A 111,200-nucleotide genomic window follows, 5' to 3' on the forward strand; every position below is an offset into this window, starting at 1 on the left:
GACTCACTGGGTCTTGCCCGCACGGCCTTGTTGATCAAAACGGCCCGTGACGAGAACAGCAACAACCTGCTGATCGACAACGGTGACCTGATCCAGGGTACTCCCCTGTCTGATTATGTCTTTGCCCAATACAAGGGCGATCCCGATTATCTGAACAAGTCGGCAGGTCACCCCGCCATCAAGGTACTCAACGAGCTGAAATATGACGTGGGTAACCTCGGCAACCACGAATTCAACTATGGCCTTGAGTATCTGGCGAAAACCCTCTCCGCGGCCAACTACCAGGTCGTGAACGCCAACGTGTTTGATGGCAACACCCTCAAGCGCGGCAGTGATGGCAAGATCGACTGGAATGCCATGCCCCATCACTTCAAACCCTATGTGTTGCTGGATCGTCAGGTAAAAGATGCCAACGGCAATATGCAGACCATCAAGGTCGGTGTGTTGGGGGTGAACCCGCCCCAGATCCTCCAGTGGGATAAGCACAACCTCGAGGGTAAGGTAGTCGTGGCTGACATGGTCGAGACCGCCGAGCACTATATTCCCGAGATGCGTGCCAAGGGGGCCGATCTGGTGGTGATTGCAGCGCACTCCGGTATTACCGGCACACCACAAGAGCCCTTGATGGAGAATGCCGCCATCTATCTTGCTCAGGTGAAGGGGCTGGACGCCCTGCTGCTGGGCCATGCCCACAAAGCCTTCCCGGGTGAGTATCCCGATATCGAGAACGTGGATAACAAAACAGGCAAGATTGCCGGTGTCCCGGCGGTTATGCCCGGCGTGACCGGTAACCACCTTGGCATCATAGATCTCAAGCTGACCCACAAGGATGGGCGTTGGCTGGTGGCCGATAGCCACTCCGAACTGCGCAAGATCAAAACGCTGCCAAGCGGTGAGGAGGATCAGGGGGTCGTGAATCTGATCCAGACCGTCCACGATGAGACCATCGAATGGCTGAGCCTACCCATCGGTAAGTTGATCTCCCCGATCCAGAGCTTCTTCTCTGTCGCACGGGATGATGCCTCCATTCAAATCGTGAGCGATGCCCAGCAGTGGCACGTCGAGCAGATTAAAGCAGAGTGCCTGAAGCAGAACGGGCTTAATTGCGGCCTCAAGGAAGACCTGCCGGTGCTGTCGGCGGCGGCGCCGTTCCGTGGCGGGCGCAACGGCCCCAACGACTACACCTGGGTGCAGGCGGGTGACATCTCAGGGCGCAACGTTGCGGATCTTTATGTCTTCCCCAATACCGTGCAGGTAGTGAAAATCGATGGCGCCACCGTGAAAGAGTGGCTGGAGAAGAGTGCCGTCCAGTATCGTCAGATCGACCCGAACTCCGATCAGGCGCAGTGGCTGGTGGTTGATGATTTCCGTCCCTACAACCTCGATGCGATCAAAGGGGTGCGCTACGAGGTGGATGTCACCCAGCCCGCTCGCTATAACCAGGATGGCAAGAAGGTCAGCAACGGTGAGCGGATTAGCCAACTCACCTACAAGGGTCAACCGATCGATCCGAAGCAGAACTTCTATGTGGTCACCAACAACTACCGCGCCAGCGGTGGTGGCAGCTTCCCGGGTATCAACGGCAAGGTGCTGGTACACGAAGATCCGATGGAAACACGTGAAGTGCTCTCTGCCTATGTGAAGCAGCTGACCAAGGACAACCAGGCCGGTTTTGAGGTCAAAGCCGATAACAACTGGCATCTGAAGCCGTTGCCCGTCAAGACCAAGGTCTACTTCTACTCCTCGCCAAACCCCGAGGTCGAGAAGCTGGCAGGCTCTGAGCTCAAGCACGTGCAAGGCGTGGTGCCCAACGATCCCAAGTTTGCTAATCATGCGATCTACCAGCTGTTAGGTAAGTAATGCCGGGCGGCCTGCGGGCCGCCTTTTCTTTTTCTGCCCCTGTGGTGCCGATCACCATGCCGTAGGGTGCAATGAACGAAGTGAATTGCACCGCTGATTTGGTAACAGGAAGTGGGATGGCTGGAAGGTCGAGATGATTACGCGAATGTTCGAATGCGCCTCGCTATTTGAACTTGCGGCCCTGAGCATGGATCACTGGCTGACACGTCGCAGCCATTGATTTATCAGTGATTTGTCCAATGACAAAGAGCGCCATAAGGCGCTCTTTGTCATATATAGTAGCCCACGTTACCCCCATCACAGAGAGTAAGGAACAACCGATGATTATTCGTCAGGCAAGGGCTGCGGATATTCCCGCGTTGGTGGAATTGCGCATGAGGCTTTTTTGCGAAGTAGGGGAGTTGGACCACCCACAGGCAGATCCGGTTTTGTGGCAGGCCACTGCTGACTACTTTACCCGGGCTGCGGGAGACGAGAGCGCATTTTCCTGGTTGGCTGAGGCTGATAAGCAGGAGGGTGGCAAGCAGATTGTGGCTGCGGGCACCCTGGCGCTGTTTGTACGGCCACCCTATCCCGGCAATCTGGCAGGGGTGGAGGGGTATCTGCTCAACATGTATACCCTACCGGAATGGCGCCAGCAGGGGCTCGCCACCGCCTTACTCGATGCAATTACTGCTTATGCCAAGGCTCGTGAGCTGGGCAAGGTGTGGCTGCATGCCAGCGATGAGGGGCGTCCCCTCTATGAACGGATCGGTTTTGTCACCAATCCGGACTATCTGGAGTGGCGACCAGGTGCAGGCTAGCCCGTAGATTAGCGCAGCGTAATCGGACGTTCGTGAGGCTACTATCAAAAGTGCCGTAGGGTGCAATGAACGAAGTGAATTGCATCGCTTGTTTGGTAACAGAAAGAGTGGTGGCCGGAATGTGGAGGTGATTGCACCCTACCGGGTTGATTGCACAAAGGTTTGCATACGCTTTGCGATGTGAACCTACGGGTTACACCATATGCGTCACCGACTCCAGCCAGTGGGGAACCTGTTGCCGATACCACTCCAGATAGCGCTGCGCTTGCGGTTTATCCCTTCTGGTCAGCAGATTGGTGACCTCAATAATCAGCCAGCACTTCGCCATGATGAGATGGCGCAGCAACCGGTCGCCAGAGAGAAGCGAACTGTGGCGCAGGTAGTGCTCAATGATGGCTTCATACTCAGCCAGTGAGCCCATCCGTGGCACCAGCGGGGCCAGATCGATGGCTGGGCTGCCATAACCAAATCGCTCCCAGTCAAACAACACCAGCTCGCCATTGTCGCGGGTACCCCAGTTACCCTCATTGCTATCCCCCGAGATCAGGCATGACTCCTCGAATAGTTCGCGGCCAACTTGCTGGATATGGCGGATCTTCTCGTTTGCCGCTTCCGGCAGGCAGAGTATGGAGAGTGCATCATCGGTGTCGGCGAGAGACCAAGCGTGAGCTTTCAGCGTGAAATCGGGTTGATAGCGACTGTTGTGCAGGCTGGCCAGCTGAACAAAGGTCTGCTTGTTGTGGTGCAGTTGGGCGAGGGTGACCGGATGGGGGATCTGCTCAAGGAACAGGGTCTCCCCCTCGACCCTGAGCAGAGCGGGTGTGTTGACTCCGCGCAAATGGGGGGCAGCGCGTTGATAGAAATGGCGCTCGACCGACGATGCTCCGCTTTTTCTGATGCAGGGAGTGCCATCCAGCAGCTGGATATTTACCGAAGCACTCCCCATCTTTGCCAGCTCGTGTTGCGTCATCCAGTACCCCGTTAGCTGTGAGCGGCCAGTTGAGCGAGATAGCTATTTACCTCTGCGCGAGTCGTGAAACGGCGCTTATCGTTTGGGAATCGTTCAAACAGCTCGCGATGGAATTGGCGGGAGCTTTTGCTGGCTCGCTGCTCATATTCCGATGCCCACACCAGCAGCTTTTGAAAGTTCTCTTCGGCTGCAATTGCATCCCGCTGCCTGGCGCTTTGTGAACAGCGCAATAGTAGTGAATCACGGCATACAGACCAGTCGAGATCCAGAAATAGCAGGGTATCGGCGGCATCAAGCAGTTGCTCGGCCAGGGCGCCAAATACCCCTTCGACCACCCATGAGGGTTCTTGAGCAAGTGTTTGAATGGCATGGTCAATTTCATGCTGGGGCCGTTTTTGGTTAAACCCGCCCGGCTGCCAGACAATGGTGTCCAGATTGACCTCGTGGATAGTTAACAGCTCAGCCAGCTGCGCCGCCAACCAGCTCTTGCCCGATCCCGAGTTGCCAATAATTAGAATTCGTTTCATCTCTGAGTGCTCTTTAAATACCCAATTGGCTGGTGACTATCTCTGCTTCCACTCGCTCTGGAGGATGGCCAACACCACGGTATCCCACCACTGATCTTTGAAGAAACGGTGTTCGCGAAAATATCCCTCTTGTCTCATACCCAACGCCTTGCATAACCGAATCGCAGCGCGATTCTGGCTGATGGTTTCTGCATAGATCCGGTGTACGCCTAATTCGCGAAAACCAAGGTTCATCAAGGCGTATGCGGCTTCATGTATGAGTCCATTCCCCTGATATTCGCGGGCCATGCCACATCCCATCGATGCCTGATTATTCGCTTCCAGACGCAGGCAAACCGTGCCAATAAATTCCCCGGTTGTCTTGTACTCGATGGCCAGTTGATAAGCGGTGCGAGGCTGTTCGCTCGCCTGATCGATAAACAGTCGGGTGAGCTGCCGATATTTATCCGGGTCGCAATCTGATTCGCTGTAAAAGCGCTGATATTTGCTCTCTTGCGAGATGGCGACAAAAGCTGCTTCATCCGCAGGCTGCATATCACGCAGGATAAGGCGTTGAGTTTCAAGCTTGAACATAACTTCCTTGTTAATCTCAGAGGTGCGTATCAAGTGCCGTAGGGTGCAATGAACGGAGTGAATTGCACCGCTTGTTTTGGTAGAAAGTGTGGTAGCTGGAAGGTAGCCGAATGTCCGAATACTCTTCGCGATTCTACGGGCGCTTCCACAAATTTGTTTGCATCTTCTAAATAACTGATCCTAATAGTGCTACATCTTGCCGGAAGCCTTGTGGTGTAAGGAATTTGTGCAATCTGACGGCAAAGCCTGAAGTGACAAGGCTCAGTGACGATGTGTGCTCCATGTCACCTGTAGAAGCGGTACGAGTACCGTGACCTACTATTCGGAACAGCTATTTAGTCGTAGTTTCTAAAATTACTCATCACTTTGTATGTGACGCTACGATTATTTGCTTTAATAACCTCGATCGTAGCCCCTTGATAGCTAATAATATTGCTTTCGTTTAAATCATACTCAACTTCCGTTGAAAAAGGCATTCTTGCAGTGTTCCCACTGAATTCTCGATATGTAAAACGAATGCGATTATCAACTTTACCTGTATATATTAGGGTTTGCTGAAAGGCGCTAGAATCGTAAATGGTTTTGTCATAAATTTTCCCTTGCGCTTTCACATTATTAAGACTACTGCAATCTGTAGCCTCTAGAAGTAACCCCATACTAGGATCATATACACATGCCAAATTAGCATTTTCATTGACTACAAGCATGGCTGAAGATAGAAGACCAGAAAATGCCCGTCCTTTATCTTCAGGCTGAAAAATAGCTTTATCAGTTGAACTGCCAACATAACCAGTTTGTATATATTTATTAGGCATTAGGTTTGCTAAGGAAATCGACACTTCATTATATACATCGATAGCTCTAACCTCACTACTTAAACCTTGTCTAAGTAGGTTTTCACCTAGGGAAACTGTCACTTCACGTTCTAACGGAGGATAACTAAATTTTTTCGGTACAGGGTGAAGATATGTTGGAGAGCCCGCACAACCAGCGAGGGACACTATGGTAAAAATAATGCTAACACACTTAATCATAACAACCTCAAATTAATATATAATACCCATTTAAAGAGTCGGTAATAAAATCTAGGGCACCCTATCTTTTTGGCATCTCGTATGTTGTGCTAAAAAAATTAGGATATCCATCTTTTGGGTTGCTGGCGATACAGAGTCTTGCTCAGAAAGATGGAGGTCCTAGTTTTTCTCTTCTAGTTTTTTCTTTACCAGATCACGTAGATGATGTTTTGCCACCACCATGGACTACAGAGTTTTTTAATTTAATTTGCTTTATTTTTCAGGTTATTCAATTAGCAAATTGGAATTGAGAAATAGTATATTCGTACATTCATGTACAGGACCTTAATCAAACCTGATTGCCCATGATTAACGTCTCGTATGCCGGGTTAAAAATCGTAGGTTGGTGCTGAATGAAGTGAAGCCCAATGTTTTTCACGAAATGGATCGTTAATTCTGGTTTGCCCGTCCGTTGCATCCACATTTATCTCACACTGGTTGGCGTAATAATACCGGTCTGCTGGGCTTCGCTACGCTCTGCGCCAACCTACAAACCCCACGCTACCGCCCGTGGATTACAGCCTCCAGCCTGCTGTGGTCATCCGGCGATGTGGTGGATGGCGAAACGGCTGTACAGGGTTATCTCTGCAAGAGTGGTTGCCAAGTGGAGCATATTAGCCGAGAGAGGGGCAGGGTAAAACCGCTGTCGGGCGAAAACCTGCCAAAGATCAACAAATTACTTATTAAGCTCCTGATATCCGCCCACTTGGTACAGTGACCGCAGGCAGAACTTCGCCCCTTGCCGGGGGCAACAGCCACTCAATACTCAAGAAACTTCTCCCCGCAGCGTTCGCAGATCAGATGCCGCACATGAGTGGTCTGATAGGCGAGGGTCTGGCCGAATACCGCATTGGTCAGGCTGCTGGAGCGAAAGGCTTGCCAGAAGGCTTTGTGCGGGTCTTTGGGCATCACATCCTGGCTGTGATCCCGTGGCACCAGCACCACGATATGGCGGGTACGCTCCCTGCATTTGTCACAGCGATGGATTTCACTCGGCGGGTTCTGGTCGTGCGGGTTGCTCATAAATGGGCTCGTGATGAGAGGGAGGTGCCCATCATATTCCTCTCCACTTGGCTCTCAATCTCTCCTTGCCGGCGCAGTGAGCGGCCTCACGTTTTGCGCTGCTGCAGGCTTGCCCAGCCAGCTCAGGCCGATGCCCGCTTCTGCGGTTTGTTGGTGAGCGGTGATGATATGGCGGGTGGGGCGAGCTCGGGCGCCCAGCCAGTTCAGGCTGATTCTCGCTTCTGCGGTTTGCTGGTGAGCGGTGATGATATGGCGGGTGGGGCGAGCTCGGGCTGCTGCAGACGGGCCAGCCTTGCCAACTCAAGCCGACTCCCGCTTTTGCAGATTGGGGGTGATGATATGGCGGTTGGGGGCGAGTTCGGGCTGCTGCATCCGGGTCAGCAGCCGCCTTGCCGCCTGACGGCCAATCTCCCGCGCCGGTGAGCTGACGAAGGTGAGGGCGGGGGAGGTGAGTTCGGCCTCTGCCACATCGTCAAAGCCGAGCAGGGCCACCTGCTGGCCGATGTAGTTGTCCTTGCCCACGGTGCGGCCACTTGCCTCGACGCCATAGATGGCGCCGAGCGCCACCTCGGGGTAGTGGCAGAGCACGGCGGTCACCTTGGGGTGCTGGTGCAGCAGCTGGGCGATGGTGTCGGCGGCGCTGCGCTGGGTGCGCTCGCACTCCAGTACCCACTCCGGTTTGAATGGCAGGCCATATTGCAGCAGGCTGGCGCAGTAGCCGCCGATCCGCTCGGCGCGGGTGAGGGAGTCGGCCCGCCCGCCGACGTAGGCGATATGGCGGTGGCCCTGCTCGATCAAGTAAGTGGTGGCCTGCTTGGCGGCGTGGGTGTTGTCGGGGCCGATAAAGTCGACGTCATCGCGATAGTAGGAGCGGGCGGCGCACACCACCGGCAGTTCGGAGTCGAGCAGGGTCTCCAGGGTTTTGGCCGCCGCGCCGCGCACCGGATTGAAAATGATGCCCGCCACCCCCTGCCGTGACAGGGAGTGGATGCTCTGCTGCAGCCGCTCCGGGCTGTGGCCGCACTGGGTCAGAAACAGCAGATAGCCCTGCTGCTCCAGCACCTCGCTCACCCCGGCGGTCACCTCGGTATAGAAGGGGTCGGTGATGTCGCGCAGGATCAGCCCCACCAGATTGGATTGCTGGCTGCGCAGGTTGGCGGCGGCGCTGTTGGGCACGTAGTTGAGCTCTTTTATCGCCTGCTGCACCCGCTCGGCGGTGGCCGGGGAGATGCGCCCCTTGTCGTTGAGCACCATGGAGACGGTGGTGACCGACACTCCCGCCCGCTGGGCGACATCGGTGATCTTGGTGGCTTTGGCAGAGAGGGATTTGGGCGACATAGGGCGAACGGATGACGGACAGTTGAAAGCGAGGCCCCAGCATACCTGCTCAGATGCTCAAGTGAAACGTTACATCACCATTGGGCCGATCCGGCTCACAAATTTGGATCCTGCTGCCAGCCAGCCCCCTTATTCTGTGATCCTGTCGGCACTTGCAAATTGATAAAACGTTTTATCATCCGGCAAAACCTGATGCTGACCCGCGCCTCTGCTTCGAGATTGCTACGAGCAGCCACTGGGAAAGCCGCAGATATTGCTGTCTATTCACAAGGAGCCGTTTTATGGCCAAGCCTCAAGCCAAATCCACCATCTGGGAGTTCCTGCAGAGCCTCGGCAAGACCTTTATGTTGCCGGTCGCCCTGCTGGCCTTCTCGGGCATTCTGCTCGGTGTCGGCAGCTCGCTCACCAGCGATGCGGTCAAGCAGAGCATGCCCTTCCTCGACAATACCGTGCTGCAACTGCTGTTCCTCTGGATGACCAAGGTAGGTCTGGTGGCCTTTATCTACCTGCCGGTGATGTTTGCGGTGGCCATTCCGCTGGGGTTGGCGCGGGAAGAGAAGGGGGTCGCGGCCTTTGCCGGTTTCGTCGGCTATGCGGCGCTCAACCTCTCCATCAACTTCTACCTGACCGTGGCCAACGTCATCGGTGACGCGGCGGCGGAGAAGGCCTACGGGGTGAAATCGATCCTAGGCATCAGCTCCATCGACACCGGCATTCTGGGGGCCATCATCGTCGGGGTGATCGTCGCCAAGCTGCACGCCCGTTTCTACACCTACCGGATGCCCGATGCGCTCGCCTTCTTCGGCGGTGCCCGCTTCGTGCCCATCATCACAGTGCTGGTGTTGGGGGTGGTCGGTCTGGTCGTGCCGTTCGCCTGGCCCTGGTTTGCCGCTGGCATCAACGGTATCGGTGCGCTGATCTCCCACGCAGGTCCCTTCGGCCCCTTCCTGTTCGGTACTGGCGAGCGTCTGCTGCTGCCGCTTGGCCTGCACCACATTCTGGTGGCACTCATTCGCTTTACCGAAGCGGGTGGCACTCAACTGGTGTGCGGCAACGAGGTGAGTGGCGCGCTCAATATTTTCTACTCCGAGCTTGCCTGCGCCGACACCAACGGTTTCTCGGTCTCTGCCACCTCTTTCCTCTCTCAGGGCAAGATGCCTGCCTTCCTCGGCGGCCTGCCGGGTGCGGCACTTGCCATGTATCACTGCGCTCGCCCGGAAAATCGCGGCAAGATCAAGGCGCTGCTGGTCTCTGGTGTGGTGGCTTGCGTCATCGGTGGCATCACCGAGCCGCTGGAGTTCCTGTTCCTGTTCGTGGCGCCGGTGCTCTACTTCATTCACGCCATCCTGACCGGCCTCGGCTTTATGACCATGGGGCTGCTCGGCGTCACCATCGGTAACACCGACGGTAACCTCATCGATTTTCTGGTGTTCGGCGTGCTGCAAGGCACCGCCACCAAGTGGTATCTGGTGCCGGTCGCGGCCGCCATCTGGTTTGCCATCTACTACAGCGTGTTCCGCTTCGCCATCGTGCGCTTTAACCTGAAAACCCCGGGCCGTGAAATTGAGACCAGCGAGGCTGCCCAGCCCGCAGGCAAGAAGGCAGGCAACAGCGGTTACAACGGTGAAATCATCCTCAACGCCTTGGGCGGGGCTGATAACATCCTCGCGCTCGATAACTGCATTACCCGCCTGCGGATGTCGGTGCAGGACATGAGCCGGGTCGATGACAAGGTATTGAAAGCGAACGGCGCCATCGGGGTGATCAAGCTCGACGAGCACAACCTGCAGGTGGTGATCGGCCCGCAGGTGCATCTGGTGAAAAACCAGCTGCAGAGCCTGATGGAGGCCTGAACCGGCCAATAAAATCCGAACGGGGGGCGCAAGCCCCCTTATTTGCCTCTCCCAATATGTCTCCTGTTTATGGAGGGAGAAACTTCATGCACGATATTTATGACTTCGATCACCAGATCGACCGCCACGGCACCTACTGCACCCAGTGGGACTATGTGGCCGACCGTTTTGGCCATGCCGACCTGCTCCCCTTTACCATCTCCGACATGGATTTCGCGACCGCCCCCTGCATTCGCCAGACCCTGGCAACCCGGCTCGAGCACGGGGTATTTGGCTACAGCCGCTGGAATCACGGTGACTTCAAGGGGGCGGTGAGCAACTGGTTTGCCCACCGCTACGGGGCGAGCCTCGACCCCGAAACGCTGGTTTACGGCCCCTCGGTCATCTATGTGATTGCCCAGCTGGTGAGCCTCTGGTCGGCGCCGGGAGAAGGGGTGCTGGTGCATACCCCCGCCTACGACGCTTTCGGCAATATGCTGGCCGCCAACGACAGGGTGCTGCTGCCCTGTCCGCTTAAAAAAGAGCAGGGGAGTTATCAGATTGACTGGGCCTGCTTCGAGCAACAGGCGGCTCGCCCCGATTGCCGGATTTTGCTGCTGTGCAGCCCCCACAACCCCACCGGCCGGGTCTGGACGCGGGACGAACTCGGCCGGATGGCCGCCATCTGCCAGCGCCACGGGGTCAAGGTCATCTCGGACGACATCCATATGGATGTGAGCTTTGCCCGCTACCTGCCGTGGAGCGAGGTGGCGCCGGACGATCACTGGGCGCTGGTGAGTTCGGGCTCCAAATCCTTCAATATTCCTGCCCTTGGCGGCGCCTACGCCTTTATTGCCAACAGTGAGGCGCGGGCCGCCTATTTGCAGCGGCTCAAGGCGGCCCACGGCCTCTCATCACCGCCCATTCTCGGGGTGCTGGCCCATATCAGCGCCTATCGGGATGGCGCAGGCTGGCTCGATGCCCTGAAAAGCTATCTGCACGGCAATCTCGCCCATGTGGCGGCGCGGCTCAACGCGGCGTTCCCCGCCATCGACTATCAGGTGCCCGAGGGAACTTATCTCGCCTGGATTGACTTGAGCGGCCTTGGCATCGACACCACCGAACGGATGGATGCGTTGCAAGCCTTGCTGGTGGAAAAATACCGGGTCGCCATCATGCGCGGCGACACCTATGGCCCGGAAGGCACAGGCTATATCCGCCTCAACGTCGGCTGCCCGCGCTCGAAAGTAGATCAAGGACTCGACGCCCTGATCGGCGCGCTGGGGGAGGTTGTGTAAGGATTGATGCCTCTGGCTGGATGAGGCGTTGACTCATCCAGCCGGTGACCTTGATGGAGGCGTTCGGCTCGGTTACCGCGGGCTCAGAAGGTGGCGATTAAGGGGCTATTACGAGTGACCTGAGCTTGAATGTCTTGGCACAACATCTGAATGTGGGGCTCATCAATCTTCTCGCGGGGGATATAAATGCCGATAGTCCCCTTGTTGTACTCTTCCCCCATTTGCAGCGGGCAGATACCGAAGCGGGAAAAATAACCAGCCATGCTCACCGGATAAGGCATGACAGCATTGCTGCTATTGACAATATCAATACTGGTGAGCAGGGAGTTGCTGCTATAAATGATTTTGTCATTCAACTTCATGGCGGCGCGTTCCTGCTTTTTTCTCGCCAAGTCATCGACCAGATGCAGATATTTTTCCTCATCCGGCGTCACCAGCAGGCTCGGATAATCCACCAGATCCTGTTTGCTGCATATTTTCCCAGTGAGGGGATGACCCGCTCTGACAAATACCCCATCGTGAGAAATAAATAGCGGGATAAATATCAGGCTGTAATTTTTGGCCAGCCCGTGAATTTCATGTCCGAGAAACAGATCGATATGATTGCCGAGCAGCAGATCGAGCAGGCGCAGATGGTTGCCGACTTCAATGTTGATGGCGCAGGATGGGTTGGCTTGCTGATAGCGGGCGGTGACAGGTTGCAATACCGGCTGCCACCACGCATGTCCGGTGCCCACATTCAGCGGCCGCGCGGTGCGCTCGCGCAGGGTGGTCAACTGCCTGAGGGTATCATCGTAGATCCTCTGCATCACGCGCGCCTGCTCCAGCAGCAGCTCTCCGGCGGCGGTAAGCGTCACGCCGCCAGCGTGTCTGACTAGCAAGGTCGTCTCCAGACTCTCCTCAAGCTTTTTCATGTTGTGCGTCAGCGTCGGTTGGCTGAGCCCCATTTTCCTGGCTGCCAGACTGACATTTTTGTGGGTGGCCACTTCGATAAATTGTCTTAGATGTTTGTCCACTAACATGGCGTCCGGTCATGGTCTGGTGGTGCGCCAAGCTAGTGTAATCACCATGGGCTGTCAATTATTCCCCTTCGCTGACGGGCTATTTTTTATGTGGCTCCCTTCACGTTGTATCCAATTCATTTTTGCCACTCGATAGCCGGTTTGGTGCGGGCGATCACGTAATTTCACCTGGTTATAGATGTTATCTATGTCGCTGGTGTCGCGGTCTATTTTTCTGGTGAATGCTGACCACGTAGACTGGCAAAAACAGTTTTACTCAATGCTGTTTCAATAAAAAAACAAAAAAGTAACGAAGGGAAAATATGAAAATTCGTCCATTGGCTTTATCCGTGGCGTTATGCTGCGGCGGGGTTCTTTTGTCCGGTTGTAACGACAGCTCATCCAGCGGCAACGATAACGAGGTCAAACCCGAGGTGAAGGCGCCCTGGGATTTTGATCTCTATATGGTCGGTGAATTTAGCGGCTGGGGCCGTGAGGAGAAGTTCAAACTGACCTTCAAGGAGGGGGTCTATCGTCTGGACAACCTGAAGATGAACTCGGGTATGTCCCCCTTCAAAGTGGCTGGCCCCGAGTGGACCAAATATCCCGATTTCTCTGCGGACTCTCGCAAGGAGACCAGCATCTTCCCCGGTCAGGTCTACCCCATGTACTACCAGAACAACGGGCAGAACAACCGTCTGGTGGTGACGGAAAAGGGGCTGCTCGACATTCAGGTCAAGGTGACCAAGGCCGATCTGGCTGCACCGGCCATCGAGTTCTCCATGGTGCGTGATGACCCCAATTACAGCGAGAGCCTCTATCTGAAAGGGATTGATGGCAATCTGGAACCCGTGCTGCAGATGGTCTATCAGGGGGACAAGCAGTATGTGATGGTGGCCAAGCTGACGGCGGGTGAGCACAAGATAAAGATCGCCTCCGCGCAGGAGGGGATCGGGTTTGGGCTCAATGGCGTCATTGCATTGAACAACCCGGTCAAGATGCAGCGCTGCGATGCCCAGTGCCAGCTGGCAACAGTGCGGGTGGAGCAGGAGGGGTATTACAAGTTCCTGCTGGATGCCAGCCAGGATGAGAACGCCCCCCTGTTGCAGGTCAGCGTTGCAGGGGAGGGTGACCTAGGCATGATCAATCCCCATGAAGGGCATGAGCTGATCGAGAAGCGCGAGTATGAGACCTATAAACCTGGGGTGAAGGAAACGGCAACCTTCTCGGTCAAGCGGGCCGGTGACGAGTATCGTAGCTACGCGCAATCGACCACTCAGGAGCTGCGTGATCCGGGTGAGAACTTTACCACCTATCAGGAGCAGTCCGATCTGCCCCGCTTGCGATCCGGCAACATGGTATTTGATGCCCTGTTTGCGCTGGCAGCTCACGAGATGCGCCAGAACAGCGTGGCTCAGGTCAAGGATGGCAGTTACAACGGTGGGCAGGCGATCCCTTGCGACTGCTTTGAAACCGGCGCCAAGTGGCATTACGTCTGGACGCGGGATCTCTCTTACGCCACCGATCTGGGGCTGGGGGTGCTTGATCCCCTGCGGGCGCGCAACTCTCTGCAGTTCAAGCTCTCTGATTTCAGAGCCGAGCTGAAAAGCGAGCTGGACAGCGTGATCCCGCAAGGACGCCAGATCATTCAGGATACCGGTACCGGGGGCAGCTGGCCCATCAGTACCGATCGCATGAGCTGGGCCCTGGGGGCCGCGCGGGTGCTGGCCGCCCTGCCGGATGCCGAGCGCAGCGCGTTCTTGCCCGAGGTTTTTGAAGGGCTGAGCAACACCATAGAGAGTGATCGTCTGGCCGCCTTCGATAGCGCAGATGGCCTCTACGTGGGGGAGCAATCCTTCCTCGATTGGCGCGACCAGACCTATGCCAAGTGGATCACCGCAGATATCGCCCACATCGGCATGAGCAAATCCCTCTCCACCAACGTGACCCACTATCAGGGGTTGCTGCTGGCCGCGCGGGTGGCGGGCGAACTGGGTCGCGATGAGCTGGCGAGCCGCTATAACCAGTGGGCTGGCGAGCTGAAACTGGCGATCAATCGCGCTTTCTGGCTGGCTGACGAGAAGATGTATGCCAGCCTGATCAACACCAGTACCGATCAGAGCCCGGCCTACAAGTTCGATCTATTGGGGGAATCCCTCGCTATTCTGGCGGGTATTGCCGATGAGGCGCAGGCCAAAGAGATCATCAGCCATTATCCCATGGGCCCTTATGGCGCGCCGGTCTACTTCCCGCAGCAACCCGATATGCCGGTTTACCATAACCGCGCCATCTGGCCCTTCGTTTCTGCCTACGGGCTGAAGGCGGCAGCCCTGGTGCAGAACGTTGCCGTGGTCGATCACCATATCGACTCCCTGATGCGCGGCGCCGCGCTGAACCTCTCCAACATGGAGAACCTCGAGTGGCTCTCCGGCCAACCCTCCCTGATGGATCTTACCCATCCCGATTTGACGGGGCCGGTGATCAACTCCCAGCGCCAACTCTGGTCGGTCGGGGGTTACCTTGGCATGGTGACCGACACCACCTTCGGCTACAAAGTGGAAGAGGGGGGGATCCGGATCAAGCCGTTCATTACCTCCCACCTGCACCGCTTGATGGGGGCCAAGCCTGAGGCTGCGCTCAAGGGGTTGAACTACCGTGGCAAGCAGATCGACATCGTGCTGCACCTGCCGGAACTGGGCGGGGAGGGCAGTTACTATCCGGTGCAGAGCGTGACGCTCAATGGCGTCCCGGTGGGCGAGCAGATCAGTGAAGGGATGCTGGCCGCCAGCAACCGGATTGAGGTGACGCTCGGTGCCGCCGTGGCGGACGATCAGGGGATCCGCCTGATCAAGGATGTGGCGCCGCTGGATGTCGAGAATCGTCAGGTATTCGCACCGACCGAGCCAACCTTGCTGGGGGTCAGCGAGCAGCAGGGCAAGTTGATGGTCGCCTTGCAGGACACTATCAACAAGGGGGCGATCAGCTACAACATCTATCGGGATGGCAAGCGGGTGGCCTCCGGTCTGGATAGTGCGACCAGCTGGGTTGACGATATGGCACTGCAGCCGGGCAAGGCCTATTGCTACAGTGCCGAGGCGGTCTATCCGGAGTCCGGCAACCGCTCCCATCATGCCAAGCCGGTTTGCTATCAGCCTGCGCTGCAACATATCGCCATCGATGGGGCCAACGTCTCCCATACCGGCAGCGTGAGCGCCGCCGATGGGGCCATTCCTGTCCCTCATCTCAAGGATTGGGGCCGCCCCGACGACAGCTTGCTGGTGCAGGGGGTCAAGCTGGATGGCAAGCGCACCATTCGCCTGCAATACAGCAATGCCCAGCATGCCATCAATCTGGGGGTGACCAACGGGGTGAAACGGATCTCGGTAGTGAGCGGTGGCCAGGTGGTCGCCAGCGGCATGGTGCAGATGCCCCATGTGATGAAAGAGGGCGACCTCAAACCGCTGCGTGACTCAACGCCGTTCGTGGTTGATCTGCCCGCCGGGGAGTATGACATTCGGGTGAGCGATTTCTACAACATGAGCTATCTGAAGGCGAACGACACCTACAACGATGCTGGAGGTCAAAAGGGCGCGGTCAATCTGATCGATCTCGCCAGCATCACTGTCTCGGCCCGCTAAGCGGTCAAACAAAACGGCCAAACAAAACCGCCCCGGACATCCGGGGCGGTTTTTTATTTATTGCCGCTTTATTCTCACCGCAGTGGTCTGTGCGGTCGAACAAAGTCTCAGCGATAGCGGCCACGTACCGAGCTGCTGGCACGGCCAGCCAGCTTGATCAGGCTCTGGCGGGTGTGCAGGTGGCAGAGCGCGACGCCGAGGGCATCCGCCGCATCCGCCTGCGGGGTGGCGGAGAGTTTCAGCAGATGGGTCACCATATGCTGCACCTGCTCCTTGGCGGCGCCGCCGGTGCCGACCACCGCTTGCTTGATCTGGGTGGCGGAGTACTCGCTCACCGGCAGATAGGCGTTGACTGCAGCGACGATGGCGCTGCCCCGGGCCTGCCCCAGTTTCAGGGCCGAGTCGGCGTTGCGGGCCATAAAGACCCGCTCGATGGCAAACTCGGTGGGTTTGAACTGGGTGATGATCTCGCATACCCCGTCATAGACCTGCTTGAGGCGCTCCGGCAGCTCGCCGCAATCGGTGCGGATGCAGCCAGAGCCCAAGTATTCGGCCTTGCCGCCTACGACCCGGATAACCCCGTATCCGGTGATCCGCGAACCCGGATCTATGCCCAAAATAATGCTCATGGGTGTTGATTGCTCTAAAGGCGAGTGATGGTCGCCAAGATAGCAAACTGCGGCCAGTTTGGCTGCACACTGTATGTACGAACAGTAAAAAGAGGGCTTTAATGTGACAAAAACGGCCCCGAAGGGCCGTTGCGTCATAACAGAGTGCAGTCAGGATCAGGCTGCGTGATCGACCTTGTGTGGCTGGGAGAATCCTTCCAGCTCGCCTGGGGCGAAGTTGTCTACCTGAATCGCTTCGTAGCGCAGGGCATCGGCGGCCAGCAGTTTGTCCGCTTCGTCCTTGCTCAGGATGGAAGCGGCAAGCGCAGCGGCAACCAGCTCCGGCAGGGCCATCTTGCGGGGCAGTTTGCCCTCTTTCTGGGCCTGCACCAGTTTCTTCTCGTAGGGCTGCACCGCCACCATGGCCTGGAAGGCGCGCTCCATCAGGCCGACCGGATCCGCGTCATCCTTGCCCACATAACAGAGGGCGGTCAGACGGTCGCGGAACTCGCCCGGTTTCATCATGGCCAGACAGATGGCGTGGCAGCGATCGTCGGCCGGCATCTTGTAACCGACGCCGAACGGGAACACCACGCGCTTGAGCACGGCACCCACCACCTTGTTCGGGAAGTTCTGGAAGAAGCCCTCGAACGCCTTGCCAATCAGGTAGAGGTTGCGCTCCACCGCGTACTGCACGAACGGCAGATCGGAGACCATACGGCCCTGATCCTCGTAGTGTTTGAGGGTGGCGGAGGCCAGATAGAGGTGGCTCAGCACGTCACCCAGACGGGCGGAGATCATCTCCTTGCGCTTGAGATCGCCACCCAGCATCAGCATGGAGACGTCGGCGCACAGGGCCAGCCCTTTACTCATGCGAGAGAGCTGCTTGTAGTAGCGGGCGGTTTCGCCGGCCACCGGCGCGCTGTTGAACTGACCCAGGGTCAGCCCCTGGAACAGGGAACCGAAGAAGTTGCCGGCGCCGAAGGCGATGTGCTTCATCAGCAGGGCGTCGAACTTCTCGAGACCGCGCTCCACGTCGGTGTCGGCGGCAGCTTCCAGCTCGGCAAACACGTACGGGTGGCAGCGGGTGGCCCCTTGCCCGAAGATCATCAGGTTACGGGTCAGGATGTTGGCCCCTTCCACCGTGATGGCGACCGGAATGCCCATGTAGGCGTAGCCGGTGTAGTTTTTCGGACCGAGCTGGATGGCACGACCGGCGTGGATGTCCATGGAGTCATCCATGATCTGGCGCGCCATTTCGGTCATGTGGTACTTGGAGATGGCGGTGACGATGGCCGGTGCCTGACCCAAGTCCAAGGAACCTGCGGTCATGCGACGAGCCCCTTCCAGCTGATAGGTGAGGCCGCCGATGCGAGCCAGCGCCTCTTGCACCCCTTCAAACTTGCCGATGGACATGCCGAACTGCTTGCGCACGTAGGAGTAGGCGCCCACGGTGCGGCTCGCCATGTGACCGCAAGCGGTACCCAAGGCAGGCAGCGAGATGCCGCGACCGGCGGAGAGGCACTCCACCAGCATGCGCCAGCCGCGACCGGCGTAATCCGGGCCGCCGATGATCCAGTCGAGCGGAATGAACACATCCTTGCCGAAGGTCGGGCCGTTCAGGAATGCCAGACCCATGGGGTAGTGGCGATCGCCAACGCGCACGCCCGGGTGGCTGGTGGGGATGAGCGCACAGGTGATGCCGAGCTCTTCCTTGTCACCCAGCAGTTTTTCCGGGTCATAGAGTTTGAATGCCAGCCCCAGTACGGTGGCGCGCGGCGCCAGGGTGATGTAGCGCTTGTTCCAGTTGAGGCGAATACCCAGCACCTCTTCACCCTTGTGCATCCCTTTGCAGACGATGCCCTTGTCAGGGATGGCGCCTGCATCGGAGCCCGCTTCCGGGCCGGTCAGGGCGAAGCAGGGCACCTCTTTGCCATTGGCCAGCCCCGGCAGCCAGAAATCTTTCTGGGCCTGGGTGCCGTAGTGCATCAGCAGCTCGCCCGGGCCGAGGGAGTTCGGCACCATGACGGTGACCGCCACGCTCAGGCTCTTGGTGGCAATACGGGTGACGATGGTGGAGTTGGCAATCGCCGAGAACTCGCGGCCGCCGTAGGATTTCGGGATGATCAGGGAGAAGAAGCCTTCCTTCTTCAGATAGTCCCACACCGGCTCAGGCAGGTCTTTGGTTTCGTTGACGATCTTGAAGTCATCGACCATGGCGAGCAGGGTTTCGACCTGATTGTCGATAAAGGCCTGCTCTTCGGCGCTCAGTTCGGCCTTGCCGTAACCGTGCAGTTTTTTCCAGTCGGGGTTGCCGCGAAACAACTCGCCATCCCACCAGACGGAGCCGGCTTCCATGGCCTCCCGCTCGGTGGCTGACAAGGGCGGCAGTATCTTTTTGAAGATGCCGAACACCGGACGGGTTACCACCTTTTTACGGATGGAGGGCACGCCGAGCACAACGGCTATCGCCAGCACCAGCAGGACAAGCAATGTGATCATACCGAAGTTCCTTCTATTTCACTGTTTCCGTTGATTTGTTGTTGGTTGTTACACAGCCAGGGAGAGCCTGGTCGACTCCACGGGCGCCCCGACTCCGGACGCCAGATAAGGAATAACGTTGCGCACCAGCCCTTCCACATCGAGCTGCTGGCCAAAGTCGGCCAGGGCGATGTCGCGTAGCGCATCGGCGGAGGCCATGGTGAATACGACAGTGCCCAAGGTGAAGTGCAGGCGCCAGAAGAGATCCGCTGGCGACAGGGCCGGATTGGCCTTGGAGATCGCTTGGGTGATCCGCATCAGAATGGGGCCGTAGTGGGCGGTGATAAAGCGGCGCAGGTGGCCCTGGCTATCGATGTATCCGCGTCCCAGCAGTTGCATGAAGATGGCCGGGCCGTTGGCCCGCACCGCAGAGAGTTTCATCAGTGGTTCGACAAAGCTTTCAAACAGTTGCAGTAAGGTCAGCTGCTCCTGCTCCATCAGCACCCGCAGGCGTGCATCGAGATCCGGCATGAACAGGCTCAGATAGCGGTCGAGCACCGCCTGGATCAGCTCCTTTTTAGAGCCGAAGTGATAGTTCACCGACGCCAGATTGACGTCGGCCTCACTGGTGATCAGACGCAAAGAGGTATCGGCGAATCCCCGCTCGGCAAACAGCACTTCAGCGGCATCGAGAATACGGTTTTTGGTATCGATTTTACTCACTGGACACCTCACTTAAACGAATGTTTAAAAAGTACGTTTCATAACGTGAAGTGTCAAGAGAATGTGAATGAGTGTTAGCGGAATGTTTTTCGATGAAAAAAGCAAAGTAGGCGGAACTTAGTCAAAAAGCCGGACTCTATATCTATGCCACTGCAATTAAACATTAAGTCTCGCCCAACCTGCACCATGCTAGTTGGGCCTTTTTTTGCGCGTTTGTTACTGGTTTGCGATTTACAGGCAAAAAAAACCGCCGCAGGGCGCGACGGTGGGGAAAGTGAGTTCGCGTCATCCTGACGGCAAACTATCGATGCGAGTTCAGGCTGTATCGACGGGGGCAGTATGCCAGCCAGGGCCCCTCAGACTATGTCAGCTTCGCGGTATTTTGTGACAAAGTGTGGCAAGCACTGGCGTGGCTCAATCCCCCTCACTTTGTTATGCTGACCCTCCAATATCCGAGGGGAGATAAGATGAAGTACCCGGTCGATACCCACACTCACACCATTGCCAGCACCCACGCCTACAGCACCATCCACGACTATCTGCCGATAGCCAAAGCCAAGGGGATCAAGCTGTTTGCCACCACGGATCACGGCCCCGAGATGGCAGATGCCCCTCATGTCTGGCACTTTGCCAATTTGCCAATACTGCCAAGAGTGGTGGATGGCGTCGGGATCCTGCGGGGTATCGAGGCCAACATCAAAAACCTGGAGGGGGAGATCGACTTTCCCGAGCGGTACGAGTCGCGCCTCGACATGATCATGGCGGGCTTTCATGAACAGGTATTCCCTCCCTGCGATCAGGCAGCCCATACCCAGGCGATGATCAACGCCATCAAGAGTGGCCGGGTCGATATGATCAGCCACCCGGGCAACCCCTCATTTCCTATCGACATTCAGGCGGTGGTCAAGGCGGCGGCCGACTATCGGGTGGCGCTGGAGATCAACAACTCCTCCTTCATTCATTCGCGCCCGGGTAGCGAAGGCAACTGCCGCGCCATCGTGGAAGCTGCGCGGGATCTGGGTGCCTATCTCACCTTTGGCTCCGACTCCCACGTCGCCTTCAGCCTCGGCGATTTTGACCACTGTCACCGTCTGGTGACCGAGGCGGGCTTTCCGCTGGATCGGATCCTGGTGCGCTCCCCCCGCGCCCTGCTTGAATTTCTCGAAAGCCGTGGCCGTGCCCATATCCCCGAGTTTGCAGACCTGTAGATATTCGCTAACACATTGAGCCAATAGATAAAACAGGATTGGTGCAGCAGTGACTGGCGTCATCCGCAAATAGCTGGGATGAGATGGCTGGGAGGACAATGAGGAATGCCTTGTTCATCCTAGCCCTTGGCAGGAAAGGGCTGAGGCAAGCCTCGCTCTCGGTAAGTCAGGTTTTTTCTGGTTTTAAAAATTTCGCTATCCCGGCGTTTTCCGCTTTTTATGTGATGGAGATCACTGTACCATCGCCGCCCGACCTGCCACCCGGCCGCATCTCCCCCTGCGACGGCGCTGGCGTCAACCGATACATGCTGTCACCCGGAACGTGAATGACCCCAGGATGGGACCCGCCACTAACCTGTAGGTTTGTGGTCTGCGTGTCGCGTGGGTCGGCACCTCTCCCGTCCGATCTTCCGCGATACCTGTCTGCAGACTTGCCATATGAAACTCCTCTCTTCATAGGTGCAAGATGACACTGTTATTGAGTCTGGTCGGTATACTGGCCCTGATGTTTATTGCCTGGCTGGCCAGTGAAAACCGCCGTGCTATCCGCTGGCGCACGGTATTGGGTGCGCTCGCCCTGCAGACCGGCTTTGCCGCACTGGTACTCTATTTCCCCCCCGGACAAGCCATTCTTGGTGCCATGAGCAATGGCGTCTCCGCCCTGCTCGGCTTTGCCGATAGCGGGATAAGCTTCGTGTTTGGCGATCTGGCCAGCAACGGCTTTATCTTCGCGGTGCGGGTGCTGCCGTTGGTGATCTTTATCAGCTCCCTGATCGCCGTGCTCTATCACTTCGGCATCATGCAGTGGGTGATCCGCGTATTGGGGGGCGGTATTCACCGCCTGCTCGGCACCAGCCGTGCGGAATCCCTGGTGGCCACCGGCAATATCGTCCTCTCGCAGGGGGAGTCCCCGCTGCTTATTCGCCCCTTCCTCGCCAGCATGACCCGCTCCGAACTGTTTGCGGTGATGACCTGCGGCATGGCATCGGTGGCTGGCTCGGTGCTGGGCGGTTACGCCGCACTGGGCGTAGATCTCAAATACCTGATTGCTGCCTCCTTTATGGCGGCGCCGGGTGGTCTCTTGATGGCAAAACTGCTGGTGCCCGAGCAGCAGCAAGTGTGCGATCAAGAGGAGATCCCGTTGGACAAGAGCGATTACAGCAACGCCATCGATGCGCTGGCGGGTGGAGCCATGAACGGCATGAAGATCGCCGTGGCTATCGGTACTATCCTGCTGGCCTTTGTCAGCGTGATCACCATGATCAACGCCGGTCTCACCACCGTGGGTGATTGGTTCGGCTGGGCTGATCTCTCCTTGCAACAGCTGCTGGGTTATCTGTTTGCCCCGGTGGCCTGGCTGATTGGTGTGCCTGCCAGCGAGATGATGGCGGCAGGTTCGCTGATTGGTCAGAAGGTGATCATGAACGAGTTCGTCGCCTATCTGGACTTTGTCCAGATCAAGGATGGCTTGAGTGCCCATACCCAGATCATCATCACCTTTGCCCTCTGCGGCTTCACCAATCTGGGCTCTATTGCGGTGCAAATTGGTTCTATCGGCACCATGGCACCGGAGCGCCGCCACGATGTGGCCAATATGGGGTTAAAGGCGGTGCTGGCCGCCACCCTGGCCAACCTGATGAGCGCCACCCTGGCCGGGATTTTTGTCTCACTGGCCTGATGGTTGACCCGATAGCCGGTTAGTCAGCGGCAAAAACAAAAGACCCCCTCTTGCCGTTGGGCAGAGGGGGTCTTTTTATGGCTCATTGATAACGATGAGAGGGCGCTATCGATTCGGCAGAGCACTTCACGTTCACTTCACCGAGTGGAGGTAGGGTAAGCACCAGTTTTCAGTTGGAGCTTCACCCTATGCCCACCATAGTCACCCACGCCGCCATCCCTCTCTGCCTTGGACTGGGGCTTGGCAGCCGGATTATCCCGCCCCGCCTGCTGCTGGCGGGGGTTGCCATTGCGATGCTGCCCGATGCCGATGTGCTCGCTTTCAAGCTGGGGGTCGCTTACGGCCACGTCTTTGGCCACCGCGGCTTTACCCACTCCTTGCTATTCGCCTTTGCCCTGCCCACGCTGGCCATGCTGTTTCACCGCCAATTTCGGGCCAGCGCCGCCACCGTCTGGTCGTTTCTGCTGGTCTCTCTGCTCTCCCACAGCCTGCTCGATTCCCTCACCACTGGCGGCAAGGGGGTTGGCTGGCTCTGGCCGTGGCGTGACGAGCGTTTCTTCGCCCCCTGGCAGGTGATCCGGGTCGCCCCTTTCAAGTTGGAGGCCTACCTCACCGCCCGAGGGGAGGCGGTGATCCTCTCCGAGCTCTACTGGGTCTGGTTACCGGGGGTTGTGTTGATGCTGATCTTGATGGGGTGGCGCAGGGGCGGTAGTGGTGGGATTGGAAAGGGATGTTGGATATATAGTGGCTGAGCCAAAGATAAAAACTTAGACCCCCATCCCTTATATTCTGGCTATTCAAAATTTTGCTCAGAAAGATGGGGGGCTGATTTTTTGTTTTGTTATCACACTTACCTTTCGGTGAGCAGTGATCTTCGTATTTTTTTTTTCGTCAATTTAATGATTGTTCATAAAGTGACTTCGCGATATGTTTGTATGGTACGCTATTAAAATTCTGCCTTTCTAAGACCGATAAGCATTTGTTTTTCGCCGAGCTCGGCTAATATTGCCTCCAATACTTTCACAGCATCTTTTATTGCTGTTTCTATAGTAGATTTTGCTTTCTATTATTTAGATTCTAGTTTTTTAGCAATCACTTCATCTACAACCGGTTTAAATATATTTTTTATTACGGTAAGACATTTGATTATTCCCTTATCAATTTATAAGTCAGCAACATGTTACAACTCGTGCTGATTAAATATAATTGTTTATGTGTACTAACGATAAGTTAAGGGGGGGGGGATTTAGCCCGTCCCAGTGAGAGGGGAGCAGGGACACCCATCTTTTGGAATGTTGGCTATGCTACGCTTTGCTTAGAAAAGTGGGTGTCCCAAAACTCAAAACTACGAATGGTTACATAACGCCCGCATTTGCGGCTGGTTTGGAGCATAGCGCGACAACATGCACTTGTTAGGTGCAAGCTTACTACTCCACTGAGGCAAGCCTTTTATCAATTAGTAGTGTTGCTAAACGGAGACATATCAAGACGAGAAAATCATGCGCATTCTTGAGCACTTCGATTTTGGTCGAAAAATACTTGACCCCAGACTTGGGTGATTCTCCAGAGTGTACGTACTGATTTCTCACTGCATAAACTAAAGACAGAACATCGTTTATTGCCATGTCTTCGTTATTGGTGAATATATTGAATATTCTATGTAAAGCGCGCTTTTGAGAGTTTGACGTGGCACCACTGGTCAAATAGTCAATGTAGCGTTGAGAGTCCTCACGAAATTTTGAGTTACAATGTATATTGTCGCTGTGATATTGCCGAAATGACTTAGTTATGATATCAAAATGATATTCTCCTAAAAGCTCATCTAAGATGTCTTCGGAAAGTGAAGTTGTTTTTGATCTATTGGTTAATAACGACGAATTATCATATGCCTTCAACAACGACTCGTAACTAAACCATACATTCGATAGCTTCAATGTCAGCCTAGATACATCTTTTGAAGTATCCGTATTGGTGTATCTAAAACCAGGGTTAAAAGTTATATTTGTACTCAATGCCATTTGTAGTCGTATATCAAAAAGGCGTATATCTTGATCAATTTCACCTTCAAATGACTCAATTAACTTTTCGAATGAAATCTCGTAGTCATCTTGAAACCAATTAAATATGATTTCATTCTCTTTAATTACTACTGACATGATGTTCCTTGTCGCGGGATAGCATTGAAAAAAACTTGGACACCCATCTTTGTATTCTTGCTATGTAACGCTTTGCTCAGAAAGATGGATGTCCTGATTTTTGTTCTACGCCACTGTCAAAAAGGTGGGGGTCCCAATTTCCATTCTGCGGAAAAATAGTCTGGGAGATGCGCTTTGTTAGAGCTTGGGCGTAAATTTATTTGCCATATACTCCATTTCATATACTAGTCTCAATAACTCAGCTGTAAGCATTACTGTACTTTGAGCCCTTTCTTTTTCTGGAGCATCAAGCTTGTGGGTTGACTTATTTCCGTGCTGCCTAATTAAATCAACCCAGCCTTTCATTGGTGGTGTTACATAGCCATTATTTTCAAGATAAGTCATATATGCAGCAAATGACTCGCCCTCTTTTGCACCTTTATCTGCGGCAACATGCATTAATATTTTTCTGCAAATTAATTCTGCAGCAGTATATGCATTTACTTCCATGCACCGACGAGCTTCACTATATGATTCACCGACTTCAGGAGGTAAGCCCTGAATGTTAGGGCCAAATTGTGACCCAGGAAAAACTGTATTATTAATTTTTGCAGATGGCATTGTGCAATGTGTGCACAAAAGCCATTTATTGGAGTAACGATTGGTGGCTTGATCTTGCCAATCATAGCGAGCAACCACAGCACCACTAACCTTAGTTCCACAGTGCCCACAAGTATAAGTTTCCCAGCCTTCCTTCGTGCTACCATCATTACGAATTATTGATCTGTGACCTTGAAAGCTCATGACTTACTCCGATGTGTTTTTTGTAGCCCTAATGCTCGCGTAATAGGTACGAGCTTGCGAACGTCAGAATTGTTACACTTGTTAATTGTTTTCCGGCTCAAAATTTCCGAATTTTATAATGTCAGCAATAGCCGATCCAATGGGAGGGGCTGTGGCCCCCTTTTTTAAATAAATAGTCATAATAATGTGCTCCCCTGATGTATTTTCATCTAGAATGGTGATTAGCATTTAGATGCTTCTCGTGAAAATTTATAATTGAGACAGGCCTCTCAAGTAATTCAATGCTTCTGTGCTAAAGATTTAAAATATTAATGCGATGAGATTTTATTTCCTGCGTTTTCTAGATTTTATTCATTTGCTTAGCTTTCCAGCAGTGATAGAGAAAGTGATGACTTTTCAAATCAACTAGATAAGTGGGTATCTCGTATATTGGACTAAAAAATCGTAGGTTGGTGCTGAACGAAGTGAAACCCAACGTTTACCACGAAATATATCTGTAAATCTGTTTTGCGGATCTGCCACGTCCATATTTATCCCGCTCTGGTCGGTGCAATAATGCTCGCCTGTTGGGCTTCGCTACACGCTGCGTCAACCTACAAACAGCCACGCTACCGCCCCTGAGTTACAGCTCCCAGACCACTGCTTTTAACCTGCGAGATAGCAACAATCGCTGTCATGGCGTTCTTCCGAGAGGTTGATTGTCATTCGGGTATCTTAAGGGGGAGGGTGCTGCGTTGAGAAGCGTGTTTTGGTGGGAATCTGTGTTGGATCAATAAATTAGTCATTAAGGCGTGGACTGAGTGAGCATCTTGCTTGGCTGGAAATGCACCATCCCCTCACCCCAACCCTCTCCCGGAGGGAGAGGGTGCTTGTTCACTGTTGCACGGTAGCCTCAGGCGGGCACGGTTTTGATCCCCCTCTTACTTTGCTGAGGCGAGCCCTCTTGTCCAGGCCGCGAGGCAGGATGCCGAGCGAGCAGCGCAAGGCCATGGGCAAAATCGGGAAGGGCGAGCATAGCTCGACCCGATTTGGCGCGAGAACACGGATGTTCGAAGCGGGCTTTGGCCGGAGCCATGGATGGCGGAGGCCAAAGGCCCATCGGCGCGTGCCGTTGGACAAGAGGATGAGCCAAAGGTACCCGACGTCAGTCGGGCGAAAACGCGGGGGAGAAGACCTTTGGTGTTATTTGTTAAAGAGAGCGGGTCTTTCCAAAGTCACTCGCCCAGGCCCGAAGGGCGGGCGAAACCCCGTCGAGGGTGGCGCTCTCGTGTCCTGCGTGGCGAAGCCGCGCCATAGCATTAGCATCAATTCCGCGAACGTCTGATTACGCTTCGCTAATCAGACCTACAAGGGTGGCACCAACCAGGGATGGTGGATAACAAAAGGGAGCCCGCTTGGGCTCCCTTGCTTGTCATGGGGGTGGGCGTTTGACTGAACGCTTAGCGCAGGGTCGCCGCCTTCATCCCTTCCACAAACTCTTTCAGACGAATGAGCATATGCGCCGGGTTCTGGTGGTGGGTCTCGATGATCTTCACCACGGCGGAGCCGGAGATGGCACCGGCGGCGCCAGCGGCGATCGCTTCACGCACCTGAGCCGGTTCGCTGATGCCAAAGCCGAGCAGGGCGGGGGGGGCGTTAAACTCGCGCAATGTGTTGATCAGGCCATCCACCGGCATGCCAGCCTTGGTCTCGGCACCGGTTACACCTGCGCGGCTCACCAGATAGGTGTAACCACTGCCAAGCTCCGCCACCTGTTTCAGGGTCTCGGCATCGCCATTGGGCGGGGCGATAAAGATGCTGTCGATACCGAACTTGTCGGCGGCTGCCTTGTAGGGGGCGCACATCTGCACCGGCACGTCGGCGACCAGCACTGAATCCACCCCCGCCTGCTGGCACTTCTCATAAAAACCGTCGATCTGGCGCACATAGACCAGATTGGCGTAAACCAGCAGGCCAATGGGCAGTTGCGGGTACTTGGCGCGGATGCGGCCGAGCAGCTCGAAGCAGTCGTCCGGGGTGGTGTGGCTCTCGAAGGCGCGCAGGGCGGCGCCCTGAATGGTGGGGCCATCCGCCACCGGATCGGAGAAGGGAATGCCGAGTTCGAGGGCATCGGCGCCCCCTTCGACCAGCGCATCGACGATGGCCAGTGACAATTCGGGGGTGGGGTCACCCAGCATCACGAACGGCACAAAGGCGCCCTGATTGACCGCATCCAGACGGGAGAAAAGTTGTGTGTAACGGTTCATTTGCAGGTTCCTTCTTTCTCAAAGCTTTCTGTTTCCAAGATATCGGCAACGGTGAAGATATCTTTGTCGCCACGGCCGGAGAGGTTGACGATCAGCACCTGCTCTTTTTCCGGTTCACTGCGGGCCATCTTGAGGGCGTGAGCCAGCGCGTGGGAGGACTCCAGTGCCGGGATGATCCCTTCGGATTTGGCCAGCTCCTGGAAGGCGTCCAGCGCCTCCTTGTCGGTGATGGAGACATACTCGGCGCGGCCGATGGAGGCCAGATGGGCGTGCTGCGGGCCGACGGAGGGGAAATCCAGCCCCGCCGAGACGGAGTAGGACTCCTGAATTTGCCCCTGCTTGTCCTGCATCAGGTAGGAGTGCATGCCAAAGAAGACCCCCTTGCTGCCGTGCCCCAGCGGCGCACCGTGCTCGCCACTCTCGATGCCGTGGCCACCCGGCTCGACCCCGATCAGACGCACCTCTTTGTTGTCGATAAAGTCGGCAAACATGCCGATGGCGTTAGAACCGCCGCCGACGCAGGCGATCACCGCATCGGGCAGCCGCTCCTCTTTCTTGAAGCACTGGGCCTTGGCCTCTTCGCCGATCATCTTCTGGAACTCCCGCACGATAGTGGGGAAGGGGTGCGGACCAGCGGCGGTGCCAAGCAGGTAGTGGGCGGAGTCGTAGTTGGCAGCCCAGTCACGCAGCGCCTCGTTGCAGGCATCTTTCAGGGTGCTGGAGCCGGAGTGCACCGGAATGACGGTGGCCCCCATCAGCTTCATGCGAAATACGTTGGGCTTCTGGCGCTCGCAATCCTTGGCACCCATGTAGACCCGGCACTTGAGGCCAAGCAGGGCGCAGGCCAGCGCCGTGGCGACGCCGTGCTGACCGGCGCCGGTCTCGGCGATGATCTCTGTTTTGCCCATCCGCTTGGCCAGCAGCGCCTGACCCAGCACCTGGTTGGTCTTGTGGGCGCCGCCGTGCAGCAGGTCTTCACGCTTGAGATAGAGGCGGGTCTTGGTGCCCTTGGTCAAATTGCGAGTCAGGGTGAGCGGGGTCGGGCGACCGGCATATTCGGTCAGCAGCTCCTGAAATTCGGCGATAAAGGCCGGGTCTTCCTGGGCATCGACGAAGGCTTTTTCCAGCTGAAGCAGGGCGGGGATCAGGATTTGGGGCACGTACATGCCACCAAATTCACCAAAAAACGGGTTGAGCAGGGTCATGGTTTCTTCCTTATACCTTGAGTCAAAAACGGAACATCAAAAACGATACAGAGATCCAGTGGCCGCCTTACAGCGCGCGTAGGGCGGCGAAGGCGGCGGCGAGTTTGTGGCCATCTTTCTGGCCTGGGGCACTCTCTACCCCGGAGTTGAAATCAAGGCCGAGGCAACCCACTTGAGCGGCCTGCAGGGCGTTGTCGGGATTCAGGCCGCCCGCCAGCATCAATTTGCTCTTGTCGAGCGTGGCCAGCAGGGCCCAGTCGAACGCCTGACCGGTGCCGCCGCTCTGGCTGCCTACTTTCGTATCCAGCAGCAGCCGATCCGCCGGATAGTCGAGGGCGGGCAGCGGCTCGCCGCTTTCTTTGTCAAGAGAGACGCCTATGGCTTTCCAGATCTGGCAACTTGCAGGCAGCAGCGGACGCAGCACCTCGATATAGGCGGCATCCTCATCCCCATGCAGTTGCACCGCGGCTAGTCCCAGCGCCTCCACCGTTTTGGCGATGGTCTCTTGCTGGGCGTTGCGAAACACCCCCACATAGGAGAGCGGCGCACCTGCCATCACGGTACGGGCGGTGGGAATGTCCACATAGCGCGGGCTCTTCGCCACAAAGATCAGGCCGCCGAACACCGCCCCCGCCTGATGGGCTGCGGCGGCATCGTCGGCGCGGGTCAGGCCACACACCTTGTTCTGACCCAGTACCAGTTTGCGCACTGCCGCTTCCAGATCCGGCTCGGCCATCAGGGAGGAGCCCACCAGAAAGCCCTTGGCGTGGTGGCGCAGGTCCGCCACCTGAGCGCGGTGGTTGATCCCAGACTCGCTGATCACGACCCGGTCGGAGGGAATGTCTTTGGCCAGCTGTTTGGTGCGGTTCAGATCCACGCTCAAGTCCCGCAGATCCCGGTTGTTGATGCCTATCACCGGCGCGCCCAGCGCGATGGCGCGGGTCAGCTCCTCTTCATTGCTCACCTCGGTGAGCACGCCAAGGCCCAGTTCTTTGGCCACCGCAAACAGGGCGCGATAGCCTTCGTCGGTGAGCACCGAGAGCATCAAGAGGATGGCGTCCGCCTGATAATGGCGGGCCAGATAGACCTGATAGGGGTCAATCATGAAATCCTTGCAGAGCACCGGCTGGCTGACGCGGCTGCGTACCCGCGGCAAAAAGGCGAAATTCCCCTGAAAGAATTTCTCGTCGGTCAGCACCGAGATGGCGGTGGCGTATTTGCCATAGATGTCGGCGATGGCCTCCGGGCTGAAATCATCGCGGATCAGCCCCTTGGAGGGGGAGGCCTTCTTGCACTCCAGAATAAAGCGGGTGGAACCGGCCTTGAGGGCGCCGACGAAATCCCGATCGCTGGGGGTCAGCGCGCTCTGGAAGCTCTCCAGCGGCTGGGCCAGCTTGCGGGCGGCAACCCACGCCTGCTTGGCCGCCACGATTTTGCCGAGGATGGTCTGGCTGATGGAGCCCATGTTCAGAAAAGCATGGGGGGCAATAAGGTCTGACATCTCGTTATCCTTGCGAAGCTGGCTCTTGCCCTGCGGGCGTTCTGAATGACTGTTGTGCAACGTGGTGGCTGACATCATGCCTCCTGATGGCCCGCTTCCTGATGGCTCAAAGTGGCCAGCCGGGCGGCGATCTCTGCCGCTTTACCGCTCGCCAGCACCGCCAGCACTTCGGCCGCCGCGCTCTTGAGATCTTTCGCCTTGCCCGCCATCAGCAGCAGCGGCGCCACGTTGGCGGCGATGGCTGCGTTGTGGGCCGGGGTGCCTTGCCCTGCCAGAATGGCGGCGGTGATGGCGCGGTTCTCTTCCGGTTCTCCCCCCTGAATGGCGCTGACCGGATAGGTATCGAGGCCAAAGTCAGCCGGGGTGATCATGAATTCGCGGATCTCGCCGTCACGGATCTGGGCCACCTGGGTCGGGCCGTGGATGGCAATCTCATCGAGCCCGGCGCCGTGAACCACCATACCTGTTTTCAATCCCAGTGCCAGCAGGGTTTCGGCGATGGGGCGCACCAGCTCGGGGGCATAGACCCCCATCAGCTGATAGGTGGGGCGGGCGGGGTTGATGAGCGGCCCCAGCACGTTGAACAGGGTGCGGGTCTTGAGGGCCTGACGTACCGGCATGGCGTGGCGCACTCCTGCGTGGTACTGGGGGGCGAACAGGAAGCAGATGCCAAGCTCGTCCAGACAGTGGCGCGCCTGCACCGGGCTCATGTCGAGCTTGATCCCCATCTTGTCGAGCAGATCGCTCGAACCCGATTTGCTCGAGACCGAACGGTTGCCGTGCTTTGCCACTTTCAGGCCACAGGCGGCGGCGACCAGCGCCGAGGTGGTGGAGACGTTGATGGTGTTGAGACCATCGCCACCGGTGCCGACGATGTCGCAGAACTCGTAGTCCGGACGCGGGAAGTCGCGCGCTTCCGCCAGCAGCGCTTCGGCGGCACCGGCGATCTCCTCCGGGGTCTCCCCCTTGATCTTGAGGGCGGTCAGCAGGCTTGCGAGAACGATGGGATCCACTTCGCCACGTACCACCTGGCCGAAGGCGTCGCGGGTACTTTCACGGCTCAGAGACTGACCCTGATAGAGGGTGTTGAGATGTTGATGCATGTTGGTCTCCTTACCTTAACGCACGCTGCTTTCTGGGCGGGTGATATGGGCGAGCGCCTGGGTCAGCAGGCGGGCCCCTTCCGAGGTCATGATGGATTCCGGGTGGAACTGGAAACCCAGCACCCGCTCATCCTGCTGCTCTATGGCCATGGGCATGCCCTGATAGTGGGCAATCACCGTCAGCTCTTCTGGCACATAGGTGGCGACCAGCGAGTGGTAGCGGGCCACCGGCAGCGGGCTCGGCAGACCGGCAAAGGCGCCGTGGCCGTTGTGCTCAATCAGGGAGCGCTTGCCGTGGACGATTTCACCCGCCGCACCGACGGTGCCGCCATAGGCTTCGCACAGGGCCTGATGTCCGAGGCAGATACCGAGGATCGGCACCTGACCGCGGGCCAGCTTGATGAGGTCAATGAGGCAACCCGCTTCATGGGGCGCGCCCGGCCCCGGCGAGAGCACCAGCACCGCATCCCCTTCGCAGGCGGCGATCTCGCTCATGATGCGACTGGCCGGCAGGCTGTTGCGGTAGATCCGTACCGGATAACCGAGGGAGCGGAACTGGTCGACCAGGTTGTAGGTAAATGAATCGAAGTTATCGAGCAGGAAGATATTAGTCATGGCTCACGTCCTTATGTTGCTCCTGCTGGGCGCTCAAGGCTTGCAGGGAGGTGCCATGGCTGGCGGCGATGGCGGCCAATACGGCGGCCGCCTTGGCGCGGGTCTCGTCCGCTTCGGCCTGGGGTTTGGAGTCATAGACCACCCCGGCACCGGCCTGCACATGGGCCACGCCCTCTTTGACAAACGCCGAGCGGATCACGATGCAGGTATCCATCTCGCCTGCGCCGTTGATGTAGCCAACGGCGCCGCCGTAGCTGCCGCGGCGTTTGCCTTCCACCATGCGAATAAGCTCACTGGCGCGGATCTTGGGGGCGCCGGTGAGGGTGCCCATGTTCATGCAGGCCTGATAGGCGTGCAGGGCGTCCAGATCCGAGCGCAATGTGCCCACCACCTTGGAGACCAGATGCATCACGTGGCTGTAGCGATCCACTTTCAGCAGCTCCTTGACGTAGCGGGTGCCGGGCTCCGAGATGCGGGCGATGTCGTTGCGGCCCAGATCAACCAGCATCAGGTGTTCGGCGACCTCTTTTTCATCCTGACGCAGCTCCAGCTCGATGCGGCCATCCAGATCCCGGTTGATGCTGCCATCCGGGTTCAAGCCCCGGCGGCGGGTACCGGCGATGGGGTACATCTCCACCTCGCGGCTGGCGGCGCAGAATTTCACCGCGCTCTCCGGTGAAGCGCCAAACAGGGTGAAGTTTTCATCCTGCACATAGAACATGTAGGGGCTGGGGTTGGTCTGCTTGAGGCGGCGATAGGCGGCCAGCGGACTCGGGCAGGGCAGGGAGAAGCAGCGGGACGGCACCACCTGGAAGATATCGCCACGGCGGATAAAGCCCTTGAGCTTCTCCACCTCGGCGCAGAACTGCTTGTCGCTCTTGTCCACGCTCATACCGCCGGTAAGGGCCGCAGTGGCCAGCTCGGCGCAGAGGGGTTGCTGGCAAAGTTGTTTGAAGTCGGTGAGCCGCTCGCTCAGGCGGGTGTATCTGTCGTCTATCTGGCTCTCATCGCTATCGCCGCCGAAGATGCAGGCGAGCAGTTGGGTAGAGCGCTCGATATGGTCGATGGTGATCAGGGTCTCGGCCACATAGAAGCAGTAGTCGGGGCAGTTGTTGCTCCCCTCCGGCACCTCTGGCAGATCCTCGAAGGAAGCGATCAGGTCGTAGGCGAAGCTGCCCGCCATAAACAGAGCTTCTTTACCCAGCTGGCACTGCAGCTCCTGTTGCAGGGTGCGCAGCACGTCCAGCACGCTGCTCCCCTTGAGGCGAGAATCTTCATCTTGCTCCCGATCGGAGGCCGGGAAGTCGAGCTGCAATTCGCCATCCACCAGCGAGCGTGCCACCACCGCAGGCAGCCGCTCGGCCAGCAGGCTCTGCAACTGGGCGCCGTTGTCGTTCAGGGTGCGCACCCGCACGGTACGGCCATGGCACTCGATGCGCAGGCAGGCATCTACCAGCAGCAGGCTCTGCTTGCCCGCTTTGGAGTCTATCTCGACTGATTCCAGCAGCAGATTGTTGGGGCGGCCCTGACAAAGGCGGGTATAGAGCGCCAGCGGGTCAGCCACATAAGGGGCGTTGAGTTTGAGGGTATCGAATTCACCCAGAGGAAGGCGATGTGTGGCTGTCATAGTGCGTTCCCTTGCGTGTGATGCGTTTTACCGATGTTCATGACATTGAATTCCTTGAAAATTAAATTGGTTTAGGCGGTTTCATCAGGGGCGCCATCGCCAGGTCAGTGTTCTTGTCTGAATTCTCGGTTTCATCACAGGTCCATTTGCCGGATAATAAAAAAGCCCGCTGGGGTCAGCGGGCTTTTTATTTGGGTTCTTAATTTGCTGTCAGATTACAGATACAGCAACGACCACACGCCCGCATGTCAGGGAGTGTGCCACCACCAGCTTGCTTTCAGGGTGATTGTCGTTTGCATGATAAAATCCTGTAAAAAGATGTTTGCAATGAAGTGCCTACAGAAAACGATAAAGCCGCGGCCAAGTCAAGTCGCTTTTTAGCCTTCTTTCACCGATTTGCCATGAATGGTGACCTGACCACGAGAGCGGAATTACCTGATGAGATTCGATCTGCACTGCCATACCACTGCCTCCGACGGGGTGCTGAGCCCGGCCGACCTGGTGCGCCGCGCCGCTGAAAAACAGGTCGAGGTGTTAGCGGTTACTGACCACGACACCCTTGATGGCCTTGATGAAGTGCGCCGCACTATCGAGAGTGAGCAACTGCCGCTGCGACTGGTGAGCGGGGTCGAGATCTCCACCGGCTGGGAGCACCACGAGATCCATATCGTGGCGCTGGGGGTGGATGAAAAAAATCCGCTGCTGGTGGCATTTTTAGCTGGCCAACGGGCCCGTCGCGAGGCGCGGGCACTGGAAATAGGGCGTCGTCTGGAAAAGTGCCTGATCCCCGGCACCTATGAAGAGGCCAAAGCGCTGGCCGGTGACGCCGCCGTGACCCGTGCTCACTTTGCCCGGGTGCTGGTGGCGCGCGGGGTGGCCGACAACATGCAGAAGGTATTCAAGAAGTACCTGAGCCGGGGCAATAAAGGCTATGTTCCGGCCGAATGGCCAGAGATGAGCGAGGCGATCAGCGCCATTCACGCCGCTGGCGGGCTGGCGGTACTGGCTCACCCCAGCCGCTATGGTCTCACCGCCAAGTGGATTAAGCGGTTACTGGTGGCTTTCAAGGCAGCCGGTGGTGATGCCATGGAGGTGTCATTGCCCCAGCAGAGCCCGCAGGAGCGGGCCAACCTCGGTCAGTGGGCCAAGGATCACGACCTGTGCATTTCGGTGGGATCGGATTTTCACTTCCCTTCCAACTGGACCGAGCTGGGCCGCCACCTCTGGTTGCCCAAAGAGGGCATGCCGGTCTGGTTGGCCTATCCCGATCACTTTGGGCTCACCACCGAGCAACACACAGAGCTGCTGGCGAGCCGGTAACGGCACCAGCGCAATAGGGAAGGCAAGAGGGAATGGCCATAGTGTGGCTGGCCTATCCCGGCCACTTTGGACTCACCACCGAGCAACACGCAGAGCTGCTGGCGAGCCGCTAACGATGCTAGCGAAGTGGCCGCAAGCAGGTGAAGTGGCCACAAACAGGTTAAGGTAGTGTCATGGGTCTGGAACCCGTGGCCATACGAGCGGGCAGGTATTGCTGCCCCCATTGCGAGAACAAGCTATGAGTCAGCATTTTTACGTACATCCGGAAAATCCTCAGGCCCGTCTGATCAGTCAGGCGGTACAGATCATCCAGAACGGCGGCGTCATCGTCTATCCGACCGATTCCGGCTATGCGCTGGGTTGTCAGATGGGTGACAAGGGGGCGCTGGAGCGCATCTGCCGCATCCGTCGCCTCGATGCCAACCACGACTTCACTCTGGTGTGCCGTGATCTCTCCGAGATCGCCACCTACGCCAAGGTGGACAACGGCGCGTTTCGCCTGATCAAGAACAACACCCCGGGCGCCTACACCTTCATCTTCAAGGCGACCAAAGAGGTGCCACGTCGCTTGATGAACGAGAAGAAGAAGACCATTGGTATTCGGGTGCCGGATAACCTGATTGCCCAGGCACTGCTGGAGGCGCTCGGCGAGCCGCTGCTCTCCACTACCCTGATCCTGCCGGACTCCGAGATGGCCGAGTTCGATCCGGAAGAGATCTTCGACAAGCTGGGCAAGCAGATCGATCTGGTGGTCAACGGCGGTTATCTGGGCGAGCAGCCCACCACAGTGGTGGATTTCTCTGACGACGAGCCGGTGCTGCGTCGTCGCGGTGCCGGGGATCCGACCCCGTTTGAGTGAGTCTGCCGATCCTGTCTCCGTGACGGTCACGCCCCAGGCGGGCGCACATATCGCGGAGACAGCGGGGGAGTCCGTTCTCCCCCAAGCCATCCCATCCCCCATCGCGCGGGTACTGGGGCAGCCCTATCACGAGCTGCCCCAGGACTTGTTCATCCCGCCCGATGCGCTTGAGGTGTTCCTCGATACCTTCGAGGGGCCGCTCGATCTGCTGCTCTACCTCATCCGGCGTCAGCAGCTTGATATCCTCAACCTGCCGATCCTGCAGATCACCGCCCAGTACATGGAGTATGTGGAGCTGATGCAGGGGCTCAACCTTGAGCTGGCGGCAGAGTATCTGCTGATGGCGGCTTGGCTCGCGGAGATCAAATCCCGTTTGCTGCTGCCCAAAGCGCCGGAGCTGGAAGATGAGGAGGAGGGGGAAGACCCGCGGGTTACCCTTATTCGTCGCCTGCAGGAGTACGAGCGGTTCAAAGTGGGGGGCGAGCGGCTCAATGAGCTGCCACGGGTGGAGCGGGAGATTTTTGTCGCCACCGCCTTGCCCCCCGATTTTGGCACTCTCAAACCACTGGCCCCCGATGTTTCGCTGGTTGAGCTCGCTCTTTATATGCAAAGTGTGGTAAAACGCGCGACTCATTTCGAACATCACCAGATCCGCCGCGAACAGATCCCGACCCGGGTGCGCATGGCGGAGATCCTCGCCATGCTCTCGTTGGGCCAGACCTTGCGGCTAGAACAGGTGCTGCGTGCCGAAGAGGGGCGCATGGGGGTACTGGTGACGTTTTTGGCCCTGCTGGAGCTGTGCAAGGAACAGCTGATCTGGGTCCTGCAAGCCCAACCGTTGGGCCAAATCTATTTTGCATTGGCCAGCCAGAGTGAGGAGGGCAACCATGGCGCTGCCCACTGAACGGCTCAAGACCTTGATCGAAGCGGCACTGTTCGTGGCCGGTCGCCCGCTCAACGTCAGCGAGCTGAAAAGCAGCGTGCTGGCCGATTATCCGGTGACCAGCCGCTATGTTCAGTTGTTGTTGGCCGAGATCAGGCAAGATTACAGTACGCGGGGGGTCGAGCTCAAAGAGGTCGCCTCCGGTTGGCGTTTTCAGGCGCGTCAGGAGTATGCCGAGGAGCTATCAAGGCTCTGGAGCGAGCGGGCGCCCCGCTATTCCCGCGCCGTGATGGAGACGCTGACGCTGATCGCCTATCGCCAGCCCATCACCCGTGCCGAGATCGAAGCGATCCGAGGGGTGGCGGTGTCGAGCCAGATAGTGAATACCTTGAAAGAGCGTGGTTGGGTGCGCAGCATCGGCCACAAAGAGGTAGCAGGCCGCCCCGAGCTGCTCGCCACCACCAGAGAGTTTCTGGATTATTTTAATCTGCAGAGTCTGGAGCAGCTCCCCGAGCTGGATCCGGATCTGCAACCCCCGTTGCCCCCCATGCCAATGGCGGAGGGTGGCAGCGATCAACAATCAGGTAACCCCGATGAGTGAAAAACTGCAAAAAGTGTTGGCCCGCGCGGGTCACGGCTCCCGTCGTGAGATGGAGGCCCTGATCACCGCAGGTCGGGTCAGTGTGGATGGCAAGGTCGCCACACTGGGGGATCGCGTCGAAGTGAACGCCGTGATCCGGGTAGATGGTCACCAGATCAAGACCCGTGCCGCGGAAGAGGTCATCTGCCGCGTGCTGGCTTATCACAAGCCGGAAGGGGAGATGTGTACCCGTCACGATCCGGAAGGTCGTCCCACCGTGTTTGATCGTCTGCCCAAGATGGAAGGTGCCCGCTGGATTGCGGTTGGCCGCCTTGACGTCAACACCTCCGGTCTGTTGCTGTTCACCACCGACGGTGAGCTGGCCAACCGCCTGATGCACCCGAGCCACCAGGTAGAGCGTGAATACGCGGTACGTGTGTTTGGCGAGATCACCGAAGCCATGCTGCAGCGCCTGCGCAAGGGCGTGCAGCTGGAAGATGGCACCGCCAAGTTCAACAAGATCAAACCGGCTGGCGGCGAAGGTCTGAACCAGTGGTTCAACGTCACCCTGACCGAAGGTCGCAACCGTGAAGTGCGCCGTCTGTGGGAATCACAGGAAGTGCAGGTGAGCCGCCTGATGCGGATCCGTTACGGTGACGTGACCCTGGATCGTGGCATCCCCCGTGGTGGCTGGCAGGAGCTGAAACTGCCGGAAGTGAACTACCTGCGTGGTCTGGTGCATCTGCAGCCGGAGACCGAATCCAAGGTTGACCTGCAACAAGATGGCAAAACCAGCCGTCACAAGCAGGCCGCCCAGATCCGCCGCGCCGTCAAGCGTCACAAGGATATGCAAGGCATGGAGCCGCGCGCCCGCAGCACCACCGCCCGTCGCAAGCCGCAAGCCTCTACCCGCAACTCGGGTACCGGCAGCAAGTAAGCTGCAACGCGTTGCGAACTGCGCGCTGACAAAGAGCGCGCAGTCGGCCAAGCAAAAGGCCCGCACCTTATGGTGCGGGCCTTTTTTTTAGCTGTGACGACGACCCGGTCTCTTGCAAGTGCGTCGGGAAGGGGGGTGTGGCCTTTATGTCACTTCTTCGTCCGCAGACGCGCCGCCGTGGTTGCCCTGCCCGAGCTGGCTTGCTAGCCTGTGCGGCTCTGATAGAGGAGTGAACGATGAGTAAGGTACTTGATGAGTTGCTGGCGTTGCTGGCGCTTGAAAAAATCGAGGAGGGCCTGTTTCGGGGCCAGAGCCAGGATCTCGGTCTGCGGGCCGTGTTTGGCGGACAGGTAATGGGGCAGGCCTTGTCAGCCGCCAAGCAGACGGTCGAGAGTGGTCGTCAGGTTCACAGTTTTCACTCCTACTTCCTGCGTCCGGGGGATGTGACCCGCCCCATCGTCTATGACGTGGAGAATATCCGCGACGGCCAGACCGTCTCCACCCGCCGGGTCAAGGCGATTCAGGGCGGCAAGCCGATCTTCTATCTCAACGCCTCGTTTCAGGTGCCGGCCGATGGCTTCGAGCATCAGGCGCAGATGCCCACCGGCATCACCCCGCCGGAGGAGCTCAAGAGCGAGCTGGAGCTGGTGCGCCCCTACGAGAATCTGATCCCGGCCTCCCTGCGGGACAAGATCCTCTGCGAGCAGCCCATCGAGATGCGCCCGGTGACGCTGGTCGACCCTATTCGCCCGACGGTGCAGGATCCGGTGCGCCACGTCTGGTTTAAGGCCAACGGCCAGATGCCTGACGATCTGCGGATCCACAAATACCTGCTGGCCTACGCCTCCGACTTCAACTTCCTGCTCACTTCCCTGCAGCCCCACGGGGTGTCGTACTGGGAGCCGGGGATGCAGGTGGCGACCATCGATCACTCCATGTGGTTCCACCGGGATTTCCGCTTCGACGACTGGCTGCTCTACGTGGTAGACAGCCCGAGCGCCAGCGGCGGTCGCGGTCTGGTGCGCGGCCAGTTCTTTACCCGTGACGGCATGCTGGTGGCGAGCACAATGCAAGAAGGGGTGATCCGCCGTCGCGGTAGTTAAGTCGCGCAGTGGTTAGCAAAACGGGGTGGCTTGGGCCACCCCGTTTTCATTTCTGCCATTCGCGTTGGCGAGCCGGTCAGCCGCCGCGTTGGTACTTGAAGCGCTTCTTGCGCCGGTAGGGATAGACATCCTCGAACACCCCCACCTTGATGTTGCTCTGCAGCATCTTCCAGTAGTTGGCGTCGAACATCTCCTTGTGCAGTTGCAACATGATCTCCCGCACCAGTGGCTTTTGCAGCAGGAAGGTGGCGAACTCCTCGGGGAAGATGTCGTTGGGGGCCACCGAGTACCAGGGCTCGGCGCACAGCTCATCCTCGGGGTAGCGCGGCGGCGGGATCTGGCGGAAGTTGCACTCCGTCATGTAGCAGATCTCGTCGTAGTCGTAGAACACCACCCGGCCGTGACGGGTGACGCCAAAGTTCTTGAACAGCATGTCCCCCGGGAAGATGTTGGCCGCCGCCAGCTGCTTGATTGCGTTACCGTACTCCTCCAGCGCGAGCCGGGTCTGCTGCTCGTCCGCCTTGTCCAGATAGAGGTTGAGGGGGATCATCTTGCGCTCGGTGTAGAGGTGCTTGATCACCAGCTTGTCGTCGCTGATGGTGAGCGCCGACGGCGCCACCGTCTTGAGTTCGGCCAGCAGCTCAGGCGAGATGCGATCCAGCGGAAACTCGAAGTTGGTGAACTCCTGGGTATCGGCCATCCGGCCAACCCGATCGTGCTGTTTAACCAGCCGATACTTCGCCTTCACCTGCTCGTGGCTCACATCCTTGGGGGGGGTGAACTCGTCCTTGATCACCTTGAACACCACATCGTAGGAGGGGAGGGTGAACACGCTCATCACCATCCCCTTGATGCCGGGGGCGATGATGAACTGATCCCGACTCTGGGCCAGATGGTGGCGGTAGTGGCGATAGAGCTCGGTCTTGCCATGCTTCTGGCAGCCGATGGCGTTGTAGATCTCGTAATCGGGCTTGTGGGGCATGATTTGCCGCAGGAAGGCGACAAACAGCGCCGGTTCACGGGCATAGACCATGAAGTAGGCGCGGGCGAAGCCAAACACGATGGAGGCGAGATCCGGCTCGAAGATGACGGTGTCCACGTAGATGCTGTGGCCGGTGCTGAGCAGGGGCAGGATAAAGGGGAACACCTGATCCCGGGCCCGGATCAGCCCCACCAGATAGGCCCCCTTGTTGCGGTAGAACACCTCTTTGAGCAGCTCGATGGCAAACGGCTCGTCATGGAGGATTTGTGGGCCGTTTTCGGCAAGATGGCGGTGGATGTCGACAATATCCCGCTGCTTGTCCTCGTAGGGGAGGGTGAAGCTGTAATCGCCAAGTAGCTGGCTCAAGGTCTGCGGCAGGTGGGCCAGATCGGTGCGATAGATGCGCAGCAATGCGCTCAAGTCAGGTTTTTCGCCACGGCTGACAAAGGGGTGGATATAGAGGTTCTCATCGCGAATATTGCGATGGCGGAAGATCCGGCGATAGACGGAGTTGAAGAAGGACTCTGCCACCTCGAAGTTGTCACAGCGGGGCAGCAGATCGCTGAAGGCGCTTTTGACCCGCTTGAGCAGCTCCTGGGTGGCGTGGTGCTCCCCCATCATCTGGCGGATGGAGCTGGCGGTGGCCCCCACATGGTGGTCATAGAGGCGAATACGCTCCCGTCCCGCGAGCTGTACTCCCAGCCAGTCACTGTTCTCGAAGCGGCTCTTGCTGCCCTGGGTTATCTCGAGAAACCGGCTGTAAAACGACTCGAAGCGTTGCAAGATAGTCTCGGCGACGGCCTGTTCCAATGGCTGCTGCATCTCTCTCTTCCTTGTGATCTGTCGGGCCGATAGCGCGAAGGATTGCGTGTAATTTGTTCACACGTCTGGCCACTATCGCAACATTCAAACGTCTGTTCAAGTGGCAATTTTCGGGGATAAACGGTAAATTGCGCCCCTGTTTTGCTGATGGTTTAGCGACTGTTTGCTGTCTGTTTGAGAGGCCGTCCGGCCTGTGAGGAAACCCGATGAAGCTCTATTTTGTCCTGGTGGCACCTGCCCGTCCTGCGAATGTGGGGGCTGCTGCCCGCGCCATGAAAACCATGGGATTCGATGCCATGCGACTGGTGGCGAGCCGGGTACACGAAGAGGAGGAGGCGAGCTGGGTGGCCCACGGTGCCCAGGAGATCCTGACCCAGGCCGAGGCTTTTGACACCCTGCCCGAGGCGCTGGCGGACATGGATCTGGTGATCGCCACCACCGCCCGTGAACGCGGTCGCTACCAGCACTACCTCACCCCCAGGGAGATCCGCGAGCAGATCCGCGCCAAGCCATCCCTTGGCAAGGTGGCCATCGTCTTTGGTTGCGAGGAGTCGGGGCTCTCCAACGAGCAGCTGGCCGAGGTCGATCTCATCAGCTATCTGCCCCTCAAGGTGAGCTACCCGTCGCTCAATCTGGGGCAGGCGATCATGCTCTACGCCTACGAGATGAGTCAGCTGGTGGATGAGCTCAATGCCGACAGCGCCGCTGTGGTAGCAGAAAATTTTGATAATGCCGGGCAGGTTCGGGTGCTGAAAAGCAAAACAGCAGAATTGCTTGGTGAACTCGGAGTTTCGCAGGATGAAAAACTGCATCAATGGGTGATGGACCGGGTGCCCATGCTGCCGCAGCGGGATTTGAACATGCTCCACCTGCTCTGCAAAGACCTTGCGCGCCGCTTTGGGCGCAAGTAGAGAAGAGGTTTAAGTTGACAGCCCATCGCCCGCCGCGGTATTGCTAAAAGCCAGTTTCGTTCACGAGTGTTCGTCATGCAGCTATTCACCAACATCATCACCACCACCATTATTACCGGTACCACCACAGGTGGCACTGGGGCCGGTTGATGCGCTGACGAACAAGCACAGAAATCAAAAAAGGCCCGTACCCACCCAGTACGGGCCTTTTTGTTGGATTGGTTTTTAGATTGAATTTCATAGATTTACAGGGAGAGAAAGCGATGAGAGTGTTGAAATTTGGCGGGTCTTCACTGGCCGATGCAGAGCGTTTTTTACGGGTGGCCGATATCGCGGTCAACACCCACGGCCAATCTCAGGTAGCCCTGGTGCTGTCTGCTCCTGCCAAGGTGACCAATCATCTGGTGGCGCTGGTGGAACAGACCAGTCGCGGCATGGATGCCAGTTCCACCCTGTTTGAAGTGAACGGCATCTTCTCCCGCCTGCTGGCCGGATTGAAGGCGGCCTATCCGGCGCTCGATGACAAGGCGCTGCTGTCCCGTCTCACCGCCGAGCTGGATCAGGTGGAGCGGCTGATGCAGGGCATTCGTCTGCTGGGCCTCTGCCCGGACAACGTGCAGGCGCGCATTCTGAGCCGTGGCGAGAACCTCTCCATCGCCTTTATGCACGAGTTGCTGCGGGTGCGCGGTCTGGAAGTGGCTCTGATCGTGCCGGAAGAGCTGCTGGCCACCGATGGCGGCTATCTGGAGGCACACGTCGATATCGAAGCCTCCCGCCTGCGCTTTGCCGCCAAGGGATTACGCAGCGACTGCCTTTACTTGATGCCGGGCTTTACCGGCGGCAGCGACAAGGGCGAAACCGTGCTGCTGGGCCGCAACGGTTCCGACTACTCCGCCGCCGTGCTGGCTGCCTGTGTCGATGCCGAGTGCTGCGAGATCTGGACTGACGTCGAGGGCTGCTACAGCTGCGACCCCCGTCTGGTGCCGGATGCCTATCTGCTGAAAACTCTCTCCTACAAGGAGGCGATGGAGCTCTCCTACTTCGGCGCCAAGGTGCTGCACCCGAAAACCATCGCGCCGGTGGCCCAGTTCCATATTCCCTGCCTCATCAAGAACAGCTTCAACCCGCAAGGGGCGGGCACTCTGATTGGCCCCGAGAGCGGCGATGATGACCTGAAAGTGAAGGCCATCTCCGACTTGTCCGGCATGTGTATGTTCAACGTCTCCGGCCCCGGCATGAAGGGGATGGTCGGCATGGCCGGTCGCATCTTCTCCGCCGTCTCCCGCGCCGGGGTCAGCATCGTGCTGATCACCCAGTCATCCTCCGAATACAGCGTCAGCTTCTGTATCCACAGCTACGACCAGGACAAGACCCGCAAGGTGCTGGAGCGCGAGTTCGAGCTCGAATTCAAAAACCAGCTGCTGGAGCCGCTGGATATCATCAGCGATCTGGCGATCATCTCCCTCATCGGTGACGGCATGCGCACCAGCAAAGGGATGGCGGCCCGCTTCTTCACTTCGCTGGCGCAAGCCTCCATCAATATCGTCGCCATCGCCCAAGGCTCCAGCGAGCGCTCCATCTCGGCGGTAGTGCGGGATCGCAAGGTGGCGGAAGCCATCAAGGCGTGTCACCAGAACTTCTTTGGCAGCCAGCAGTTTATCGATCTCTTTGTGGTCGGGGTCGGTGGCGTCGGCGCCGCGCTGGTGGATCAGATCGCCCGCCAGCAACCGGTACTGGCCGAGCAGGGCACTGGTCTGCGGGTGGTGGGCATCGCCAACAGCCGCCAGATGGCGGTCAACAAGGATGGCCTGAACCTCGCCAACTGGCGCGAACAGCTGGTGGAATCCCGTGACAGCTTCTCGCTGGAAGGGGTGAAAAAGCTGGTGGAGGATAGCCACATCATCAACCCGGTGATCGTTGACTGCACCTCCTCCGAGGCAGTTGCCGTCCAGTATGCCGACTTCCTGGCCGCCGGTTTCCATGTGGTCACCCCGAACAAGAAGGCCAACACCGGCTCGCTCGATTACTACAAGGCGCTGCGCCGCACCGCTCGCCAGACCCGTCGCAAGTTCCTGTATGAAACCAACGTCGGCGCGGGCCTGCCGGTTATCGAGAACCTGCAAAACCTCATCAAGGCCGGTGACAAGCTGCGTGCCTTCGACGGCATCCTGTCGGGTTCGCTCTCCTTTATCTTCGGCAAGCTGGACGAAGGGATGGCCTTCTCTGAAGCCACCAAGATTGCTCGTGGCAACGGCTTTACCGAGCCGGATCCCCGCGACGATCTCAACGGCATGGATGTGGCGCGCAAGCTGCTGATCCTGGCCCGTGAGGCCGGCATGGCGCTGGAACTCTCCGATGTCGAAGTGGAGCAGGCGCTGCCGCCGGGCTTTGACGCCAGCGGCGATGTAGAAGCCTTTATGGCCCGTCTGCCCGAAGCGGACGGCTGGTTCCGCGACCAGTTCGCCGCGGCGCAAGCTCAGGGCAAGGTGCTGCGCTATGTGGGCTCCATCGAGGGTGGCAAGTGCAAGGTCGCCATCAAGGCGGTCGGTGGCGACGAGCCGCTGTTCAAGGTCAAAGACGGGGAGAACGCGCTCGCCTTCTTCTCCACCTACTACCAGCCGATCCCGCTGGTGCTGCGCGGCTATGGCGCCGGTACCGAAGTGACAGCCGCTGGCGTCTTTGCCGACGTGCTGCGCACCCAGAACTGGAAGCAGGAGTTGTAAGCATGAGTTCAGACATGTACCAGGGCGGCAGCGTCGTTGCCTACGCTCCCGCCTCCAGCGCTAACCTGAGCGTGGGATTCGATGTACTGGGGGCGGCGCTCGCCCCCGTGGATGGCTCTCTGCTCGGTGATCGGGTGCAGGTGAAAGCCCCTCTCCCAGCAACAGCGGTGCCATTTGCGCTCTCATCCGTGGGCCGCTACGCCCACAAGCTGCCGGATGATCCGAAAAAGAATATCCTGTTCGACTGCTGGGTAGCCTATGGCGAGGCGCTGGAGAAGCGCGGCCTTAAACTCAAGCCACTTGAAATGGTGCTGGAGAAGAACCTGCCGGTCGGCTCGGGTCTGGGTTCCAGCGCCTGTAGCGTGGTGGCGGCCCTTGAAGGGCTCAACGCCTTCCATGGCGCGCCGCTCAATGAGCACGACATGCTGCTGCTGATGGGGGAGATGGAAGGTCGCATCTCCGGCTCCGTTCATTACGACAACGTGGCCCCCTGTTATCTCGGTGGCATGCAGCTGGTGCTGGAAGAGCACGGCGTTATCAGCCAGGGCATTCCGGTGTTCGAGCAGTGGTACTGGGTGGTTTGCTACCCGGGTACCGTGGTCTCCACCGCCGCGGCCCGCGCCATCCTGCCGGCCCAATATCGCCGTCAGGATTGCCTCACCTACGGTCGTCGGCTGGCTGCCTTTGTGCACGCCAGCTACACCGGGCAGGAGGGATTGGCCGCCAGCGTTCTGAAAGACGTGATTGCCGAACCTTACCGCGCGGCGCTGATTGAAGGCTTTGCTGAGGTGCGGGCGCAGGCGGCCCAGAACGGGGCGCTGGCCACCGGCATCTCAGGCTCCGGTCCCACCGTGTTTGTGGTGATGAAGGATCTGGCGCAGGCCGAGCGGATGAAAGATTGGATGGAAGCACATTTCGTGCAGAACGAAGATGGATTTGCCCGGGTCTGCAAATTGGACATGGCCGGGGCACGGGTAACAGGAAGCGAGCTATGAATCTTTACAATATCAAGGACAAGAGTGAACAGGTGAGCTTCGCGCAGGCGGTGCGTCAGGGGCTGGGTCGCGATCAGGGGCTCTTCTTCCCCGAAGTGATTGCGCCGCTGGCCGATGTGGATGCCCTGCTCGATCTGCCGCTGGCCGAACGCTCTGCCCGCATCATCAGCCACCTGCTGGGGGACGAAGTGCCCGCCGCCAAGGTGAGCGAGCTTATCAACGCCGCCTTCACCTTCCCGGCGCCGCTGGTGAAGCTCAAGGATGGCTCCGATCGCAAGATATATGCCCTCGAACTGTTCCACGGCCCGACCCTGGCGTTCAAGGATTTCGGCGGTCGCTTTATGGCCCAGTGCCTCGCGGCCTTTAGAACCAACGACAAGATCACCATACTCACCGCCACCTCCGGCGACACCGGCGCCGCCGTGGCCCACGCCTTCTATGGGCTGGAGGGGATCGAGGTGGTGATCCTCTACCCGAAGGGCAAGATCAGCCCCTTGCAGGAGAAGCTCTTCTGCACCCTCGGCGGCAATATCCGCACCATCGCCATCGACGGCGACTTCGATGCCTGTCAGGCGCTGGTGAAAGATGCCTTCGATGACGAGGCGCTGAAAAAGGCGATTGGCCTCAACTCCGCCAACTCCATCAATATCAGCCGTCTGCTGGCGCAGGTTTGCTACTACTTCGAGGCGCTGGCCCAGTTGCCGAAAGCGGATCGCGCCAAGGCGGTTATTAGCGTGCCATCCGGCAACTTTGGCAACCTCACCGCAGGACTCATTGCCAAGGCGCTGGGGCTGCCGGTGAAGCGCTTTATCGCCGCCACCAACGCCAACGATACCGTGCCGCGCTACCTCAAATCCGGTCAGTGGGAGCCGCATCAGACAGTGGCTACCCTGTCGAATGCCATGGATGTCAGCCGCCCCAATAACTGGCCACGAGTAGAGGAGCTCTGTCGTCGCAACCGCTGGGCGCTGGAGACCTTGGGCTCCGGCATGCGCAGCGACGCCCAGACTCGCAATGCCCTCAAACGCCTGCATCAGCTGGATTACCTCTGTGAGCCCCACGGCGCCATAGCCTGGGATCTGCTGGGGGAACAGCTGGCCGAGGACGAAGTGGGGGTGTTCCTCTGCACCGCCCATCCCGCCAAGTTCAAGGAGTCGGTAGACGAGATCCTCAATCTCGATGTGCCGCTGCCCGGCCCGCTGGCCAAACATGCCGAGCTGCCGCTGCTCTCCGTTAATTTGCCTGCGGAGTTTGCTCAGTTAAGGGAGTTTTTGGTGGACTAAGCCGCCTAGCTGAGATAACCGATAGAAATAAAAATCCCCCGGTAACGGGGGATTTTTTATGGCATTAGATTTTTGCTAGCTCACGCATTACTTTGTCTCGCATCTTCATAAAGCGACCTAGCGTTTGGTCAAAGCCTCGATCACCATAGAAAGCATAACTATCAACGCCATATTCAGCTGTAAGCTTTAATTTCTTCCTTAGCTTAGATACATATTGTTTGTCATAATCTTCCTTCCCTTTGCTTCCTTTCTGCAGAATTGTTGTTACTACACGACCATTTTGTATTACATCATGAGTTCTTCCCATGCAGTCAGAAACTTCAAAATCAAATCCAATCAATATTTCTTTTAGGTCTGAAAACTTCAGTTGGTTTTCACCATTTTTACGGCGTCTTGAATTACACATAAGCCAGTATGAGATTATGCCCAACTCATTGACTCGATCTTCTGATAGTTCATGTGCAGCAGCTTGTCTAGTAAATTCAAATAAATCCTCATCAGAGGCGGAGTTAAGTAAGTAACCATTTTCACTTAGATATACAAGAGTAGATAGTAGAGCTACACGCTTATTTCCATTATGAAAACAATGATTATTTATTAGTGAGTGAAATAATGCAGCAGCTTTATCAAATATACTGTCGTAGGCGTCAACTCCTCCCGCACTCATAAATGGTCTATTCACTGCAGAATCCAATAAAAGTTCATTTTTAATTCCAGGTGGCGAGACTGGATCATCACTATCGCTAAAATATCTTGTCAGGTAATTGTGCATAAAAATAACTTGCTTTGTATTCATAATGTCCTCATCTATCTGTCTAGTTATCTAGTAGGTTGGTGCTGAACGAAGTGAAGCCCAACGTTTACCGTGAAAGCTAAATTTGGTTGCTGATTTTATATTGCAACGATTTCTATCGTATTTTTTTTGGAATCATCTCTCCCATTTGTTGGGCTTCGCTGCGCTCAGCGCCAACCTACAAAAATATGCCAAACCGAAAATATTATTACTCCCGACCGGTATTATGATCGAATGCCCAATCTTGGGTAATCCATCCTGCGGCGATATGGCGATGGATGGAGGAGTAAGGCCAATCGACAGGCTTGGCACAATAACCATGTTTGACCGGATTGAAGTGGATGTAATCGACATGGGCTTGCAGATCCTTGTCATCCCGGATCATATGTTCCCAATAGCGGCGTTGCCAGATACCGCGTTCCCGTTTTCTGAGTCGGCTCTCCCGTATCCGCTCTGTTTTGGCGAGCCTTCGTGAGAAGCCTGCCTTGATCAGAGACCAACGCATGGGATAGTCACTGTCATCCGGCGGTAGTTGCCAGATGACATGGAGATGATCCGGCATCACCACCATGGCAATAATCTCGAAGGGATGTTGTTGTTTGACGTGGTGGATCACTTCGCGCAGCAGGTCGATATGACGTACCAGCAGATCTTGCTGTCGGTCAGCCAGGTTGACGGTGAAGAACCAACATGCCCCGCTGTTTGTTGCTCGGCGATAGAGCATGGTTCTCCTTTCTGGTGTCGGGGTGATATATCAGGTCTGTTCGGTTGCACCGAATGGGCACCAACTGACCGAGGGCACGCGTGTTGGGCTTCGCTGCGCTCAGCGCCAACCTACGAATGGCATCAATCGTTGCTTAAAACCCACGCTACCGCCCGTGGATTGCAGCTTCCAATATGCTCCATTGACCAGCGAGGGCAGCAGCCCATCGCAGATGAGTAGGCACCGGATTGCCATGTTAAGCCAATCGAGTCTTTGCTCACCAGTCAAAGAGTGATGTAACTATCGGAAAATTCACGTTTTATGCGCTGGCTCAATAGATCGCTGTGGCAAGGCGCAGGATTCCCATGGCCCTTGATTTGATTGGGGTTGGCGAAAAAAGGACACCCACCTTTTTGATCACTACGTCATCCCACGAAAACCCGGGCTACCGCCTATGGACAGCAGCGTCCAATATGCGCCATGGCCATCAAGGTGGATCTCACCGCTGGTTCAATAGGTTTTGCCGGTGCTCTTGCGATGAGATCTTCTGGCCTCACCGGTCACAAAGTGACGTAGTTATCTGAGCATCTGCGCGCTATGTGCCAGCGCCATAAACGAGTGGCAGTGGTGTTGGCTGGCGCTTTGCGGGGTGGTACCTGCAGATGGCTGTTCTGCCGGTTATTCCACAGGGCAGGCTGCGGGGCAGCATAGTTGGTTGCTATCGGATTGGGGTGATAGATTAAGGCTTTGATTTATAGGGTTAATTGAGGTATCTAAATGACAAACGTATCTGTAGCGCTGGTCGCTCTGCTGCTGACTGGGGCCGCTCAGGCCGCTCCTGCGGTTTTCTCCCCCGAGTCGGGTGTGTTGTGCGACAAGAAGGCGGGTTTTTGTGCCGACACTCAGGGGATCTCCATGGGGTTGACCCAGGTCCATCTGGGCGACAAGGCGCAAGACAAACTGGTGAAAATATTCGGTTCGACCGACGGGGTCGATATGGGCAGCTACACCTTGAGCAATGGTGTGCACTGCGAGAGCAGTGAACAGCAGTGTTACAAGGATCGTTACTTTCCACGCACCAAAGAGAGCAAATACACCGCCATGTTGTTCAAAAAGAGCAAGTAACGGCGCCACGGTTTGCAACGGGGGAGCATGGCTCCCCTTTTTGTTGCCCGATTGCCAAGCCAGAGGCAGGGTTGGCGCGCGAGGCTTGTATCAGGGTGGCAATAGCGACACTATTGACACCTTTTTTGGGTTCCACAGAGGCGCAGCCATGACCCATCGTCACCGGACGAGGGGCGAGGCGTTGGCGAGGTGCTGTTGTGCGGGATAACTCGGGATAAAAAGGAGCAGAGCAGGATGATGGAAGAGCAAGAGTGGCGCTGGCTCAATGAGCCGACCGAGTGGCACAAGACCAGCGACGGTTTGCAGGTGGTGACGGACAAGCAGACCGATTTTTGGCGCAGCACCTGGTATGGCTTCGAGCGCCACAGCGGGCATCTCTATGGTTGCGAGGTGGCGGGGGAGTTTACCTTTCAGGTCTGCGTCGAGGGGGAGTTCACCACCCTCTACGATCAGGCGGGGCTGATGCTGCTGCAAGACGACGCGCACTGGCTCAAAGCGGGGATAGAGTACAACGATGCCCAGCCGATGATCGGCAGCGTGCTGACCAATCCGCGATCTGACTGGGCCACCGGCATTTTCACCGGTAATCCGCGTCGTTTCTGGCTGCGGCTGACCCGGCTGGCCGATTGTCTGCGTTTGCAATATTCCACCGATGGCAAGGTGTGGCCGCTGCTGCGTCTCGCTCCGTTCCCGCCCAGCGAGCGCTGCTTTATCGGGGTGATGTGTTGCACCCCCGAGCGACAGGGGCTGGCGGTGCACTTCTCGGATCTGCGCCTCACACCGCCCCTGGGCAAGGCGCTGCATGACCTGAGCTAGGCCAGCGTTTGTTGCCAATACACTGGCCAACATCAAGTGGCCAACATGAAGTGGCCAACAGCCAGGACACCCCTCTTTTTGAGCAAGACGCATTGATTGCCTGCGTCTGGGCGAGAAGGAAAAGGTGGGTGTCCAGCTCTCTCCATCCAGCTCTCCCCATCCAACTCCCCCCATCCCCCCAACCACGCCACACCAAGATGGTGGGTGAGGATTCAAAAAGGCGGATCTGCATGGCGGGAGCAGCCCTGTTTCTGGTTGTTTCAAGTGGCTGGTGGCGGGTGCATTTTGGTTTGTGATCCTGATCGCCAGTCCGCTCAATTGTTGCATCTTTGAAAAGACGTATCCCAATACTGTGTTAAGATGCAGGCCGCTTCATTGTCTCTGAAACTATCCCCATGCTGCTTCAAGTTCACAATCTGAGCTGCGTGCGCGAAGATCGCACTCTGTTTGAACATCTCTCTTTCTCGGTTTCACCCGGCGATCTGGTGCAAATTGAAGGGCCCAACGGGGTTGGCAAGACCAGCCTGTTGCGGTTGTTGACCGGGCTGTCACAGCCGTTTGCTGGTGAGGTGTGCTGGAATGGGGAGAATATTCGTCACTGTCGTGATGAGTATCATGCCGATCTGCTCTATCTGGGCCATCAGCCCGGTGTCAAAGCGGCCCTGACGCCCTTTGAAAACCTGACCTTCTACCAGCAGTTACATCATCCTGCAGATGCGGATGCCGACCTGTGGCAGATATTGGCACGGGTTGGGCTCGCCGGTTTTGAAGAGCATCCAACCGGGCAGCTTTCCGCTGGTCAGCAACGTCGGGTGGCCTTGGCGCGGCTCTGGTTGTCAGCCAAACCGGCGCTCTGGATCCTGGATGAACCCTTTACCGCCATCGACAAGCAGGGGGTCAAGGTGCTGGAACAGCTGTTTTTGGCCCACGCAGATCGGGGCGGCATGGTGATCCTCACTACCCATCAGGATCTGACCCTGATGCAGGGACGGCTGAAAACCCTGTCGCTGACCCCCTTCTCCTTGACGCCCTTGTTGCAGGAGTAACCCTATGTTGCGCGCCGCAATGCACCTGATCCGCCGTGAACTGTTGATGGCTCTGCGTCAGCGTTCCGATATTCTCAATCCGCTGTGGTTTTTCCTCATCGTTATTACCCTGTTTCCGCTTGGCATTGGCCCGGAGCCCAAGCTGCTGGCCCGCATTGCCCCCGGCATTATCTGGGTGGCGGCGCTGTTGGCGGCCATGTTGTCACTGGAGCGGCTGTTTCGCGATGACTTCAGTGATGGTGCGCTGGAGCAGATGATGCTGATGCCCCATCCACTGGGATTACTGGCGCTGGCGAAAGTGGTTGCTCACTGGTTGCTGACGGGATTGCCGCTGCTGCTGATCTCACCCTTGCTGGCGATCTTGCTGTCGCTGGATATGAACACCTATCTGGCGGTGGTCGCGACGCTGGCACTGGGCACGCCGGTGCTGAGTTTGCTGGGTGCGGTGGGCGTTGCCCTGACGGTTGGATTGCGCAAGGGAGGGGTGCTGCTTAGCCTGCTGATCCTGCCGCTCTATATTCCGGTATTGATTTTTGCTACCTCTGCCATCGATGCAGCGGGAATGCACTTGCCCTATGGCGGACAACTTGCCATCTTGGCAGCCATGTTGGTCGGCGCCCTGACGCTGACGCCGCTGGCCGTCTCGGCGGCATTGCGGGTCAGTCTCAACTGATGATGGGTTGGCAAGAGAGAGGTGGCTCCGTACGGAGCATTGTGCTGAAAAATAAAGTTGCGATGGATCAAGGATAGTGCCGCTTATTGCTTTCGGGGTATTTGATGCCGCCCCGTGGTCGGTATGGTAGGCCTCGCCAAACGATTAATAACAAAAGGTTTTGTGAGCTATGTGGAAATGGTTGCACCCTTATGCCAAACCGGAGCGGGCCTATCAGCTGGCCGGTACCCTGTTGCCCTGGTTTGCGGTGATTAGTCTGCTCTCGTTTGTGATCGGTACCGTCTGGGGGCTAGCGTTTGCGCCTGCGGATTACCAGCAGGGGGATTCCTTCCGGATCATCTATATCCATGTGCCATCCGCCATTCTCTCGATGGGGGCCTACTCCACCATGGCGGTGGCTGCCTTTATCGGTCTGGTGTGGCAACTGCGGATGGCGGACATGACGGTGGCGGCCATTGCGCCGGTCGGCGCCGTGTTTACCTTTATCGCCCTCTTTACCGGTGCCGCCTGGGGCAAGCCCATGTGGGGCACCTGGTGGGTCTGGGACGCACGGTTGACCTCCGAGCTTATTCTGCTGTTCCTCTATCTGGGGGTCATCGCCCTCTACAACGCCTTTAGCGACAAGGTAGTCGCGGGCCGTGCCGCTGGCATTCTGGCACTGGTGGGGGTGATCAATCTGCCGATCATTCACTACTCGGTGGAGTGGTGGAACACCCTGCATCAGGGCGCCAGCATCACCAAGTTTGATAAACCCTCCATTTCCCCCGAGATGCTGTTGCCGCTGCTGATCATGATCCTGGCGTTTGCCGCGTTTCTTGGCGCCCTGACCCTGATGCGGTTTCGCAATGAGCTGCTGATGCGGGAGTGGCACCGCCCCTGGGTCAAACAGCTTGCCGAGCAGGAGAAGTAAGCATGCACTTTGCCTCTTTCAGTGACTTTATGGCGATGGGCGGTTACGCCTTTTATGTCTGGTTATCGTTTGGTATCACGTTCGCCTGCCTGATCGGCATCATCATTTCTACTCGTATCAAGACCCGCAGCCTGCTGGGGGAGTTGCGTAGCAAACAGGCCAGTGAGGCTCGTCGCATGGCGGCCCGGCAGATGGAGAACACCCTATGAACCCGAGACGAAAGAAACGCCTCACCATCATCCTGGCGATCAGCACTGGTTGCGCCCTGGTGATTGGGCTGATCCTCTATGCCCTCAGCCAGAATATCGACCTCTTCTATACCCCGAGCGAGCTGGTGCAAGGCAAGGGACCGGACAAGATCAAGCCGGAAGAGGGGCAGCGTCTGCGCATCGGTGGGCTGGTGGTGCCGGGTTCGGTGCTGCGGGATCCCCAGAGTCTCAAGGTGGCGTTCAAGCTGGTGGATAACGGTGGTCATCTGGTGACCGTCGAGTTTGACGGCATCCTGCCGGATCTGTTCCGCGAAGGGCAGGGCATTGTCGCGCAGGGCACCCTCAAGGATGCCACGACCGTGGAGGCGTTCGAGGTGCTGGCCAAGCACGATGAGAACTACATGCCGCCGGAAGTGGCCGATGCCACCAATGGCATGCATTTCAAGCCCGAATATACCGAGGCGCAGTTGAAGGGAGCCAAGCCGTGAGCCCTGCGGTGTTTGCCTTTTCTGCTTTGCTTGCCGTTCGTGATGCGGCTGTTGTCACCGTTCAATTGAAAGGAATCCCGTCATGATCCCGGAATTAGGTCAGTTTGCGCTGATCCTCTCCTTTGCTACCGCCCTGCTGCTGGGGAGCTATCCGCTGCTTGGCGCCAGCTGGGGGCGCCTTGGCATGATGTCGGCGGCCCGCCCGCTCGCCTATGCCCAGTTTTTGTTGCTGCTGTTGTCGTTTCTCTGCCTGACCTGGGCCTTTATCGACAACGATTTTACCGTGCAGTATGTGGCCACTAACTCCAACAGCTTGCTGCCACTGGCTTATCGTATCTCGGCGGTGTGGGGTGCTCATGAAGGCTCCTTGCTGCTGTGGGTGCTGACTCTGGGAGGCTGGACTGCTGCGGTGGCCATGTTCAGTCGCCAATTGCCGCTGGATGCGGTGGCGCGGGTGCTGGGTGTATTGGGGCTGATCTCGGTTGGTTTCACCGCCTTTGTGCTCTTTACCTCTGATCCCTTTACCCGTACGTTGCCCTATTTCCCGGTGGATGGTCGCGACCTCAACCCGCTGCTGCAGGATCCGGGTCTGATCTTCCATCCGCCCATGCTCTACATGGGCTATGTGGGTTTCTCGGTGGCCTTTGCCTTTGCCATCGCCTCCTTGATGACCGGTCGCCTCGATGCGACCTGGGCGCGCTGGTCTCGCCCGTGGACCATGGCAGCCTGGGTATTCCTGACTCTCGGCATCGTGCTGGGCTCCTGGTGGGCTTATTACGAGCTCGGCTGGGGCGGCTGGTGGTTCTGGGATCCGGTAGAAAATGCCTCCTTTATGCCCTGGCTGGCGGGGACGGCGTTGCTCCATTCACTGGCGGTGAGCGAAAAGCGGGCCAGCTTCAAGGCCTGGACCGTGCTGCTGGCGCTCTCGGCCTTCTCATTGAGTCTGCTGGGGACCTTCCTGGTGCGCTCCGGGGTGCTGGTGTCGGTGCATGCGTTTGCCTCTGACCCTACCCGCGGTCTGTTTATTCTCGGCTTCCTGCTGGCGGTGGTCGGTTCATCCTTGCTGCTGTTTGCCTTTAAAGGCTCGCAGGTGAAGAGCCACGGCAAGCACGAGTTGTGGAGCCGCGAGACGCTGCTGCTGGCCAATAACATCATGCTGATGGCGGCGCTGTTGACCGTGCTGCTCGGCACCCTGTTGCCGCTGGTCCACAAGGAGCTGGGGCTGGGTAGCATCTCCATCGGTACTCCTTTCTTCAACCACATCTATAGCTGGTTGATCATTCCGTTTGCCCTGCTGTTGGGGGTTGGCCCGCTGTTCCGCTGGCGTCGTCAGCAGTTGGGGGAGCTCAAAGGCAAGGTGATCTTCGCGTTGGCGCTGAGCCTGGCCACTGCCCTGGTGCTGCCGCTGACGTTTGCCGAGACCTTCAAGCCGTGGGCGGCGCTGGGGATTGGTCTGGGTGCCTGGATCATCATCACCAGCGTGCAGGAGACCTGGATCCGTGCCACCCACAAGCACCCGTTTCAGGTGGGGGTGCGCAAGCTGGGTAACAGTCACTGGGCGATGATTTTGGGCCATGTGGGGCTGGCGGTCAGCATCATAGGTATCGCTTGCACCCAAAACTACAGCATTGAGAAGGATCTGCGGATGCAGGCCGGTGATCGGGTGCAGTTTGCCGATTACGAGTTTGTCTTCACCGGGATCAAAGAGAAGAACGGCCCCAACTACGATGGCTTCAAGGGCGTGCTGGAAGTGCACAAGAACGGCAAGCAGGTGGCGCTACTCAAGCCAGAGAAGCGGATGTATAAAGTGTCGCGAATGCCAATGACCGAAGCTGCCATCGATGCCGGTATCACCCGTGATCTCTATGCGGCGCTCGGCGAGCAGCTCGATAACGGTGCCTGGGCGGTACGGATTTACTACAAGCCCTTCGTGCGCTGGGTCTGGTTTGGCGGTGTCTTTATGGCGATCGGTGGGGTGCTGTCGATGCTCGACAAGCGTTACCGTTTCGGCCGTCGTGAAGAGGAGGCCAAGGCATGAGCAAGAAGACCTGGTTATTCCTGATCCCCTTTATTGTGTTCCTGCTGGGGGCGGTGTTTCTGTTTAAAGGACTCTATTCCGATCCCACCAAGCTCGAATCCGTGATGGTTGGCAAGGAGGTGCCGGTGTTCACCTTGCAGGACATTTATGATCTGGACAAGCAGCACGACCGCACCATCCTGACCGGCCGCCCCATGTTGCTCAATGTCTGGGCCACCTGGTGCCCGACCTGCTACGGCGAGCATACCTACCTCAAGCAGCTGGCGGGGCAGGGTGTTCCCATCATTGGCATGAACTACAAGGATGAGCGCGACAAGGCGATCAAATGGTTGGCAGAGCTGGGCAACCCCTATCAGGTCAACCTCTATGATCCGGACGGTATGCTGGGGCTGGATCTGGGGGTCTACGGCGCGCCCGAGACCTTCTTTATCGACAGTCAGGGGATCATTCGCTATCGCCACGTAGGGGATATCAACCCCGAGAATTGGGCCGCGACCCTCAAACCCATCTTTGATGCCATGAAGTGAAGGTGAACCGGATGAGAGTAGTGATTGCATCCCTGCTGCTGGTGTTGGGATTGGCCATACAAGCCCCGGCCATGGCCGCCATCGATGTCTATACCTTCGACAGCGATAATCAGGAACAGATATTTCGTGAGTTAACCAAGGAGCTGCGCTGCCCCAAGTGCCAGAACCAGGATATCGCCGACTCCAATGCGGGGCTGGCCAAGGACTTGCGCGACAAGACCTACCAGATGGTGCGCGAGGGCAAGGATAAAGAGCAGATAGTGGATTACATGGTGGCCCGCTATGGCAACTTTATTCTCTATAGCCCGCCCCTGATGGCTTCCACCCTGATCCTGTGGCTGGGTCCCTTGCTGGTGATCCTCATCGGCGGCGCTGTGGTCGTGATGCGCAGCCGCCGTGCGCCTGTGCGGACCAAGAAAACCGATAATAGCCTTAGTGAAGAGGAGCGGCGCCGTCTGGCCGAGTTGCTCAAAGAGGAAGAGAAACAATGACCGCCTTTTGGATAGTGATCGCGGCCCTGTTGGTGCTGGTGAGTCTGGTGTTGGTGGTGCCGCTGTGGCGTGGTGAAGGCAAGCAGAGCATCAGCCGTTCGGCGCTCAACAAACAGCTCTATCGCCAGCGGCTGCTGGAGATTGGCGAAGAGCGCGAGCAGGGTGTACTGGCCGAAGAGTCTGATTCGCTGGTCGAGCTGCAGCGAAGCCTGTTGGATGATATTCCCGACGTGGAGCAAACCGCACGGGGTGGCAAGAGTCTGATCTGGATCCCGGGTGTGGTGGTGCTGGTGGTGGTGAGCCTTGGGCTCTACTACAAACTGGGCTCCTGGCAGGAGGTGAGCCGCTGGCAAGATGCCAGCAGCCGTCTGGGGGAGCTGAGCAATCGCATTCTGGTGGAGCGGGACGCCCAGGTGACCGAGCAGGATCTGCTGGATTTCACGCTGGCACTGCGTACCCGTCTCAAGGCTGAACCGAATGACTATCGCGGCTGGTTATTGTTGGGGCGCTTGGCGCTCGATGGCAATGATCCCGAGATGGCCAGTGAAGCGCTGGAGCGGGCCTATGGGTTGGCACCACAAAAGTCGCTGGTGGCGGTGCCCTACGCCCAGGCGTTGATGATGACGGGGGATGAGGCGCAAGCGGATGCCCTGTTGCAGGCCGCTATCGCCCAGGATCCGGACAATATCGAAGCTCGGTCAGTCTATGCCTTCATGGCGCTGCAAAAAGAGGATTTCCAGACAGCATTGACCCGCTGGCAACTCATGTTGCCGCTGATGGAGAAAGGTACTCCCCGCTACGTGATGGTCGAGCGCTCCATGGAATATGCCCGCGCGCAGCTCAAGCAACGGGGTATCGAGGTGACAAACGCTGGCGCAGCCAGTGAGCCCGATGTAGCAGGGCAGCAGTTTGCGGTGAAGGAGGGAGAGTTCCCCATCCATATCACCCTGGCGGCCGGCATTCAGCTGCCGGAAGATGCCCATCTGTTCGTCTTTGCCGTGGTGCCCAATGGTCCGCCCATGCCCATCGCGGTGAAGCGTATCGCCGGGCCAACCCTGCCGGTCACCCTCTCGCTGGGTGATGGCGATGCCATGATGGAAGGCAGCAAGTTGGCCACCTACCCAGAGCTGCAATTCAAGGCACGTCTCTCCCGAGGCGGTAATGTCATGAATAAAGAGGGGGCCTTTGAAGGGGTATCTGTGCCGGTCAAGACGGCTGATATTCCCACCGCGCCGATTGACATCCGCATCGATCACGCCCTCTAATATGCCTTTGGATAACCCGGCCCCTGGATAGGGGTCGGGTTATCTATACTTCTGATAAATCAAAATAAAACGTCAGGACTCCCATATGCATTTTCGTTCAGGAACCCTCCTGTCAGCTTTACTGCTGGCTGGGTGTGCCGGTGGCCCCCCGAAACCAGGCCCAGAGAGCCTGGATCTTAATCCCGGTATCAATCATCCGGGCGCTACCAGTACGGCAGCCGATCCTCGTGACCCTTTTCAAGGTGCCAACCGGGCGATGTGGGCGGTCAACTATGATGTGCTGGAGCCCTATGTGGCACGTCCTGTGGTACATGCCTATGCCAGCTACATTCCGGTGGGGGTGAAGGATGGCATTGCCAACTTTGTTGCCAACTTTGATGAACCGAGCAGCATGGTGAACCATCTGATCACTGGCGATTTGAAAGGGGCGGGAACCAACCTGGGGCGCTTTACCGTCAACACCACGGTCGGTTTGCTGGGGATCTTCGATGTGGCCAAACATGCCGGCCTCGAGCGCAACAAGCTGGAGATGGATACAGTACTGGGCAAGGCTGATATAGGTGATGGTGCCTATATCATGGTGCCTGTTTACGGCCCGACCACCACCCGTGAGCTGGTCGGCGATACGATTGATAGCCTCTATTTCCCCTATGCCTTGCTGACTTTCCCGATAAAGTTCGCACATTGGGCTCTGGATGGCTTGGGAAAACGTGCCAAGCTGATCGATCAGGAGCGGATCATCGACAATGCCCTCGATCCTTATGCGTTAACCAAGGATTTCTATCTGCAGTACAATCAGGGCAAGGTGACGGGCAAGCAGTCTGAGCTGACAGAGTCTCAGCAAGAGCAGGCTGATGATGCCAATCTCGATGAGTATATGGATGAGCTGGATCAGTAATCTCAACCAGTGAAGAGACAAGGCGCCGCTGGGCGCCTTTTGTATTTATGGCGCTGTTGTCTTGGCAGTCACCATAAAAAACGCCCCGCAGAGCGGGGCGTTTTGGCAAGAGGGGCTGATTAGGCAGCCAGATTCTTGGCCGCGAATTCCCAGTTGACCAGAGTCCAGAAGGTTTCCATGTACTTCGGACGCAGGTTGCGGAAATCGATGTAGTAGGCGTGCTCCCACAGGTCAACGGTCAGCAGCGGGGTAGTACCCGCTTCGGTCAACGGGCAACCGGCGTTAGAGGTGTTGACGATGGCCAGAGAGCCGTCAGCTTTCTTCACTAACCAAGTCCAGCTGGAGCCGAAGTTGCCGATGGCAGATTTGGTGAAGGCATCTTTGAACTCGGCGAAAGAACCAAACGCCTTGTTGATGGCTGCGGCCAGATCGCCAGTAGGCTCACCACCGCCATTCGGGGAGAGGCAGTGCCAGTAGAAGGTGTGGTTCCAGATCTGGGCGGCGTTGTTGAAGATGCCAGCGCTGGAGGTCTTGATGATCTCTTCCAGAGACTTGCCTTCAAACTCGGTACCCGGCACCAGATTGTTCAGGTTGACCACATAGGTGTTGTGGTGCTTGCCGTGGTGATATTCCAGAGTTTCCTGGGAGATGTGCGGTTCCAGAGCATTGATTGCATAGGGCAGAGCGGGAAGTTCGAATGCCATTTTCTACTCTCCATTGGCTGGTCCGTGCGAAAGCGACGGTTGCAAGACATTGCATACTCTTTTCTATATCTGAAAAGAGTTGTTTTTAAAATGATGGGGCAGGGTAGCCCAAAGCCAAGGGATTGTAGCAGCATCAAAGATGGCCTAACAACTCTTGATTGGCGCCATGATCGCGATCAAGCCCGCCTCTGTTCTTTGGGTAATTCGTTCATTGTCGGCCCTTTGTCGGGTTGTACTCGGACAAGATTGCAGTAGAATGACTGCCGAAATCGCTCTAGTGAGGCACCTATGGAAACTATTGAAAAGATTAAGCAGCAGCTGGCTGATAACCCCATCATTCTCTTCATGAAGGGCTCCCCAAAGCTACCAAGCTGTGGTTTCTCTGCCCAGGCCTCCCAGGCTCTGATGTCCTGTGGCGAGCCGTTCGCATACGTTGATATTCTGCAAAATCCGGATATCCGCGCCGAGTTGCCAAAATTTGCCAACTGGCCGACCTTTCCCCAGCTGTGGGTTGAAGGTGAGCTGGTCGGTGGCTGTGACATCATGATTGAGATGTTTCAGGCCGGTGAGTTGCAGGCTCTGATCAAGGAAACTGCCGCCAAGTACAAGCAGGATGACGCCGCTGCCGAGTAAGCGGACACCGTCATTACCTATGTTGTTAAAGGGAGCCATTATGGCTCCCTTTTTTATCGCATTGTGGCGCTTGGCAGGTAGCACAGCACCGATGTGGTGTGTTGATGTAAGGTAATAGATAGTCGAAAAAGGCATTAAAAATACTAATCATTAAATGGTTGTTCTTAAGTTGTTAATTATATAATTTCACTATCTTTGATAATATTTTCTAATCCATTTAGGATTCGGATGTTGCCGCTGTCACATTCTTTGATATTTTCACCACAAGCTAGTCTCTTTGCATGTTTTTTTGTGTTGATGCTCACATTAATTGCAGTTGATAAAATCTAGTATCCCTGCGTCCTGTGAAGTAAAACCCTACAAATTAATAAATAAAAAGAGATTTGCGATGAAGATGTATAGCAATCTGCCCATTGGTCTTCATGATATTACTGAAGCCAAAAAAAGACTGACCAATCATATATACAAGACCGCGCAACTACCCTCAAATTACATCAGTGAACGTTGTCATGGTGAGGTTTACCTCAAGCTTGAAAACATGCAGCGTACAGGCTCTTTTAAAATTCGTGGTGCTTTCAATAAACTCAGCTCATTAAGTCTGGAAGATCGACAAAAAGGTGTTGTCGCCTGTTCGGCGGGTAACCATGCTCAGGGCGTATCACTCTCCAGTGCCATGCTTGGTATTGATGCCAAGGTGGTCATGCCCTGCTGTGCCCCCAAATCAAAAATTGCAGCAACCAGTGATTATTCAGCCAAAGTGATCCTCCATGGTAATAGTTTCAATGACACCATTGCCAAAGTCAGTGAAATAGTCGAAATGGAAGGTCGGGTATTTATTCCCCCATTCGATGATGCCAAAGTGATTGCAGGCCAGGGAACCATTGGTCTGGAGATTATCGAAGACTTGTATGATGTCGATAATATCATAGTGCCGATTGGTGGTGGTGGTTTGATTGCCGGTGTGGCGATGGCGATTAAATCAATCAATCCGACAATCAGAATTATCGGTGTGCAATCTGAAAATGTGCATGGTATGGCAGCCTCTTTCTATGCCGGCACCATCACTAATCACAGAACCAGCAGCACCTTGGCAGATGGTTGTGATGTAGCAAGACCCGGTTCCATGACCTTTGAAATCGTCAAGCAGCTGGTTGATGATATTGTTCTAGTTTCTGAAGATGATATTCGTCACAGCATGGTCGACATGATCCAGCGTAATAAAATAATCACCGAAGGTGCGGGTGCGCTCGCTTCTGCAGCACTGCTAAGTGGTAAATTACAGCATTATGTTGAAGGTAAAAAAACCGTCTGCATTATTTCGGGTGGCAATATCGATCTTACCCGTATAGTCGAGATAATCGAACAGAACAATATTCCTCAATTTAGCCTGTAAGGAATGCGGTCATGATATTAGACAGTGTCGTTACTAGCAGCAAAGAAAAAGAAAATACCCGCGCTTGGCGTAAAACAGATACAACCTGGGGGTTGGGCCTATTTGGTACTGCAATCGGTGCCGGGGTGCTATTTTTCCCCATCCGGGCTGGATATGGTGGCTTAATCCCGATATTGATTATGATGGTGCTTGCCTATCCGATAGCATTCTATTGTCATCGGGCTCTCGCCAGATTGTGCCTCTCTGGCAGTAACCCTTCTGCCAATATCACCGAGACCGTCGAAGAGCATTTTGGCAAGATGGGTGGCGTGGTGATTACCTTCCTCTACTTCTTTGCCATCTGCCCCCTGCTCTGGATATATGGTGTCACCATTACCAATACCTTTATGGCATTCTGGGAGCATCAACTGCAAATGGTGCCACTCAATCGGGGTGTGGTCGCCCTGGGGCTTTTGCTAGTCATGGCGTTCGTCATCTATTTCGGTAAAGATCTGATGGTTCGCGTGATGAGCTATCTAGTATTTCCTTTTATTGCCAGTCTGATCATCATCTCGCTGTCGCTAGTCCCTTACTGGAACAGTGCGGTATTTGACCAGGTCAATCTGAGTGAAATATCCCTGCTCGGTCACGATGGTATTCTGGTTACCGTCTGGCTTGGCATCTCCATCATGGTCTTCTCCTTCAACTTCTCACCGATTGTCTCCTCTTTCATCGTCTCCAAGCGGGAAGAGTATGAGCACGAGTTCGGTCGCGATTTCACCGAGAAGCGCTGCTCCAAAATCATCTCCGGTGCCAGCATGTTGATGGTTGCCGTGGTGATGTTCTTCGCCTTCAGCTGCCTGTTTACCCTGTCACCGCAAAACATGGCAGAGGCCAAGGCCCAGAATATTCCGGTGCTCTCCTATCTGGCCAACCACTTCTCTTCGATGACTGGCAGCAAGTCTACGTTTGCCACCACCCTGGAGTATGCGGCATCCATTATTGCGCTGGTTGCTATCTTCAAGTCTTTCTTTGGCCACTATCTGGGGACCCTGGAAGGGTTAAACGGCTTGATCCTCAAGTTTGGCTATCAAGGTGACAAGACCAAGGTCTCATCGAAAAAGCTTAACATGATCAGCATGCTGTTCATCATGGGCTCCACCTGGCTGGTCGCTTATGTCAACCCCAACATCCTTGACCTGATTGAAGCAATGGGCGCGCCCATTATCGCCTCTCTGCTCTGCCTGCTGCCGATGTATGCGGTGAGCAAGACGCCAGCACTGGCAAAATATAAAGGTCAGGCCAGCAACCTGTTTGTCACCATTATCGGTGTGCTGACCATCCTGAATATTGTTTCCAAGCTGTTCTGAAAACCTTTTCTGCAAGTCATTAACCATTCAGGCCCCCCTGGCGGGGTCTGGATGGTGCAGTCAGACATGAGCAATAACCGGTTCTTTGTTGGCCCAATTATTTGGGCCCAGGGCAAGGCTAGCCTTTATTTTCCTACCTGTGTAAGCAAAGCGGAAAAGATGCCCTGACTGCAGTGACTCGACCCTATTTATATCGAGGCAATGTAATGAAGTTTGATTCGTTGGTTCTGGTTATCAATTGCGGCTCCTCATCGGTAAAATTCTCCGTACTGGATAGTCAATCCTGTGAGGTGGTGATATCCGGTATGGCAGATGGTATTGAAACGGCCCATCCTCAATTGAAAGTAGATAAAGAGCCAGTCACCCCTTTACCTGAAAATAGCCACACCTGTGCATTGGCTGCCATCGCGGCAGAATTGAAAAAACGGGAGCTGCTGGATGCTATTGCGCTGGTTGGTCATCGCATTGCTCATGGTGGCAGTGAATTTAGTGAAGCCGTGATAATTGACGAAAATGTCTTGGCCAAAATCAAGCAGGTGTCACCCTTGGCCCCTCTTCATAATCACGCCAATCTGAGCGGTGTGATGGCGGCTCGTCAGTTATTTCCTACGCAACCCCAGATTGCGGTATTTGATACCGGCTTTCATCAGACCTTGAAGCCGGAAGCTTATATCTATGGGCTCCCTTATCAATATTTGCAGGATTACGGTGTGCGCCGTTATGGATTCCATGGCACCTCTCATCGCTATGTCGCCGAGCAGGCGGTCTCTTTCCTTGGGCTAAATGGTAACGATGCCGGTCTGGTGATTGCCCATCTGGGCAATGGCGCCTCTATTTGCGCGGTGCAGGATGGCAAGAGCGTCGATACCTCTATGGGGATGACGCCGCTGGAGGGGCTGATTATGGGCAGTCGCAGCGGTGATATTGATTTTGGTGCGCTGGCCTATATTGCCAGCAAAACCGGGCAATCTATCGAGGATATCGAGCGGGTCTTGAACAAGCACTCCGGCTTGCTCGGTATTTCCGGCCTCTCTTCCGATATGCGCGTGCTGGAGGCGGCTTATCACGAAGGGCACCCCGGCGCGAAACTGGCGATCCACGCCTTTGTCCACCGTATTGCCCGCCATATTGGTGGTCATGCCACCTCATTACGCCAGCTGGATGCGGTAATTTTCACCGGCGGTATTGGCGAGAACTCGGCCTTTATAAGACAACTGGTGTGCGAGCGCCTGCCGGTATTTGGCATCGCCATGAACGAGGAGTTGAATAAACAGCCCAATACCATGGGCTGTCGGGTTATTTCTGCACACTCTTCGGCAATGTTTGCAGCGGTTATTCCGACCAATGAAGAGAAAATGATCGCGCTGGATGCCATTCGTCTGGGTCAACAGATCCGTCAGGCCGAGTGTGTCTGAATATTTCAACTGTAATGTCATGAATCGTGAATGAGGTTTATTGAATGAAAATTGATGTGCAATTGGAGCAGGATAGTTATATCCAGGCATGGCAAGGTTTTGCCGGTGAAAACTGGAAACATGAAATCAACGTTCGTGATTTCATCCAGCAAAACTATACCCCGTATGAAGGCGACGAACAGTTTCTGGCGGATGTCACCGAGGCGACCACCACCTTGTGGAACAAGGTGATGGAAGGGATCCGCATCGAGAATACGACCCACGCGCCAGTCGATTTTGATACCAATATTGCCACGACTATTACCGCCCACGGACCCGGTTATATCGAACAGGAGCTGGAAAAAATCGTTGGCCTGCAAACCGACAAGCCGCTGAAAAGAGCACTGCACCCGTTTGGTGGTGTAAATATGATCAGAAGCTCTTTTGAGGCATATGGTCGGGAGATGGATCCCGAATTTGAATATACCTTCAGCGAATTGCGTAAAACCCACAATCAGGGGGTGTTCGATGTCTACTCTCCCGAGATGTTGCGCTGCCGAAAATCGGGGATTTTGACTGGTTTGCCGGACGGTTATGGCCGTGGTCGGATTATCGGAGATTATCGTCGGGTTGCACTCTATGGCATAGATTATCTAATTCGTGACCGGGAGCTGCAGTTTGCCGATCTGCAACCGGCACTCGAGCGGGGAGAGCATCTGGAGCAGGTGATCCGCCAGCGTGAGGAGCTGTCCGAGCACCAGCGGGCGCTGGTGCAGATCAAGCAGATGGCGGCGAGCTACGGCTGCGATATTTCCGGCCCGGCCCGCACTGCCCAGCAGGCGGTACAGTGGCTCTACTTCGCCTATCTGGCGGCGGTGAAGTCGCAAAATGGCGGGGCCATGTCCCTCGGTCGTACCGCTACCTTCCTCGACATCTATATCGAGCGTGATTTGAAGGCGGGGCTGATCAGCGAGCAGGACGCCCAGGAGCTGGTCGATCACTTCATCATGAAGATCCGCATGGTGCGCTTCCTGCGCACCCCGGAGTTTGACACCCTCTTCTCCGGCGATCCTATCTGGGCCACCGAGGTGATCGGCGGCATGGGGCTGGATGGTCGTACTCTGGTGACCAGGAACGCCTTCCGTTACCTCCACACCCTCAAGACCATGGGGCCAGCGCCCGAGCCCAACCTCACCATCCTCTGGGCGGAAGGGCTGCCGCGTGCCTTCAAGACCTATGCGGCCCGCGTCTCCATCGATACCTCATCCCTGCAGTATGAGAACGATGATCTTATGCGCACCGATTTTGAGAGCGATGACTACGCCATCGCCTGCTGCGTGAGCCCCATGGTGATCGGCAAGCAGATGCAGTTCTTCGGTGCTCGCGCCAACATCGCCAAAACCCTGCTCTACTGCATCAATGGTGGGGTGGACGAGAAGCTGAAGATCCAGGTCGGCCCGAAAGTGGCGCCCATCATGGACGAGGTGCTGGATTACGACACCGTTATGAGCAGCCTCGACAACTTTATGGATTGGCTGGCTGTGCAGTACATCAGCGCGCTGAACCTTATCCACTTCATGCACGACAAATACAGCTACGAAGCCTCGTTGATGGCGCTGCACGATCGGGATGTCTACCGCACCATGGCCTGCGGCATTGCCGGTCTGTCGGTGGCGGTCGATTCGCTGGCGGCCATCAAGTACGCCAGGGTCAAGCCGGTGCGCGATGCTGACGGGCTGGCGGTCGATTTCGTGATTGAGGGGGAGTATCCCCAGTACGGCAACAACGACGAGCGGGCCGACTCTATCGCCTGCGATCTGGTCGAGCGCTTCATGAAGAAGATCCAGGCGCTGCCGACCTACCGCAATGCGGTGCCGACCCAGTCGATCCTGACCATCACCTCCAACGTGGTCTATGGCCAGAAGACCGGCAACACCCCGGATGGTCGCCGCGCTGGCGCGCCGTTTGCGCCGGGGGCTAATCCTATGCACGGTCGGGATCGCAAGGGGGCGGTCGCCTCGCTCGCTTCGGTGGCCAAGCTGCCGTTCAAATATGCCAAGGACGGGATCTCCTACACCTTCTCCATCGTGCCGGGGGCACTCGGCAAGGAGCCCGCCAATCGCGAGAACAATCTGGTGGGGCTGATGGATGGCTACTTCCATCACGAGCGGGATGTGGAAGGGGGCCAGCACCTCAACGTTAACGTGATGAACCGCGAGATGCTGCTGGATGCGATCGATCATCCTGACAAATACCCCAGTCTGACCATCCGGGTTTCCGGTTATGCGGTGCGCTTCAACGCCCTGACCCGCGAACAGCAGCAGGATGTGATTGCCAGAACCTTCACCAACATGATCTGACTTATGGGCCTGGAGCGAGCAGGTTTGCTTCGGGCCAACCCCGTTTTATGACATCAAGGAGAAAGCTAAGATGCGACAGGTTATCAGTACCAAAGCGGCACCGGGTGCCATCGGCCCCTATGTGCAGGGCGTAACCCTCAGCAACGTGACCGGCAACATGATCTACACCTCGGGCCAAATCCCGCTGGATCCGGTGAGTGGCGATATCCCCGAGACCATCGAAGCGCAGACCCTGCGTTCGCTGCAAAACGTGCAGGCGATTGTCGAGGCGGCAGGCGCCGAGGTGCGCAACATCATCAAGACCACGGTGTTTGTCTCGGATCTGAACGACTTTGCTGCGGTGAATCAGGTCTACAACGACTTTTTTACCGAGCACGATGCCATGTATCCGGCGCGCTCCTGCGTGGAAGTGGCCCGCTTGCCGAAGGATGTGAAGATCGAAATTGAGGCGATTGCTGCGCTGTAACCCCCATCGGGAGTGTGTCAGCAAGCCAAAACAAAGCGGCTGCCAATGGCAGCCGCTTTTGTCTATATGGTCATCGGGGCGGATCAGGCGATCCGTTCGATACGGGCCATGTAGAAACCGTCGAAGCCAGTCTCTGACGGGCTCACGGTGTGATCGTCACGCAGACGGAAGTTCTCGTTGGCCGCGAGGAACTTGTCCACCTGCTGACGGTTCTCCTGAGGCAGGATGGAGCAGGTTGCATAAACCAGCAGACCACCCACCTTCACCATCTGGCTGTAACGCTGCAGGATCTCTTCTTGCAGTGCTACCAGCACCGGCAGACGCTCGGCAGTATCACGCCACTTGGCATCCGGATTGCGCTTGAGTACGCCAAGACCGGAGCAGGGCACGTCCAGCAGTACTCGATCCGCGGTCTCTTTGAGGCGCTTGACGGTCTTGCTGCTGGTGATGACCCGGGTCTCCACGTTGTGGGCACCGGCGCGACGGGCGCGCTGCTTGAGGTTCTCCAGCTTCCACTCTTCTACATCCATTGCCAGCAGACGGCCCTTGCCCTGCATCATGGCAGCGATATGCAGGGTCTTGCCACCGGCACCGGCGCAGGCGTCGATGACCCGCATGCCCGGGGTCACTTCCAGCGCAGCTGCGACCAGCTGGGAGCCAGCGTCCTGCTGTTCAAAGCAGCCGTCGGCAAAGGCCTTGGTACGGAACAGGGCGGTATCAGAGGTGACCTGCAGCGCAGTATCAACACCCTCAACCGGGATGGTGGTGACATGCTCTTTGGCCAGAATGGCTTGCAGCTCTTCACGGGTGCACTTGAGGGTGTTGGCCCGCAGGTAGCGCTTGGGCATCCAGGCCAGGGCGGCACGCTCGGCCGGCCAGGCTTCGCCCAGCTGCTCGCTACCCAGCTTTTCCAGCCAGCTCGGGCAACCATCCATCAGCACCGGGTTCTTCTTCGCTTCGGTCAGACGGCGGCGAAAGGCCTCTTCATTGAAACGATCCAGAGTGGGGCGGTTAGGCTGGTCAATTTTGTGAAAAGCGTGCCAGGCATGCAGCAGCGGCCAGACATTTTTCTCGGCCTGACGCACCTGAATGCCGGTCAGGGCACAATAGAGGCTGAGACGACGCAGCAGGTCGCCGGTGACCAGGGCAATCCTTGCCTGTTCTTGCGGTTTGAGTTCGATGCCAGAGAAGTGACGGGCATAGGCGCGGTCCAGGGTGAGACCCTGGCCCAGCACATCGTCAACAATGGCAACGATCAGATCCCCGAAACGGGGCAACAGTGGGGACTTAAGCATGAGATTAACCTTGGCCAGATAAAGATGAACAGCACCTTTGTGAAGAGGGGCAGTTCTAAAATTGACAAATCCGCGCAATGATAGGGGTTAGACGGGGTTGGCGCAACACTCCCCATGGGGTGAGTGGCTGAAACACGGATGCCGTTGGTGGTTCAAATGAATGCATGGATACAAGGATGACAAAAATGCATGTGACCAAAAAATATTCGCTGGCCCTGCTGGTGGGCAGTTTGTTGGCCTCACCCAGCCTGATCGCCAGTGAGTGGAGCACCCTTGCCGCCCGAGCGACGGCCGCGACAGGTTATGAAGTACGAGCCAATCAGTTTCGGGTTGCCAAGGTGCCGCTCGACTATTTTGACGGGTTGCAAGCGGGGGCAAAGCAACTGACCCTCCCGCTACCTGATGGGGGTGAGGTCACCTTTACGCTGGAAGCTTATGACCTGCTGCCTGCAGACCTTGCTGCCAAATATCCGCAGATCCGTACCTTCAGGGGTCACAATCCGAGTCGCCCGCTTGATACCGGGCGTTTCGATCTGGGCCCACAGGGTTTCCATGCCATGTTCAGCCATCAGGGCAAGATGGTGTTTGTCGATCCACTTCGCAATGCCGAAGGGTATGCCGTCTATTACCAGCAGGATGCTCATAGCCGTCTGGATGAGGAGGCTGACAGGGTGCTGGGTGCGCAGGTCAGCAAGCTGGCGCGCAAGGTGCAGGTGGATGGCAACGCCCGCAAGCGTTACACCATTGCCATCTCGGCGACGGGGGAATTTACTCAGTATCACGGTGGTTCCCAGGTGTTGGCGATGGCAGCTATCGCCACCTTGCTCAACCGGGTCAATCAGGTCTATCAGCGGGATGTCGGGGCCGAGTTTGTATTGGCCACGGGTAACGACGAGGTGGTCTTCACCAATCCCGCAACTGATCCGTTTGATAATAATGACAATGATGCCCAGACCAATATCGGGGTGCAGGCATTGTATTTTACCAACATGAAGCTCGGTAACTTTGATATCGGCCATGTACTGAATACCGGTGGGGGCGGACTGGCTGGTTTGGCGGTGCTCTGTACCAACCAGAAGTCGAGTGGCATGTCCGGTTCAGCCACCCCGGTGGGGGATGCCTTTTTTGTCGACTATGTAGCCCATGAAATCGGTCACCAGTTTGGCGCCGATCACACTTTCAACGGCACGAGCGGCAGTTGCGGTGGGGGTAACCGGGTTGCCAGTCAGGCCTATGAACCAGGTAGCGGCAGCTCGATCATGGCGTATGCCGGCATCTGCGGTGAAGAGAACATTCAAGCCAACAGTGACCCTTACTTTCATAGCAAATCCATCGAACAGATGCGGTCACATATGGCAACGTATCCGAGTTGTGGCACGGCGCTCACGCTGGGCAACAGCACCCCGCAAGCGGTAGCCGGGAGGGATTATGTGATTCCGGCCAATACGCCATTTGCCTTGAATGAAGCTGGCTCTGATCTGGACGGGAATGCGTTGCTTTACAACTGGGAACAGATCGATCTGGGCACCGAATCGAGCAGCGCCGCGACTATGATCGATGATGGTACCCGCCCACTGTTTCGCTTTGTTGCTCCAACCCCATCGCCAGAGCGGATTTTGCCAAGCTTGCCATCGTTGCTTTCCGGTACTCTCGCCAAAGGGGATGCCTGGCCGACCACCAACCGGGATCTCAATTTCAGACTGACGGTACGCGATGGTCAGGGGGGAGTTGCCAGCGACGACATGAAAGTGCAGGTGGTCAAGACCAGCAGTGTGTTTCGCATCACCAACCCGTTTTATGGGGTGATGCTCACCCCGGGGGCGAGTCAAGCGCTCGCCTGGGATGTGGCAGGGACAGACCAGGCACCGATCAGCTGCAGCAAGGTCGACATCTCGGTGACCCAGGATGAGGGCGCCAACTGGACAATGCTTGCTGTCGGACAATCCAATAATGGCGCTGCAACGGTGACGCTGCCCGCCAATCTCACTAGCAGCGTCAGGCTGAAAGTGGCTTGCAGCGACAACATCTTCTTTGCCATCAGCCCCCTCAAACTGCCTCTGGTACAAGGTGGCTCGACTTCAGGCGGTGGTGGCGGTGGTGGTGGCGGGTCGCTCGGGTTGTGGACGCTGGCACTGGCGCTGCTCGGTTGGCATCGGAGGGATAAATGAGAGGCGTCTGGGGGCTGCTGTTCGCTTTGCTCGGCGGTTGTCAGGCCGATGCCAGTCCCCTTGAGCAGGAGGTCACGGCCAACTTAGCCAAACAGGATTACCGCCTGATTGTGCGAGCCGGGCGAGGCGAGGTGGCCCCCGGCATTGCTGCAGAGCAGCAGGCAGCGGCCAAGGGACGTTGTGGTGTGCGTTATCTCGATGGGTTGGGTGATGTGATAAGGCCTGGCCAGCAAGAGATACATGCCAAACTGAGTGCTTACGCCAGCGAGTATAACCAGCGTATTGTGACTTACTGTCCATCGGCATCGGGTGCTGACAAGCAGTAATACGCCAATGAACCAATCCAAATAGGGGATCCTCAGCCCCATAGCTATCCGTGAAGGCGCCAATGGCGCCTTCACGTTTTTCCGCTGTTGAATGGGGTCAGTCTGTCTCGCCAGAAATGGGGAGAGCGGTAGTAGCAGGATTTTTAGGCGTGATAGAGGTTTTGTGCGGATTTTCTTTTCTGTCTGTCACGCATATCGTCCATTCACGCTGCACCATACTTGTGGTCACCAAGGTAGGGCAAGGAGGCTCTATGAAGCATGGCATTGCGGTGATTATCACCAGTTTGTCTGTTCAGGTTGCGGCAGAACCCCAGTGGACCTTCATGGATGAGAGCTTGGAAAGGGGGGGGAGCTATGATGTGCGAGCAGACAAGGTAAGAGTGGTCGTTCCGGGCCAGCCTTTTGAACCCGGGCATCTTGCCAGTGTGTTGACCTTGCCACTCCCTGATGGCACTACGGTGCAGTTTGATGTTTATCCCAATGCCCTGCTCCCTGATGCTTTGGCCCAGCGTTACCCTTCTATCAACACCTACAGCGGTAAGGCCATCGATCAGGCGACGGAGACTGGTCGATTCGATGTCACTATGCATGGTTTTCACGGTATGTTTACTCACAAGGGGCGTACATTTTATATCGATCCGCTACAGGACGGTTTCTCCTATGCCGTTTATGAGCAGCAGGATGCTTGGCGGCGACAGGATGTGGATCAGGTGATTGATCCTCATGGTATAGATCAGGAGCGAGCTGTTCTGGTCGATGGCAATCTGCGTAAGCGCTACACCATCGCCATCTCGGCAACGGGGGAATATACCCAGTATCACGGTGGTACCAAGGCCGCAGCACTCTCGGCCATTGCAACACTGCTTAACCGGGTCAACGAAGTCTATCGCCGTGATGTGGGTGCCGAGTTCCAGCTTGCGGCCGATACGGACAAGGTGATTTTCACTGATCCTGCGACGGATCCTTTCACCAACTCGACCCAGGATATTGCGATCAATCAGACCCAGCAGGGGTTGTTGCTCAATCCTTCCTTTGATTTGGGCCATCTGCTGGCGACATCAGGCGGCGGTGTCGCGACCCTGAGATCCCTGTGCAACCCGTTTAGCCGTTCACGGGGCATGACGGGTGGCTCACCGCCTGTCGGCGATGCCTTCTTTATTGATTATGTGGCGCATGAGCTGGGGCATCAGTTGGGTGCCGAACACTCTTTCAACGGCATGGCCGATAGTTGTGCAACGGGTCGTAAGGCTAACTCAGCTTGGGAGCCGGGCAGTGGCTCGACCATCATGGCCTATGCCGGGATCTGTGGTGAAGAGAATCTGCAGGTTAACAGTACGCCTTTCTTTCACAGCAAGTCGATCGAGCAGATGCGAACCCTGATGGCCTCTTTGCCCTCCTGCGGCACAGACTTGGTGCTTGCCAATAACGCGCCGGTCGTGGATGCGGGGGGGGATAGGGTGATCCCCGCAAATACGCCTTTCACTCTTGTCGGTAGCGCGCTGGATCTGGACGGTAATCCCTTGAGTTACACCTGGGAGCAGGTTGATCTTGGCAATGCGTCCTACAGTATGGCAACCATGGTGGATGATGGAACCCGCCCACTGTTTCGCTATGTTTCTCCGACATCGGATCCCCGCAGAACCTTGCCTGCCATGAGCTCTCTGATATCGGGTGTATTGGCCAAAGGAGAGGCATGGCCTGCGACCAATCGCAATCTCCAGTTCCGTCTTACCGTGCGCGATGGCCAGGGGGCGGTGAGCAGTGATGAAATGGTGGTTCAGGTGATCAATACCGGCGCGGCATTTGCCATCACTGCTCCGCAGGTCGGCTCCATGGTGGCGGGTAGCACTCAGCTAGTGACATGGAATGTTGCTGGGACCGATCAGCCTCCTATCAATTGTCCCAGCGTGGATTTGGCACTGACACAGAATGGCGGATCTAGCTGGACGACGCTGGCAAGCGGGCTTGCCAATAACGGTTCGGCCAGTGTGGTGTTGCCTGCACCGTTGACCAGCACGGCCAGGCTGAAGCTGGCATGCAGCAATAATATTTTTTTCTCTATCAATGGGATAAGAGGTAATGCGTCGGCCACTACGGAAAGTGCAACTGTCATTACCGACAACAGTGCGGGTGGCGGCGGTGGTGGTGGTGCGGTTAGTATCATTGTGATCATCCTGATGGGAGGTGCAGCTGGATGGCGCAGGTATTACGGTTAGTCGTCAGTTTGCTGTTTCTGCATATCTGCGCGGCGCCTGTTGTGGCCGCATCACTGACCGAGGTAATAGATGAGAGTCTTACCGCTCAGGATTATCGGCTCATCGTGCGCGGTGGGCGCGGCGGCATGGCCCCGGGGGTTGTGGAGTCATTGCAAGCAGAAGCGAGAACCCGATGCGGAGTGCGTTATCTGGAAGGGTTCGGTGATGTGATTGAGATTGGCAAGGAGGCCGAGTTCGAACAGCGGGTTGACTATGCCACCCGATATAATCGACGGATGCTGGAAAAGTGCATGCCGGAGGCAATCGCGAGGTAATCGATGGCCGTGACATACAGCGGGGAGGCAGTTGCCTCCCCGCTGCGTTATGGCTTGTCACCGCAAGAGGGGCGGAGCACAATGCCTGCGTCACTCTCTTGATGGTCGTGGAACCATTATTTATTTGAAGGAAAATCAAGATGATGGATGTTGCTGATCTGCGCCGTGAATACTGCCGTGGCGGGCTGCACCGTGCCGATTTGCCGGCCGATCCGCTGGCGCTGTTCGAGAAGTGGTTGGCGCAGGCCTGTGAGGCCAAACTGACTGATCCCACCGCCATGGTGGTAGCGACGGTGGATGCCGATGGTCAGCCCTGGCAGCGCACCGTGCTGCTCAAGCACTACGACGCCCAGGGGATGGTCTTTTACACCAACATGGGCAGCCGCAAAGCGCACCAGCTGGAAGGTAACCCCCGTATCAGCCTGCTCTTCCCTTGGCACACCCTCGACCGTCAGGTTCATGTGACCGGCCGGGTGGAGAAGATGAGCACCTTCGAGGTGATGAAGTATTTCCACAGCCGCCCCAAGGATAGCCAGATCGCCGCCTGGGTTTCCAAGCAGTCGACCCGTATCTCGGCCCGCGGCGTGCTGGAGGCCAAGTTCCTCGAGCTCAAGCAGAAGTTTGCCAATGGCGACGTGCCGCTGCCGAGCTTCTGGGGTGGCTTCAGGGTGGTGATCGAGACGGTAGAGTTCTGGCAGGGTGGCGAACATCGGCTGCACGACCGCTTCTACTACACCCGCGAAGGGGATGGCTGGCACATCGAGCGTCTGGCCCCCTGATCGCGCTGTTCAAATCCGTTTTCACAAGGAGTGTGTATGCGTCTGTATGGAGATCTGCGTTCCGGCAACTGCTACAAGGTGTGGCTGCTGGCCCGCTGGCTGGATCTGCCCCTTGAGTGGGTAGAGGTGGATATTCAGGCGGGGGATACCCGTACCCCCGCGTTTCTGGCCATGAACCCCAATGGCAAGATCCCAGTGCTGGAGATGGGCCAAGGCGATGCGCTGGCTGAATCCAACGCCATCCTCTTCTATCTGGCGCAAGGCAGCGCCTTGTGGCCCACCGATCCGCGCCAGCAGGCCGAGGTGCTCAAGTGGATGTTCTTCGAGCAGTACAGCCATGAGCCCTATATCGCGGTGGCCCGCTTTATCGTTCACTATCTCGGCCGCCCCGAGTCGCAGGAGGCGCGGCTCGACGGGCTGAAAGCCGGTGGCGAGAAGGCGCTGGCGGTGATGGAGCAACAGTTGAAACAGAGCCCCTACCTGTGCGGCGATGCCCCGACCATCGCCGATATCGCCCTTTATGCCTATACCCACGTGGCAGAGGAGGGGATCTTCTCCCTGCAGGGGTGGCCAGCCATTCGTAGCTGGATCGCCCGTATCGAAGCCCACCCCCGCCACCGGACGCTGCCTGCGGCCTGTCAGGTCAGCTGATGGAACTGCTGATCGAGGCGACACTGTGGCAGCCGCAGTGGGCTGCGCTGTTGCGGCACTGGCAGCAGCAAGGCCATCGCTGGCAACTGCTGCTGGGCAAAGAGGCGGCGGCCGCCCTCGATCAAAGCAATGCTTCCTGGGCGAGTTGTCCCCCTGACGGGGTGCTTTGCCCGGGGGCCTTGCTGGCTGCCTGGCTCGATGGGGATCTGCTGGCGGATTTTCATGCTGATCCCAGTCGCCAGATCCTGATCAGCGCCTCTACCTCGCTGCTGACCCTCGCCAAGGAGCAGGGGCTGCTGACCCTTGGTCCGGTGGGGGCCGATCTGCCGCTCACCGCCGATGCCGATTTGGGCGCCGTGCTCAATCGCCTGCTGGCGCGCCGCGTGATGATACCTATGTTGGCCGAGGATTCGCACGCCGCTGGCGTGGTGCTGCGGCCACTGCAGGCTGCCGATGATCGCGAGATAGTGCGCTACTGCAGCGACGAGGCGCTGGCCCGCTACACCCTCAATATTCCTCACCCCTATCCGCCAGAGGGGGCCCGTGACTGGCTGGCGCTCAGCTGGCGCAAGGCTGCGCTTGGGCTTGGCTGGAGCTGGGCCATCACCTTGCCAGAGGAGGGTGGGGCTGCGCTGGTCGGGGTGATCTCCCTGCATTGGAATGGCGAGCTCGCCTGGTGGGTCGGCGTGCCCTGGCAGAATCGCGGTCTGGCGACCCGGGCCGCCGGCTTGGTCAAGGCGTTTGCCTTTGACCAACTGCAACTGCCTGCGCTGACGGCTCGCCATATGCCAGACAATTTAGCCTCCGGCCGGGTGATGGCAAAACTGGGGATGCACTATCGCGGGCGGCGCCATATCAGCGGTCGTCAGCCGTGCGAGGTGAGCTACTGGCGACTGGATCGTCCCCTCTCCTTGCCTGCCCCCCTGCTTGATGAGGTCACTCGCTGGCTTGAAGATGAGCGGATCGCTGTGGTGATCCTGCGCGATCCTGCAACGGCCAATCGGCAGAGTGCCAATGGCAAGCTGGCCATCTCGCTCTTTGTGGATGAGACCGGAACGGGGCAGGATCCCTGCCGTCTGCTTTGCCCGCCGCATCTTGAGGGGAGGCTGGATCTGCACTGTTACCCCGTTGCCCTGCTGGAGCAGGCCGAGCCGGATCAGTTGCCCCATCTTGGCGACGTGTTGCTTAAAGACAGGGATGAACAGGGGTTGGCATGGCTGCTACAACTGGCGGCGCTGCAGCGTCAGGGGCCTGATCTGCTCAGCCGCGAGGAGCGAGCATCGAGGCTGCACTGGTTCAACCAATTGATGGCGCAGGCGCTGGGCGGCCATGGTGACTCGCCGCAGATGCGCTACCAGCAGTTACGGCTGCTGGTGGAGTTGCCGGAGCTGGCCGACGAGCTGGATGGCTGTTGGCATCAAGCGCCCGAACTGACCTTCGAGCGGCTGGTGCGGGAGGCTCCTGCCCTTTGGCTGGCCTACCGTGAGGTGATGAACAGGGTCACGCCAGCTACGCTACGTGCCTTGCAGCAGCAGTTTGCAGCTCGTTTTCCTGAGTGCACCCTCCCATTTTTGGACAAAGGTACTCAGAATGACCAGCAGTTGTGTGGAATAATGCCCGCTCTGCTGTACGAGGAGTAACGTTGTATGTTGAGAACCGAGCGCCCCGGTGACATGTTACCGGTCTACGAACTGGTCAGTGCCGCCTTCGGTCGTGCCGAAGAGGCTGAACTGGTCAACCGTCTGCGCGAATGTGGCGCTGCCGTGGTGACCATGGTCGAAGAGGAAGAGTTCGAGTTCATGGGGCACCTGATGCTAAGCCCGATCACCATTAACGGCATGGAAGGGCCCTGGCTCGGTCTGGCGCCGGTAGCGGTTCATCCCGATTGGCAAGGCCAGGGGATTGGCTCTGATCTGGTGCGTGAAGGGCTGGATACGGCACTCGAAATGGACTGGAAAGGGGTAGTGGTACTCGGCGATCCGGTTTACTACAGCCGTTTCGGTTTCCGCCCAGCCAGCGAGTTTGGCCTGCACTGCATCTATGAAGTGCCTGCTGACTGTTTCATGGCGATGGAGCTGCAGGAGAGTGGTTTTGCTGGTGTGCAGGGTGAGGTGCTCTATCACCCCCTGTTTGATGAAATGCCTGACGAGCAGCAAGAAGAACAAGAAGTACAAGCAATACACCTATAGCGAAAATCCTCATTGACCTTGATGGCGTCCCCGGCTTGAGGGGGCGTCTTGGCTGGTATGGCCACGCTGCAGGGTCAAGCAGGTTCACCCTGTGCATGGTCATTAAAAGGCTGTGCCATGGCGGTCCCCCTCTCCCCGTATCCTCTGCTGGGCAGTAGCAACCCTAGCTCCCTCTCTCTTTATCCTCTTGCGCGTTATTGGCGGCGAACTGTGCCACTGGTCACCATCATGGCCGACAACCCGTTCACCCCTCTTGCAACAAGAGGGGTGAACAGCATCAAAATAATGGACAGGGGATCTTGGTCGATCAGGATTTAGGCACTCAGGGATTACTGAGAGATTTTAATCTGATCCGCGCTGTGCAGCGGGATGCGAAACACCGTCAGGCGCAGGAACAGGTAGATGGCCCCCAGCGCCGCCCAGACTAGCCCCAGCTCGAAGGAGGAGGGTTCGAGGTTGAGCCACAGCACCCCGATGCAGGCGGCGCCACAGAGCGGTAGCAGCAGGTACATCAGGTGATCCTTGAGGGTTTTGTTGCGGCCAAGCTTCACATAGAAGTGGGCAATCACCGCCAGATTGACGAAGGTGAAGGCCACCAGTGCGCCGAAGTTGATCAGCGCCAGTGCCATCTCCAGATCCAGCGATACCGCAGAGAGCGCCAGCAGACCGACCAGCAGCACGTTGAAGGCCGGGGTCTGCCACTTCGGATGGATATAGCCGAAGAAGCGGGCCGGCAGCGCGCGATCACGGCCCATCACGTAGAGCAGGCGCGATACACCGGCGTGGGAAGCGAGCCCCGAGGCCAGCACCGCTACCGTAGTGCAAACCAGCACCACCGACTGGAACAGCTTGCCACCCACGTAGAGGGCGATCTCCGGCAGTACTGCATCTGGATGCTGGAAGCGGGAGATGTCGGGGAAGTAGAGCTGCAAAAAATAAGAGGTACTGACGAACAGCACACCGCCGATCAGCGCCGTCAGCACGATGGCACGGGGGATCACCCGATCCGCATCCGGAGTCTCTTCCGACAGGGTACTGATGGCGTCAAACCCGAGAAATGACAGACACAAGATGGAGGCACCCATCAATACCGGTGAAATGTGGATCTGTTCGGAGAAGAAGGGACGGCTGCTGGCTACGGTTCCCAGCCCTTCACCGTTGTGAACGCCCCAGGCGATCAGGCCGATGAAGATGGCGATGATACTGAATTGCATCACCACGATCAGGCTGTTGAAGTTGGCCACCAGCTTGATGCCGCGCAGATTGAGGGCGGTCATCACCACCGCCAGCCCGAAGATATAGGTCCAGGGCTCCACCTCAGGGAACAGGGCACCCAGATAGATCTTGGCCAGCAGCATGTTGATCATCGGCATGAACATGTAGTCGAGCAGGGAGGTCCAGCCCACCATAAAGCCGACATAGGGGTGAAACACCTTCTGGGCATAGGTATAGGCGGAGCCGGCTGACGGGAACTTGCGCACCAGATGGCCGTAGCTCAGGGCAGTGAACAGCATGCCGATCAGGGCAAACAGGTAGGCGGTCGGCACATGGCCTTCGGTGATCTCGGTGACGATGCCGAAGGTGTCGAATACCGCCATGGGGGTGAGGTAAGCCAGACCCATAACCACGACCTGCCACAGTTTGAGGGTCTTTTTCAGACCAACCTGTTGGGCCGCCATTATGCATGTTCCTCATGCAGTGCCAGAGTGGCACGGTCCATCAACGAAACCGGGAGGAAAGCCCGGGAATCAAAGGCGCCAGGGTGGCGCACACCGGCCATGGCCGGTTGGAAAGCATAGAGATGCCCCATGTTGTTCCTCACTAGACTTGATGTCGGGAGATTGCTGCCAATCTCGCTATCTTTTCCGGGGGTGATCCGGCCTCGTTTATGGGTTTGTTCACTGTATAAAAAAGAACCGATAACCTTGTGTTATATCGGTTCTTTCAGTGGCCGCGCATTGTGCATTTGCAGGGCCCCCCTGACAAGAAAAAAAGGGGGCAAAACTGCATTTTTTTGCACAAGTGAGCGGTCACTTTGTTGCTGGTCAGGCCAGTGCGGCCTCCAGTGATTTTTCAAGGAGTTGCAGCCCCTCGTCAATCACTGCCGCAGGGGCGGTCAGGGGGGCGAGAAAACGGATAACATTTGCGCGCACCCCGCATGAGAGCAGGATCAGACCCCGTTTACCCGCCTCGGCTACCAGCCGCTTGGTGAGGTCGGGATCCGGCTGGTGGGCATCACGCTGTTTTACCAGCTCCATGGCCACCATGGCACCGGGGCCGCGAATTTGACCTATGCAGTCAAAACGCTCAGCTATGCGTTCCAGCGTCACCTTAATCTGCTCACCTTGCGCCAACGCCTTTTGATTGAGCTGCTCCTCTTCGATCACCTGTAAAACGGCCAGTGCGGCGGCGCAGGCGATGGGGGATCCCGCGTAGGTGCCACCGAGGCCCCCCGGCTTGGCGGCGTTCATGATCTCCGCCTTGCCTACCACTGCCGAGAGGGGGAAACCCCCCGCCAGACTCTTGGCCAGGGTCATGATGTCCGGCTCGATACCGGCATACTCGGTGGCGAAGGTTTTACCGGTGCGGCAAAACCCGCTCTGGATCTCGTCGCAGATGAGCAGAATGCCGTGCTGGTCGCACACGCTGCGCAGTTTTTGCATAAAGCTTGGGGAGGCGGGGTAGAAGCCACCCTCACCCTGTACCGGCTCGATGATGATGGCGGCAACCCGGCTCGGCTCGATGTCAGCGCTGAAGCAGAGCTCGAGGGCGTGCATAGCATCCTCTTCACTCACCCCCAGATAGTCTGCGGGGAAGGGGATGTGGTAGACCTCGCCGGGGAAGGGGCCAAAGCCGGTCTTGTAGGGGACCACCTTGCCGGTGAGCGCCATCCCCATCATGGTGCGGCCGTGAAAGCCCCCCTTGAAGGCGATGGTGCCGCTGCGACCGGTGTGGGCGCGGGCGATCTTGATGGCGTTCTCGACCGCCTCGGCGCCGGTGGAGAGAAACAGGGTGCGCTTCGGGGTCGGGCCGGGCACCAGCGCATTGAGCTTCTCGGCAAGCTCGATATAGCCGGGGTAGGGGGTGACCTGAAAGCAGGTGTGGCTGAACTTTTCCAGCTGATCGCGCACCGCCGCCACCACTTTCGGGTGGTTGTGGCCGGTGTTGAGCACGGCGATGCCGGAGGCAAAGTCGATGTAGCGGTTGCCCTCCACATCCCACAGCTCGGCGTTTTGCGCACGGTCGATAAAGACCGGCAGCAGGGTGCCGACGCCGTTGACCACCGCCGCCTCGCGGCGCGCTTGCCACGCCTTGTTTGATTCTGACTGACTCATCTTTCCTCCCTGAGGGGCCGCAGCCCCCGATATTCCCTGACTGAATGTGTGGCGGGCGATCTGGCGCCCATCACCGCCGATCAGCCCATTGGGCACATTCGGCGGCGTGTGGTTTGCGCTGCAGCAGCCCTCTCGGGTAAAGCAACTGGCCTGTTTAGGCCCCTTGCCGCCTCGGGCGAACTCCTGCATCTATCTATCAAAACGATGGGTTAAGTGGCCAAGGCATCGATGAATGGGATGCTTTGGCCTTCTGTTGCCTTAGCGAATGCCACCAAAGCAGAGGTATTTGGTCTCCAGATACTCCTCCAGCCCTTCGGCTGCCCCTTCGCGGCCCAGTCCCGACTCCTTGATGCCGCCAAAGGGGGCCAGCTCGGTGGAGATGATCCCCTCGTTGATGCCGACCATGCCATATTCGAGCTGCTCGGCGACGCGCCACACCCGGGCGATGTCGCGGCCATAGAAGTAGGCGGCGAGCCCGTAGGGGGTGTCGTTGGCAATGGCGATGGCCTCGGCTTCGGTCTCGAAGCGCACCAGTGGCGCCACCGGGCCGAAGATCTCCTCCTGCAGGATGGGGTTGGTTTTATCCACCATGCCCAAAATAGTGGGGCGATAGAACAGCGGGCCTGCGGGATGGGCTTCGCCCCCCAGCAACAACTCGGCACCGGCGGCGACCGATTGCTGCACCAGCTCGGCCACCTTGCTGGCGGCGGCGGGGTTGATGAGCGGGCCAATCTGGGTGCCTTCGCTCATGCCATCTCCCACCTTGAAGGCACTGACGGCGGCGGTCAGCTTCTCGACGAAGGCGTCGTAGACGCTGGCCTGCACCAGAATCCGGTTGGCGCAGACGCAGGTCTGCCCGGCGTTGCGGTATTTGGAGGCGAGCGCCCCGGCCACGGCGGCGTCGAGGTCGGCGTCGTCAAAGACGATAAAGGGGGCGTTGCCACCCAGCTCCAGCGACAGCTTCTTCATGGTGTCGGCGCACTGGCGCATCAGCAGCTTGCCAATGTGGGTGGAGCCGGTGAAGGAGAGCTTACGCACCACCGGATTGCTGCACAGCTCGTTGCCCACCGCGCTCGCCTGATGGCTGGTGACGATATTGATGACCCCAGCGGGGATGCCCGCCTGCTCGGCCAGGGCGGCCAGTGCCAACGCGCAGAGCGGGGTCTCGGCAGCAGGCTTGATGACGATGGTGCAACCGGCGGCCAGCGCCGGGCCCGCCTTGCGGGTGATCATCGCAATGGGGAAGTTCCACGGGGTGATGGCGGCCACCACCCCCACCGGCTGCTTGATGGTGGCCAAGCGGCGATCGCCGCTAAAGCCTGGGATGGTACGGCCATAGGCGCGCTTGCCCTCCTCGGCAAACCACTGGATAAAGCTGGCGCCGTAGGTCACCTCGCCCTTGGCTTCCGCCAGTGGCTTGCCCTGCTCGCAGGTCATGATGCGGGCCAGCTCGTCGCTGTGGGCGGTGATGGCGGCAAACCAGGCGTAGAGCTTGTTGCTGCGCTCCTTGGCGGTCAGCGCCGCCCAGGCGGGTTGCGCGGCGTGGGCGGCCGCAATGGCGCGGCGGGTATCCTCGGCGTCCATGTCTGGCACCTGGGTAATGACGGCCCCGCTGGCGGGGTTGGTGACCTCGAAGGTGCGGCCGCTGGCGGCAGCGCACCACTCTCCATCTATATAGGCGCGGGATGTGATCAAGCTGGAGTCGGTGGTTGTTCCTGACAATGTTACTGACATAGCAAGCCTCGAGTGTGGGTCAGAGCAGCTGGTTGCCGGAGTGAGCCGACCCTTCCTGCGCCGCTGCCGTATAAAATAATAAGCACAGGAAGACCATAAATTGAGCTTAAATGTTTTTCAAGTGTTAAATATATTTGAATTGTTGGGGGGCACCATGCTAGAAAATGGGCTGTGTAGCGCAGTTTACCGCGTCAACAGGGGGGCCGTGAGCGAAGTAGTGGATTTGCGTGTGCAAAATAATGAACGGTCAGGCTGTGTAACATAGCAAACGGCAAGGGAAGGCTGGTCCGCTATTTTAACCACCCGGATTTAATAGCCAGGGGCGTTTAACCACTCGCCTCGTTTACCAGAAACAACAGAGAGGTGCTGATGTTGCAGGGACGCAAACAGAGCATGAGAGGCGGTCTGCCATGAGCGGGCCACAGAGCTTACATGCTGCTCATGGCAATACAGAGCACGACGCAAGTCGGCAGAGTATGGGCGAACGATTGGCGGCGGTACGTCATCAGCTCGGGTTATCCCAGCGGCGGACGGCCGAGCTGAGTGGCCTGACCCACGGTGCCATCTGCATGATCGAGCAGGATAAGGTGAGCCCCTCGGTCGCCTCCCTGCAAAAGCTGCTCACCGTCTACGGCTTGCCGCTGTCACGCTTCTTCGCCGAGGAGGAGAGCCGCACTCCCGAGGTGGTGATCAAGGCCGATCAGCTCATCGAGCTGGGCAGTCAGGGGGTCTCCCTCAAGCTGGTGCATAACGGCAACAACCGCCGCCAGCTCGGCTTTATGCTGGAGACCTATCCCCCCGGCACCGACACCGGCGGTCAGGTGACCCATCAGGGGGAGGAGGTGGGAACCGTGCTGGAGGGATCTGTGGTCCTGACGGTGGCGGGACAGAGTTATCCGCTGGAGGCGGGCGACAGCTATGTGATCGACACCGGCGAGCCCCACAGCTTCAGCAATCCGTCGGGGCAGACCTGTCGCATCGTCAGTGCCCACACCCCGGCGAGCTTTTAATCCTGACAATAGTTTGGCAACAGAACCGGTAAGGAAGCAGGGATCATGACCGAACATGTAAACAGTTACTACGCAGCCAGCGCCAATAAACACGCGCCCTACCCGACATTGACCGAGCAGCTGGAGTGCGATGTCTGCGTCATCGGGGCGGGTTATACCGGCCTTTCCAGCGCCCTGCATCTGGTGGAGAAGGGCTACAAGGTGGTGGTGCTGGAGGCTGCCCGCATCGGCTTTGGCGCCAGCGGCCGCAACGGCGGCCAAATAGTCAACTCCTACAGCCGAGACATCGACACCATAGAAGCGAACTGCCCGCCGGATCAGGCCAGGCTGCTCGGTTCCATGCTGTTTGAGGGGGGCCAGATCATCCGCGAGCGGATCAAGCGCTACAACATCCAGTGTGATCTGCAGCAGGGAGGCGTCTTTGCCGCCGAGACCGAGAAGCAGCTGCACGAGCTCAAATCCCAATACGCTCGCTGGCAGAAGTGGGGCAACGACCAGCTGGAGCTGCTCGATACCAAGGGGGTGCGCGAGGTGGTGGCGAGCGATCGCTACGTCGGCGCCCTGCTCGACAAGAGCGGCGGCCATATCCACCCCCTCAATCTGGCATTGGGGGAGGCGGAAGCCATCCGCATGCAGGGGGGGCAGATCTTCGAGCAGTCCGCCGTCACCAGCATCACCCCGGGGCAGCCCGCTCTGGTCAAGACCGCCAAGGGGGCGGTGAAGGCCCGCTTTATCGTGGTGGCGGGCAACGCCTACCTCGGCAATCTGGTGCCGGAGCTTGCTGGCAAGAGTATGCCCTGCGGCACCCAGGTGATCGCCACCGAAGTACTGGGGGAGGAGCGGGCCCGTTCATTGCTGCCGCAAAACTATTGTCTGGAGGATTGCAACTACCTGCTCGACTACTACCGCACCTCTGGCGATCACCGGCTGCTCTATGGTGGCGGCGTTGTCTATGGCGCGCGGGATCCGGCGGATATCGAACGGCTGATCATCCCCAAGATGCTCAAGACCTTCCCCCAACTGGCGGGGGTCAAGGTGGAGTACACCTGGACCGGCAACTTCCTGCTCACCCTGTCGCGGCTACCGCAGTTTGGTCGCATCGGCCCCAACATCTACTACATGCAAGGCTACAGCGGTCACGGCGTTACCTGTACCCATCTGGCGGGCAAGCTGCTCTCAGAGGTGCTGAGCGGTCAGGCGGAGCGCTTCGATGCCTTTGCCAAACTGCCGCACTACCCCTTCCCGGGTGGCCGCCTGTTCCGTATCCCCTTCACCGCCGCAGGCGCCGCCTGGTACACCTTGCGCGATCGGTTGGGGGTATAAGCACCGCCAGCAAAGAGTCTGGGCCGATGCCAGAAACAACAAGGCCACCGCGAGGGTGGCCTTGGTCGTTAACTGCGCTGACTGACGCCGCTGGCTTGATAAGCTCGGCGCAACAGACAGTTGCGGTTAAACCTCTTCGATATAGTAGGCTTCAACTGTGCCTTTGAGGGTGATCAGGATTGGCTGACCACGGCGATCCAGCGCCTTGGGGGAGGGGATCTTCACCCAGCCTTCGCTGATGCAGTACTCTTCGACATCGGTGCGCTCTTTGCCGTTGAGGCGAATACCAATGTGGTGTTCGAAGCAATCAGCAACATGGTGTGGGCTACGCGGGTTGCCTGCAAGGTGATCCGGCAGTGCTGGTTTGGTGTTGGTATCGCTCATCGATATGACCTGAAATGAATAAAAAGTGCGTCATTGTAGAGAATGCCGTCATGGCATTCAAGGTGGCCAAAAAACAGGCACAGCGTGCCCGCCATCTCTATTGGCGACCCGCTCAGTCCCGTTGCCAATGCATCATCAGTTCAGGGCGGCCGCTATGCTCGCACAATTGCGACTCACCCTCTTTAAAACCGTTGCGGCAATAGAAGCGCCGCGCCTGCTCATTCTCGGCGTAGACCGTCAAATCGAGCCGGTCATATTGTGTCTTGAGGTGATTGAGCAATTGACGACCCAGCCCGTGTGACTGCTGGTCAGGGGAGATAAATAGCGCCGCCACAGTACCCTGATACCAGGAGATAAAGCCCAGCAGTTGACCATCCTCCTCATAGACCCAGCTCTTGCTGGCGGGCAGGTAAATATCGCGCATCGCTGCCCGTTGCTCGTGCCAAAAAGCTGCGGGAATAAAATTGTGGGCTTGCACTGATGCTTGATACCAGAGCGCGACGGCGGCATCCAGATCGGTGGCAGATAATGGGCGGATCATAGTGGCCTCAATTACAAAGAGTGGAAGTAACGCAATGACGTAGGCTCGATTAGCGCAGCGTAATCGGGCATTCGCGGTAGGGAGAGGGGGGAGAGTTCTGCACCACTCCCGGTTCGCCACCTTGGCCAAAATGACAAGGCAGTGATTTATGCAATACTTGTTACCGTATAGTGTCGCTCGACATTGACGGTTATTTCCCCCCAGCGGGAGGATTTGACTCTGGCTTGGTGCGCTTGAAAAGCCGCCTCATCAACAAACTCTTCGTATACATCGAATCGGCAGGGATTGAGAGGGTCTTGAGTCACCTTAAAGATCAGGCAGCCTGTTTCAGCGCGGGTGAGCTGGATATGGTTATCAAGCTCATCCTTGACCGCAGCCAAATCGTTGTGGGGCACGATAATAAATCCTTTTAATATTGTGTGGCTCATTAATTATTCCTGATTTCGTATGTTATGGATTTATAGCTGTCAATCTTTAATATCAACATTAAACAGTAGCTGTGATATGTCTTGAGGCGAAATGGATTTATCTAAAATCCCATTTGAACGTCTAATTTCTAAGCACAGATTGGTGAATGCTAAAATTTCTTGTTCTGTTTGCAGGGTGCCACCTAAGCGTAAGAATTTAGCAAGATTATGAATTACGGTTGGCTCACCATAAATACAAATGCGAGATTTTGCATCTGCTAGTTGAGATAGTGCATCTCTGATTTCTTTTGAGTCATTTTTTCTCTGTGCAACAGCGATTCTTGAAATTGAATTCAAAAAATCTGCATAAGATTTATTCTGTAGTTCAGAAAGATGCATTGATCTTTGATTTCTTCTGCCAAGAACTGCTTGAATTATTGCACCGATTATTACTCCACATAAACCGATAAGTGGGACGATGAAAATATAATCTCCCAAAACTACCTCCATTAATAAAAATACTGTTATGAATATATTTTGTAAAAAATGCCACCGCCCCTGGCTTGCTGCTTTTAACCCATGTTTTGCGGATAACACCCTTCTGACTGCGAAGGCTCATGACGTAGATCCGTAAGAGGCTTTGTACCGCGTAACCATGATACCGATTGAAGCCTGTGGTGGAAGGGCTGGAGGGCGATAATCTGTGCCGGATCAATAAATTAAGGCAATTAAGGGGCTAAAACGGCAAGGCCTCCGATATCGGAGGCCTTGTGGTAGGGCAATAACTGGCTATGCAGGCCCGCACTGATCAGGGCAGGTCCAGGGTAAAGCGGGCGCCGCCGAGGGGGGATTCATCGACCCGGATCTGGCCGCCGTAGCTGTGGACGATCTCGGTCACTACCGCCAGCCCTATGCCCTGACCGGGGGAGCTGTCGGCACGGACGCCGCGCTGGAAGATCTGCACCGATTTGGCCGGGTCTATGCCGGGGCCATCATCTTCCACTTCGATACGCAGTCGTTCAAGGTGGCGAGACACAGTCACCCGGATCTCGCTGATGGCGAACTTGCAGGCGTTGTCGAGCAGGTTGCCCATCAGCTCCATCAGGTCGCCCTGTTCACCGTGAAACAGGGCGTCGTCGTCGAATTTGAAGTGGGTTTGCAGCTTCTTGTGGCGATAGACCTTGGTCAGGCTGGCGAGCAGCTTTTCAATCAGTGGCACAGGTTCGGAGCCCTTGCTGGCAAGGCGCTGGCGGCCGGTGACGGCGCGTCTGAGCTGGTACTGGATCATCTGATCCATGGTGAGGATCTGTTCGTTGATGTTGTCGTGGATCTCCCGCCCCAACTTGATCTCCTGGGTGGTCATCTGGATCAGCGCCAGCCGGGTTTTCAGGCTGTGGGCGAGATCGTTGAGGGCGTGCTGGTAGCGCTGGGTCTGCTGGCGTTCGTTCTCCAGCAGCTGGTTGACCGAGTCGGTCAAGGGGGCCAGTTCCCGCTCAAATTCATTGGAGAGGGCATCCCGTTTGCCAGCCCGGATATCGTCGATCTGGCGGGCAATGGTACGCAGGGAGCCGAGACTCCAGAAGGTCGTGAGCAGCAGCAGTCCGGCCAGCAGCAGGTAGGCGAGCAGCGCCTGACGGGCAATCTGGTAGAGGTAGGCGCGCGATTCGGCGTGATAACGCTTGGCCGAGTCGATCATCACCACGTAGTAGGCGGTGGTACCGCTGCCGGGATTGCGGATAAAGCGCAGGCTATAGACGAAGTAGCTCTCGCCGTTCTTGATGGTGTGCTTCTTGAAGAAGTAGTCGAGATCCATCCCCCCAAGGTAGCGCATCAAGTCACCGCAGATGGTCTGTTTGGCCTTGATCACTTCCGGCATATGGAGGCTGGACCAGACCAGCTCGCCATCTGCCCGGCAGATCAGGGTATCGAGATTGCGATCGCCGGCATTGCGGGACATCCGCCCCAGCTCGACGGTGGGCCCCTTGTCGTCCGGTTCGGTGGAGGAGAACAGCTTGGCCAGGTTTTCCTGCATCCGGGCGCTGGCTTTTTGGGTCTGCTCCTCGATGTGACCAATATAGAGGGCATACACCGCAAACCCCATGCTCAGCGCGATGACCAGCAGCGAGCTGAGCAGCAGTTTGATGTGCAGTGAGCGACGGATCATCTTGATGGGGCGCGGCAGATGAGAAAGCATCAGTTACACGAGAGGTTGAAGATGTAGCCTTGACGCCGGATGGTGGAGATGGGTTGAATCGTCCCTTCCGGATCCAGCTTCTTGCGCAGGCGGCTTACCATCACCTCAATGGTGTTGGGATCACCTTCGCCATCACCGTAGAGCTGGTCGAGCAGTTGCTGCTTGGAGACCACCTGACGGGCATTGCGCATCAGGTACTCCAGAATGAGGTATTCAAAGCTGGTGAGCACCGATACTTCACCGGCGATGGTCAGCTCCTTGCGGGAGAGGTCCAGCTCGTAATCACCGGCCTTCACCTTGGGTGAAATAAAGCCGGCACTGCGACGAACCAGCGCATTAAGGCGGGCCAGCAGCTCATCTTTCTGGAACGGTTTGACCAGATAGTCATCGGCACCTGCTTCCAGCCCTTCGACCTTGTCCTGCCAGTTGCCACGGGCGGTCAGCACAATGATGGGGAAGGAGATCTGCCGTTCGCGCAGTTGACGGATCAGTTGCAGGCCATCCATGTCGGGCAGGCCAAGATCAATGATCGCTACATCAATGGGGTAGTCAGCGGCGTAGTGCAGTGCAATACCTGCCTGATCGGTGCTGTAGACCTGATTGTCGGCTTCGGTCAGCAGGGAGGAGAGGTGGTGATTGAGCAGCTTGTCGTCTTCGACCAATAAAATTTTCATGATGTGAACGGTCATAGGGGTCCGGGCTGCCAATTAGAAAGTGTAAGTCGCTGAGAGTCAATTCGAATCCTATCGCGCCACGCCTGTATCGGGACTGAATCAGGGGGGCTTCAGCGACTTATCAAGACCTGTCAGAGTCAGCCTTGGCATCTGGTTTGACTCAATGGAGAAACCCAAATACAGAGGGGGCCACGATGGCCCCCTCTGCGTCTTCCTGTTTCTCGTTAGCTGTTGCGCGGCGGCAGCATATTGGTGAGGGTGTTGTCTTTGAGAATATGGTGGTGATAGAGGGCGGCCACAGTGTGCAGGCCGATCAGGGCATAGCCGACATCGCCGAGGGTTTCGTGCACCTCCTTGATCAGCCCCTTGAGATCCGGGTTGGGGGCGAGCAGGGCAGGCAGCTCAAGCCCGAAGAAGGGAATGGGCTTGCCTGCGGCGCTCAGCAGCAGCCAGCCAAACAGCGGAGTCAGAATGATAAAGCCATAGAGGGCGAGGTGGGCCAGTTTTGCCAGCTTGTGCATCATCGGCGAGAGCTCGGGCACGATACGGGGTGTCGGGCTCATCCTGCGCACTACCAGCCTGACAAGCACCAGGGCGAAGATCAGCAGCCCCAGCATAAAGTGCCACTGCTTCATCAGGTCGCGGCCCGGGTCCCCCTTGGGGAAGATGTCGCGAAATTCGATCAGGGCGTAGACGGCGATCATCGCCACCAGGGTCAGCCAGTGCAGCCCGATACTCAGGGTGCCGTAGCGTTTTTCACTGTTCATCAGCATAGGTTTGTTCCTTCGAAGTGTTGTCACATCCGTGTGGCATCCCCGCACTCAAACGTGTCGGGGTGAGGCCAGATCCCTTGGCGGCAACAGCCGGGCTGCCACGTTTGCCATAAACCGGCAGCCTGCCGCTTGCATCAGTCAGAGAGGAGATGCCCTCTACTGTCTGCATGGTATCACTGGCAACCGGGTGGATAGTCTGATCAATGCCACACAATTTACAGGCTCATTAAGCCCCTTGTGATGTGAAGGAGGCGTGAAATAGGCGACGTGAAATAGCATCAGCTATGGTGGATGACCTTTCGGCCCGCCAAGGATCAGGCGGGCTCGATGGCCAGCACCACGCAATCCGGCTCGTTGATGCGGAAACGGACATTGCAGTCAAACAGCCGCACCCCGTACTCCTTCTCATCCGGCTTGCCCTTCTTGTAGGCGGGGCGCGGATCTTGCGCCAGCACTTCGCTCACCAACAGGCGCAGCTCGGGATGGGCCTTGAGCCAGGGTTGCAGCTGCTGCTCGGCCTCGGCACTGAAACTCACCGCCAGCGGCGGAGTGGGGGCGTCGGGGGCAAAGCCGCCGCGGGCATCCGGCAGGCTGTCGGCATAGGGGATATAGGGCTTGATATCGACGATAGGGGTGCCGTCGAGCAGGTCCACCGCCCCCAGCTCCAGCCACAGCTTGCCCCGCTCGCGGCCAACCCCGTGCAACTCGACTACCGAGAGGCCGAGGGGATTGGGGCGGAAGGTGGAGCGGGTGGCAAAGACGCCGACCCGTTCGTTGCCGCCAAGGCGCGGCGGGCGCACAGTCGGGTGCCAGCCCTGCGCCATGGTCTGGTGAAAGACGAAGCTGAGCCACAGATGGGAGAACTGCTCGATGCCACGCAGCACATCCGGCTGATCGTAAGGGGGGAGCAGCTCGAGGCGGGCACGGGCCGATTTGACCAGACCGGGCTGGCGGGGGATGGCGAACTTCTCCTTGTAGGGAGAGCGGATGATCCCGAGGGTGTCGATTTCGAACTTCATGGCGGATCCTGACTGAAAACCCCGGCAATTTAGCACAGGCGGCCCCAAAACGCAGGCTCTGACTCATTAACCCCCATTTCTGCTGCGCTGCCGTGATCCCTGTCCCATCCCTGCCAGTCGGGGGCTGTGCCGTACCGTCAAGTTGCGTAGGGTGGAGGCAACGAGAGTATCAGGATGAAATGTGCGCACGTCGCAGGATGGGAGGGAGAGGGATGAAACTGCTGATTATCGGTGGCACCGGCTTTTTGGGGCGCCACCTCACTGCGCTGGCGCTGAATTGGGGCCATCAAGTGACGCTGTTCAATCGTGGTCAGCGTCAGCACCCTGATTGGCCTGATCTGGTGCAACTCACCGGTGATCGAGACAAGGAGCTGGGGGCGTTGCAAGGAGAGGGGTTGTGCTGGGATCTGGCCATCGACACCTGCTGCTATCGCCCCGAACAGGCGGCGAGCCTCTCGGCAGCCTTGCTCGGGCGCTGTGAGCGGCTGATCTTTATCTCCACCATCAGCGTCTATCGCGATTTCTCTCTGCCCGGGATGGATGAGTCGGCGCCGCTGCACCCTATCCCCGCAGGGGAAATGCCCAGCGATTATGGCCCCCTCAAGGTGTTGTGCGAGGCGGAGTATCGCGCCCGCTGGGGCGAGCGGCTCTGCATCCTGCGCCCGGGCGTGTTGTGCGGCCCCCATGATCCCACCGGCCGCATGGCCTGGTGGGTGAAGCGGGTGCAGCAGGGTGGGCCCTGGTTGCTGCCGGGCAGTGGTGAGGATCGCTTGCAGTATCTCGATGTGCGCGACTGCGCCGAGTTTGTGCTGCGCGCCGCCGAGCAGCAGCTGGGGGGCATCTTCAACCTGCTCAAGCCCGGCATTACCCTGAGCGACTGGCTGGAGCGGCTGAGTGCCCGCTTGCCGCCAGCCAGCCCCATCCAGCTCGAGTGGCTGCCTTGGCCGACCCTGATTGCGGCCGGAATCGAGCCCTGGCAGAGCTATCCCACTTTGCTGCCTTGCGAACAGGCAGCGTTTGCCGGTTATGGCTCGGTCAGTGCCGAGGCGGCCATCGTCCACGGTTTGAACTTCCGGCCACTGGAGGAGACCGCCGTCGATCTGGCCAACTGGTTGGCCATCGAGCCTGCCGCCGGATTGGTGGTCACGGGCCTGACCATGGTGCAAGAGGCACAGTTGCGCCAGCAGCTACTGGTCGCCAGCTGCTTACCGTGACGGAGAGTGCAGTAATGAAGAGTGCAGTAACAAAACGGGCACGCGATGGCGTGCCCGTTTTGTTATGAAAAGCCGTGGGCCTGTTACTTCTCTTCGGCCACTTTCAGTGCCTGTCCGTAGCAGATCACCTGTTTCAGGCAACCTGGGGTATCGCTGAATTCGGCGCACTTGTCGATGGTGACGCCGTTGCCGCCCATGTCGGCGGCGCGGCGGCGGGCCAGAGTGCGGGCATCACCGGCGTTGGGCACCGGCTGGTTGGCATCGGCCTGGCAGGATTCACCCTCGATGGTGCCGAGGTAGAGGTAGTTGAGGTCAGCCAGCTCATCTTGTTCGTAGATGCGCACGCTACCGGGTTTGAAGTAGTCGCTGAAGTTCTCTTTATCCAGATTGCTGTTAAAGGCGTAGTTGGCACAACCGGAGGCAATCAGGGGCATCATCAGGATCAGGCGTTTCATCATCTCGTATCTTGTGTCGGCGATGAAGACAGTAGAAAGGCGCAGGCGATCCATGTCGGCATCTTGTTGAATAATGAGGGGGACATTATAGGGGCCAGCCGCCTGTGGCGACCAGCCCCGTTTTGCGCCCGAGTGTCAGGGTGTGACCCCCATCAGTCTGATATCAGGCTGATATCAGACCGGAGCCAGCCGCTGATAGAGGCTACGGTAGTAATCATCCGCCAGCAGCTCATCGTGAGGGGCGCAGAGGCGGATCTGCCCCTCTTCCATCAGGGCAATCCGGTCCATCTGCTCCATCCCCAGCAAGCGGTGGGAGATCAGCAGCAGGGTGCGATCCGCCCCCAGCTTGAACAGCAGGTCCATGATCTCCCGCTCGGTCTTGCTGTCGAGCCCTTCGGTCGGCTCATCGAGTAGCCAGAGCGGCGCATCGTGCAGCAGGGCGCGGGCAAGACCGATGCGGCGACGCTCGCCACCGGAGAGCGGCCTGCCGCCGTCTCCCAGCCAGGCGTTGAGGCCCGCCTCATCTTCCAGCAGATTGGCCAGCCCGACCTGGGTCAGTACCGCAATCAGCTGCTCATCAGTGGCGGTCGGTGCCGCCAGCTTGAGGTTGCCTCGCAGGGTATCGGCAAACAGGTGTACCCGCTGGCTCACCACTGAAATAGATGCGCGCAGTGCCCCTTCGCTGTAGTCGGTGAGTGGTTTGCCATCGAGCAGGATCTTGCCCGCTTGCGGGCTCCACTCCCGGGTCAGCAACCCCATCAGAGTCGATTTACCACAACCGGTCTGACCCAGCAGCGCCAGCTTTTGGCCCGCTTGCAGTTGCAGGGTGCAGCCGCGCAGCACCGGCTGAGTGTTGCCGGGATAGCCGAAGTAGAGGTCACTGATCTGCAGCGCACCACCGGTGGCGTGGGTCTGCTCGTCGCCCCATTCGGGGGCCTTGGCCTCTTGCAAAATTTCATTCAAACGGCGAGCCGAGGTGAGGCTGGTGGAGAGGTGCTGGAAGGCACCCGCCAGCGGCATCAGTGCCTCGAAGCTTGCCAGGGTGGCAAACACCATCAACGCGGTAATGGGATCGGGCGTAGCACCCGCCACCCCATGACCGGCCAGCCAGAGCATCAGGGTCAGGGTCCAGCCGCTCAGCAGCTGCACCGAGAAGTTGGCCAATCCGCTTACCTTGGCCATGCGGGCCTGTGCGGCGAGCAGCGCCTGTTCGGCCTGTTGCAGCTCAACCAGCGCCTTGGGGGCGGCGGCAAACATCTGCAGTTCGGCCTGACCATCCAGATAGTCCACCATGCGGGTGCGCAGGGTCGATTTTTCGGCAATCAGTGCCTGACCGGGACGACGACCGAGGAAGTAGAACACCAGCGGCAGGGCGATCATGCCAAACAGCAGAATGGCACCGAGGATCAGGGCGAGGCGGCTATCAAAAAACGACAGGAAGAAGACCAGGCCAGCACAGCTGAGCAGGGCTGCGCCGATGGGGGTGATCAGCCGCAGATAGACGTGATCCATCGCATCTATGTCGGCCACCAGTCGGTTGAGCAGATCCGCTTGGCGGAAACCGGCCAGGGTGCCGGTGGAGAGCGGCGAGAGTTTTTGCCAGAACCAGACCCTCAGTCGGGTCAGCACCCGGAAGGTGGCATCGTGGCTCACCACCCGCTCACCCCAGCGACCGGCAGTGCGGATGATGGAGAAGAAACGCACGCCGCCCGCGGGGGTCATGTAGTTAAAAGCATGGGTGCTCGCAACTGTCATCCCCGCCACGGCAGCGGCGGAGAGGAACCAGCCGGAGAGCGACAGCAGCCCCATGCCAGCGGCCAGGGTCACCAGTGCCAGCAGCAAGCCAATGGTGAGGCTGAGCCAGTGTTGGCGATAGAGGCGCAGAAATGGCAACAGATCAGTCATCGAGAGAACCTCCGGTACGTTGGGACAGCAGGTGGGCAAAAGGCCCTCCGGCCTGACTCAATTGCTGGAAGCTGCCTTGCTCCACCAGCTGGCCGCGCGCCAGCACCAGGATCTTGTCCATCTTGGTGAGCTGGTCGAGGCGGTGGGTGATCATCAGCAGGGTCTGGTTGGCGATGACCTGTTCGAGCGTGGTCATGATGGCGCGCTCGGAGTGGCGATCAAGACTGGCGGTCGGTTCGTCGAGCACCATCAGTTGGGTCGATTTGAGCAGGGTTCGCGCCAGCGCGAGGCGCTGGGCCTGACCGACCGAGAGGCCGCCCGCCTGATCGCCGACCGGATAGTCGAGCCCCTTCTCCATGGCAAATTCCCACGCCTGTGCCCGTTTCAGGGCATCTTCCAGCTCGCTGTCACTGGCCGTTGGCTTGGCCAGCAGCAGGTTGTCACGCAAGGAGGCGTGGAACAGCTGCGGGTTCTGCGAGAGCCAGCCCAATTGCAATCGCCACTGGGTCATGTCGAGGGAGGCGAGCTCCTGCCCGTTCACCTTGAGCTCGCCGCGATAGGGGGCAAAGCCAAGCAGGGCATTGACCAGCGAGCTTTTGCCTGCGCCGCTGACGCCGATGAGGGCGGTGCGCGAACCGGCCTCAAGGGTGAAGTCGATGGGGCCGACCAGTACCTTGCCCTCGGCGCTCAGCACCTCAAGCCCTTTGGCTTCTACCTTGACCGGGCTGTCGGCCTGGAACGGGGTGTTGCCTGCAGCGGGTTCGCTCACCTCGGCTTCGAGGAACTCCAGCAACTGCTCGGCGGCGCCGATGGCCTGTGCCTTGGCGTGGTAGTGGGCGCCCAGTTCCCGCAGCGGGGCGTAGAACTCGGGGGCAAGAAACAGCACGAACAGGCCGGTAAAGAGGGTGACCTTGCCGCCATAGTGGCCAAAATTGAGGTGATCGATATAAGAGAAGCCGAAGTAGACGGCGACCAGTGCCACCGAGAGGGCGGCAAAAAATTCCAGCACGGCGGTACTGAGAAATGCAAGGCGCAGCACTTCCATGGTGCGCTCGCGAAAATCTTCCGAGGCATCGCGGATCGCTTCCCCTTCTGCCTGAGTGCGCATAAAGAGCTGCAGGGTGCGCAGCCCTTTCAGGCGATCAAGAAAGTGGCCAGAGAGGCGGGCCAGCGACTGAAAGTTGCGGCGGTTGGCATCAGCTGCGCCGACCCCTACCAGGATCATGAAAAATGGGATAAGGGGTGCGGTACCGAGCAAGATCAACCCAGCCGCCCAGTTGACCGGGAATACTGCCACCAGAATCACCACCGGAATAAAGACGGCGATGGCCATCTGCGGCAGATAGCGGGAGAAGAAATCCTGCATGTTTTCTATCTGTTCCAGCAACAGGCTGGCCCAGCTACCGGCCGGGCGGCGCTGGATATAGGCGGGGCCAAGCCGGCTAAGGCGGGTGAGCACCAGCTGGCGGATGGTCTGGCGCACCGCGCTGCCCGCCTTGAAACTGGCAACTTCGCGGCCATAGGCCAGCGCTGCCTTGCCAAGGGTCACCAGCAGCAGGGTAATAAAGAGCGTGATGGATTGTTCGGGAGTTGAGCCCTCGATAATAAAGCGGTGTAGCAGGGTTGCCAGCAACCAGGCTTGTGCCACCATCAGCATGCCTTGACCCAGGCCAAAAGCGATGGAGAGACTGATCCAGCGGCGACCGTGACTCGATTGCTTGCGCAACCAGCCATAGAGACGTTTTTGCGTTTTTTTATCCATTACCACCATCCTCGCGTCGAGTGGCGCAAGACTATCCTTGCCGTTTGGCCTTGGCAACCTTGTAAATTATCTGTGCTGAAAATGTTTGCTTGAAAAAGCAACCGACTGCTCAATCCTTGTCCGAACAGATTGATTTATTGAAAAAAGTGGCAAATGCGGCATTGCGCTCGGCGGCAAAATGCATATAGTAAGAGCCCTGACGCGGGTGTAGTTCAATGGTAGAACGGTAGCTTCCCAAGCTGCATACGTGGGTTCGATTCCCATCACCCGCTCCAACAATTTCAGATGCCAGGCGGGCATCGTATAATGGCTATTACCTCAGCCTTCCAAGCTGATGATGCGGGTTCGATTCCCGCTGCCCGCTCCAGCTTCAAAACAAAAAGCCCACTCCTGCGAGTGGGCTTTTTGTTTTTCATCTTGTTCACCGTTTGACGCAACGATCACCGTATTTCTGCATTATCTCTGCATTAAGGGAAACCGCAGAGACAGAAAAGGCGCCGAGGGCGCCTTTTCAGATCAACAGCGTAGCGAGAGCTTATTCCTGCTCCAGCTCACCACAGAAACGGTAGCCTTCGCCGTGGATGGTGGCGATGATCTCCGGGGTGTCATTGACGCTTTCGAAGTGCTTGCGAATGCGACGGATGGTCACATCGACAGTACGGTCGTGGGGCTTGAGCTCACGGCCGGTCATCTTCTTAAGCAATTCAGCACGGGTCTGGATCTGGCCCGGGTTTTCGCAGAAGTGCAGCATGGCGCGGAACTCGGAGCGCGGCAGCTTGAACATGTCGCCAGTCGGGCTGACCAGTGCGCGGCTGTTGATATCCAGTGCCCAGCTGTTGAACAGGTAACGCTCAACCAGCTTCTTCTCTTCGCCACCGGCTGCCACGTTCATGGTGCGGCTCAGCAGGTTACGGGCACGGATGGTCAGCTCGCGGGGGTTGAACGGCTTGGTGATGTAATCATCAGCGCCGATCTCCAGGCCCAGAATTTTATCCACTTCGTTGTCGCGACCGGTCAGGAACATCAGAGCGATATTGTCGTTTTCACGCAGCTCACGAGCCAGCAGCAGGCCATTCTTGCCTGGCAGGTTGATGTCCATGATCACCAGATTGATGGTGTGGGAGGTGAGAGCTTGATGCATCTCATCGCCATTATTGGCTTCAAGAACCGCGTAGCCTTCTGCTTCGAAAATGCTTTTCAGGGTATTGCGTGTGACCAGTTCGTCTTCGACGATCAGAATGTGTGGTGTTTGCATGAGTATTCCCAGATTCTTATCAGTTAATTATCTTAAATTTAACACTCTTTGGCGTTTCAAACCGATTTCCTGACGGATCCTGAAAATTTATTACGTCATCCTGGGTATGCGTGTCAGGTCGGAATATCGCGAATTAGGCATTGGTACCGGCAAGTATCCCTGTGCCACTTATAGGTTCTCGACAAGTCTGGTCGAGCAGAGCCTGGAAAGGTCATCCATTACGAAAGTGGCCGCATTTTATCAGTTAACAGGAGCATAACAACACTCTTTGCTGTCAGATAGCAACTTTTTAACTCTGTTTTGATATAGGTCAAACCCTAGCATAGCGGCATCATACTTGGCCTGAACCGCATTTTCGCCCTTATAAAATGTAATGGAATGTAACATGTGATTGACATGATTTTGTGGGAAAACTACAAGAAAATCTGCTTTATCGCGCCATTTGAGACACTAGACTGGCCTGCGTTTGCCATCATCACCGCCTGGAACCCTGCCAGTCAGCGGGTCGGTGAGCGGCGCAATCGACGGCGGGAACGGGCACTGTGGCGTCTGTTGACGTTAGAATTGCAGGCGGCGGTGGCGGGTCCATTTTGGGGATCTGACCCGGACGAACGTTGGCAGGAGTCATCGCTGGCAGTGGCGCTATCCCTGCCGCAAGCCCGTCAGGTGGCAGCCCGTTTTGGCCAGAATGCCATCTACTGGGTGGAGGATGGCCAGCTCTGGCTGGTGCCGGTATTGACCGATAAATCAGCAGTTTGTCTGGGCAATATTGAATCCTTCTGGATTGCCAGAAACCTTGCCTGATGAAAGAATGAACACCTTCATGTATCTGAAAGGAATCTAATCATGCTGGATCTCTTGCCCGACCTCTGTGATCAGCACGGCGACCTGCTGCAAGTGGCTGACCCGGTGTTTCAGGATTTTGGCGGCAAGGCCATCTTCTATGGCCGCGCCGTGACTCTCTCCTGTTACGAAGATAACAGTCTGGTGCGGGAACTGGTGACCCGGCCCGGTCAAGGCAAGGTGATGGTGATCGACGGTGGTGGCTCGCTGCGCCGTGCACTGCTTGGCGATCAACTGGCCATTAAAGCGGTGGAGCAGGGATGGGAGGGGATCCTGATCCACGGCGCGGCGCGTGATGTGGGCACCTTGGCAACCCTGGCGCTCGGGGTCAAGGCGCTGGCGGCTTGTCCGGTGAAGACCGAGAAGCGGGGGCTGGGTGAGTTAGGGGCCGTGGTCAGCTTTGCCGGGGTGACCATCCACGAAGGGGATTACGTCTATGCGGATCGCAACGGCGTGGTGGTGAGCGCCACACCGCTGCTGTGATCATCAGAAGTTGAAACCGACCCCGAGGCTCAACGCTTGATCTGCGGTGAAGGCACTGACGCCATAGTTGGCAGTGAGGGAGAGCCTTGGGGTCAGCAGCAGGCTGGAGTTGAGCTCCAGCAGGGTGCTGCCCTGAGTAAGGTCGAGATGCTTGATCTGGCTGCCGATATTGAGCTCGGGTGATAGCTGGTAACGTACCCCTGAGCTCATATTGAAACCCGATTGGCGATTTTGATCCGCCACCGCTGGCCCCGCTTCCATAAAGAGGGTCACATCATCCACCACCGGATATTGATAGCCGCTATTGACCAGCCAGAGATCAAAACTGTCGCTGTGATGGCTATGGCCGTTGAGCAGCACCCCTGAGTAACTTTTGACATAAAGAGACGGGTTGGATTGTGGCTGAACCACTGCCCAGTCGGCGGCCTGTACGGCCATGCTGGCGCAGGATGCAAGCAATGTGATGATGAGCGATTTGACCATTCGTTTCCCCTCCCTGGGTCCGGAACTGAGCTTAAGCATGGCACATGCCAGTTGGGAGTAAAGTGAAGCTTGATCACAATTAAATCCTTTGGCATGGTCGCTGACCATGATAAACAGGCTGCCGTATTGATGGCTCCATTTATTAAGAGGTGAATCCATGAACAAGAAACTGACTCTGCTGGCCGCGCTAGCTCTGGGAGGCTGCGCAATGGCAACAGGTTCCAGCATGGCTCAACTGCAAGCATCCAGCTGGCAGCTGCAAGGCGCCACCGGCGATACCTTTACCCTGCAAGTTGCCGATGGCAACGTGGCGGGCAAGGGCGGCTGCAACCGCTATTTTGGCGGTATCACCCAGCAGGGGGACGGTGTCTTGACGCTGGGCGCCATGGGGGCAACCCGCATGATGTGCATCGGTGATGATATGAACAAAGAGATGGAGTACCTGCAAAAGCTGGAGAAGGTGGCTACCTATTCCATCAACGGTAACCAGCTGACCCTGAGCGATGCCAACAAGGCTGCCCTGCTCACCTTCAACGCCATGCCTGCCACCAAATAACGGCATACCGTATTTGATGACCTTAACTGGTCATACGTTCAGAGCCACCCGTCGGGTGGCTCTGTTTTTATGGCCAGATTTTCGCTCTGCCCGGATGGACTAGCTGTGTAAACCCATTAGCTTGCTCAGGTTGTCGCCACCGTCTCATCGGGTGAGGTGATGGTGGTGGGCAGTTTATCGATCCGCACCGCCGCGACCTTGAACTCGGGGATCTTGGCGTGGGGATCGGTGGCATTGATGGTGAGTCGGTTGGCCGGGGCTTCGGCAAAGTGGAACGGGATGAACACCACGCCCGGCTGCATCCGTTTGGTGACGAAGGCGGGCAGTTCGATATGGCCGCGGCGGCTGGTGACCTTCACCCGCTCACTGTTGCTGATACCCATTCGCTCGGCGTCCACCACGCTCATCATCACCCGTGGCCCAGCCAGTTTGTCGAGCCCCTTGGTCTTGCGGGTCATGGTGCCGGTGTGGAACTGCTCCAGCAGGCGGCCGGTGGTGAGCACGATGGGATAGGTCTCGTCGGGCAGTTCGGCGGCATAGCGGAACGGGGTGGCGACCATCTCTCCCTTGCCACGGGTGAACTGCTTGCCGTGGAGCAGGCGAGTGCCTTCGGGGGTCCCGTCGTTGCAGGGCCACTGCAACCCTGCCGGCCCCACCTTGTCCCACTGGATGCCGGCGTATTGCGGGGTGACCCGGCAGATCTCGGCGGTGATCTCCTGCGGGTGTTGATAGCGCCAGTCGCCGCCCATGGCGTTGGCGATCTGCTGGATGATCCACCAATCCTCCCGCGCCTCACCGGGCGCCTTGAGGGCAGGGGAGATGCGCTGCACCCGTCGCTCGGTGTTGGTGAAGTGGCCGCTCTTCTCGGCAAAGGAGCAGGAGGGGAGCACCACATCGGCCAGTTGGGCTGTTTCGGAGAGGAAGATATCCTGCACCACCAGAAACTCCAGCTGCTTGAGCCCCTCGATAACGTGGTGCTGATCCGGATCGCTCAGCACCGGGTTTTCACCCATCACATAGAGTCCCTTGATGCTGCCCGCACAGGCGGCATCTATGGTCTCGGTGAGGGTGAGGCCAGGCGTGTGCGGCAAGTCTGGTTGCTGCCAGGCGGCTGCGAAGCGGGCATGCACCTCGGGGTTGGCCACCTTCTGATAGCCGGGCAGGCAGTTGGGCAGTGCCCCCATGTCGCAGGCACCCTGCACGTTGGACTGGCCCCGCAGCGGGTTGATGCCGCCCCCTTCGATGCCGATGTTGCCGCACAGCAGTTGCAGGTTGGCGATGGCCCGCACGTTGTCGTGGCCGGTGGTGTGCTGGGTGATCCCCATCGAGTAGTAGATGGCGGTGCGTTCGGCGGTGCCGATGAGGCGGGCGAGCTCGATCACCTGCTCGGCCGGCACGCCGGTGACGAGGGCCACCTTGTCCGGCGCATAGGCGGGGGAGAGCACTTCGGCTTGCAGCGCCTCGAACCCTTCCACCCGTGCGGCGATATAAGCCTTGTCGTGCCAGTTGTTCTGGATGATCTGCTGCATCAGGCCGTTGAGCAGCATCACGTCGGTGCCGGGGCGATGGGCCAGATAGAGGCTGGCGTGGTCGGCCATTTCGATCCGCTTCGGGTCGGCCACTACCAGCCGCGCCTTGCCCATGGTGACGGCCCGCTTGATATGGGATCCGATGATGGGGTGGGCTGCCGAGGTGTCGGAGCCGATGATGAAGATGAGATCCGAGTGGTCGATGCTCGGGATGTCGTTGGTCATGGCGCCGCTGCCGAGCGATGCCTCCAGCCCGGTGACGGTGGAGGCGTGGCAGAGCCGCGCGCAGTGATCCACGTTGTTGGTGCCCAGCTCCCGGCGCATGAACTTCTGGAACAGGTAGTTCTCTTCGTTGGTGGTCTTGGCCGACGAGAAACCCGCCAGCGCATCGCTGCCATAGTGCTGGCGCAGGGCGGTGAAGCGCTCGGCGACTAGGGCAATGGCCTCCTGCCAGCTGGCGGGCACCAGCTCGCCATCTATGCGGATAAGCGGGGTAGTGAGGCGCTCCTCGCTCTGGATAAAGTCAAAGCCGAAGCGTCCCTTGACGCAGAGCTGCCCCTGATTGACCGGTGAGTTGCGGTTCCCCTCCACATAGCGGATGCGGTTGCGCGCCTCATCGACATAGAGGGTGACGCCGCAGCCGACCCCGCAGTAGGTACAGATGGTATTGACCGGCGTGAGCAGCTCGGTGCGCCCCTGCGACTTGTCGCGGGCATCCACCAGGGCGCCGGTGGGGCAGACCTGTACACAGGCGCCGCACTGCACGCAATGGGAGTCGCCCATCGCCAGCCCGGCATCGAACTGCGGCCGGTTCGAGAGGGAGCCATCGCTGCTCTTGGCAAAGCGCAGTACCCCTTGTACCGCCTGCTGGCCGCAGGTCTGTACGCACTGGCCACAGCCGATGCAGCGGTTGGCATCGAACACGATAAATTCGCTGCTGTTATCCACGGCAAACTTCTGGCACTGGCGGGTATCGAGGGTGCTCTGCTCGACCTTGTATTCGGTGGCGTAGTCGCGCAGTGCACAATCGGTGTTGGCCTGACAGCCGCACTCGAGGCAGCGGCTGGCCTCGCTGCGGGCATCGTTGTCACTCAAACCGCGCTCCACCTCGGCAAAGCTGCCCTCGCGATCCTTATCTGCCAGATGGGGCATGATGGTGCGGGCGACTTGCTTGAGGTGGGCAAACTGGGCGGGATCGACCTGCTTGAGTTTGGGGGCCTTGCAGGCGTTGAAGGGGCGAACCGGATCAACCATGTCACCGTGGAGGAACTGATCGATGGCCAGCGCCGCCTTGCGACCATCGGCGACCGCCTCGATGGCGGTGGCGGGTCCACGGCGCAGATCGCCGATGGCGAACAGGTTGCCGTGGCCGCTGTGCATGGTCTCGGGATGGGACTCTAAAGTTTGCCAGCGGGTGAAGGGGAGGGTGAGGGGCTCCCCTTCCATAAAGCTGAGATCCGGCTGCTGCGACACAGCCGCAATCACGGTATCGAACTCTTCGATGAGGAATTCGCCGGTGGGCTCCGGGCGGCGGCGACCGGAGGCGTCCGGCTCGCCGAGGGCCATCTTCTCGAGGCGCACCTGACAGACGCGACCACGGCTATCCGGCAGATTCTCTACCGGATTGGTCAGCATCATGAAGCGCACCCCTTCCTGCTCCGCCTCGTCGATCTCGTACGCTTCGGCGGGCATCTCGGCGCGGGTGCGGCGATAGATCAGGGTGGTTTCTGCCCCCAGCCTCACCGCCGTGCGGGCGCAGTCGATGGCGGTGTTGCCGCCGCCGATCACCGCAACTCTTTTGCCGGTGGTGAGCCGCTTGGTGAGCATCTGATCCTTGAGGTAATCAACCCCGAGATAACAGCCGCCCAGGGTGCTGCCAGGGTAATCCATCGATACGGCCTTGGAGGCGCCGACCGCCAGACAGACCGCATCATAGTCGCGGCACAGCGCCGAGAGGGAGAGCTGGTGGCCCAGTCGCTGCTTGGTGTGGATCCGCATGCCACTCTGGCACATCAGGTCGATCTCCTGATCGAGGATCGCCTTGGGCAGCCGGTACTCGGGGATGCCGTAGCGCAGCCAGCCACCCGCCTCGGGCATCGCCTCAAACAGGTCGACCTCGAACCCCTCGTAACCCAGATAGTAACCACAAGTGAGGCCGCCCGGGCCGCTGCCGATGATGGCAACCCGCTTGCCCTTGGCGGGCTTCTTTGCTGGTTGATAGGGGGCCGCTTCTGCCAGGTCCAGATCTGCTGCGTGGCGCTTGAGGTGGCGAATGGCCAGCGGCTCATCCACCAGCGCGCGGCGGCACTCCGCCTCACAAAAAGCGGGGCAGACCCGGCCGATGGAGAGGGGCATCGGCAGGGTTTGCTTGATGACTGCCATCGCCGCTTCGTGCTCCCCCATGGCGATGTGGTGCAGATAGGATTGAATGTCCACCCCGGCCGGGCAGGCGCGCTGGCAGGGAGCCTCGCAATCGGCGTAGTGATCCGAGAGGATGCGGCCGAGCGCCTGCTGGCGGTGGGTGCTCAGGGCATCGCTGTGGCTGGTGATCACCATCCCTGCCTCGGGGCGGGTCTCGCAGGCGCGGCGGATGCCGAGTCCGGCAATCTCGACCACGCAGAGATCGCACGGTGTCTTGGGGGCGCTGGTGTTGTCACCGCACAGGGAGGGAATGTCGATCTGGTGCTGTTTGGCGATATGGAGCAGGGTCTGGGTCGGGTCAACCGTCAACTGAGCCCCATCGAGAGTAATGGTGATCATGGCGTCATAAACTCGCATTCAAGGCGCAGAAAATGCTGCATCTGGCGGAGCCAGCAGGGGAGGCGACAGGGACGTCGCGTGCTATGCACTCACCATAACAAATATTATTTACAACTTTATTTGATTTTGGACAGGTTATTGCGCTAAACAAGAAAACGATTTCAGGGTGGTGATTAGGACCGAAGTTAGATGGACAAATGAGAGGTTTCGTTGTTTTTCGTTACCAGATAAGCCGTTTATTACTGTGCATGTCAGATTTGAGCTGGTTGTAACAGGGGCCAGAGTTCCATAAGGAGCAGGTTGTGTTGAGCCTGTATTTTCAACTTTTTTTGAAGATGGTAGATGGTGCAACCGCATCAGGCGATGCTGCATGACCGGCGGTCGTGACCGGATCCAATGACTGGAGTCAGTGGTCGGAAATATCACAGCAAGAGATAACCGCGTTTGGGCGTGAACAACTGCCGCTCAATAACAAGCAACCACCTCTTGCAAGGTGGCTGTGCTATCGGGGGGATATCAGGGCTTTAACCGCCAGTGCCAATGGGCTTTTAATCGCTCACCGGGTGGCTTTTCGGCTCAGTGCGAGATCAGCGTCGGTAATCTGGCTTGCCAAATCTGGTGCCAGTCTTGCAGCTCATTGCGTGGCATCGGGCGGGCACTGAAAAATCCCTGGCAGACATCGCAGCCCAGTTTGGCCAGTAACTGCCAGGTCTGTACATCTTCAACCCCTTCGGCGACCGATTTGAGCCCCAGCTTGCGAGCCAGTTCGATACTGGACTCGATAATGGCCAGGCGTGAAGGATCGGCATAGCAGCGATCGACAAACGAGCGATCCAGTTTCAGCTCGGTAAAGGGCAGCAGTGTCAGCTGTTGCATCGAGGAGTAGCCGGTACCGAAGTCGTCGATAGAGAGGCCAAAGCCGTGCATCCGCAGTCGGGTGAGCGCTTCCAGTGCCTTGCCAAGATCCTGCACGAACGAGCTTTCGGTCACTTCCAGGGTGATCAGCTCAGGGTTGACACCCCAGCGCTGGCACTGGTTGATCAGGCTGTGGCAGAGATCTCCCTCGATCAGCGAGGTGCTTGACAGGTTCATCGACAGATTGAGGGAGAGGCCGGTCTGTTCCCACAGGTGACAATCTTGCAACGACTTGTTGATGATGACCTCGGTCAGCTGATCGATAAGACCGTTATTTTCGGCCAGGGGAATAAACACGTTGGGTGAAATAAGGCCATGTTGCGGATGCTGCCAGCGGGCCAGCGCCTCCATCCCTACCCATTGGCCGGACGCAAAGGCGACCTTGGGTTGGTACCAGGGCAACAGCTGGTCATTGTCGAGGCCGCGCTGCAACTCGTCCACCGTGAGGGTGGGGCCATCCTCCTTGCCAGCAGGGGCGGAGGCCGGTGACCAGGCACGGATCAATTGTTGCAACTGTTGTGAGCTCGACGGCTTGTCGATGCGGCCCAGTACATGAAGGCCATAGGCGGTGCTCATGCGCAGCACTGCATCGACCACATCATCTTCCAGCGCACTGGATAGGATGATTCCGCCTTGAAAGCCCCCCAGCGAGAGGCGGCGCAGTAGCGCCATGCCATCCATGCCGGGCATCCGCAGGTCGCACAGCACAATGTCGATGCTGTGATTCTGGCACTGGGTCAGCGCCTCGATGCCGTCCCCCGCCTCCAGCAGGTGTTGATAACCGAGCCCACGGATCTGGTGCATCAGGGTCTTGCGCTGAAACGCATGGTCTTCCACGACCATGATGACCAGCTCATTTGCCGCGTTATTCATGGAGCCACAATCCCATTTTATGTTCAACGTCGTTCATCAATTCGCTTACCCCTTGCCCCAAATGTTCAAGCTCATTGAGTTGTTTCAGACGCGCCGCAGATTCAAGCTTAGCCGCCTGTGCTGCCAACAGTACTTCACCAACCATTCTGGCTGCCCCCTTGATACGGTGGGCGACCTCCACTAATTCTTCACTATCACCAGCGGCGATCGCTTCCTCCATATCTTTGCAATCTTTGCGATTAGAGGCGATGTACTCACTGGCCATGCTTTTGGCGGTCTCGAGATCGCCAAACAGCCCTTGCCAGCGTTCGCCTAATGTGGAGACGGTGTCCGGCTCTGACAAGCTGGTTGCAACTGCAGGTGCCGCAGGCAACCAGCGGGTTAACATCTGGCGCAGCGACTCCAGCGAGTAGGGTTTGAACAGCATGCCATTCATGCCCGCGGCCTCCATACGAGCAGATGCTTCTTCCGAGGTGTCGGCGGTGACCCCGATGATCGGGGCCTCTACCCCTTCTGCCCGCAAGGTTTGGGTCAGAGTGTAACCATCCAGCTTTGGCATATGGCAGTCGGTGAGCAGTAGCGCGAAGTGCTCATTTTTCCAGGCATGCAACGCTTTTTCGCCATCTTCCACCACGTGGCAATCTACCCCCAAAATAGCCAGCTGGCGGGTCAGCAGCGCACGATTGACCAGATGATCGTCTGCTACCAGCACTCGGCCCCCCAGTTTTTCGATGCTGGCTATCCCGTGGGTGACTGCTCGCTCGGTCGTCAATTCGCGACAGCTCTCGAGCAAGAGGTCAGGATAGAGGGGGGAGTGGCCCAGACGCCACCAGTGTTCGGAGCCCATGCGTGCCCGCAGCGCTTCACGAGGCGAGACCACTACCCCTTTGAGTGAACTGTTTAGCAACAAGGTGTGCCAGCCACTCCCCAGCGCCGTTTCAAGGGCGCACTCTTCAGCCAGTAGCAAACCGCTCAGATCTTCTGTAAGCAGCTGTGCATCCAGTGGCATTAATGTGGCCCCCAGCCGTGCCATGGTGGCCTGCAAGCCAGGGTCATCACCGACAAACCACCATTCGCTGCCCGCGAGGGCCAGGGGTTCCCACAGACCATTCACCAATGGGATCGTGAAACTGAAACAGGAGCCTTCACCGGCCTGACTGCTGACCGCTAGTGTACCGCCCATTTTTTTAACTAACTGTTCACAGATGGTCAGACCGAGACCGGTACCGCCAAAGCGGCGGGTGATATCGGACTCCACCTGTTCAAACGGGGTGAAGAGCAGCCCGAGTTTCTCTGTGGCGATACCGATCCCGGTATCAGCGACGGCGATCACCAACTGCTGTTCATCGTAACGGGCCCGGATAGTAACAGAGCCTCGCTCGGTGAATTTCACCGCATTATTGAGCAGGTTGGAGATAACCTGGCCGACTCTGATCGGGTCGATATCTGCCAGATCAGGCAGGGCATCATCCCAGTGGATCGCCACGTTCAACCCTTTGCCATAGGCCAAAGTGGCATGGCCACGGATCACATCACAGATGACCGATTGCAACCGGCATGATTGGGTGTTGAGGTTGAGCTGACCGGCTTCAATTTTGGAAAAATCGAGGATGTCGTTGACCAGATAAAGCAGGTTATTGGCCGAGCTCTCCACATTGCGCAGCAGATAGCGCTGGTCATCATTGAGCTCGCTCATGCGCAGTAGCTCCAGCATGCCGTGCATGCCCGAGATGGGGGTTCTCAGCTCATGGCTCATGGTGGCCAAAAAGCGGCTACGGGCCTGCATCGCATGCTCGGCATAGGCGCGGGCTTTACGCAGTTCGTGCTCTTGCTGCTTAAGGATGGTGATATCTTGCACCACCCCGTTCAGCAACAGATCGCCACACTTTTGTTGTACAAAGTTGCCACGAATCTGTAAATCGCGTTCACCTTGCAGGGTGGGCACTTTGACTTCCAGCTCCAGTGGCGCAAGGGTACGGGCATGGGTGGCCACCTCCTCGGCAAATACTGCCAGAATCTCCTCGTCCAGACCGAAGATGGCACCACCGGACTCTGATTCAAGCAAGGTCTGTTGGGGAATGCCCAGCATGCCACTCACCCCTTGTGACAAGTATAAAAAGCGCCCCTTGCCAACGCCTTGCCACAGATATTGATAGACCACCCCTGGCATGCTGTCGGTGATATCCCGCAGCCGGGCTTCCACTTCACGGACTTTGTCTTCGGCCGCAGTCAGGGCGCTGATATCGGTTAATACCGTTAATATCCCCTGAACCGTGCCATCGGATGCGCGGTAAGGCTGTTTGATATAGACAACATTAAGGGGATCTTTGTCTGGTCGCCGTGTTTGACCTGTGCCTTCAAACATCTCTCCGGTGTCCCAAACCCGCTGCTCGTCGCGCAGCATCTGCTCCCGCTCGGGAGGGGTCATGTGGCCCCAGCCATCGCCAGCGGGATCAGTACCGATAAACAGCGATCGATAGGCTTTGTTACACAGGGTTAGCTGGTGTTGTCGATCCCGCAAGGCCACCATGTTGGGCAGGGAATCGAGCAAAGTCTGCACAAACAACAATTGCTGGTTGAGTTTTTCCTCTGCCTGCTGCCGTTGCACGATTTCGCGTTGTAGAGTGCGAGTCCACGCCCAGAACAGGGCAAACAGCAGGGTCGCCGCCGCACCAACCATGACAAACCAGAGCAGCACGGTTTCGGTATTGATCCCGGTTTGCACGCTCATCGACAGCCAGCGTTGCTCCAGTTTTTTGATCTCTTCAGGTGGTATCGAATAGAGCACCTTGGTCAGGATTTGCTGCAGCATGGGGTCTGGTCGAGTCGCCATGGCCAGCGGGAGGCGCAAATCCTTCCCGGTGTAGACGACCTCGTAGCGCTCACTCATCCGTTGATCAATTGATGGCAGGGGCAGCATCACATAATCTGCATCGCCGTTATCCAGCAGTTCCAGCAACCGGCCGTCACTGTGTACTTCGACGACATGTGCTCCAACTGTCATCAACAGTGCTTTGTCTACCGACCCCAGCACCATGCCTATTCGCTTGCCCTGTAACGACGAAATAGTGGATAAATTGGTGCTGCCTTTGGGGCCAATGACTACCCGATCGACAAACAGATATCCGGGGGTAAACAGCGCAAAATGATTGCGTTCGCGAGTTGGGGCTATCGCAGGAATAAAATCAATCTGTTGTAACTTCAGCAGATTTTGGGTTTCACTCCAGTTATTAGTGCGTACCAGAGAGAACTCCAGTCCGGAATATTGATGCATCAACGCCATCAAGTCGGCCACAAATCCGACCATCTGCCCCCAATAATTGAACTCGCTCATTGATGTCCAGTGAGGGGAGACACCGTAGGTGAGGATTGGATGTTGACTGAGCCACTGCCGCTCGTCGGCACTCAGTTGAATCGATGCGCTCTCTCCGGCGCCTGTCCCCTGGTTCGCGGTGGTCGCCTCCAGTATCTGACGGCGATCTTCAGCGGGTATCTCGTTAAATGCCTTGCTGACCAGGCTAACCAGGGCAGCATTTTGCTGATTCATATTGATAGCAAGTGACGTGGAGGCAACCCAGGCTGGCATGGTTATGGTAAATCCGGTGTTGGGGTGTTGCTCTTGCAGCATCAACAACGACGGTATATCAGCCATATAGGCATCAGCCAGCCGCTGCTTGATCATAAAGGCCGCCTCACTATCGCTGTCCGCCTCGACCACCCGCTTCATGCCCAATTTTTTCAATTCATTGCATGAGCTGACGCCGGCGACACAGACCCAGCGCAAGGTGTGGGCATCTTGCTGAGACAGCACAGTTTTGCCATTAGCTAGCAGCACACCCCTTGGCGTAGCGAGTAAAAAGGGGATGGAAACAAGATTGTCCCGCCATTGTTCACCGGGCTGATAGTTGATCAGCATGTGAACGTTACTGTGCTGCAGGCCTATCAAGGCCTTGGCGTAGGAGGAATAGTTCTTGTAGCGCAGGGTCAAACCAAGCTTTCTGGCGATCTGCTGCGCCATTTCGGGGACCGGACCGGAAAACCGCTGTTCTGCATCTTTATAGCTGTAGGGAGGATCCCCCATCATCGGCATACCGATGATCAGCTCTTTGTTAGAAGAGAGCCAAGCGCGTTCAGCAAAATCCAGTTCATCTTCATTCAAAGATGTATTGGCGTGCGCCCCCATGCAGCAGAGTAGTAGCAGGATAAAGGAGAATAGGCGCTGACATTGACGGAGCATAAAGGGGTCCTACCGAAATTAGGCACATAGTTTAAGTGGTTTCAAAGAGGGCCTTCAATGCGAATCTGGCATGAAACTGAATGTTTCCTGAACCAGGGAATGACTTCCACCTTCTGAGTGCATCAATCCATTGTGAATATCATTGATGTTGTTTATTGGATTTCTGAATAGAAACGGGATTGATCCAATATGCCAGATTTTCGGGGCCGCCCTTCTTGTCATTTGGCCCGCAGTAATTGAACAGTTACAAGTGGGGAGCATTTGGTTTTAATCTCGGGTAAGGCTCGCCCCTGTTAGCCAAATTGTACTCTTTGGCCAGCTGCTCGTCCGGCTTGGCCGTTGGCAGCACCACTGATGTTACGAAGGGGTTAAAATGACACCCATAGGCCTCTTGCGGGAAATCAACGACTCCCTCGGACTTTTACGGACAACAAAAAAACCGCAAAGCCTTACGCTATGCGGGTTTCTGTACTTCTTTCGTTCCTTGAGGAACTTAATTTTGGGCTGGGGATTCTTAATTTGAATTATAGGGTTATGATTTTATTTATTTTTCATTTTAATGCGTGAATGGTGGTGGTACACGATGTAAAAGGCTATGTCCCAATTACGTGTTGCATGGGGTGCCCCAGCGCCTCATGCAAACACGCTTTGATATTCACTCCCTTCCCGTAACGCTCCAGCATCCTGCGCCAACCCAGATAATTCCTCAGGTAATGAGTTGCTACTCCATGGAAACGCTCCATCCACTCCTTCAACCTATGGTGATACCCGTTTACATGTTGAATGTGGTATGCCCCCATGACCCGTTCACCTTGACGATTGCGCACCACCTTATGAGTCACTCCCTGCACTTTACTGAAACTGGCATACACCCCCGCGCCATCGCTACACAACACTGCATCCGGCGAGACAAGGGGCTTCAAGACCGCGATAACTGTTTCGGCATTCATCTTTTCCAACTGAAAATCTGCATGATGGCCAGCACGGTCCTGCACCACCATCACCGGGATGTAATCCGGCCCGGTTCCCCGGGTTCGGCCTTTCCCTCC

At 57.5% G+C, this 111,200-nt stretch carries 93 protein-coding genes and 2 tRNA genes (1 of these 95 only partly in view); 52 read left to right on the plus strand and 43 right to left on the minus strand.

The genetic code is table 11. The annotated features are described in order from the left end of the window. Positions 1 to 1,860 carry the 3' portion of a bifunctional 2',3'-cyclic-nucleotide 2'-phosphodiesterase/3'-nucleotidase gene (locus BN1135_RS09680; RefSeq protein WP_042020631.1) on the plus strand. 165 nt of this gene lie to the left of the window's left edge, so the window shows 1,860 of its 2,025 coding nt (coding positions 166-2,025); its start codon lies off the left edge, out of view; the stop codon is at positions 1,858 to 1,860. A gap of 320 nt (positions 1,861 to 2,180) precedes the next feature. Beyond that, entirely contained in the window at positions 2,181 to 2,663 is a 483-nt protein-coding gene (locus tag BN1135_RS09685) for a GNAT family N-acetyltransferase (RefSeq protein ID WP_042020632.1), read from the plus strand. Between the two features lie 193 nt (positions 2,664 to 2,856). Here the strand turns inward: BN1135_RS09685 and BN1135_RS09690 are convergent, their stop codons facing one another. The 6 genes from BN1135_RS09690 to BN1135_RS09715 all read right to left on the minus strand — a co-directional run bounded on the left by BN1135_RS09690 (position 2,857) and on the right by BN1135_RS09715 (position 8,167). Continuing rightward, entirely contained in the window at positions 2,857 to 3,633 is a 777-nt protein-coding gene (locus tag BN1135_RS09690) for a phosphotransferase family protein (protein ID WP_042020633.1), read from the minus strand. Between the two features lie 11 nt (positions 3,634 to 3,644). Continuing rightward, positions 3,645 to 4,160 (minus strand): P-loop NTPase family protein, encoded by a 516-nt coding sequence (locus BN1135_RS09695; RefSeq protein WP_042020634.1) that lies wholly within the window; start codon positions 4,158 to 4,160, stop codon positions 3,645 to 3,647. Between the two features lie 36 nt (positions 4,161 to 4,196). Further along, complete coding sequence (locus BN1135_RS09700) at positions 4,197 to 4,733, minus strand: GNAT family N-acetyltransferase (RefSeq protein WP_042020635.1); 537 nt, start codon at positions 4,731 to 4,733, stop codon at positions 4,197 to 4,199. A gap of 335 nt (positions 4,734 to 5,068) precedes the next feature. After that, positions 5,069 to 5,767: a hypothetical protein gene (locus BN1135_RS22085; protein WP_139245087.1), complete on the minus strand. Its 699-nt coding sequence runs from the start codon at positions 5,765 to 5,767 to the stop codon at positions 5,069 to 5,071. Positions 5,768 to 6,565: 798 nt separating this feature from the next. After that, positions 6,566 to 6,829 (minus strand): hypothetical protein, encoded by a 264-nt coding sequence (locus tag BN1135_RS09710; RefSeq protein WP_042020636.1) that lies wholly within the window; start codon positions 6,827 to 6,829, stop codon positions 6,566 to 6,568. A 300-nt stretch (positions 6,830 to 7,129) separates the two neighbouring features. After that, on the minus strand, positions 7,130 to 8,167 hold the full coding sequence (locus BN1135_RS09715) for a Mal regulon transcriptional regulator MalI (protein WP_042020638.1): 1,038 nt from the start codon (positions 8,165 to 8,167) through the stop codon (positions 7,130 to 7,132). 281 nt (positions 8,168 to 8,448) lie between these two features. Between BN1135_RS09715 and malX the strand changes: the two genes are divergently transcribed. Together malX and BN1135_RS09725 are read left to right on the plus strand one after the other, a co-directional pair. Beyond that, positions 8,449 to 10,020, plus strand: coding sequence for a maltose/glucose-specific PTS transporter subunit IIBC (gene malX, locus BN1135_RS09720; protein ID WP_042020640.1), 1,572 nt, complete (start codon positions 8,449 to 8,451; stop codon positions 10,018 to 10,020). Positions 10,021 to 10,106: 86 nt separating this feature from the next. Then, positions 10,107 to 11,297, plus strand: coding sequence for a MalY/PatB family protein (locus tag BN1135_RS09725; protein WP_042020642.1), 1,191 nt, complete (start codon positions 10,107 to 10,109; stop codon positions 11,295 to 11,297). 83 nt (positions 11,298 to 11,380) lie between these two features. Here the strand turns inward: BN1135_RS09725 and BN1135_RS09730 are convergent, their stop codons facing one another. Then, positions 11,381 to 12,313, minus strand: a complete 933-nt coding sequence (locus BN1135_RS09730; RefSeq protein WP_082186768.1) for a LysR family transcriptional regulator — start codon at positions 12,311 to 12,313, stop codon at positions 11,381 to 11,383. A 521-nt stretch (positions 12,314 to 12,834) separates the two neighbouring features. On the opposite strand from BN1135_RS09730, the gene BN1135_RS09735 reads away from it, so the two are divergent. Beyond that, the gene (locus tag BN1135_RS09735; RefSeq protein WP_042020783.1) at positions 12,835 to 15,936 is read left to right on the plus strand and encodes a hypothetical protein; all 3,102 of its coding nucleotides are present in this window, start codon (positions 12,835 to 12,837) and stop codon (positions 15,934 to 15,936) included. 107 nt (positions 15,937 to 16,043) lie between these two features. On the opposite strand, the gene ruvC is transcribed toward BN1135_RS09735, so the two are convergent. From ruvC to BN1135_RS09750, 3 genes are all read right to left on the minus strand, one after another. Then, positions 16,044 to 16,565, minus strand: a complete 522-nt coding sequence (ruvC, locus tag BN1135_RS09740) for a crossover junction endodeoxyribonuclease RuvC (RefSeq protein WP_042020645.1) — start codon at positions 16,563 to 16,565, stop codon at positions 16,044 to 16,046. A 156-nt stretch (positions 16,566 to 16,721) separates the two neighbouring features. Beyond that, the gene (locus BN1135_RS09745) at positions 16,722 to 19,046 is read right to left on the minus strand and encodes an acyl-CoA dehydrogenase (protein ID WP_042020646.1); all 2,325 of its coding nucleotides are present in this window, start codon (positions 19,044 to 19,046) and stop codon (positions 16,722 to 16,724) included. Positions 19,047 to 19,094: 48 nt separating this feature from the next. Then, entirely contained in the window at positions 19,095 to 19,748 is a 654-nt protein-coding gene (locus tag BN1135_RS09750) for a TetR family transcriptional repressor PsrA (protein WP_042020647.1), read from the minus strand. A 467-nt stretch (positions 19,749 to 20,215) separates the two neighbouring features. Between BN1135_RS09750 and BN1135_RS09755 the strand changes: the two genes are divergently transcribed. The 3 genes from BN1135_RS09755 to BN1135_RS09765 all read left to right on the plus strand — a co-directional run bounded on the left by BN1135_RS09755 (position 20,216) and on the right by BN1135_RS09765 (position 23,386). Beyond that, a complete protein-coding gene (locus tag BN1135_RS09755) occupies positions 20,216 to 20,956 on the plus strand; it encodes a phosphatase (RefSeq protein ID WP_042020648.1) in 741 nt (246 codons plus the stop codon). 466 nt (positions 20,957 to 21,422) lie between these two features. Beyond that, the gene (locus tag BN1135_RS09760; RefSeq protein ID WP_042020650.1) at positions 21,423 to 22,634 is read left to right on the plus strand and encodes a NupC/NupG family nucleoside CNT transporter; all 1,212 of its coding nucleotides are present in this window, start codon (positions 21,423 to 21,425) and stop codon (positions 22,632 to 22,634) included. Between the two features lie 188 nt (positions 22,635 to 22,822). Beyond that, positions 22,823 to 23,386 carry a metal-dependent hydrolase gene (locus BN1135_RS09765; protein WP_042020651.1) on the plus strand — a complete coding sequence of 188 codons (564 nt, stop codon included), beginning with the start codon at positions 22,823 to 22,825 and terminating at the stop codon, positions 23,384 to 23,386. A 675-nt stretch (positions 23,387 to 24,061) separates the two neighbouring features. Here the strand turns inward: BN1135_RS09765 and BN1135_RS09770 are convergent. The 8 genes from BN1135_RS09770 to BN1135_RS09805 form a co-directional block, all read right to left on the minus strand. Continuing rightward, entirely contained in the window at positions 24,062 to 24,790 is a 729-nt protein-coding gene (locus BN1135_RS09770; protein ID WP_042020653.1) for a hypothetical protein, read from the minus strand. A gap of 177 nt (positions 24,791 to 24,967) precedes the next feature. Next, positions 24,968 to 25,573, minus strand: a complete 606-nt coding sequence (locus BN1135_RS21535; protein ID WP_082186766.1) for a DUF4145 domain-containing protein — start codon at positions 25,571 to 25,573, stop codon at positions 24,968 to 24,970. Between the two features lie 1,439 nt (positions 25,574 to 27,012). Continuing rightward, complete coding sequence (gene trpA / locus BN1135_RS09780) at positions 27,013 to 27,819, minus strand: tryptophan synthase subunit alpha (RefSeq protein ID WP_042020655.1); 807 nt, start codon at positions 27,817 to 27,819, stop codon at positions 27,013 to 27,015. Continuing rightward, positions 27,816 to 29,024, minus strand: coding sequence for a tryptophan synthase subunit beta (gene trpB / locus BN1135_RS09785; RefSeq protein ID WP_042020656.1), 1,209 nt, complete (start codon positions 29,022 to 29,024; stop codon positions 27,816 to 27,818). The genes trpA and trpB overlap by 4 nt, the downstream gene beginning before the upstream one ends. Before the next feature lie 67 nt (positions 29,025 to 29,091). Further along, entirely contained in the window at positions 29,092 to 30,600 is a 1,509-nt protein-coding gene (trpCF, locus tag BN1135_RS09790; protein ID WP_042020657.1) for a bifunctional indole-3-glycerol-phosphate synthase TrpC/phosphoribosylanthranilate isomerase TrpF, read from the minus strand. Beyond that, positions 30,600 to 31,628 carry an anthranilate phosphoribosyltransferase gene (gene trpD / locus BN1135_RS09795; RefSeq protein ID WP_042020659.1) on the minus strand — a complete coding sequence of 343 codons (1,029 nt, stop codon included), beginning with the start codon at positions 31,626 to 31,628 and terminating at the stop codon, positions 30,600 to 30,602. The genes trpCF and trpD overlap by 1 nt, the downstream gene beginning before the upstream one ends. A 15-nt stretch (positions 31,629 to 31,643) precedes the next feature. Further along, on the minus strand, positions 31,644 to 32,243 hold the full coding sequence (locus BN1135_RS09800) for an aminodeoxychorismate/anthranilate synthase component II (protein ID WP_005359135.1): 600 nt from the start codon (positions 32,241 to 32,243) through the stop codon (positions 31,644 to 31,646). Then, positions 32,236 to 33,870, minus strand: coding sequence for an anthranilate synthase component 1 (locus BN1135_RS09805; RefSeq protein ID WP_042020660.1), 1,635 nt, complete (start codon positions 33,868 to 33,870; stop codon positions 32,236 to 32,238). Before BN1135_RS09805 ends, BN1135_RS09800 begins: the two co-directional genes overlap by 8 nt. A 438-nt stretch (positions 33,871 to 34,308) precedes the next feature. Between BN1135_RS09805 and rnm the strand changes: the two genes are divergently transcribed. The 6 genes from rnm (at position 34,309) to tesB (ending at position 39,552) form a co-directional block, all read left to right on the plus strand. Then, a complete protein-coding gene (rnm, locus tag BN1135_RS09810) occupies positions 34,309 to 35,190 on the plus strand; it encodes an RNase RNM (protein ID WP_042020661.1) in 882 nt (293 codons plus the stop codon). 238 nt (positions 35,191 to 35,428) lie between these two features. Next, positions 35,429 to 36,049, plus strand: coding sequence for an L-threonylcarbamoyladenylate synthase (locus BN1135_RS09815; RefSeq protein ID WP_042020663.1), 621 nt, complete (start codon positions 35,429 to 35,431; stop codon positions 36,047 to 36,049). Continuing rightward, a complete protein-coding gene (locus tag BN1135_RS09820) occupies positions 36,042 to 36,953 on the plus strand; it encodes a segregation and condensation protein A (protein WP_042020665.1) in 912 nt (303 codons plus the stop codon). The genes BN1135_RS09815 and BN1135_RS09820 overlap by 8 nt, the downstream gene beginning before the upstream one ends. After that, positions 36,937 to 37,533 carry an SMC-Scp complex subunit ScpB gene (scpB, locus tag BN1135_RS09825; RefSeq protein WP_042020667.1) on the plus strand — a complete coding sequence of 199 codons (597 nt, stop codon included), beginning with the start codon at positions 36,937 to 36,939 and terminating at the stop codon, positions 37,531 to 37,533. Before BN1135_RS09820 ends, scpB begins: the two co-directional genes overlap by 17 nt. Next, a complete protein-coding gene (gene rluB, locus BN1135_RS09830) occupies positions 37,526 to 38,449 on the plus strand; it encodes a 23S rRNA pseudouridine(2605) synthase RluB (RefSeq protein ID WP_042020669.1) in 924 nt (307 codons plus the stop codon). The genes scpB and rluB overlap by 8 nt, the downstream gene beginning before the upstream one ends. A gap of 236 nt (positions 38,450 to 38,685) precedes the next feature. After that, the gene (gene tesB / locus BN1135_RS09835) at positions 38,686 to 39,552 is read left to right on the plus strand and encodes an acyl-CoA thioesterase II (protein WP_042020670.1); all 867 of its coding nucleotides are present in this window, start codon (positions 38,686 to 38,688) and stop codon (positions 39,550 to 39,552) included. 76 nt (positions 39,553 to 39,628) lie between these two features. On the opposite strand, the gene aceK is transcribed toward tesB, so the two are convergent. Next, complete coding sequence (gene aceK, locus BN1135_RS09840) at positions 39,629 to 41,356, minus strand: bifunctional isocitrate dehydrogenase kinase/phosphatase (RefSeq protein ID WP_042020673.1); 1,728 nt, start codon at positions 41,354 to 41,356, stop codon at positions 39,629 to 39,631. A gap of 206 nt (positions 41,357 to 41,562) precedes the next feature. Here aceK and BN1135_RS09845 point away from each other — a divergent pair, with 206 nt between their 5' ends. From BN1135_RS09845 to thrC, 4 genes are all read left to right on the plus strand, one after another. Next, positions 41,563 to 42,267, plus strand: a complete 705-nt coding sequence (locus BN1135_RS09845) for a tRNA/rRNA methyltransferase (protein ID WP_042020674.1) — start codon at positions 41,563 to 41,565, stop codon at positions 42,265 to 42,267. A 263-nt stretch (positions 42,268 to 42,530) separates the two neighbouring features. Next, positions 42,531 to 44,990: a bifunctional aspartate kinase/homoserine dehydrogenase I gene (gene thrA, locus BN1135_RS09850; protein WP_042020675.1), complete on the plus strand. Its 2,460-nt coding sequence runs from the start codon at positions 42,531 to 42,533 to the stop codon at positions 44,988 to 44,990. 2 nt (positions 44,991 to 44,992) lie between these two features. Further along, complete coding sequence (gene thrB / locus BN1135_RS09855) at positions 44,993 to 45,985, plus strand: homoserine kinase (RefSeq protein ID WP_042020677.1); 993 nt, start codon at positions 44,993 to 44,995, stop codon at positions 45,983 to 45,985. Beyond that, positions 45,982 to 47,268 carry a threonine synthase gene (gene thrC, locus BN1135_RS09860; protein ID WP_042020679.1) on the plus strand — a complete coding sequence of 429 codons (1,287 nt, stop codon included), beginning with the start codon at positions 45,982 to 45,984 and terminating at the stop codon, positions 47,266 to 47,268. The genes thrB and thrC overlap by 4 nt, the downstream gene beginning before the upstream one ends. Positions 47,269 to 47,332: 64 nt before the next feature. On the opposite strand, the gene BN1135_RS09865 is transcribed toward thrC, so the two are convergent. Next, on the minus strand, positions 47,333 to 48,064 hold the full coding sequence (locus tag BN1135_RS09865) for a type II toxin-antitoxin system death-on-curing family toxin (RefSeq protein ID WP_042020680.1): 732 nt from the start codon (positions 48,062 to 48,064) through the stop codon (positions 47,333 to 47,335). Between the two features lie 205 nt (positions 48,065 to 48,269). Continuing rightward, positions 48,270 to 48,785, minus strand: coding sequence for an REP-associated tyrosine transposase (locus BN1135_RS09870; protein WP_042020682.1), 516 nt, complete (start codon positions 48,783 to 48,785; stop codon positions 48,270 to 48,272). Between the two features lie 756 nt (positions 48,786 to 49,541). Between BN1135_RS09870 and BN1135_RS09875 the strand changes: the two genes are divergently transcribed. The 12 genes from BN1135_RS09875 (at position 49,542) to BN1135_RS09930 (ending at position 59,250) form a co-directional block, all read left to right on the plus strand. Continuing rightward, entirely contained in the window at positions 49,542 to 49,889 is a 348-nt protein-coding gene (locus BN1135_RS09875) for a YcgJ family protein (RefSeq protein WP_042020684.1), read from the plus strand. Between the two features lie 234 nt (positions 49,890 to 50,123). Next, positions 50,124 to 50,705 (plus strand): DUF1349 domain-containing protein, encoded by a 582-nt coding sequence (locus BN1135_RS09880; protein ID WP_042020686.1) that lies wholly within the window; start codon positions 50,124 to 50,126, stop codon positions 50,703 to 50,705. A 395-nt stretch (positions 50,706 to 51,100) separates the two neighbouring features. Beyond that, positions 51,101 to 51,751: a cytochrome c biogenesis heme-transporting ATPase CcmA gene (ccmA, locus tag BN1135_RS09885; protein WP_042020688.1), complete on the plus strand. Its 651-nt coding sequence runs from the start codon at positions 51,101 to 51,103 to the stop codon at positions 51,749 to 51,751. Positions 51,752 to 51,755: 4 nt separating this feature from the next. After that, on the plus strand, positions 51,756 to 52,424 hold the full coding sequence (ccmB, locus tag BN1135_RS09890) for a heme exporter protein CcmB (RefSeq protein ID WP_042020690.1): 669 nt from the start codon (positions 51,756 to 51,758) through the stop codon (positions 52,422 to 52,424). Between the two features lie 169 nt (positions 52,425 to 52,593). Then, positions 52,594 to 53,334: a heme ABC transporter permease gene (locus BN1135_RS09895; RefSeq protein WP_042020692.1), complete on the plus strand. Its 741-nt coding sequence runs from the start codon at positions 52,594 to 52,596 to the stop codon at positions 53,332 to 53,334. A 2-nt stretch (positions 53,335 to 53,336) separates the two neighbouring features. Beyond that, positions 53,337 to 53,543, plus strand: coding sequence for a heme exporter protein CcmD (gene ccmD / locus BN1135_RS09900; RefSeq protein ID WP_042020694.1), 207 nt, complete (start codon positions 53,337 to 53,339; stop codon positions 53,541 to 53,543). Continuing rightward, on the plus strand, positions 53,540 to 54,031 hold the full coding sequence (gene ccmE, locus BN1135_RS09905; RefSeq protein ID WP_042020696.1) for a cytochrome c maturation protein CcmE: 492 nt from the start codon (positions 53,540 to 53,542) through the stop codon (positions 54,029 to 54,031). Before ccmD ends, ccmE begins: the two co-directional genes overlap by 4 nt. An 82-nt stretch (positions 54,032 to 54,113) precedes the next feature. Then, complete coding sequence (locus BN1135_RS09910) at positions 54,114 to 56,069, plus strand: heme lyase CcmF/NrfE family subunit (protein WP_042020697.1); 1,956 nt, start codon at positions 54,114 to 54,116, stop codon at positions 56,067 to 56,069. Then, positions 56,066 to 56,596: a DsbE family thiol:disulfide interchange protein gene (locus BN1135_RS09915; RefSeq protein WP_042020699.1), complete on the plus strand. Its 531-nt coding sequence runs from the start codon at positions 56,066 to 56,068 to the stop codon at positions 56,594 to 56,596. The genes BN1135_RS09910 and BN1135_RS09915 overlap by 4 nt, the downstream gene beginning before the upstream one ends. An 11-nt stretch (positions 56,597 to 56,607) precedes the next feature. After that, on the plus strand, positions 56,608 to 57,087 hold the full coding sequence (locus BN1135_RS09920; RefSeq protein ID WP_042020701.1) for a cytochrome c-type biogenesis protein: 480 nt from the start codon (positions 56,608 to 56,610) through the stop codon (positions 57,085 to 57,087). Next, a complete protein-coding gene (gene ccmI, locus BN1135_RS09925) occupies positions 57,084 to 58,352 on the plus strand; it encodes a c-type cytochrome biogenesis protein CcmI (protein ID WP_042020702.1) in 1,269 nt (422 codons plus the stop codon). Before BN1135_RS09920 ends, ccmI begins: the two co-directional genes overlap by 4 nt. A gap of 85 nt (positions 58,353 to 58,437) precedes the next feature. Beyond that, positions 58,438 to 59,250: an MlaA family lipoprotein gene (locus BN1135_RS09930; protein ID WP_042020704.1), complete on the plus strand. Its 813-nt coding sequence runs from the start codon at positions 58,438 to 58,440 to the stop codon at positions 59,248 to 59,250. Positions 59,251 to 59,369: 119 nt separating this feature from the next. Here the strand turns inward: BN1135_RS09930 and sodB are convergent, their stop codons facing one another. After that, on the minus strand, positions 59,370 to 59,954 hold the full coding sequence (sodB, locus tag BN1135_RS09935) for a superoxide dismutase [Fe] (protein ID WP_042020706.1): 585 nt from the start codon (positions 59,952 to 59,954) through the stop codon (positions 59,370 to 59,372). 288 nt (positions 59,955 to 60,242) lie between these two features. Here sodB and BN1135_RS09940 point away from each other — a divergent pair, with 288 nt between their 5' ends. The 6 genes from BN1135_RS09940 to BN1135_RS09965 all read left to right on the plus strand — a co-directional run bounded on the left by BN1135_RS09940 (position 60,243) and on the right by BN1135_RS09965 (position 67,549). After that, positions 60,243 to 60,587 (plus strand): Grx4 family monothiol glutaredoxin, encoded by a 345-nt coding sequence (locus BN1135_RS09940; RefSeq protein ID WP_042020708.1) that lies wholly within the window; start codon positions 60,243 to 60,245, stop codon positions 60,585 to 60,587. Positions 60,588 to 60,975: 388 nt separating this feature from the next. Then, positions 60,976 to 61,980, plus strand: coding sequence for a bifunctional threonine ammonia-lyase/L-serine ammonia-lyase TdcB (gene tdcB, locus BN1135_RS09945; protein WP_042020711.1), 1,005 nt, complete (start codon positions 60,976 to 60,978; stop codon positions 61,978 to 61,980). An 11-nt stretch (positions 61,981 to 61,991) separates the two neighbouring features. Further along, on the plus strand, positions 61,992 to 63,329 hold the full coding sequence (gene tdcC, locus BN1135_RS09950; protein WP_042020713.1) for a threonine/serine transporter TdcC: 1,338 nt from the start codon (positions 61,992 to 61,994) through the stop codon (positions 63,327 to 63,329). Between the two features lie 173 nt (positions 63,330 to 63,502). Then, positions 63,503 to 64,744 carry a propionate kinase gene (gene tdcD / locus BN1135_RS09955; protein ID WP_302846876.1) on the plus strand — a complete coding sequence of 414 codons (1,242 nt, stop codon included), beginning with the start codon at positions 63,503 to 63,505 and terminating at the stop codon, positions 64,742 to 64,744. A 44-nt stretch (positions 64,745 to 64,788) separates the two neighbouring features. Beyond that, positions 64,789 to 67,083: a formate C-acetyltransferase gene (gene pflB, locus BN1135_RS09960; RefSeq protein ID WP_042020717.1), complete on the plus strand. Its 2,295-nt coding sequence runs from the start codon at positions 64,789 to 64,791 to the stop codon at positions 67,081 to 67,083. Between the two features lie 70 nt (positions 67,084 to 67,153). Beyond that, a complete protein-coding gene (locus BN1135_RS09965; RefSeq protein WP_042020719.1) occupies positions 67,154 to 67,549 on the plus strand; it encodes a RidA family protein in 396 nt (131 codons plus the stop codon). An 83-nt stretch (positions 67,550 to 67,632) separates the two neighbouring features. On the opposite strand, the gene BN1135_RS09970 is transcribed toward BN1135_RS09965, so the two are convergent. Further along, a complete protein-coding gene (locus tag BN1135_RS09970; protein ID WP_042020721.1) occupies positions 67,633 to 68,844 on the minus strand; it encodes an RsmB/NOP family class I SAM-dependent RNA methyltransferase in 1,212 nt (403 codons plus the stop codon). Between the two features lie 185 nt (positions 68,845 to 69,029). Here BN1135_RS09970 and BN1135_RS09975 point away from each other — a divergent pair, with 185 nt between their 5' ends. From BN1135_RS09975 to BN1135_RS10010, 8 genes are all read left to right on the plus strand, one after another. Continuing rightward, positions 69,030 to 71,012: a reprolysin-like metallopeptidase gene (locus tag BN1135_RS09975; RefSeq protein WP_042020723.1), complete on the plus strand. Its 1,983-nt coding sequence runs from the start codon at positions 69,030 to 69,032 to the stop codon at positions 71,010 to 71,012. Then, a complete protein-coding gene (locus BN1135_RS09980; RefSeq protein WP_042020724.1) occupies positions 71,009 to 71,338 on the plus strand; it encodes a hypothetical protein in 330 nt (109 codons plus the stop codon). The genes BN1135_RS09975 and BN1135_RS09980 overlap by 4 nt, the downstream gene beginning before the upstream one ends. Before the next feature lie 251 nt (positions 71,339 to 71,589). Then, the gene (locus BN1135_RS09985) at positions 71,590 to 73,554 is read left to right on the plus strand and encodes a reprolysin-like metallopeptidase (RefSeq protein WP_042020725.1); all 1,965 of its coding nucleotides are present in this window, start codon (positions 71,590 to 71,592) and stop codon (positions 73,552 to 73,554) included. Continuing rightward, a complete protein-coding gene (locus BN1135_RS09990; RefSeq protein ID WP_042020726.1) occupies positions 73,533 to 73,868 on the plus strand; it encodes a hypothetical protein in 336 nt (111 codons plus the stop codon). The genes BN1135_RS09985 and BN1135_RS09990 overlap by 22 nt, the downstream gene beginning before the upstream one ends. A gap of 140 nt (positions 73,869 to 74,008) precedes the next feature. Then, entirely contained in the window at positions 74,009 to 74,647 is a 639-nt protein-coding gene (pdxH, locus tag BN1135_RS09995; RefSeq protein ID WP_042020727.1) for a pyridoxamine 5'-phosphate oxidase, read from the plus strand. A 36-nt stretch (positions 74,648 to 74,683) separates the two neighbouring features. After that, complete coding sequence (locus tag BN1135_RS10000; protein WP_042020728.1) at positions 74,684 to 75,298, plus strand: glutathione S-transferase family protein; 615 nt, start codon at positions 74,684 to 74,686, stop codon at positions 75,296 to 75,298. After that, the gene (locus BN1135_RS10005) at positions 75,298 to 76,938 is read left to right on the plus strand and encodes a GNAT family N-acetyltransferase (protein ID WP_042020729.1); all 1,641 of its coding nucleotides are present in this window, start codon (positions 75,298 to 75,300) and stop codon (positions 76,936 to 76,938) included. The genes BN1135_RS10000 and BN1135_RS10005 overlap by 1 nt, the downstream gene beginning before the upstream one ends. 6 nt (positions 76,939 to 76,944) lie before the next feature. After that, a complete protein-coding gene (locus tag BN1135_RS10010) occupies positions 76,945 to 77,487 on the plus strand; it encodes a GNAT family N-acetyltransferase (protein ID WP_042020730.1) in 543 nt (180 codons plus the stop codon). A 329-nt stretch (positions 77,488 to 77,816) separates the two neighbouring features. Here BN1135_RS10010 and BN1135_RS10015 read toward each other — a convergent pair whose 3' ends face one another. From BN1135_RS10015 to BN1135_RS10025, 3 genes are all read right to left on the minus strand, one after another. Continuing rightward, positions 77,817 to 79,166: an APC family permease gene (locus BN1135_RS10015; RefSeq protein WP_042020731.1), complete on the minus strand. Its 1,350-nt coding sequence runs from the start codon at positions 79,164 to 79,166 to the stop codon at positions 77,817 to 77,819. A 366-nt stretch (positions 79,167 to 79,532) separates the two neighbouring features. Further along, positions 79,533 to 80,822 (minus strand): 4-aminobutyrate--2-oxoglutarate transaminase, encoded by a 1,290-nt coding sequence (gene gabT, locus BN1135_RS10020; protein ID WP_042020732.1) that lies wholly within the window; start codon positions 80,820 to 80,822, stop codon positions 79,533 to 79,535. A 258-nt stretch (positions 80,823 to 81,080) separates the two neighbouring features. Continuing rightward, on the minus strand, positions 81,081 to 82,556 hold the full coding sequence (locus tag BN1135_RS10025) for an NAD-dependent succinate-semialdehyde dehydrogenase (protein ID WP_042020733.1): 1,476 nt from the start codon (positions 82,554 to 82,556) through the stop codon (positions 81,081 to 81,083). A gap of 410 nt (positions 82,557 to 82,966) precedes the next feature. On the opposite strand from BN1135_RS10025, the gene puuR reads away from it, so the two are divergent. Continuing rightward, entirely contained in the window at positions 82,967 to 83,566 is a 600-nt protein-coding gene (gene puuR, locus BN1135_RS10030; RefSeq protein WP_042020734.1) for an HTH-type transcriptional regulator PuuR, read from the plus strand. A 45-nt stretch (positions 83,567 to 83,611) separates the two neighbouring features. Beyond that, a complete protein-coding gene (locus tag BN1135_RS10035) occupies positions 83,612 to 84,889 on the plus strand; it encodes an NAD(P)/FAD-dependent oxidoreductase (protein ID WP_042020735.1) in 1,278 nt (425 codons plus the stop codon). Positions 84,890 to 85,015: 126 nt separating this feature from the next. Here the strand turns inward: BN1135_RS10035 and BN1135_RS10040 are convergent, their stop codons facing one another. From BN1135_RS10040 to tsaA, 8 genes are all read right to left on the minus strand, one after another. Next, positions 85,016 to 85,273 (minus strand): DUF3297 family protein, encoded by a 258-nt coding sequence (locus tag BN1135_RS10040; protein ID WP_042020736.1) that lies wholly within the window; start codon positions 85,271 to 85,273, stop codon positions 85,016 to 85,018. Positions 85,274 to 85,385: 112 nt separating this feature from the next. Next, a complete protein-coding gene (locus BN1135_RS10045; RefSeq protein ID WP_042020737.1) occupies positions 85,386 to 85,814 on the minus strand; it encodes an N-acetyltransferase in 429 nt (142 codons plus the stop codon). A 146-nt stretch (positions 85,815 to 85,960) separates the two neighbouring features. Beyond that, the gene (locus BN1135_RS10050) at positions 85,961 to 86,242 is read right to left on the minus strand and encodes a putative quinol monooxygenase (protein WP_042020738.1); all 282 of its coding nucleotides are present in this window, start codon (positions 86,240 to 86,242) and stop codon (positions 85,961 to 85,963) included. A gap of 39 nt (positions 86,243 to 86,281) precedes the next feature. After that, positions 86,282 to 86,719, minus strand: a complete 438-nt coding sequence (locus BN1135_RS21540) for a hypothetical protein (protein WP_204787731.1) — start codon at positions 86,717 to 86,719, stop codon at positions 86,282 to 86,284. 310 nt (positions 86,720 to 87,029) lie between these two features. Continuing rightward, on the minus strand, positions 87,030 to 88,415 hold the full coding sequence (locus BN1135_RS10055) for an ATP-binding protein (RefSeq protein ID WP_042020739.1): 1,386 nt from the start codon (positions 88,413 to 88,415) through the stop codon (positions 87,030 to 87,032). Next, positions 88,415 to 89,089: a response regulator transcription factor gene (locus BN1135_RS10060; RefSeq protein ID WP_042020784.1), complete on the minus strand. Its 675-nt coding sequence runs from the start codon at positions 89,087 to 89,089 to the stop codon at positions 88,415 to 88,417. Before BN1135_RS10060 ends, BN1135_RS10055 begins: the two co-directional genes overlap by 1 nt. Before the next feature lie 224 nt (positions 89,090 to 89,313). After that, a complete protein-coding gene (locus BN1135_RS10065; protein ID WP_042020740.1) occupies positions 89,314 to 89,862 on the minus strand; it encodes a cytochrome b in 549 nt (182 codons plus the stop codon). Positions 89,863 to 90,176: 314 nt separating this feature from the next. Continuing rightward, positions 90,177 to 90,881: a tRNA (N6-threonylcarbamoyladenosine(37)-N6)-methyltransferase TrmO gene (gene tsaA, locus BN1135_RS10070; RefSeq protein WP_042020742.1), complete on the minus strand. Its 705-nt coding sequence runs from the start codon at positions 90,879 to 90,881 to the stop codon at positions 90,177 to 90,179. 212 nt (positions 90,882 to 91,093) lie between these two features. On the opposite strand from tsaA, the gene BN1135_RS10075 reads away from it, so the two are divergent. Then, entirely contained in the window at positions 91,094 to 92,095 is a 1,002-nt protein-coding gene (locus BN1135_RS10075; protein ID WP_042020744.1) for an NAD-dependent epimerase/dehydratase family protein, read from the plus strand. Between the two features lie 83 nt (positions 92,096 to 92,178). Here the strand turns inward: BN1135_RS10075 and rcsF are convergent, their stop codons facing one another. The 3 genes from rcsF to cydD all read right to left on the minus strand — a co-directional run bounded on the left by rcsF (position 92,179) and on the right by cydD (position 96,217). Further along, on the minus strand, positions 92,179 to 92,550 hold the full coding sequence (gene rcsF / locus BN1135_RS10080; RefSeq protein ID WP_042020786.1) for an Rcs stress response system protein RcsF: 372 nt from the start codon (positions 92,548 to 92,550) through the stop codon (positions 92,179 to 92,181). A gap of 174 nt (positions 92,551 to 92,724) precedes the next feature. Further along, entirely contained in the window at positions 92,725 to 94,455 is a 1,731-nt protein-coding gene (gene cydC, locus BN1135_RS10085; RefSeq protein ID WP_042020746.1) for a heme ABC transporter ATP-binding protein/permease CydC, read from the minus strand. Continuing rightward, positions 94,448 to 96,217, minus strand: a complete 1,770-nt coding sequence (cydD, locus tag BN1135_RS10090; protein WP_042020748.1) for a heme ABC transporter permease/ATP-binding protein CydD — start codon at positions 96,215 to 96,217, stop codon at positions 94,448 to 94,450. The genes cydC and cydD overlap by 8 nt, the downstream gene beginning before the upstream one ends. Positions 96,218 to 96,418: 201 nt before the next feature. Between cydD and BN1135_RS10095 the strand changes: the two genes are divergently transcribed. Then, a tRNA-Gly gene (locus BN1135_RS10095) sits at positions 96,419 to 96,492 on the plus strand. Between the two features lie 17 nt (positions 96,493 to 96,509). Beyond that, positions 96,510 to 96,584 (plus strand) — tRNA-Gly (locus tag BN1135_RS10100). A 168-nt stretch (positions 96,585 to 96,752) separates the two neighbouring features. Here the strand turns inward: BN1135_RS10100 and arcA are convergent. Then, entirely contained in the window at positions 96,753 to 97,472 is a 720-nt protein-coding gene (gene arcA / locus BN1135_RS10105; RefSeq protein ID WP_042020749.1) for a two-component system response regulator ArcA, read from the minus strand. Between the two features lie 396 nt (positions 97,473 to 97,868). Between arcA and BN1135_RS10110 the strand changes: the two genes are divergently transcribed. Further along, entirely contained in the window at positions 97,869 to 98,276 is a 408-nt protein-coding gene (locus BN1135_RS10110) for a DUF3293 domain-containing protein (protein ID WP_082186770.1), read from the plus strand. Positions 98,277 to 98,318: 42 nt separating this feature from the next. Continuing rightward, positions 98,319 to 98,798, plus strand: a complete 480-nt coding sequence (locus tag BN1135_RS10115) for a putative 4-hydroxy-4-methyl-2-oxoglutarate aldolase (RefSeq protein WP_042020751.1) — start codon at positions 98,319 to 98,321, stop codon at positions 98,796 to 98,798. Between the two features lie 3 nt (positions 98,799 to 98,801). Here the strand turns inward: BN1135_RS10115 and BN1135_RS10120 are convergent, their stop codons facing one another. Next, positions 98,802 to 99,281: a hypothetical protein gene (locus tag BN1135_RS10120; protein WP_042020753.1), complete on the minus strand. Its 480-nt coding sequence runs from the start codon at positions 99,279 to 99,281 to the stop codon at positions 98,802 to 98,804. A 157-nt stretch (positions 99,282 to 99,438) separates the two neighbouring features. On the opposite strand from BN1135_RS10120, the gene BN1135_RS10125 reads away from it, so the two are divergent. Then, entirely contained in the window at positions 99,439 to 99,837 is a 399-nt protein-coding gene (locus tag BN1135_RS10125) for an META domain-containing protein (protein WP_042020754.1), read from the plus strand. Between the two features lie 125 nt (positions 99,838 to 99,962). On the opposite strand, the gene fdhF is transcribed toward BN1135_RS10125, so the two are convergent. From fdhF to BN1135_RS10145, 4 genes are all read right to left on the minus strand, one after another. Beyond that, on the minus strand, positions 99,963 to 104,126 hold the full coding sequence (gene fdhF, locus BN1135_RS10130) for a formate dehydrogenase subunit alpha (protein WP_042020756.1): 4,164 nt from the start codon (positions 104,124 to 104,126) through the stop codon (positions 99,963 to 99,965). 576 nt (positions 104,127 to 104,702) lie between these two features. Continuing rightward, complete coding sequence (locus BN1135_RS10135; RefSeq protein WP_042020758.1) at positions 104,703 to 105,914, minus strand: EAL domain-containing response regulator; 1,212 nt, start codon at positions 105,912 to 105,914, stop codon at positions 104,703 to 104,705. Further along, positions 105,907 to 110,151, minus strand: a complete 4,245-nt coding sequence (locus BN1135_RS10140) for an ATP-binding protein (RefSeq protein ID WP_042020760.1) — start codon at positions 110,149 to 110,151, stop codon at positions 105,907 to 105,909. Before BN1135_RS10140 ends, BN1135_RS10135 begins: the two co-directional genes overlap by 8 nt. Before the next feature lie 593 nt (positions 110,152 to 110,744). Further along, on the minus strand, positions 110,745 to 111,200 hold a 456-nt coding region (locus BN1135_RS10145; protein ID WP_189987086.1), incomplete at its 5' end, for an IS1595 family transposase.

Origin of the sequence: Aeromonas sobria (genome assembly GCF_000820145.1) — a bacterium.
GTDB classification, from domain to species: Bacteria; Pseudomonadota; Gammaproteobacteria; order Enterobacterales; family Aeromonadaceae; genus Aeromonas; species Aeromonas sobria.

Excerpts from the sequence above, each read along its gene's own strand:
- puuR (WP_042020734.1), top strand. The coding sequence starts at position 82,967 with ATGAGCGGGCCACAGAGCTTACATGCTGCTCATGGCAATACAGAGCAC.
- BN1135_RS10125 (WP_042020754.1), top strand. The coding sequence starts at position 99,439 with ATGAACAAGAAACTGACTCTGCTGGCCGCGCTAGCTCTGGGAGGCTGC.
- BN1135_RS09700 (WP_042020635.1), bottom strand. The coding sequence starts at position 4,733 with ATGTTCAAGCTTGAAACTCAACGCCTTATCCTGCGTGATATGCAGCCT.
- fdhF (WP_042020756.1), bottom strand. The coding sequence starts at position 104,126 with ATGATCACCATTACTCTCGATGGGGCTCAGTTGACGGTTGACCCGACC.
- BN1135_RS09760 (WP_042020650.1), top strand. The coding sequence starts at position 21,423 with ATGACACTGTTATTGAGTCTGGTCGGTATACTGGCCCTGATGTTTATT.
- thrC (WP_042020679.1), top strand. The coding sequence starts at position 45,982 with ATGAATCTTTACAATATCAAGGACAAGAGTGAACAGGTGAGCTTCGCG.
- rluB (WP_042020669.1), top strand. The coding sequence starts at position 37,526 with ATGAGTGAAAAACTGCAAAAAGTGTTGGCCCGCGCGGGTCACGGCTCC.
- BN1135_RS09970 (WP_042020721.1), bottom strand. The coding sequence starts at position 68,844 with ATGCTTAAGTCCCCACTGTTGCCCCGTTTCGGGGATCTGATCGTTGCC.
- thrA (WP_042020675.1), top strand. The coding sequence starts at position 42,531 with ATGAGAGTGTTGAAATTTGGCGGGTCTTCACTGGCCGATGCAGAGCGT.
- tdcC (WP_042020713.1), top strand. The coding sequence starts at position 61,992 with ATGATATTAGACAGTGTCGTTACTAGCAGCAAAGAAAAAGAAAATACC.
- ruvC (WP_042020645.1), bottom strand. The coding sequence starts at position 16,565 with ATGAGCATTATTTTGGGCATAGATCCGGGTTCGCGGATCACCGGATAC.
- BN1135_RS10140 (WP_042020760.1), bottom strand. The coding sequence starts at position 110,151 with ATGCTCCGTCAATGTCAGCGCCTATTCTCCTTTATCCTGCTACTACTC.
- pdxH (WP_042020727.1), top strand. The coding sequence starts at position 74,009 with ATGATGGATGTTGCTGATCTGCGCCGTGAATACTGCCGTGGCGGGCTG.
- BN1135_RS09800 (WP_005359135.1), bottom strand. The coding sequence starts at position 32,243 with ATGACTAATATCTTCCTGCTCGATAACTTCGATTCATTTACCTACAAC.
- BN1135_RS09980 (WP_042020724.1), top strand. The coding sequence starts at position 71,009 with ATGAGAGGCGTCTGGGGGCTGCTGTTCGCTTTGCTCGGCGGTTGTCAG.
- BN1135_RS09845 (WP_042020674.1), top strand. The coding sequence starts at position 41,563 with ATGAAGCTCTATTTTGTCCTGGTGGCACCTGCCCGTCCTGCGAATGTG.
- ccmE (WP_042020696.1), top strand. The coding sequence starts at position 53,540 with ATGAACCCGAGACGAAAGAAACGCCTCACCATCATCCTGGCGATCAGC.
- cydD (WP_042020748.1), bottom strand. The coding sequence starts at position 96,217 with ATGGATAAAAAAACGCAAAAACGTCTCTATGGCTGGTTGCGCAAGCAA.
- scpB (WP_042020667.1), top strand. The coding sequence starts at position 36,937 with ATGGCGCTGCCCACTGAACGGCTCAAGACCTTGATCGAAGCGGCACTG.
- ccmI (WP_042020702.1), top strand. The coding sequence starts at position 57,084 with ATGACCGCCTTTTGGATAGTGATCGCGGCCCTGTTGGTGCTGGTGAGT.
- BN1135_RS09765 (WP_042020651.1), top strand. The coding sequence starts at position 22,823 with ATGCCCACCATAGTCACCCACGCCGCCATCCCTCTCTGCCTTGGACTG.
- BN1135_RS09920 (WP_042020701.1), top strand. The coding sequence starts at position 56,608 with ATGAGAGTAGTGATTGCATCCCTGCTGCTGGTGTTGGGATTGGCCATA.
- BN1135_RS09710 (WP_042020636.1), bottom strand. The coding sequence starts at position 6,829 with ATGAGCAACCCGCACGACCAGAACCCGCCGAGTGAAATCCATCGCTGT.
- BN1135_RS09940 (WP_042020708.1), top strand. The coding sequence starts at position 60,243 with ATGGAAACTATTGAAAAGATTAAGCAGCAGCTGGCTGATAACCCCATC.
- cydC (WP_042020746.1), bottom strand. The coding sequence starts at position 94,455 with ATGACTGATCTGTTGCCATTTCTGCGCCTCTATCGCCAACACTGGCTC.
- rcsF (WP_042020786.1), bottom strand. The coding sequence starts at position 92,550 with ATGAAACGCCTGATCCTGATGATGCCCCTGATTGCCTCCGGTTGTGCC.
- BN1135_RS10115 (WP_042020751.1), top strand. The coding sequence starts at position 98,319 with ATGCTGGATCTCTTGCCCGACCTCTGTGATCAGCACGGCGACCTGCTG.
- tsaA (WP_042020742.1), bottom strand. The coding sequence starts at position 90,881 with ATGAAGTTCGAAATCGACACCCTCGGGATCATCCGCTCTCCCTACAAG.
- malX (WP_042020640.1), top strand. The coding sequence starts at position 8,449 with ATGGCCAAGCCTCAAGCCAAATCCACCATCTGGGAGTTCCTGCAGAGC.
- BN1135_RS09975 (WP_042020723.1), top strand. The coding sequence starts at position 69,030 with ATGCATGTGACCAAAAAATATTCGCTGGCCCTGCTGGTGGGCAGTTTG.
- BN1135_RS21535 (WP_082186766.1), bottom strand. The coding sequence starts at position 25,573 with ATGAGCTTTCAAGGTCACAGATCAATAATTCGTAATGATGGTAGCACG.
- BN1135_RS10045 (WP_042020737.1), bottom strand. The coding sequence starts at position 85,814 with ATGATCCGCCCATTATCTGCCACCGATCTGGATGCCGCCGTCGCGCTC.
- BN1135_RS09755 (WP_042020648.1), top strand. The coding sequence starts at position 20,216 with ATGAAGTACCCGGTCGATACCCACACTCACACCATTGCCAGCACCCAC.
- rnm (WP_042020661.1), top strand. The coding sequence starts at position 34,309 with ATGAGATTCGATCTGCACTGCCATACCACTGCCTCCGACGGGGTGCTG.
- BN1135_RS10120 (WP_042020753.1), bottom strand. The coding sequence starts at position 99,281 with ATGGTCAAATCGCTCATCATCACATTGCTTGCATCCTGCGCCAGCATG.
- BN1135_RS09695 (WP_042020634.1), bottom strand. The coding sequence starts at position 4,160 with ATGAAACGAATTCTAATTATTGGCAACTCGGGATCGGGCAAGAGCTGG.
- BN1135_RS09880 (WP_042020686.1), top strand. The coding sequence starts at position 50,124 with ATGATGGAAGAGCAAGAGTGGCGCTGGCTCAATGAGCCGACCGAGTGG.
- BN1135_RS10110 (WP_082186770.1), top strand. The coding sequence starts at position 97,869 with ATGATTTTGTGGGAAAACTACAAGAAAATCTGCTTTATCGCGCCATTT.
- BN1135_RS09725 (WP_042020642.1), top strand. The coding sequence starts at position 10,107 with ATGCACGATATTTATGACTTCGATCACCAGATCGACCGCCACGGCACC.
- BN1135_RS09985 (WP_042020725.1), top strand. The coding sequence starts at position 71,590 with ATGAAGCATGGCATTGCGGTGATTATCACCAGTTTGTCTGTTCAGGTT.
- ccmD (WP_042020694.1), top strand. The coding sequence starts at position 53,337 with ATGCACTTTGCCTCTTTCAGTGACTTTATGGCGATGGGCGGTTACGCC.
- BN1135_RS09875 (WP_042020684.1), top strand. The coding sequence starts at position 49,542 with ATGACAAACGTATCTGTAGCGCTGGTCGCTCTGCTGCTGACTGGGGCC.
- sodB (WP_042020706.1), bottom strand. The coding sequence starts at position 59,954 with ATGGCATTCGAACTTCCCGCTCTGCCCTATGCAATCAATGCTCTGGAA.
- BN1135_RS10015 (WP_042020731.1), bottom strand. The coding sequence starts at position 79,166 with ATGGCGGCCCAACAGGTTGGTCTGAAAAAGACCCTCAAACTGTGGCAG.
- BN1135_RS10135 (WP_042020758.1), bottom strand. The coding sequence starts at position 105,914 with ATGAATAACGCGGCAAATGAGCTGGTCATCATGGTCGTGGAAGACCAT.
- BN1135_RS09895 (WP_042020692.1), top strand. The coding sequence starts at position 52,594 with ATGTGGAAATGGTTGCACCCTTATGCCAAACCGGAGCGGGCCTATCAG.
- BN1135_RS10035 (WP_042020735.1), top strand. The coding sequence starts at position 83,612 with ATGACCGAACATGTAAACAGTTACTACGCAGCCAGCGCCAATAAACAC.
- arcA (WP_042020749.1), bottom strand. The coding sequence starts at position 97,472 with ATGCAAACACCACACATTCTGATCGTCGAAGACGAACTGGTCACACGC.
- trpA (WP_042020655.1), bottom strand. The coding sequence starts at position 27,819 with ATGAACCGTTACACACAACTTTTCTCCCGTCTGGATGCGGTCAATCAG.
- pflB (WP_042020717.1), top strand. The coding sequence starts at position 64,789 with ATGAAAATTGATGTGCAATTGGAGCAGGATAGTTATATCCAGGCATGG.
- tesB (WP_042020670.1), top strand. The coding sequence starts at position 38,686 with ATGAGTAAGGTACTTGATGAGTTGCTGGCGTTGCTGGCGCTTGAAAAA.
- trpCF (WP_042020657.1), bottom strand. The coding sequence starts at position 30,600 with ATGTCAGCCACCACGTTGCACAACAGTCATTCAGAACGCCCGCAGGGC.
- BN1135_RS10010 (WP_042020730.1), top strand. The coding sequence starts at position 76,945 with ATGTTGAGAACCGAGCGCCCCGGTGACATGTTACCGGTCTACGAACTG.
- BN1135_RS09805 (WP_042020660.1), bottom strand. The coding sequence starts at position 33,870 with ATGACAGCCACACATCGCCTTCCTCTGGGTGAATTCGATACCCTCAAA.
- ccmB (WP_042020690.1), top strand. The coding sequence starts at position 51,756 with ATGTTGCGCGCCGCAATGCACCTGATCCGCCGTGAACTGTTGATGGCT.
- BN1135_RS09910 (WP_042020697.1), top strand. The coding sequence starts at position 54,114 with ATGATCCCGGAATTAGGTCAGTTTGCGCTGATCCTCTCCTTTGCTACC.
- tdcB (WP_042020711.1), top strand. The coding sequence starts at position 60,976 with ATGAAGATGTATAGCAATCTGCCCATTGGTCTTCATGATATTACTGAA.
- BN1135_RS09870 (WP_042020682.1), bottom strand. The coding sequence starts at position 48,785 with ATGCTCTATCGCCGAGCAACAAACAGCGGGGCATGTTGGTTCTTCACC.
- aceK (WP_042020673.1), bottom strand. The coding sequence starts at position 41,356 with ATGCAGCAGCCATTGGAACAGGCCGTCGCCGAGACTATCTTGCAACGC.
- BN1135_RS10075 (WP_042020744.1), top strand. The coding sequence starts at position 91,094 with ATGAAACTGCTGATTATCGGTGGCACCGGCTTTTTGGGGCGCCACCTC.
- BN1135_RS10065 (WP_042020740.1), bottom strand. The coding sequence starts at position 89,862 with ATGCTGATGAACAGTGAAAAACGCTACGGCACCCTGAGTATCGGGCTG.
- BN1135_RS09770 (WP_042020653.1), bottom strand. The coding sequence starts at position 24,790 with ATGTCAGTAGTAATTAAAGAGAATGAAATCATATTTAATTGGTTTCAA.
- thrB (WP_042020677.1), top strand. The coding sequence starts at position 44,993 with ATGAGTTCAGACATGTACCAGGGCGGCAGCGTCGTTGCCTACGCTCCC.
- BN1135_RS10000 (WP_042020728.1), top strand. The coding sequence starts at position 74,684 with ATGCGTCTGTATGGAGATCTGCGTTCCGGCAACTGCTACAAGGTGTGG.
- BN1135_RS09965 (WP_042020719.1), top strand. The coding sequence starts at position 67,154 with ATGCGACAGGTTATCAGTACCAAAGCGGCACCGGGTGCCATCGGCCCC.
- BN1135_RS10050 (WP_042020738.1), bottom strand. The coding sequence starts at position 86,242 with ATGAGCCACACAATATTAAAAGGATTTATTATCGTGCCCCACAACGAT.
- BN1135_RS09690 (WP_042020633.1), bottom strand. The coding sequence starts at position 3,633 with ATGACGCAACACGAGCTGGCAAAGATGGGGAGTGCTTCGGTAAATATC.
- ccmA (WP_042020688.1), top strand. The coding sequence starts at position 51,101 with ATGCTGCTTCAAGTTCACAATCTGAGCTGCGTGCGCGAAGATCGCACT.
- gabT (WP_042020732.1), bottom strand. The coding sequence starts at position 80,822 with ATGAGTCAGTCAGAATCAAACAAGGCGTGGCAAGCGCGCCGCGAGGCG.
- BN1135_RS09715 (WP_042020638.1), bottom strand. The coding sequence starts at position 8,167 with ATGTCGCCCAAATCCCTCTCTGCCAAAGCCACCAAGATCACCGATGTC.
- BN1135_RS09990 (WP_042020726.1), top strand. The coding sequence starts at position 73,533 with ATGGCGCAGGTATTACGGTTAGTCGTCAGTTTGCTGTTTCTGCATATC.
- BN1135_RS10025 (WP_042020733.1), bottom strand. The coding sequence starts at position 82,556 with ATGTCAGTAACATTGTCAGGAACAACCACCGACTCCAGCTTGATCACA.
- BN1135_RS09745 (WP_042020646.1), bottom strand. The coding sequence starts at position 19,046 with ATGATCACATTGCTTGTCCTGCTGGTGCTGGCGATAGCCGTTGTGCTC.
- BN1135_RS09930 (WP_042020704.1), top strand. The coding sequence starts at position 58,438 with ATGCATTTTCGTTCAGGAACCCTCCTGTCAGCTTTACTGCTGGCTGGG.
- BN1135_RS10005 (WP_042020729.1), top strand. The coding sequence starts at position 75,298 with ATGGAACTGCTGATCGAGGCGACACTGTGGCAGCCGCAGTGGGCTGCG.
- trpD (WP_042020659.1), bottom strand. The coding sequence starts at position 31,628 with ATGCATCAACATCTCAACACCCTCTATCAGGGTCAGTCTCTGAGCCGT.
- BN1135_RS09865 (WP_042020680.1), bottom strand. The coding sequence starts at position 48,064 with ATGAATACAAAGCAAGTTATTTTTATGCACAATTACCTGACAAGATAT.
- BN1135_RS10040 (WP_042020736.1), bottom strand. The coding sequence starts at position 85,273 with ATGAGCGATACCAACACCAAACCAGCACTGCCGGATCACCTTGCAGGC.
- BN1135_RS09915 (WP_042020699.1), top strand. The coding sequence starts at position 56,066 with ATGAGCAAGAAGACCTGGTTATTCCTGATCCCCTTTATTGTGTTCCTG.
- BN1135_RS22085 (WP_139245087.1), bottom strand. The coding sequence starts at position 5,767 with ATGATTAAGTGTGTTAGCATTATTTTTACCATAGTGTCCCTCGCTGGT.
- BN1135_RS09685 (WP_042020632.1), top strand. The coding sequence starts at position 2,181 with ATGATTATTCGTCAGGCAAGGGCTGCGGATATTCCCGCGTTGGTGGAA.
- BN1135_RS10055 (WP_042020739.1), bottom strand. The coding sequence starts at position 88,415 with ATGCTTTCTCATCTGCCGCGCCCCATCAAGATGATCCGTCGCTCACTG.
- BN1135_RS10060 (WP_042020784.1), bottom strand. The coding sequence starts at position 89,089 with ATGAAAATTTTATTGGTCGAAGACGACAAGCTGCTCAATCACCACCTC.
- trpB (WP_042020656.1), bottom strand. The coding sequence starts at position 29,024 with ATGACCCTGCTCAACCCGTTTTTTGGTGAATTTGGTGGCATGTACGTG.
- BN1135_RS09815 (WP_042020663.1), top strand. The coding sequence starts at position 35,429 with ATGAGTCAGCATTTTTACGTACATCCGGAAAATCCTCAGGCCCGTCTG.